The organism is Xenorhabdus bovienii SS-2004 (genome assembly GCF_000027225.1).
Lineage (GTDB): Bacteria > Pseudomonadota > Gammaproteobacteria > Enterobacterales > Enterobacteriaceae > Xenorhabdus > Xenorhabdus bovienii_C.
On record NC_013892.1, the window covers coordinates 3,632,750 to 3,748,092 of the forward strand.

The following is a 115,343-nucleotide window of genomic DNA, read 5'->3' on the forward strand; positions in this document are numbered from 1 at the left end:
CAAACCTTTTTCATCCAGAATGGACAGTAACCGATTAAATATCTTATTGATAATGCCCGATTTTGACCAACGGTTAAGTCGGTTATAGACCGTTTTCCAAGGCCCATAACGTTCCGGTAAGTCGCGCCACGGTGCCCCTGAACATAGCACCCAGAACATCCCATTCATGACACGGCGGTGTTCAGCATGTGGACGTCCTGCTCGCTTTGAATGAATAGGGGGCAGGCAAGGTTCTATCAGTATCCATGCCTCATCAGGAATGTCGTAACGTGCCCTCATCTTTTTCCCGTATTGAAAACAGTTCAGATGATAATACTATCAATTTGCATTAAGGGACACGCCCTAATATAATTATATTGAAGTAAAAATAATAAGTAACATTCCTATCTATACATATCGTTATTAAAGATGCTTGATTTATACTTAAAATCCCATAATGCTAACGGATATGAAAATTCATCTGACTAAAGTACAAAAACAATCAGGGCGAGATGCATGAACGTTTTTTAAGCTTAAGTAGTATGTAATAAAACCTAACATTATCCAATTATCATTCAATTTGGTTTTGTTAAAATATCAAGGAGTGTTTTACTTGAATGAATTGATTAGACATTAGCCTTTTATACTCTAACCCTGCAAAAAATCCCTTGAATTGATGCATGATACGACCCGTGATAAACGAGTACGTAATCGCATCAAGTCCGTCCTTTTGGCTTCGGAAAGCTGGACTGAAATAATTGCCCAGGCTTTACGGATTCATGAAACCACAGTAAATCGTCATATGAAAGATTATCTTAACCAAGAAAATCTCACCCCTGAAAATGGGAGGATTACCATCCCACTCAGGTCACAAAATTAAACTTGAGCTACAGCTGGATACGGGCTGGGCAAACAAAGATAATCGGAACCACCGCAAGCCGCACCCGTCTAAACATCATGGTGCCCCTCAATTTACAGCACATTGAGGAGACTATTATTCGGGAATAGGCAAGCTGGGAGCACACTGGGATGCGGCCGACCAAACCTGGTATATCGACAGCAGTTTTGATCCGGAGCCATTTATGCAATGGCTGCCGTTCTACAATGTGCATGCGGAATACTGGTATCTCGCGCAAACCCGGACAGTCTGTCCGCACTGTCATGAAACCACCACCGTCACCGCGTTTATGCTTCCTGTCGGACACCAGCTACTGGAAGCGGATAACGGCGATGAGCCCAGCACGGAAGTTGACTACACAGAGTAGGACAGCCCGGCGTTTTTGTTTTATATCGCCGATATTCCCACTCTCGTGCGTAGCGTGCTGCCCGGTTTTCACCACACTCTGCGCAAAGCCGTCCGTCAGCCAGCGGCTGCACCGACAGCACTGGATAAACCACTGTGAACATTGTGGCGCTCAGCAGGATGATACCGAACTGTTTGCAGAAGTCGGCGGCGCGTTTTTTCCTGCGTCCAGAGAGCAAGCGGCGACTATTCAGCTACACCGGATTGATCAGCCATTCGTGGGGTATTGTGAAGATATTTCGCACCATCACGACCGTTTTGATCCGAAGCAGGATTACCATCTCTGTAATGCGTGTGATTGGTTTGCATCCATGACACTGATTATCAACAATCAATCAACATCTCGTCATTAATTCCGGGAATTACGAGCAAGAGAATTCCTGAGCACAAGGAATTTTCTGAGGATAAATATGATAAAAGATACCTGTTGTCAGTTAACTAGCCGCTCAGGCGGCCTGTCTGCGAGCACAGGCATCATACTTTTATTGATTTCTTTAATATATGACAGAAAGTTGACTTTGATTCTGCTTTAATTGGACATCATGCCTCTGAAACTTCAGCCATACTGAAAATGTGGCGACCAATATCGTATGCAGCCTCCTCATAGGCATTTGTATCTTTTAACTCAGGATGAAGCAGTAATTCTGAAGTGATGACAGGGGCTCCACAATAATCAAAAATGCCATGGTCAATCTGGGTTTTCATGGCGTCCCAAAAACCATGTTTTAAATAAGTTTCTCGGCCAGCAGCACCAATAGCAACCAGATGTACTGGAAGGTGCTGAAGTTTTTTTTCCAGTCTGCCATCAGGATGCTCGTTATAAGCCCAACCATGACAAAACACCCTATCGATCCATCCTTTGAGTAAGGCCGGCATTGTCCACCAATAGACCGGATAAACCAAGACAAGCGCATCAGCCAAGGCAATTCGTGACTGCTCAGCAATCACATCAACCGGAGGTAAACTTTCTTTGTAAAAAGCCACAATATCCGATTCAGTAAATCTTGGATCAAATCCTTCTTTAGCAAGATCAGCAAGTTCGACACTATTTTCGGGATTTGATTGCGTGATGCCATCAGCAATATATTGAGCCACATGACCACTGAGAGAGTCAGAAATAGGGTGTGAGATAACGATAAGTGCGTGCACCAAATGTTTCCTTCTTGATTATGATAAAAGACAAGCGTAATCTATATACTAAAAGTAGGTTACCATTAGTAAGTTACCTTTGGTATATAAACATGTCAAGCAACAAAGCCCATTCAAAACTGGCTAATTCACAAACACGTATTCGCCTTACAAGAGAAGAACGCTATCAGCAACTAACTGCCATTGCCTGGCAGATCATTCGAAACGAGGGAACAGAGGCTCTGACTCTGGGCAGATTGGCTGAGAAAGCCAGCGTGACAAAACCGGTCGTGTATGACCATTTTGGTACACGTTCTGGTCTATTGGCAGCACTGTATATTGAATTTGATAACCGCCAAACGATAATCATGGACACTGCCATTCAACAAAGTGAACACACTTTGGAAAAAAAAGCCGCTGTAATTGCATCCTCTTACATCAATTGCGTGCTTTTTCAAGGAAGTGAAATACCCAGTATTATTGCCGCCTTAGCCGGCTCACCTGAACTCGAAAAAATCAAACGCGAATATGCCAAAATTTTTGTAGAGAAATGCAGGGTAATACTGGTGCCCTACACCCAAAGCGGAAAAATGACCGCTGCAAGCCTTTGGGCAATGCTGGGAGCCGCAGAAACGTTATCCTATGCAGCAGCTAACGGCGATATCACTGCAATTCAGGCAGAAATCGAGCTTTCTGCAATCATCATTGCGATGGTTGAAAGAAGTCTTTGATTGCCAGGCTGACTCGCCGCCATGCAGCTTGTCTGCTGACGATGTCATACAAAACAAAAACCGTTTTGCATGCCATCGTACAGCGTCATGCGCTATAAATATTTTTTAAACATTGACGTTGTTATCACTACTACCATACCCAGCAAAAGTGCCGCAGGCAGCAATACCATCGTGGGATATACCACATCCGGCCACGATAAATACAGCACACAGGCACTAGGGCGTGTCCCTTAATGCAAATTGATAGTATTATCATCTGAACTGTTTTCAATACGGGAAAAAGATGAGGGCACGTTACGACATTCCTGATGAGGCATGGATACTGATAGAACCTTGCCTGCCCCCTATTCATTCAAAGCGAGCAGGACGTCCACATGCTGAACACCGCCGTGTCATGAATGGGATGTTCTGGGTGCTATGTTCAGGGGCACCGTGGCGCGACTTACCGGAACGTTATGGGCCTTGGAAAACGGTCTATAACCGACTTAACCGTTGGTCAAAATCGGGCATTATCAATAAGATATTTAATCGGTTACTGTCCATTCTGGATGAAAAAGGTTTGATTGACTGGGCTGAAATTTGTCTGGATGGCAGCAATATTCGCGCGAGTAAAGATGCTGCAGGCGCGAAAAAAAACATCCCGATATCGCTGACGCTCATGCGCTGGGTCGCTCATGCGGTGGTTATGGCACCAAAATCCACCTGGCCACCGATGGAAAGGGGTTTCCCCTCAACCTGATGTTGACGGCGGGGCAAGCCCACGAAAGTCAATCGGCCACCCCTTTGCTCGACGGCATTGGAATACAGCGCAAAAATGGTTTCATGAAACGGCGCGGCAAAGCTGTGCTGGCCGATAAAGGCTATTCGGGCGGAAAACTTCGCAGTTATCTGCGTAAATTGAGGATAAAGCGCGTTATTCCTTATAAAATCAATGAAAAAGGAAGCGGAGATGGTCGCACACAATTTGATAAGCTGACTTATCGTAACCGCAATGTTGTCGAACGCTGTTTCGGTTTTCTCAAAGGAAATCGGCGTATTGCGACACGCTACGAAAAAACCGCACGAAACTACTTGTCCATGGTGAAATTAGGCTGTATTCGACTCTTTTGCCGGCGATTATATAATTAAGGGACACAGCCTAGTCTCTATAGTGAATTTTCTGGTAAGTCGAGAGGCGGCTTTTATAACGGGAGCCAACATTGCTGTGGATGGAGGTGTGAATTTATAATGTGACCATTATCCCATACATCAAATTAAATGAATGATATATGTGCAGAGGAAATGCTAAATTTTGTCCTAATATGAGTAGTAAACAGTATGTAATCACTGATAAAAACGCTTCTTTGCTTAATATCACAATCAGGAAAATCAGTTGACTATCAATACAACAACAGAAACAACCTACTGGAATCCCATGGTGCCGGAACTCACAGTGACAAATTTTCCTGTGTCCTTAGATTTCTATGTACAAATATTAGGATTCAACATCATGATACGGCGAAAAGATCCTGATTTTGCCTATCTTCATTTAGGGAAAGCTCAACTGATGCTGGAAGCGTTTCACGAAACTGGCTGGAATACGGCAGAGCTTAATAAACCACTGGGACGTGGCATTAATTTGCAAATAGAAGTGGATGATATCAACTCTATTCTTAATCGCCTGCAAATCAACAAGATAAAACTTTACCATCCATTGAAGGATAATAACTACGCCACAGGCGATACCCACATCTGTCAGAGAGAGTTTCTCGTTCAAGACCCTGATGGTTATTTGCTAAGGTTCAGCCAATACATAGGGTAAAAATAAAGTCTTCCTCAATTAATGAATAAAACTCAGTTAAAACTTTATTTCATCGCGGAAACTTATGCCTATGTTAATAAATAATTTTGATTACCTCATCCGATATTGGGGCAAAGCCCAGAAAAATATCTATTCTGATACCGATTATCACCTTCTGGCCTATCACTGTCTGGATGTTGCGGCAGTTGGCAAATATCTACTGGCTCCCCACAAAAAAATTACCGCCGATATTGCGGATTTTCTGGAATTATCAAAAGAAGAATTACAAAACCTATTTGTATTTTTTTTGCTCCTACATGATATCGGTAAATTTGCTTCCGCATTCCAGCAATTATATTCTCCAAAACAACACACTGAACTACTGAAACCTCAGCATTGCAAACCCTACGATAGCAAACATTTTCGTCATGATCGTTTAGGGCTGTTTTTCTGGAAGCAGATCCAGAACGATGTGCTATTTGCTTTGGTGGGAGATAATAACCTGCAACGCAGAGATAAAGATCGGGCGCAAGATACGTTGATGGTCTTAATGCAGTGTATGCTCGGCCACCACGGTAAACCGATTGATGATGGTGATGACTGGCGCGCGATTGGCGATTTTACCGAAGCCCCAAATATAACTGATGCAAAAGCCTTCACAAATGATCTCATTACTCTGTTCCAGCCTCGCCTGTCACTGGAAAAATTACTTTCCAAAGAATGGAAAGATAACCTGAAGCAAGTCAGTTGGCAGTTGGCTGGCATCGTTGTCATGGCCGACTGGATAGGCTCTGACAATGCACACTTTCGCTATCAAACCAACCCCGTGCCATTGGCAGAATACTGGCAAACCGCCGAACAACAGGCGCAAATTGCCCTGAATGCCATTGATATGCAATACACACCAGCCATATCGCCGTATAAATCTATCCAGCATTATTATGGTTTTTCACCAACGCCATTACAGCAATGGGCAGAAGAAGTGCCGATTGATGATTCTCCCCAGCTTTTCATTCTGGAAGATGTGACAGGTGCCGGAAAAACCGAAGCCGCTTTCACTTTAACCCATCGCTTGATGCAGGCCGGAGTCGCAGAAGGTTTCTATTTTGGCCTGCCGACGATGGCAACATCTAACGCCATGTTTAGCCGCGTCGCCAAACACTATCGTGAGATGTTCAATACCAGCGGTAAGCCACCGAGCATCGTTCTGGCACATGGTGCCAGTAAGATGAACAATGCTTTCAATGACATTATTCTGACCTCTCAAAACAACGATAGCGACTACACCAAAGATGAGATCACAGCGACAGCACAATGCCATCAATGGCTGGCGGACTCGCGCAAAAAAGCACTACTGGCACCCGTTGGCGTAGGGACTATCGATCAGGCGCTGCTTGCCGTCTTGCCCCGAAAATATCAGTCGCTGCGTTTGATTGGCTTGAATCGTAAGATCCTGATTTTTGATGAAGTCCATGCTGCAGATGAATACATGTTTGCCCTGCTGGAAAATTTGCTGAACCTGCATCTTCATCAAGGGGGATCGGTGATATTACTTACTGCCACACTTTCCCTGAAACAACGCCAGAAACTGGCTGATATCTGGCTATCTTCCGCAGGCCAAACACCGCAAAAACTGCGGCAAACAGCCTTTCCGTTGGCAACCAAAATTACGCTCACTCCTGAAAATCCGATTATTGAGCAACCCCTGCACAGCCGCTCAGATGTCAGCCGTGAAGTCATCGTAAAAACACTGGACTCTCTGGATGCTTGTGTGCAAACCGCCCTGAACGCCGCCAAAAAAGGGCGATGCGTGGTTTGGGTACGCAATTCCGTTGATGATGCTTTACACGCTTTCCGATTGATTCAGTCACAGATGAATAATCCAGAAGATTGCCTGTTGTTTCACAGCCGCTTTATTTTGCACGATCGCAAGAAGATCGAAGATCTTGTACTGGAGATATTTGGCAAAAATAGCACCCAACTGCATCGGCAAGGCAAAATACTGATTACCACCCAAGTTTTTCAGGAAAGTCTAGATGCTGATGCTGACGAGATGATTACCGATATCTGCCCAATCGATGATTTGATCCAACGGACAGGCCGTCTGCACCGTCATACTCGCGATGCAGAAGGAATTTATCAGCAAAGTATTAGCGATTGCCGCCCAGCCCCTGTGTTGTATCTCCACGCCCCAAAATGGGACGATCAACCACAAGCAGACTGGCTGAGTAAAGATTTTCGCAATACTCAATATGTTTATCGCTCACCGGGGCGCCTGTGGCTGGGGTTGCGTGAATTGCGGCGATCGGGCGCTATCAGAATGCCTGCCGAAGCCAGAACTTTAATCGAAGCGGTTTACAGTGACGATGCGTATGAACACATACCTGACACCTTAAGACATAAGGAAAATGAATTTATTGGAGAAGGCCACAGCAAAGAGGCCAAAGCAGAATCACAGACCTTGCGATGGAAACATGGATATTGCAATCACAGTGCCAGCGGATGGTATGACGATGACAGCGATATCAGCACACGATTCAGTGATATCGAAACGGTTGAAATTCTGCTTGTAAAACTGGCTGACAAAGATGCATTAATACCGTGGGCGAACGAGGGAGAATTTGCCGTTCAACTCAGTACCATCAGGCTACCAAAAAACAAATTTGCCGATAAGTTACTGGCGGTTCCAGAATCGTTTTCTCATGCTGTAGAACAGCTAAAGAGCCAATTCAAATCCGCTAAATACCTGCAAATCTGGCTGCCTGAACTCGACCCCAATTTCAGTTACGACCCTACCATCGGTTTTTATGAAATCCACCAGCAGGAGGCATGATGAACCTTGTTAAAAACGCATGGCTGACCTTTAAAATGCGGGATGGCAGTCAAAAGAAACTGCCACTGGCGGCTATCTGCGATCCCAACGTCATGGATTTTGCCCTGCCACGGGCAGACTTTCAGGGCGCGGCCTATCAGTTAGCCATCGGCTTACTGCAAACAGTGTTTGCTCCCGTGGATAAGTTTCAATGGCATGATTTTTATGAGGCTTCCCCAACACAAGCAGATTTACAGACAGCCTTTGACCGTGTGGAACATGCCTTTAATCTGTCAGGTAACGGGCCGCTATTTATGCAGGATTTTGATTCGCTGGATAGCGTCAAATCAACGACGATTTCTGGGTTACTCATTGAAGCGCCCGGAGCGAATACGCTCAAACTTAACACCGACCATTTTATTAAACGCGGCCAATATGAAATCATCTCGCCTGAAATGGCGGCTATCGCACTTTTCACCTTACAGATTAATGCGCCTGCTGGTGGTGTCGGGCATCGTGTCGGCTTACGGGGCGGTGGCCCTCTGACCACTCTGGTTCAACCCCAAACGCTGGATACCCCACTCTGGCACAAACTCTGGCTTAATATTGTCAATCAAGAATACTGCGGCTATCCCGAAGCAGACCTCCACAGCCCCAGTGTCTTTCCGTGGTTAGGCAAAACCAAACTCAGCCAGCCCACCGGTACGGAAATTTACGCTTCTGATGTTCATGAACTCTATATGTATTGGGCGATGCCACGGCGTATCCGTCTGCAAATCGACGATAAACCCGCTATTTGCCAACTGACCGGACAACCCACCGAACAATCTGTTACCCGCTACCGAACCCAAAACTATGGCAACAACTACGCCGGAAATTGGCAACACCCACTCACGCCCTATAAATGGAATCCGAAAAAAGCTAATGACGATCACCTTTCTATCAAAGGACAACCGGGAGGGATAACTTATAAGCTATGGAATAGTTTGGCGTTTTCCAGAAATAACGAGGGACAAAAAGCCGCTCTGGTCGTCGATCATTTCCACCAGATTTGTGATTATTTTGCAGAGGAACACAGCGCAACACCCCGGCTATGGGTCTTTGGCTATGATATGGACAATATGAAAGCCAGAGGCTGGTATTCCACTACACTTCCCCTGTTTTCCATCGCCGTTGAAAAGCAGGATGTCATTTTCCGGCGAGCCAGAAATTTACAGACTCTTTCCGCCAATGCCCTGATCCAATGCCGTTCCCAAATCAAAAGTGGATGGTTCAATCGCCCAAATGATGTGAAAGGGAATATGTCATTTATTGATGCTGCGTTCTATCAACGTACTCAAACAGCTTTTTTTAAAGCGATACAACAGATTATCAGCAGCCAGCAGGCGTCTTCTTATCTCTCGCCAGAAGAGGCCAAAAGCTGGCTCTACCAACTGAGAAATACCTGTTTCGATCTGTTTGATGAATATGTGCTGTCAGAAAGCGTCGATCCGAAAACGCTGCCGAAAAAAGTCAAGGCAAGGCACTTTTTGACTCAGTGGTTATTTGGTGCCAAAGAGATCAAATCATTTATGACTGAATACCAAATCGAACGCCAACAGAAGGAGGTGATCAATGAATAGCTTGAGCGAAAGTACCTTGCTGTGCTGGTGGGAAAGCATGTTTCTATCACCATCAGAACTGAAAGCTAAAGGCAGATACCCCGCTCCAACGGTGTATAAAGCACAGTTAAAACGCTGCCAGAATATCGACACGGCCATGTTAACCGGAGGCTTTCGCGCGTTATGGCAGAATTTGTCCGAAAGCGACGCTGAAACCGTTGATGAAAAAACCATCATAAAATGGGCAATGATTGCCATGACGGTCGTGCATGTGAAATACAATGTAACCACAACACTGGCAACCGCAGCCGGCACCAAAACAGAAAATGATAAACCTGTCGTCAGTGAACTCCGTTTTGCCCAATTACAGGGTGCCAAGACCCCCGACGAATTAGTTACCCGCTTACGACGCACCTTGCAGCTCATTAATGGAACAGTTTCCATGCTGGATCTGGCAAAAGATATTGAGCAATGGGTTCGCGAATGCCACCAGCAAAGACCCCGTCGAGCGAATCAGCGTCTCAGCGTGCAATGGGCGCTGGAGTATTACAAAGCAGCAAAATAATCACTTTTAGCCTTTGAGGTATCCTAAATGAGCCAATTTATTCAATTACATCTGCTGACCTCCTACCCGCCTGCCAACCTGAACCGTGATGATATAGGGCGCCCTAAAACAGCCAGAATGGGGGGAGTTGATCGATTAAGAATCAGCTCCCAAAGCCTGAAACGCCACTGGCGAGTCTCAGATCTGTTTCAGGCAGCACTTGCGGGACACCTTGGATTTCGGACAAAACGCTTTGGCCTCGAAATTTATCAACAATTGATCGAAGCGGACGTTAAAGAAAAGCAGGCGATAGAGTGGGCTTCTGCCATTGCGGGAGTATTTGGCAAAAAGAAAAAAGACACGCCACTGGAAATAGAACAACTGGCCCATATCAGCCCTACGGAAAAAGCCGCCGTAATCTCCCTGATAAAACAACTGGCCGACGAAAACCGGGCGCCAACCAAGGAAGAGCTAAGTCTGTTGAGCAAAGAGAGAATGGCCGTAGATATCGCCCTGTTTGGCCGTATGCTCGCTTCCAGCCCGGCCTATAATATTGAGGCCGCCTGTCAGGTTGCCCATGCCATCAGCGTACATGATGTGGTGATTGAAGATGACTATTTTACCGCAGTGGATGATCTGAACGACGGCAAAAGCGATACAGGTTCAGCGCATATCGGAGAAAACGGATTTGCAGCAGCCCTGTTCTACAGCTACATCTGCATCAACAAAACCCTGCTGATGGAAAATCTGGCAGGCAATGAAACTCTGGTCAATCAAGCCATTGCCGCCCTAACCGAAGCCGCCGTCAAAATCTCCCCTTCCGGTAAACAAAACAGTTTTGGCTCCCGCGCCTATGCCAGTTATGTTCTGGCGGAAAAAGGAGAATATCAGCCCCGCTCCTTGTCGGTCGCGTTTTTGAAACCCATTAACGATGAAGATCAGGCTGCGTCGGCCATTGCCGCATTGGAAAAACAGGTCGAAAACTTCGATAAAGTTTATGGTGACTGTGCTGACACCCGTCATAGCATCAATACTCTCACCGGAGAAGGCAGTTTTGCCGAACTGATTAAATTCATCACGAATTAAAAGGAGGCTGGAATGCAAACCTATTTGGTTTTTCGATTATATGGTGTGCTGGCCAGTTGGGGCGTAGAAGCCGTCGGTGAAAGCCGCCCCACCAGCCTGCATCCGACTCGTTCAGCGATTTTGGGGCTATTGGGTGCAGCGCTGGGCATCCGGCGTGATGATGAAATGCGCCTTGCCGAGTTACAGCAAAGTGTCAACATCGCCATCAAACAAATCGTGGCCGGTTCATTGATGAGGGATTATCACACGAGTCAAGTTCCCTCCCAAAACAACAAACAGCAACACTTCACCCGTAAAAGTGAGTTGGGTGAATCTGAACTGAATACGATTTTATCCTCACGGGATTACCGCAGTGATGGGCTGTGGATCATCGCAATTTCACTGACCGACCAAGCCCATCTGACACTGACAACCTTGCGTGATGCGCTGTTAAAACCGGTTTTCACCTTAAGCCTTGGGCGCAAATCCTGCCCTCTGTGCGTTCCTACGATGCCGCAAATAACCCAATCTCCCTGTTTGAAGGCAGCTCTGGATACGGAATTTCCGCCTTTAACGCAGTCAGAGAAAGCTGATCACTATTGGCTGGGTGACAGCGGTATCGTGAGCTATTTTTGGGAAGGGGATAAAAACGAGATTGAGATCCCCGATGTGGCGGTATTGACCAGCCAATTGTGGGACGAACCGCTTTCACGAACCCGCTGGCAGTTCACCCAACGTACTATGCACCAATTATCGCTGATGGAGAAGGCACATGTACCTGTCTAAAGTCACCTTACGACCTTCTGCCTATCGAGAACAGTTTTTGTCAAAAATGGCGAAAAACAGTGTTTATTCTTCCCACCAGCTATTATGGCAACTGTTTACGGAACAGGTAGAACGCAATTTTCTGTTCAGGGAAGATATTGGCATCAACGGTACACCTGAGTTCTTCGTACTGTCCCATACAGCGCCAATACCCAATTCGGCGATGTTCCAGATTCAGAGCAAGGCATTTACCCCGCAATTACGCAGCGGACAGAAACTGGCGTTTAAACTCCGGCTGAATCCCACCATCTGTATTACAGATAAGGATTCCGGCAAACAGCGGCGTCATGATGTACTGATGAATGCCAAACGTCAGGCACAGTTGGCGGGTGCTAGCACTGACGAAATCCAGCCACTGATGATGCAGGCTGTACAGGCTTGGATACAGGATGAAAAACGACTGACTAGCTGGGGTATTCAGTTTGATTTCGATCCTGATGTTGAACGCTATACCCAACATCGCTGTCGCAAGTCTTCCGGCCAGAAAGTGGCTTTTTCGAGCGTTGATTTTCAGGGCGTACTCACCCTTTCAGATCATAAACTTTTTCTGGCGCAATACGCTAAGGGATTTGGTCGGGCGAAATCTTTTGGCTGTGGGATGATGCTGATAAGGACTCTGTAATGGCGTTTATTCCACTGAAACCGATTCCTATCAAAAACAGAAATTCCATGATCTTCATCGGCATGGGGCGTATCGACGTCAAAGACAATGCATTCGTCGTTATTGATGAAGTGAATGGCGAACGTATGCATATTCCTGTCGGTTCCATTGTCTGTATCATGCTGGAACCGGGAACCCGCGTCAGTCATGAGGCAGTAAAATTGGCGTCTGCAACAGGAACGTTGCTGATTTGGGTGGGTGAAGCGGGTGTCAGACTATATTCCGTTGGGCAGCCGGGTGGCGCCCGTTCAGACAAATTGCTTTATCAGGCCAAACTGGCGTTGGATGAAGAACTGAGGCTGAAAGTCGTACGTAAGATGTTTGAACTGCGCTTTGGCGAACCCGCACCGCAAAAGCGCAGCGTTGAACAACTCAGGGGAATAGAAGGCGCCCGTGTCAGAAAAACCTATCAAATACTAGCGAAACAATATGGGGTACAGTGGCATGGACGTAATTATGACCATACCGATTGGGATAAAGGCGATTTAATCAACCGCTGTATCAGTGCCGCAACATCCTGCCTGTACGGCGTGACTGAAGCGGCAATTTTGGCAGCCGGTTATGCGCCCGCTATTGGTTTTCTGCATACTGGTAAGCCTCTGTCGTTTGTTTATGATATTGCGGATATTTTGAAGTTTGGTACTGTCGTCCCCATCGCCTTTAAAGTGGCGGCCACCAACCGTATTGCTCCTGACCGGCAGGTGAGGATTGCCTGCCGTGAAAAATTCAGGACAGATAGGATATTGAAGCGTTTAATCCCGTTGATCGAGGAAGTGCTCGCTGCGGGTGAAATATCCCCTCCACCACCGCCAGATGATGCCCAACCTCCCGCCATCCCCGAACCGCTCTCCATCGGCGATATTGGTCACAGGAGCCGATAACATGAGTATAACGATCGTCGTTACCGAAGCAGTTCCTCCGCGCCTGCGGGGGCGTCTGGCTATCTGGCTGCTTGAGATACGGGCAGGGGTTTATGTCGGTGATGTCTCGCAGAAAATCAGAGAAATGATTTGGGAACAAATCACAGAATTAACCGAAGCAGGAAATGCCGTTATGGCTTGGGGAACAAATACAGAATCAGGGTTTGATTTTCAGACGTTCGGTGAAAATAGAAGAGAACCAATAGATTTTGATGGCTTACGGCTAGTGAAATTTAAACCACTTCCTGAGGGTTAATTTTGATCGCGTTTTAGGCTTTTAAAGTGGTAGAATTTTTATGCTCAATAAAGTCATTTTAAAACAAATGGTTATATTTAGAGTGTTCCCCGTAGGTACGGGGATAAACCGGTTCAAATGTATACATTTTCACTCTTATTGTGTGTTCCCCGTAGGTACGGGGATAAACCGGAGACTCACGCCATGTCATGACTGAAAAATTTGTGTTCCCCGTAGGTACGGGGATAAACCGATGATGCCACGTTACTATTCGCCATACCTAATGTGTTCCCCGTAGGTACGGGGATAAACCGTTTTCATATAGGACTCATCAGGATCAGCCAATGTGTTCCCCGTAGGTACGGGGATAAACCGTCTATTGAGCGTCCAGCACTGAGTTTATTGTCGTGTTCCCCGTAGGTACGGGGATAAACCGGTAATGCCGGATTAAAAACGGGGATTGAAATTGTGTTCCCCGTAGGTACGGGGATAAACCGCCTGCAATGGGAACATACTTCGCGGGGTCGTAGTGTTCCCCGTAGGTACGGGGATAAACCAACAGCAGAACATATCTTCCCATAATAGCAAGACTCACTATGACTCAAACTCGTCATAGAGAAATTGTTTTCACTAAAGTCACTATACGAAATATTCAACTTTAGTTACTCATTTTCCAGCATTATTCGTTAACAGACTTCATATAACCTATGATAATCTACTGCGTCCTTCATTTTTCTTTGAGTTTATTATGACCTTAACTAACTTCAGCAAATTGTTAGCCGCTACACTTTGTCTTGCGACTTCATACAGCTATGCAGATGGTGAGCGCCCACTTTTTTCATTGACGATGGCAGAGTCTGGTGTATCGCAGACGAATAACGATGGGAGTTTATCTCATTCTACAAAATCAGAATCCCGCATTCTGCCGATTTGGGGTGATGAAGCGCGAGCTAAAGGCTACGATCTGCCTGAGCCATTTGGCGCAAGTTATGGTTATATGAATCTGCGTCAGGATATCATTATAGACAGCATTAAATTTCAATTTACCAATCCGCTTGTAGATAAGAGCTTTCGAAATCTGATTGCAGTCAATGCAGGTGATACCCGAGAAAAAAATGAATCTCATATGCTTAAACTGGATACTTGGGTTCTGCCTTTTATAAATGTATACGGTGTATATGGGAAAACCAAAGGTACATCAAAAACCAATCTTGATAGTATTTACTTTATGGACATGGAAGACCCCTGGCTTAAAAACATTCCTTTTGAATTAAATTTCGAAGGAAAAACCTATGGTGGAGGGGCAACTTTTGCCGGTAGTTATAACCAATTTTTTGCTACATTAGATGCTAACTACACACGTACCACTCTAGATATTTTAGATGGGGATATTAGTGCCCTTGTCATTACTCCACGCGTTGGTTATGAATTTGTCTTCGAACCATTATTCACTGGTCAGGGAAACACCAAAGTTCAGGTATGGGTAGGTGCTATGTACCAAGATATCACCCAGCGTTTTAAAGGTGATGTAAGTAAACTCAATTTACCATCCGACCTAGCTGATTTGTTTGGCTCACTTACAAATAATACAGCGGATAACGGCAAATATAAATCAGACATCAAATTCGACGTCGAGCAGCACCTTGCCCATAAATGGAATAATACCGTTGGCGCACGTTTCGAAATCACTCGTAACTTCAATATCCTATCTGAAGTGGGTTTCGGCAACCGAAACAGCCTCTTTGTTTCCGGTGAGTTTCGTTTCTAATGTTCGGCTACAAGACAATCAAGAGGCTGGTGATATCCAGCCTTCTTATTTTTAGCGTATCGTCAGCACAGGCTGATATCTTGCCCAATCGGCAGAAAATCGATGGTTGGCTCAGCGAATTAGGTGGCAGCAATCAACTCGATGCCAGCAAAAAGGTTGATTGGGGTGTGCTGCCCGGTCCTTTTTACACTCCTGAAATGGGAATGGGCGTCGGAGTCGCTGTAGTCGGGCTTTACCGTCCCGATAACTCAGACCACACCAGCCAGACCTCCTCACTGGGTCTCAGCGGTTTTGCTTCATCTACCGGCGCATTTGGCCTGAATTTTACCAATTACAATTTTCTTGCCCGTGATCAGTGGCGGTTATTTGTTTCCGGAACGCTAAATAACACGCCGACTTATTATTGGGGCAAGGGTTATGATGCCGGTAAAAATAATGGCAATAAAGAGAAATATCGAGCGCAGGAATTTGATATTCGCCCTCGCCTGCTCTATCGCGTGACAGATGCTACGTATATGGGATTAGGCTGGCATTTCTCATCCCTCAACGCCAGTGATCCGGATATCGGTGCCGCAAAATATTTCGCGCAGTCCGTCGGCGGACGCTCCGTCACCAGTTCCGGTGTAAGTGCATACTTCAGTTATGACACGCGGGATTTCCTGCCTAATGCAAAACACGGGCAGGCGTTTGAAATCGTTTATACCTATTTTTCCCCGGAATTAGGGGGAGATAATCGTTTCAATACCACACAGTTACAGTTTTCGACTTATCACCAGCTATCCGAAAAATCCGTGCTGGCTTTCGATAATTATGCCCGTTTCAGCTCTGGCGATGTGCCGTGGAATCAATTATCCCTGCTGGGCAGTAGTCAACGGATGCGCGGGTACTATGAAGGGCGCTATCGCGATACCAATATCTTAACGTCACAGTTAGAATTAAGACATAAACTTGACTGGCGCCACGGTATTGTCGGCTGGATAGGCACAGGTACATTAAGTGATTCTCCTTCAAAGCTAGGTGCAAAGCACTGGCTCCCTTCTATCGGTGTGGGCTATCGTTTCGAGTTTAAGCCACGCATGAATGTCAGATTAGATTTTGGTGTTGGTAAAGACAGCACTGGATTCTACTTTCAGGTAGGGGAAGCATTTTGAAGTCATTGATGACGCTATTATTCAGTTTCCTGCTCATGGCATGTCAGGATAAATCCACTCCCATCATGCCTGTAGAGCCTGTACTCATCAGTGACACTCAAGAACAGCCAGAGATCGACTGGCCAGTGTTGACACCTATTGAACCACCTGAAGGCTTAAGAGCCTGCTGCGCATTCGGTTACGATCTTAAAACCGAGGTGGTGGGGATTCCCGTTCCTTTCTATGATATCGACAATATCGTGGAGGCCGAGAAACTGGGCGAACATCACTATAACGACAGTGCTCTGGGTGCCAGTGCTGCTTTATTGGGGATAAGCAATGAAAAAATCGGCCTGTTATATACCCAGAAAGGTGGGTTTATTGATATCTCCCATGTGAGAGATACCGCAGACTATACGCTGTACCTCTTTAGCCAGATTTATGCTCACCTAGGTCAGGAGCGGAAATTAAGCCTAAGTAATGAGCTTGCGGCGCGTAAAATTCACTTTTTTGCCTTTACTCCACCTGTAGATCCCGTTGAGCGCTACACTTTAAGCGCTTATTTAGCGGCAAAACTGGCATTTCAGTTGGCGGCTTGGCACGAAATCGCCCAATGGTATGGCTATCAATCAGTCCCAGGGTTCCCCGAGGGCATTTCTGCGTTTTCCCCGGAAGACCTCTATTCCAATCTCTTGGGAGCAAGGCTGGCTCTGACCCTGATTCTGCAAGGTCACGCTTCTTCGGTAACTCAATTTACTACCTCAATGGCAGCCATATTGCCTTCTGCTTTGCATAAACTCGAGCCTTATTCCAAATCAGACACAAAAAAGATGTTTAATCAGGTCGACGGGCTATGGTGGAACAGTCATGAACGTATTCCACAAAAGTTTTTAGTCCTGCGCAGGAATTATGAAATCCAAGACAATCGTTATCCATTAATGCCTTCAGGCAAAGAAAAGTTTGCGCGGCGTCTGTCCCTGCCTGATGAATATAAGCCGTTTTCGCTGGATAAATTGGCTGAACTACAGTTATGGCCAACCGAACAGATGAAAAACTTACCTGTTCCCAATTCCTATTGGACAGTGAAAGACTTTAACGCGTTGGCAGAACATGCCCAGCATGAAGATGCGCGACAATTGTTATTGAGTAGCAAATAAATACAGCAGCCAGTGACTCGGCAAAGCCTTTCGATTAAATTCGTAAGGAGATAGCTCCACTATCTCCTTACTCTTTCCCGAATCTCCCCAACGCCCTGCGCATCGGCGTATGCCGCTTAATCAGTTCCTGCAAAACCTCTTTCAGTAACTGACTTTTACCGCTTCCCAGCGGTTCTAGTATGTTTTTTTCATGGGATTCTGCTTCTGCCAGTAATCCGACCACCACTTGCTGGCCGCTGTCGGTAAGATGCACTAACGTGATACGGCGATCTCCCCTACCATTGGAAAAACGAGTGACATGCCCCTGCAACTCAAGACGCTGTAATACTCGGGTAATTGTCGGTTGTTTACTGACTGTTTTTTGCGCTAGCAGGCTAATGCCAATCGGACCACTTCCAGCCAACGCCGATAAAACACGCCATTCCAGCACGGACAACCCCCGCGCCTCAACGATGTCATGAAACTCAGAAGAAACCAGCATCCATGCTTGCCCAAGCAAAGCAGGCAAGTAATTATCAACAAACACTTTTGAATCCGGCATAGTTTCAACAACCTTTCTATTTCGGGAAGTTTTGTCTTCCGATTCTAAAAGGTTCATCCGTGAAAAACACGCTCACAATAGTCACCCCATCAATGTTTTCCTGATACAAGTGAACCAAATCTCAGGACGTATGTATGCAGCCCAAGTTGTTTCAATATCATGCAGGCTATCGTAATAGATGGGGAGATAACAGGCGTGAGACTCTTCAGCGCGGGATACAAAGCCCGTTATGGTCAGATGCCGAGTGAAAGTTTATGGCGGAGATGATGTGATTAATTTATATGGCAAAATTTAACGCAGCCCATTGTTATCGCGTGGGCTACGTTAGACATAACATTAATCTCATTGCAGCGTGGCTGGGAAGCCATGTTTTTTAGCTCCCCAAGCGATTATCAATCCCACCACAAGCAATCCAAGCAAAGTCCAAGGGAAGATATGAACACCCTGAGTGTCTAGCAATATGCCTCCCAACATACCGCCAGCAGCTATCGACAAATTCCAGACGGTAACCAAGATTGATTGAGCGACATCTGCACCAGAACCCGCAGCATCCGCAGAGGCCGTCTGCAATAGCGCGGCTGCTCCGCCAAAAGTTAGCCCCCATATTGCCATAGAGATATAAATTACAGCAGGCAAAATACCAGCAAGCCCCAATGCCAGTGCGACCAAAGCAAATAATCCGATGCTTATCAAAACAAGCGACCGCAAATATTTATCGATCAATACCCCAATCAACCATATGCCAAGGACTGAAGAAGCCCCGAAGATTAGCAAAATTATGTCAACTCGATGGGAAAGACCCGCAGGAGCAAGAAATGGCATGATGTAGGTATAAAGGATACTATGTGCCAGCACCCAGAAAATAAGTACCGTTAATACTGGCCGAACACCGGGAGTGGCAAATACCGAACTTATCGATAAACGTTTTTCTGATGATTGGCCGGGATAATCTGGCACCCGTAAACGAATCCAAACCATGACCGCTAAAGTCAACAATGAGAGTAGGCCAAACGTCATGCGCCACCCAATCAGTGAGCCAAGAAATGCCCCTAAAGGAACGCCTAATGAAAGTGCCAGTGGTGCTCCTACCCCGGCAATGGCAAGCGCTCTCCCTTTTAGTGGTTCTGATGCCATCCGGCGCGCATAACCCGCCAACATACCCCAAATTAAACCTCCGGCCATCCCTGCAAATAATCGGGCAATCAGCGCAAAAGTATAATTAGATGTCAATATAGTCAGTGTATTAAAAACAAACAACGCGCCTAAAACTACCAATAAAAGCGGACGGCGTCGCCAGCTTTGAGTTGCCGTCGTTAATGGGATAGCCGCAATCACAGAGCCAATGGCGTACAACGTGACAAATTGTCCTGCCATCGATTCCGAAATATTCAATCCCATACTAATTTGCGCCAACATTCCCGCAGGGACAGTTTCTGTCATCAGCGCCAAAAAACCCGTCATTGCCAGTGCAAGCAATGACGCTAATGGCAAAGCATTTGTTTCACCCGTGTGACTTGTGGTTGATCTCACTTAACTGCCCTCCTGTAAAATTCTTTATCTGAAAATACATAAGAGCGATTTAAATTATACGCACCCTATGAGGTTCACAGAATATGTGGATTGCTAGATCGGCTCATAGGTAAACAGTATGAAGGCGCATATTAGTATTAAAAACAGGCTACAGTTCAAAATATATATGACAAATATGTCATCAATAGGAAAACGAATAATGGATAACTTTAGCGTCCTTGAAGTGTTTGTTCGAGTCAGTGAAGTACGGAGTTTCACGGCAGCAGGCAATCAACTCGGCGTGTCATCCTCCGCTATAAGCAAGGCAATAAGTCGCCTCGAAGAAAAGCTACGCGTACGACTTTTCCACCGTTCCACACGCACAGTGACCTTAACTCCAGAAGGTACACTTTTTCTCAAACGCTGCCGCCGCATTCTGAATGAAATAGAAGCCGCAGAAAATGAACTTTCCCAGTCACAATCTGTACCGTCTGGAAAGTTAAAAGTGAGTATGCCATCAATTGGCGTACTCTTTATGCCCAAGTTTGCCGAGTTCAGTCAGCAGTACCCAGAAATTGAATTAGAAATAGACAGCACTGACGGCTTAGTTGACTTAATTGAAGAAGGATTCGATGCCGTAATACGCACCGGAGAACCTGCTGATTCACGATTAATGGCACGTGTGCTAGGCTCTTACAAAAGAGTTATCGTCGGTTCTCCCACCTACTTTCAAAAATTTGAAATACCTAAAAAACCAGAAGAACTGATTAATCATTTCTGCATGATGTATCGTTATAAAAGCACAGGCAAGCTGGATATTTGGCCAATAAATCAAGATAACCCAACTTTGCAGCTAGAATGGCCTACCAGAATGGTAACTAACACACTTGACCCTCTCGTGTCTTTTGCAGAAAATAGTCTTGGAATTACTTGTATTCCTGATTTAGCCATCAGAGAACAGTTGAAAACAGGAAAGCTGATAACAATTCTGAATGATTTCAATAATGACATAACGACATGCAGGATACTTTGGCCTTCAAGCAAATATTTATCTCCCAAGTTAAGAGTATTTATAAATTTCATGGTCGAAAATCTATTTAAGAATGAGTGAAGTATGAGTGTCTAGTATTCAATATGATACTGGACACTCAATTAATTTCAATACTAAATAATTCCAAGGGTTCCGCATTGAGATAATAAACTCTTCAAAGGAAGATTTGGATTAGATAAAAGGAGTCTATCCAAACTAATTATATGATCAGCCATTCTCTTTAAATCAGCATTTTCAATATGTGATGAATTAGATATCCAACGAAAAGCCCCCTTAACCGGATCAATTTGCATTGTCAGAGAAGCATTATTTTTTTCATATAATTGATAGACTGCTGGTTTAACTTCTGAGTTTATGAAATCTATAATGCTAATTCTAACATTACAGATATACTTTGAATACAAAGATTCAGTTGAGCGCAATTGTGGATATCGACAAATTATATCTTTATGGAAAGTTTTAAATTTATTAAGTATAGAACGCTCAACTGATATAGAACTATATAAATCCAATGCAGAGCAATTAAAGTCAATATTAAATTCAAAAGGAACTGAAGCTGAAAAAAAGATAGAGTAATCTATAACCTCATGTTTAGGCAGTTCAGTTGCACAATCCAAATGAAAATATTGAACATCATTAACCAATGCTAAATATACAGCAAATGCTCCCAATATATTAACCAATCTTTCTTCACTTGTAACATTTTCAATATCAATATAAAGATTCCAGTTATAATATATTTCAAAAATACAATCTAAGTCATGATACAGAGTGTCAAATTTGAAATTTAATGGTCTAAATGATTCTAAACGATTAACCCAAAATGATTCATATGGTGCTAACTCCTCATGTTCCTGAGTTAAATCTTCTAAATCAGAATTATTAATAATTGGTAATGAATCACCAACGCTTATGCAAAGCATATCAGCCAGAAAATCTGCCCGCAAATCTTCCCCGGTCAATTGAATAAATTCTATTCTGATATCTGTCGTTCCGGTAGTTACAATCCAGAAATTTTGTGCTATATCCACTAAAATACCTGCCTGCTTATGTGTTGAGACAGAAAGTACTTCAAGTGTTTTCACTATTCCTATAATATTTATCAAATAAACTTTCGGAACACATAATGGATTGCGATAACGCTCACCGAAAGACAAACCACGTACTAAAGCTGACAGTTCTTCTGCTGAATGTGCCCACTGTAAACATGCTCCAGCATATGGACGTTTCCGACTAGAAAAAAAACTTCTCTCTGATACATTTTGCTTCACATATTCTATGGATTTTCCTCCTTTAATAAGAGATATTAATTTTTTAAATCCTTCAAATGCCGCATTATAGCATTTCATATTTAATGAAAGAGCTGTGTCAGAACGATTAATTTCTACATTTTGTTGAACTGCTATATCTCCCGCGTCAACCACGGTAGCAATTCGATGCCAAGTAACTGCATACTTATCCTCCATTGCAAAAAGAGCCCATGAAGTCGCATGAGTTCCTGCATATTTAGGTAACGGAGCATCATGATAATTAAATGCACCTAATTTAATATTATCTAATAGTGCAGAGGTTAAAATAATTGGATTTGATATAGAGAACAGCCATTCAACAGAGTTGTTAGATACTAAAGATTCTAAATCCTGAATAGTATTGATACATTTTAAACCTTCTTTTTTAGCCCATAAAAGAAATACTGAATCTAAAGGCATAACTACCTCAAGATGAATACCTATAGAAAGTAAGAATTGACAGCATCTAACAGCTAAAGTACCTTGACCAATAATTACAAAAGTGTAGTTTTCACTTGACTCCATTGTTTTCATAATAATTTTCTCATATTAGAACCAATTTTACATAATTCATATAAAAACACCACTAAGTATTATTCTAAAATATAAGAATCACATCCAATTAATCAACATACGCATTCTTGACAGTAACTCATTAATCCCTGGCTCTTTTAGTAACTCAAAATGAGGTACATTAATTTGGGCAACATCAGGAATGTTAATAAAACAATTACTATTGGTTTCAAAATAAGACAATTGATCGCCCTTAGCACTAAATATTTTTACAGGGGCAGTAATTAATCTATTATGAAAGATACTTTCCGATTCCGAACTTAAGCTTTCAGAAGTAGTTATGACAACTCTAGAAATTCTTTTAATTAGATCAAGGCTTAATCCTGAATGTCTTTTACTAATAAGACTTGCGAAATCATCCTCATCATTTACATAGTCTAAATATTCCAATAAATCTTGATCATCTGAACTTCTTGAAAAAACTGAAAATAGCAGAGAGACCAAACTTTTATTCTCATAGCCACTAGATTTATCTGATGACTGGAGTTGTAACGAATGTCCTTTAGTCATACCTGGAGCAATCAGTACAAGTTCTTCAACCTTTTCCCCCAACTGCTCAAGTTGATAAGCAGCTTCAAAAGCTAAAATGGTTCCAAATGAGTATCCCCAAAGGACATAAGGACCTCGTGGTTGTTTATTTCTTATTGCAGTAATATCAGCATGAACTAATTTTTGGATAGAACCATATGGTCGTTCATCTTCATTTAGTCCAAACGCCTGTATTCCATAAAAGGGACGAGCTTTGCCAAGTTTTTCAGCAAGTAGCCTAAGGCTCATAGGATATCCACCTAATCCAGGCCAACAAAAAATTGATGATAACGCCCCATGTGGCTGTAGAGAAACCAATCTCTCAGCATATTTATTACTATTTACATCAACTAAACAAGCCAGTTTTTCAATTGTCGACGCTTCAAATAAAGCATGAAGTGGCAAATTAGAACCTAGTCTATTATTTATTGATTGTATGATATCTACCGCACTTAATGAATCACCACCAAGAGAAAAGAAGTCATCATAAACAGAAATACTATTTTTTTCAGGCATTCCATCCAGATACTTTGTATCACTCTCTCGTTTATAGATTTTGGTTCAGATTTTTCTTTAAGACTCTCCTTGCCAAAAATTTTTTCAATCTTATTGAAATCAATTTTTCCTGTTATTGTTAAAGGCATAACATCAACAAAAACGAATAAAGTAGGAATCATGTAATCAGGGATACGTCTGGCCAACTCTTTTTTTAGAATAGAAACTAACTCTTGGTGATCGTGATTTTCTTTTAATATCACTCCTTCTGTACTAAGTTCAACACATGCAATCAGAATAGATTGGCTAACATCATGATATTTATTCATTACAGCAGCAACATTAATTAAAGGTAATGATTCTAATTCTATTTTTATTTCTTCTAATTCAACTCTCATACCTCTAATTTTTATTTGATTATCTTTCCTTCCAATGAAATAAAATGAACCATCCATGCTTTGATAAGCAAGATCTCCAGTTTTATAGGACATGATAGGCGTATTAGATCCCGTTGGGATGAAAGAAAAGAAATGTTTATTTGTTAAGTTTTCTTGATTAAAATATCCTCGTGCAATTTGAATGCCTGATATATAGAGTTCACCAGAATTACCACTGGAAACAGATCTACCGTTTTCATCTAAAATATGAAACTCAGTATTATCAACCGGTCTACCAATTGATACTCCTTCATGATGTTCTTTTTTTATTCCAATTGAAACATTATAGAATGATGCATTACAAGTGAATTCTGTCGGACCATAGACATTAATTAACTCGCAATTAGGTAATGTATCCAAGCATTGCAGTGCCAATTTCTTTGTTAAACTTTCTCCACCACAAAGAATATGTGAAAGTGATGAACATTTCGCAAATTTATGCCTGTTAACCAGCGATTGCAACAAAGTCGGTACACACTGCAACAAAGAGACATTGTTTTTTATAATATCATCTATTAACTTCGAAATATTTTTGTTTATACTAAAATCACTAATAACTAACTGAGTACCACAACAAACAGATAGCATTTCCCATTGAGCAGCATCGAAACTAATAGATGTTTTATGTATTATTTTTTTATCTCTGCTTAAAAAACCTTTTTTATTCAACCATAGCATTTGGTTAACTATTGAACGGTGCTCTATCATTACTCCTTTGGGTTTTCCAGTGCTACCTGATGTATATACAATATAAGCAAGGTTTTCTGGTTTTAGCTCCCTTGGTTTAGAAACAGATTTTGTCTTCGCACTCATTTTTACATAATCAATGACATCACTAATCGTTATTAAAGTAATATCACTACTAATAATATCTAAAATTTTAAATTTTACCTTTTCCTGAACAAATATATATTTCATTGAGGAATTTTCTATCATATACTTCAAACGCTCAGGTGGATAATCTGGTGCCAATGCCAAGTAGGCAGCCCCCGAAAAAATAATTCCCCATACCCCAATTAATTGTTCTAATGATGGTTCAACAAAAAGACCTATACATTCATCTATAGAACAATTCAGATAGCGTAAATAATTTGCAACATGCAAACTAAGATGTGCCAATTGCCAGAAGCAGAGTTTATCATCACCATCCACAATAGCGACATTATCCGGTATATGGCGTACACTTGATAAAAAAAGGCCTGGCAAACATTGATCAATGGCATATTCAAAACGTTCTTCTTGACCACTAGTAGACCAAGATATACTTATCTTATCATAAGATAATGAATTTTTTAGTTCCACTAACTCTCGAATATCTAATTCAAATCCATTTATATTCAATAGCCTTTCCCAAGATTTATTTTGTGTTACTGAATGCATATCCTATACCTCGTTACAATTCAAAAATTCATAATGAACTAAGATATGAAATCGAAATATCCTGATGCTGTATAATCTTTTCCTAGTTTTTTAAACCTTTCATCAGGTAAATGATATCCATTATTTAAATATTTATTTGCAAAATGAAAAGAACTTTTATCGTTCAAACCAATACTTTCTAGCATCCTGAGCACATCTTTAGGAATTTGCAGATCGACACTATTGACATAATCAATTAATATATTCTTTACACCACTGCCATCTGGCATTCTAATTTTAGGCCTGTCAATAATGTAATCCGGCAGAAAATCTCGGAACGCTTCTCTAAGTATATATTTTTCAACTCCATTATTTATCTTCAATGATTCATGAAGGCTTAATGCATAACGTACCACTTGATTATTCATAAAGGGTACTCTTGCTTCTACAGAGTTACGCATACTAGCGCGATCAACACGCTGCAAATCAGTACGATGTAAATTATTTAATCTATAAAGTGAAAGCTCATCAATAGAAGGATATGTTTTGAATAAATCATAGCCGCAAAAAATCTCGTCACTTCCTTCTCCACATAAAGCCACTTTGAAACCAAGCTTATTAGCAATAAAATAACCAAAATTTGCTATAATAGAGTCTACTGAGTCTATTTTTTCGAAGAATTCTCCATAATATACTGCGCTATCAATATCATCAATTAAATCTTGCTCTGTAAATGTATATATTATCTGACGTATTTTATTTTCTTCACAAAATTTCTTTGATATTTTGATATCGTCTGAACCAGGTAAACCAAACGAAATTGCAGTAACATTAGAATGATATTTATTTGCTAAAGCCAATACAATAGCACTGTCTATTCGGTCATGTATTAAATGATTAGATTAGGTATTAAAAATAATGTTCACGTTCAATAAAGGTTCCTATCACTTTATCGTGCATTTCTTCCGATTTTGAATACCCAATGGTTTTTCTATTCAGCCTTTTGATTCGGGTACGATGCGTTAAATTCGTTCTCTCTATACGCTGAGTAAACGCCTTTCCAGTCAAGTGCTCTTCCTCGGGAAGTGGGTCATAAACAACATAGTCATCCGTGCAGTAAAACCGAATAGTAAAGGAAGATAAGAGGGTAAGCAGCTTGTCTAACGTTTTTCGACTGCGATCGCCAAAAACATGAGCCACTATTCGCTTCAGGCGGGGTTCCCAAGCATACCAAAGCCAGCGTTGGTTTTTCTTATTGCCGACAAACGACCATTGCTCGTCGATTTCACAGACAATCTGGATGCCACATTCCGCAAGGGGAAGTGTCGTTACGTTTCGGGGTCTGAGGTTTTTAATGTTTTCATGACGGTGGCGGTGGCGACTTTCAGGATCCGAGCGGTGTCACGAATTCCCCCGTTATTCATCGCGATATCGATAATCTGTTCTTTAACGCCGGGTTTGCAGGCCTGATAGGTATACGCCAACTGAAAGACCTTACAGCAGCTATAACAGCGATAACGAGGATGTCCGCCATTTCCTTTCCCATGTCCTTTGACCTGTTCTGATTTGTGGCAATAACGGCAATAGACATCAACTTTGGCCATACTTCATCCTTAAAAAGCCGGAAGCATATCACAGCAACTAACCATTTAATACATGACCGTCTATTCCACCACTAAACATAACAGCAACCGGCAGATCAGTGTCAACTTGAGACTCAACCGCCTCTTCCATCAACTTACGAACTTTTTGTTTTGCTACAAGATAACAATCCTTGCTTTTTTCTATAGATTTATCATAACGAGTATACTTATAAAGCTCATTACCATCATAAAGACTCCCAGGCTCAAGTGTCTTAACTTCAACATCAAGTGCTAGAAAAGATTTCATTTCTGATGCCACATACCAAACATCATTCTTTTTTGCATAGTAAAGAGGCTTTATACCCACGTGATCTCTACCGATCAGAAACTTTGATTTTCTATTATCATATATGACAAATGCAAACATTCCATCTAGCATATTTACAAATTCTAAATCATATTCAATATATGCCTTTAATATTACCTCTGCATCTCCATATCCTTTAAATTCGTGTCCTCTTTTGATAAGTTTTTCACGTATTTTTTTATAATTGAATATTTGCCCATTAAGGATGACATGAATATCCCTTTCTTCGTCTGAAACAGGTTGAGTCGCGGTTTCTCTCTCGACAATTGCCAAGCGATTTGTGGCAAGCCCAACGTATTCTTTAACTAGGTGTTCATTAAAACGAGATAAATCTCCTCGATGTTTAATCCTTTCTATCATAGAGAAAAGCTTATTATCCAATTGTTCAATTAAAATTTTTTTTGTCGTAAAAATTGCTGCAATTCCACACATAAAATATTTTCCTTTACTAAAATAGGATTATTTTAATTTAGCCAGCTCATTAACTTTCGCACCTAAGGAACGAATTTCAGAAAAATATTCTGGGTAAGTTTGCCCTACATGAAATGGTTCTTTTATAATAACAGGCTCACTACAATGAAGGCCTATTGTTGTGAGCCCCATAATAAGTCCATGATCGTAATGTCCATCTAGAACCACCCTGCCTTTATATCCTTTGGGGTTCCCATGGATAATGAGTTGATCATGTTTTTCATCTGATTTTACCCCTAGTTTTGATAATTCTTTTCTAAAATCAGATATCCGATCAGACTCTTTATAACGGATATGCTCAATGTTATAAAAAATACTTGTACCAGAGGCTAATGAAGCTCTAGCCGCTAATGCGGGAACTGCATCAGGGGCCAAAGAACCGTCAAAATCTAAAGGACGAATTTCTGTACTCCCTCTAATTATTATCGTTTCATTCCCAATAAATTCGATATTAGTCCCTGTATCGATTAGATATTGAATCACAGCACCATTTCCCAGTTCTTCTTCGAAGAAACCATTCAATTGAACTTCTGATTCTAGGGAGCCACAAAGCGCAAGGATTGCAGCAGTGCTAGCTGGATCAGAACCTACTGTAAAATCACTTGCCTGCAATCGACATCGACCATGTACAAAAAATTCACGAAAATCACTATCATATTCGATTCTAATACCCGCTTTCTTAAGGTTATTAATTGTTGTGTGAACCATTGATGGAGCTGTTATTTTGTCGACTACCTTTATAGTTAAGTCATTATCCATCACTGCTCCAAGATATAGTAATCCACTTAAAAATTGTGAGCTTTTTCTACAAGATACCTCTGTATAATCATTTAACTTTCTATCAGACTTAATCCTGATAGGAAGTCGATGCTCTTCTCCCAATGCTCTACATTGAACATTCAACATACATAGCGCATTAACCATTTCTGTTTGAGAACGAAATCCAAGAGAGGCGTGATAATCGGTTATAAATTTTGTCTCTGGTAAGAAACCCGCTACCCCCATCAACAACCTCAATACTACCCCTGAGTTACCTGGATTGAACTCTAAAGGCTGGTTGATAGAACTCACGTCAATTCCATTTACTATCAAATTACCTTTATCTTCTTTGAAAACAGCCCCCAATCGCTCACAATTAGATTTCATCGCTATGGTATTAAAACCAGTAGCAATATTTCTGATAATACTTTTTCCAGAAGTAATGGAAGAAGTTAGAAGGGCTCGAGTTGAGGAACTTTTAGAAGCTGGTAAGTTAAGTGTACCCTGTAAACGTTTCGAATAAATCACCTCAACAAATTTACTATCTTTATCAATTCTTTTAGACATTTTTCACCCTCAAAGAAATAATTTAACTATTTAATATGAACGCCTAAATTCCTCAGCGTATCGATATAATCGGGAAATCCATCATTTAATTTATCTATATCGTATATTATGGATTCTTTCTCAGCACCGAGCGATGCTATGAGATTAGCAGCACAAATTCTATGGTCACCGTAACTTTTAAGTTCAACTCCTCCATTCAACGGTCCTTTTCCTTCAATATATATTGACTCAAACATTCCTACTCTATCGAATATTAGAACACTACTCCCTCCCATTGTTCTTATATTTTCATTAACAATAAATGCTCGTTGACTTTTATGATTATTTATTCCCCTTACCCCACTAAAAATTTTTTTTCCTTTCAAATTAGATGAAGCAGCAATTATGTTTACGGCTACGGAAGGAAGCTCTTTCAATGAAAATTCACCATCCCATAACCTAATCGACTGCCTGAATATTCTCAAATTATTCCAATTTGAATCATACTTAATAATTAGACCTATACTTTGATAAAATTTAAATAAATCACGTTCATTTATTGTGTCATTAAAATAATAATTTCTTATCAATACATCACTAACACCTTTTGAGCTTAATATAGAAGATGCTATATAGCTTAATGATGTGAAATCAGAGGGTATTTTTATTTCAATATCTTTAGGTATATATTTAGTTACTTTAAAGTGCTTTTGTTCATATGTAACCATGCTCCCTAGAAGGGACATTGATTTTATCGTCATATCAATATAGCCCATTTTACTGCCGTCCATAACTATAGGGACTATATTTTGTTTGCTGAAAGGAGTGACAAATAGAGCAAACGTAATGAACTGAGTGCTATTCAAAACAGTCAATGGTTTTTTTATATTAGTTTCACTCTTAGTGATTATAATCTTTTCATTTTCAATACGTTCAATATGAATATCTAAATAATTACAGAAATCTTCGTCAAACACACTCTCTCTATTAAATAAAGATTCATTGCATTTTATTACTATTTTTTCATTATCAATGAGAGATGCTAAAGCTGCGCACATTCTGAATAACATACCTGAACCACCTGCATATATCTCCCCATTATACGATAAATTTCTACCTACACCACGAAGTAACAGTGTTGTTCCATCTTTATGCAATATTTCTAGACCAAATTTTTTCAGAGCATTAATTTGATTTTCAGTTTCTACATTCCAAGATATATTAACAATTTTCGTTGTATTTTCATTCAGTAAAGCTAGTAATAATGCACGCTGAATATGAGGTTTAGATGATGGTATAAAAACTTCACCAGTCAGGCCAAAACTCGGAAAAACAGTAACCTTGCTCATATTTTCCCTTTTTCCTAAATGAAAGTTTTAAATATTTATATAATCACGGATCATCACTTTATAACACGCCATGGCTCTTTAAATAATTAATATAAATTTACAATCATGGCGAATAATCCTACATTGAACAATTTATAAAATATATTTAACACGAATTATTAAGTATGTTTATCCTTAAGATAAATAGCTTAGAGTTCACAACTCTTATGACTATACAGTCACAAATTCATTTCTTACCAATCCAAAGTAATTAATAAAGTAAGCTAATTATATTCTTTCTAAAATACTATCCAATGATTTTACTTTCCTGAATTTTCCTCATAAAGACGATAAGCGGCTGGAAAAAAATTCCAAACTCATCATTGTGAACCCGTATTAAGAGCTTTGTATATCGACAATCCTTCCAGAGATCAAAGAATTTGCTAGCTTTACCAAAAGAAACTGATGTCATTGAATCCCTGAACAGTATCCGTCATGCCATCAAGAAACGTCAAAGCTTCCCATCAGATGATTCAGTGAAAAAAGGTAGTTTGGCTGACCATTCAGGGCGCATCCAAAAAAGTAGACAATACTGCTCAGTGGCTGGCGTATAACGATGATCCGCTTCATGATGGAATTCGGTGACAGCCTAAACGGCCACTTTTAAATGAGATGGAGATTCCACAAAATCGTAAATAGGGTCTCAAAATCCCCTAATATTCTGTTTAACTCCCCTCCAATATTCGGTAATGACTCCAAAGGGTTGTAATGATGTTTTTCAATATATGCGCCAATGAGTTTTTCGTGGATTTCCATCGAACGTGAGTAACAAATGGTTCTTCTTCTCGCCAACCTCTTGATATGAATTCGCAGGTTGAGATTATGCCGCTCTATACGTTGGGTAAAAATTTTGCCTACCAGATATTTTTCCGGCATAACTTCCCCAGTTATCGGTCGTGATGAAACGAATATTAAAAGGCGCCAATAAGTTGAGCAATTTTCGGCAGGTTGCATCTGTTCGGGGGTCAAAGACATGGGCGATGATTTTTTTCCTTTTAGTATCAAAATTATACCAAAGCCAATGACGTTGTTTTTTATTGCCTATCAAAGACCACTGCTCATCCAATTCACAGATAAGTGTGATATCGTCATAAGCGATCTGTCACGATGTTACTTGTTTTGGCGAGAGTTTTTTAATGTCCGCATCACCGTATTGATACCGAGACCTAATATACGGCCTGTGTCTCTCACGCCAGAGCCATTCATTGCCATATCCACAATTTTTTCTTTCATACCCGGTTTATGGCCGTTGTAACGATAGTTGAGTTGAAAGGTTCTTTGGCAACCTTTGCAATAGTAGCGAGGGAAGCCAGCCTTACCTGTTCCGTGTTTGCGTACAGGTTCTGCTTGGTCGCAATATCGACAAGTCACTTCTATCGTAACAGTCATGATGATATCCCATTAAAAAGTACAAGAATATCAAATTAACGCTTTGAAGTCATGACCAGAATATCTGGGTTAGATTGGCTGACATTGGCAAGCCTAAGAGATTCAGAAAATATGATTATGAGTTATGATGAGGTTGATGATGAATTAGCTGGTATTACAATGTGGGGAAAATTGACAGAATGGTTTGAAAAATCAGGGTATGAAAAAGTATTTAGTAATGTCGGCTTATCCCATTCTAATATAGATGACATAGTAACTCTTAGTGATTACTATAACAAAGGATATCATGTTGTTACTTTGATTTCAGCAGGAATGTTATCAGATTTTGGGGTCATGTATTAAATGGTTAGTTGCTGTGATATGCTTCCGGCTTTTTAAGGATGAAGTATGGCCAAAGTTGATGTCTATTGCCGTTATTGCCACAAATCAGAACAGGTCAAAGGACATGGGAAAGGAAATGGCGGACATCCTCGTTATCGCTGTTATAGCTGCTGTAAGGTCTTTCAGTTGGCGTATACCTATCAGGCCTGCAAACCCGGCGTTAAAGAACAGATTGTCGATATCGCGATGAATAACGGGGGAATTCGTGACACCGCTCGGATCCTGAAAGTCGCCACCGCCACCGTCATGAAAACATTAAAAACCTCAGACCCCGAAACGTAACGACACTTCCCCTTGCGGAATGTGGCATCCAGATTGTCTGTGAAATCGACGAGCAATGGTCGTTTGTCGGCAATAAGAAAAACCAACGCTGGCTTTGGTATGCTTGGGAACCCCGCCTGAAGCGAATAGTGGCTCATGTTTTTGGCGATCGCAGTCGAAAAACGTTAGACAAGCTGCTTACCCTCTTATCTTCCTTTACTATTCGGTTTTACTGCACGGATGACTATGTTGTTTACGACCCACTTCCCGAGGAAGAGCACTTGACTGGAAAGGCGTTTACTCAGCGTATAGAGAGAACGAATTTAACGCATCGTACCCGAATCAAAAGGCTGAATAGAAAAACCATTGGGTATTCAAAATCGGAAGAAATGCACGATAAAGTGATAGGAACCTTTATTGAACGTGAACATTATTTTTAATACCTAATCTAATCATTTAATACATGACCGATTTTGGTGACATAGAAACATCAGGAAAAAATCATTGGATAGTTTGGGAAGGAGTAGTAGAAAACTATGAGAAAGAAAATATCACAAATAATTCAGATCTGAATCAATATGTAAATTTAAATCTGTTTTCATGGGGTAAAGTGGAACATCAAATTAAAATAAACAAATCATTAGATTATGTACTCAACCATATTTTTGGAGGGTTGGTTTTTAACCCAATGAAATAACATGAAAAAAATATTAATTGTTTTTATTTTTTTACTTTATGGTTGTGGTAATCCAACGCCAAAAGTTTTACCAAAATCAGAGTTTCTTCCTGATGCAGTGATAAATGAACCATATCAGGCATCAATTACCATCACAGGAGGTGCATTGAATGAAAAAAGCGTTTGGGTAAAAATTCATCCTACTGGCTCAGGACTAACATGGAATCCAAAAGATAGTTCTTTCCTATGGGGTGGAAAAAAAGAAATAAGAAAAGATTACCATCATATAAATATAACAGGTACCCCAAAGAAGATAGAATTGATAAAAATTGAAATAGTAGGGTTTACTTTAGGTACAATGTACGCAGGGAAAGAGTTCAATAAAAATTATACTATAAAAGTAAGGGAATAATTGTCACTATAAGAATGGCGATTTAATTCGCCATTTTTTATACTTTCTCAACATAATCAGGATTCTTTCTTATTATTTTTCATGGTGCTAAAAACTTTTTTTGCAAAAATAAATTAACTACAAAATACCATGAAAAAATTACTCGAACTACGTCATACGTCAACAAAAATCCGATTTACCCCATCAAATGCACTCGCTTCTCACCAAAGCGAAAAACGAAAAACGTTCACTCACCAGCGATGAGGCCAAAGAGTTCGACGAACTGCGCAGCCAGTCCGACACGCTGAATACGGAAGGCACTGGAAGCCCTCGAACGTTATAAAGGTGCGCGTAATGCCGGAAAAAAGCCGATCCTTGAAGGTGCGATGGAATACCAGCAGTTAGGCATGAGTAACCAAGATGCCGAATGGCTGGTCTCCCGCCGTTTTACCATTGATGATATCGCCCGCATGTTCAATGTCAGCCCGATCTTTTTGCAAGAATATTCAAACAGCACTTACAGTAATTTTAGCGAAGCGTCTCGCGCTTTTCTGACTATCACCATGCGCCCGTGGCTTGCCAACTTTGAACAACAAATCAAGGCCGCCTTGCTGATGACTTTGCCGAAGCGGGGGATTCGTTATCAGGTGGAATTTGATACTGCCGACTTACTGCGTGCCAATCCGAAAGAACGTTTTCAAAGTTATGAGACGGCGATTAAATCCGACGTCATGACGACACCCGGTAGTGCTAATCCTGTCTGAATCGCCACCATCAATTTTAATTAATGGAAGGGGTAGCAGGAATGAATAACGTTAGAAATGACTGGCATCAAGCCGATATTATTGCTGCATTACGTAAGCGTGGTACAACCTTAGCAGCTGTTTCTCGTGAAGCAGGACTCACTGGCAAATGCTCTCAGCAGACCGTGGCCGAAAGGCGAATGGATAATTGCTAACTATCTCGAAATACATCCCTCTGAAATCTGGCCTAGCCGTTATTTTGATTCTTATACCGGAGAATTATTAGAAAGGAAAGTTCGCGATAAATCATCAAAATAATCATTCTAATGCCAGAAAAACATCAGGGAAATAGTCACCTCATTTCATTGCTCACAGAATATTATTGGCGTTGATGGGGTGACACTATCGGTGATATTATTACGAAAAGGTCAGATGATAACCGTTACAGGGAACTCTTCTGATTGGTAGAAATATAGTTAGCCGTCACTTCAGCTTCTCAATAACTTTCGACGAAATGCTTCGCAACCCTCTATTGCTATGAATACGCTTCGATTTTAAACATCTTCATTTTTCTTTCTGGTACTTATGCTTTGCAACGTGTCTTTATGTTGAGGAATTTTTGGTGGGGTAATCGGTGGGGTAATCCTAAACAAAAAAAGCACTTCCCCTAAAAGAGAAAGTGCTTTTATAACAACATGATCTAAGACTAGGATCAGTTCATGCCGTATTTTTTCAGTTTCTTACGCAGAGTACCACGGTTGATTCCCATCATCAGGGCTGCACGGGTCTGGTTGCCACGGGTGTATTGCATCACCATGTCCAACAGTGGCTGTTCTACTTCAGCCAGTACCAGCTCATACAGGTCATTAACATCTTGACCGTTCAGTTGAGCAAAATAGTTCTTCAGTGCTTGTTTAACTGAGTCACGTAGAGGTTTTTGAGTTACCTGATCTTGTGAATTTACAGTAGCAACGGTTAGTACATCAGAATTTACGCGTTGTTCGAACATAGTTCTGTCAGCTCTTTTCTTTATTTACGCAAAAATTTTCGAAGTATGCCTCCAACGCCTCCAGCTGTTCGCTGGCATCCTCAATGGCGTTGAATGTGCGCCGAAACTGGTCATCAGGAGCATGTTCCTTGAGGTACCAAGATACATGCTTACGTGCAATACGAACTCCTTTGCCTTGACCGTAAAAGTCATGCAGTTCTCGTACATGCTCGCTCATTAAATGCTGCACGTCGCCAAGAGGCATCGGTGGCAGCAATTCTCCTGTTTCCAGATAATGCTGGATTTCCCGAAAGATCCAGGGTCTTCCCTGAGCAGCGCGGCCTATCATCAGGGCATCAGCCCCGGTGTATTCAAGCACTGCTCTGGCTTTAAGCGGGTCAGTAATGTCGCCATTAGCAATAATTGGAATGGCAACAGTCTGCTTAACTGTCCGAATGTTGTCGTACTCGGCCTCACCATTAAACAGACAGGATCGCGTCCTGCCATGTATTGTAAGAGCCTGAATACCGCAACGCTCAGCCAATTGGGCAATTTCTACACAGTTACGCTCTTCCGGTGACCATCCAGTGCGAATTTTCAGTGTGACAGGTACATCAACTGCATTGACTACCGCAGAAAGGATTGCTTGAACCAATTCCGGGTAACGCAGTAATGCAGAGCCTGCCAGCTTACGATTCACTTTTTTAGCTGGGCACCCCATATTGATATCAATGATCTGAGCGCCATTGGCAACGTTGATTCTCGCTGCCGCCGCCATCTCATCAGGATCACTGCCGGCAATTTGTACAGAACGCACTCCAGATTCGTCGCGATGAACCATACGCAGCCGAGATTTATCTGTCTTCCAAACCTGTGGGTTGGAAGAAAGCATTTCTGATACTGTCATTCCTGCACCCATGTCATAGCATAGCGATCGAAACGGGCGATCTGTTATGCCAGCCATAGGAGCTGCAATAAGACAGTTTTTCAACTGGTATTGTCCGATACGCATAGGCGAAGAAAGAGTGGCCAACTGTGATTAACTAAGGGCGCGTATATTACGCATTTTTCACAAGATATGAAAGGCCAAACTTTGAGCGAATCGATATTTATAACGGAATTTTTCCAGTTGATTTTTTTAAAGTTTGTTAATTACTCTTAAATAACATCAAGTTAGATATTATTTAAGAAATTTATCGTTACCTGTATTTATCATGATGAAGAGCGCGGATTACCACCAATTAACCCCCTAGGTGATCATTTTAGTGGATAATCTCGTTTTTCAATAGGCATCAAGTGATTATTTTTTAATCCCAGTAATGCGGCACCACTCTTCCTGTTCTGCAATCGGATCGATAATAAATTCATTGTTATAGGCTTGGACAACGCCTTCTGCCTGACTTGCCAATACGCCAGACAAACCCAAGAATCCACCAGATTTAGGCAGTGAGCCAATGATCGGCGCGAGTTCACGCAATGGGCCAGCCAAAATATTGGCAATGACGATATCACACTTGAGGTCTGCTGGCTGATTTTTCGACAAATAGAGTGTTAGTTGTGCAGATACACCGTTGCGTTCCGCATTATCCCGGCTTGCCTGAATCGCCTGTGGATCGATATCAATGCCGATGGCCTGTTTTGCCCCGAGTTTCAGGGCGGCGATAGCCAAAATGCCAGAGCCGCAGCCGAAGTCGATAACCGTTTTTCCTGTCAGGTCAAGGCCGTCCAGCCATTGCAGGCACAGGGAAGTCGTTGGGTGAGTACCGGTGCCAAATGCCAGACCTGGATCAAGCATCACATTGACGGCATCCGGTTCTGGCACTTCTCGCCAGCTTGGGCAAATCCACAAGCGGTTGCCGAAACACATGGGATGGAAGTTATCCATCCATTCACGTTCCCAATCTTTATCTTCCAACTGCTCGATTTTATGAAGGAACCCTTTGCCAAGCTGTGGAACCTGCTCCAGTTGGCCGACTACGGCTTTCATATCCATTTCTGCATCATACAACCCGATAACATCGGTATCGCCCCATAAGCGGGTTTCTCCCGGCAGAGGCTCAAAAATCGGTGTATCGTGGCTGTCCTGAAAGGTTACTGACACCGCGCCGCTTTCCATCAACTCGTCACCGAGGGCTTCGGCCTGTTGTCCCGTGGTGTTTAATCTTAATTGTATCCAAGGCATAAAAATTCTCTTTCTGTGAATCATTTTCTTATGGAAATGAAATTATATCGCCGCTATTGAGATGCGGCGATCTGTTGGTATTTACGGCTGCCAATCATATTCCCTATCCCGAAGGCCAGTAAACTGAATAACAACGATGGTACTATCGGATGGAAGCCAAAAATCTGGATATTGAAACTGGCCAGCAATGTATAGCTAGTCGCACCGATGAGCATTGAGCCAATGGCACCATATGCATTAGCTTTTTCCCAGTATAGCCCCAGCACCAGTGGCCAAAGGAATACCGCTTGCAACCCGCCAAACGCCAGTAAATTCAGCCAAATAAGCATTTCAGGTGGGCGCCATGCGGCCAGCAGCAGCAGCATCCCCAAAAATAGAGTGGAGTAGCTGGAAATGCGAGAAAGTTTTTTCTCTTGTCTGATTTGCTGGGGGAACAGATTTAAATAGAGATCTTTGACGATAGTAGCCGAAGATTGCAGCAATTGGGCATTAATTGTTGACATAATCGCGGCCATCGGTGCCGCCAGAAAAATACCCGCAGCGACAGGCGGCAGTACGGTGATCATCAAAGTTGGGATCACTTGGTCCGGGATGGTCAGATCAGGAATAATCGCTCTTCCCAAAGCCCCCGCAAGGTGCATACCGAACATCAGGATTGCCATCACGATAGTACCGATGATAATACCGCGATGGACAGCTTTGCTGTCCCGATAGGAAATACAGCGAACAGCGGTATGTGGCAGCCCTATAACACCAAAGCAGACAAGTACCCAGAAAGACGTCATAAATGGCCCTGTAAGGATGTTATCAGCACCGTGGGGTGAAACCAGATTGGGATCAATGGCGCGCAGTGTGGCAATAGCTTCTGACAAGCCCCCGGCTTTGTAGATGATACCTGCCAGCAATAATACCGTTCCCAGCAGCATGACCAGCCCCTGTAAGGCATCGTTGAGGACACTGGCTCTGAACCCGCCAAATGCCGTGTAAAGCGCGATTGAAATGCCAAAAATCAGCAATCCGGTATCGTAGGGGATACCTGCGGCTGTTTCCAGCAAACGAGCACCGCCAACAAATTGTACGGTCATCGCCCCGACAAAGGCGACCAGCAGGCTCAGGCTGGCAAACCAGACCAGAAAACGGCTCTGATAGCGGGCATACAGCATGTCGTTCAAGGTGACGGCGTTGTAGCGACGGGCGAGGATGGCAAATTTTTTCCCCAGCACGCCGAGGGAGAGCCATATCGCGGGCAATTGGATCAGGGACAGCAGAACCCAGCCGATACCGTACTTATAAGCTGCACCGGGGCCGCCAATGAAGGAACTGGCGCTGATGTAGGTTGCCGTGATGGTCATGGCGAGTACAAAACCGCCCATTGAGCGATTGCCGAGAAAATACTCATTCAAAAATTCGCCTGTTTGACGGCGACGGTAAGCATAGATTGACAGCAGGAAAACCAACGCCAAATACCCTACCAGAGGTAAGATCACTTCAGTTTGCATTATCATCCTCCAATGGAACTTCTTTGAATATAAACTTCACCATCAACCAGCAGAGGATGATAAATAAGGCTGGGAGCAGCAGGCAAGCCAGTTCAAACCAGCGGGGTAATCCAGTTAAGCCGATGGCATCACTGGGTAAATAGGCACACAGTAACCAACCAACAAGATAAGCCAACGCCAGGGATACTGCCCAGCGCGCTTCTTTGTGGGATTGAACAAATCGTCTGTCCATCCGTTCTCCGGGTAACTTCTATGAAACAATATGAGGAGAATTGTACGGTAATGTACAGATTTATTCAGGAGAAAAATGTGCCGTGAAAAATCAGAGTAAAAATCAAAAAAAATGTTTTAATTTTCAACAAAATAATATTTTATTGAAATCAGTATTTATTTTGTCTTTTTGTTAACAATGGTGGAATGAATTTAATTATTGATAATAAAAAGATTTAGTTTTAAATGTAAAAAAGCGTTTTTTATTAATTATGGGTTTTTATGAGTGCTTTTTTTTCCATTTTTTGCCAAGGATTGAAACGAAAAACAGATTACATTTTGACGAGAAATGTTAACTCAAAATCGCTATTTTGATAAGAAATGATGAAAGTTTTATTGTTTAATTTGTTTTTAATTTATTGATTTTTTTAATTAAATTAAAATTTATTTTGGAGAAATATAATTGTTTTTATTTTTCTCTGGAATGTCATTTGATTTTTATTTGGTTTTTAATTAAAAGTGATGGAGAAGGTTTTTTTATATTTTGGCAACTTTTCATTATTTAGCTGAATTATTTTTCGTGTTAGAAAGTTTGATAAGTCTTTTATCTTGCCTATTAAATGACTTGACCATCATTGATGGAAAAATTATCTGGTTCATCTGACTTCATTTAAAGTCTATTAGATTATAGAAAATAGGCGTGAATGTTATCAACGCATGACATTGCTTGAGGTCAATAGTGTTAATTTCAAGGGTTGGTAAACATGCTAAAAGAACAAAACAGGCAGCGGACAGATAAACAACGTCATCGGATTAAGCTGGTGGCTTGGGTGAATATTTTTTCCCAGGTTGTATTTCTGATGGCGGGTACTTTTACTCCTGTGCTGGCGGCTGCCAAAACGCATCCGGTTGCACAGGAAGATCGTTCCCTCAGCAAACCGATGACGAAACTGGAAGGGGGGGGTGAAACTGACCTCACAAAACCGCTCTCCAGTAAAGCGTTGGCGGATCGTTTGAGGCAAATTTCCGCCACTGAACCTTCTGAAAATACCACTGAACGCTGGCTGGCGAATGCAGCTTCCCATGCGGCGGGGATGCTGAAAAACAACAATATTGTGGACAGCGCTAAACGTCAATTACACGGTCTGGCCGTCAATGAAGCCAATCAGGCTGTGCAAAACTGGCTGCAACGCTATGGCACGATCAAATTGCAGGCTAATGTGGATGATCGTGGGCGCTTAGAAGGCAGTCAGTTTGATATGTTATTACCGCTCTATGATCGCGAAAAACAGATGGCCTTTACCCAGTTTGGTCTGCGTCGTATTGACAACCGTACTACCGTCAATGTTGGTCTGGGGCAACGTCATTTTCTTAATACCGGCATGTTTGGCTATAACGCTTTCGTTGACCATGACATTACCCGTGATCATACTCGTTTCGGCATTGGTACCGAGTACGCCCGTGATTTTATGAAATTCGGGGCGAATGGCTATTTCCGGGCTAGTAGCTGGAAAGATGGCCAAAAAATGAAAGATTACGAAGAACGTCCGGCCAATGGTTTTGATTTGCGTGCAGAAGGTTACATTCCTGCCTATCCGCAATTAGGGGGTAAGCTGATCTATGAGCAATATTTTGGTGATGAGGTTGGCCTGCTGAGTGAAGAACGTCGACAAAAAAATCCGTCCGTTTTTACTGTGGGTGCCAGCTATACCCCGATCCCGCTGGTGACATTGGGCATTGACCGTAAACAAAGTGCGCAGGGCCACGGTGAAACTCTGGTTAATTTTGGCCTGAACTATGTACTTGGGACGCCGTGGTCAAAACAGATTGACCCGGATGCGGTAGCCTTTAAACGTAGTTTGCAAGGTGGGCGTTATGATTTGGTCGAACGTAATAATCAAATCGTACTGGAATACCGGAAAAAAGAGCTGATACGCCTGAGGATGGAAAAACAGATTAGCGGGCACGGCGGACAAGTCATGTCGTTGAATGTTAATGTCAGTAGTAAATATGGACTGAAAGAAATTGTCTGGGATATGGCAAATCTGGTGGCTGGCGGCGGCAAACTGGAGAAACCGGATACGCCAGTGCGGGGGGGAGAGCATTATCGGCTGACTTTGCCACCGTTCCATAACAAGGGCAACAATACCTACATCCTGTCCGGGATTGCCTATGACAATCAGGGCAATGCTTCTGAACGGGCGGAAACACAGATACAGGTGATCTCTTTAGCTATCGATCTTAAAGACTCGGGGTTTGAGCTGCCTCATCAATCAATGGCAGCAGATGGAAAAACCCAAACCATACTCCGGTTGAGGCTGATAGGCAACAATGGCAAACCCGTCACTGGTGTCGCAGGTAATATCACGTTCATATCTGATCTCAATAGCCTGAGAGGCGAAGGTAAAAACCCTATATTGGGCACCGAAGTTAAAGAAGTATCGGAAGGGAGCGGTATTTATGAAGTTACCGCCACGGCTGGCACCAAACCTGGCGAATGGAAAATCATTGTCACGGTGGATGACAAGCCACTGAAACATGGTACGGAAATTCAGTTTGATGTTGCCAATGCGCCGACAATCAGCGATCTCATCGTCGCGGGGGTCATAGAACAGAGTAAAAAACTCAGTGCGACCTACCAGTTTAATGCCAATGGGGGTAATGATACAGACCACTCCTTCTTTGCCTGGGGAGCAGAAAGCACTACCGCAGACAAAGTAACGTCACTAGCCAAAGCGACGGGCATTGAAGAAACCGTACCCCCTCCCAATGAAATCCAGAATGGGATTACGTCCTCAGGTAACGTGAAAGAAAAAGGTCTTGTACCTGAATACACCATTCCACAGACCGCAGTGGGTAAAGTACTGGAACTGTCAGTACTGGCTTCCAACGCAATACAAATTTCTCACTTCCCCCCAGAAACCGTCGTTCTGCGCAAAGGAATGCAGGGGAATAAGACGACAGGCGGCAATAGCGAAGGCGGAGTCACTAACCCAGATGCCGCCCCGGTTATTACCAAACTGACGCTGAGTGGTGATTTGGAAGTTGGAAAACGCCTGACAGCCACTTACCAGTTTGACGGTAATAGCGGTAATGACACTGATGACTCAAAATATACGTGGCATGATAAGAATGCACTGGTTACTGATGACCAGTTGAAATCTGTACCTGCCGTCAGTAAGGATAGTAAGACGAAAACGGGGACATTAACTCGGGATCTGAAACAAGAAGATGCTGGTAAAATGTTGGCGATTTCTGTTAAACCGATTAACGGTGAAGGCATAGCGGGTCAACTGCGTACCGTGGATACCAGCATGAGTGAACAGGACGGTAATAAAACCCTTACTCCTCCGGGAGATAAGCCGGGTAGCATTTTTGATCCGGCAGGCAAGCCTGCCATCAATGAGCTTAAGCTGGAAGGTATTCTGGAGAAGGGAAAAACACTAACGGCAAAATACGTCTTTGAGTCGGGAGCAGGTGATATAACGGATAAGTCGGGGTATACATGGTGCCGCAAGCAGTTGAATGGCCAGCCCGATGGCACAACCTGTCAGGCCGGTATTGGCCCCGATAGAGCCGGTCAGGTCAGTGAAGTGGATTATTTACTGGAGGCTAAAGATGTCAACCGGATCGTGGAATTTTCGATTCGGGCAGAAAATGCTTTGGGCGTGAAAGCGGATGATACCCGGACGATCAACACCAGTAGCGAAGGCGGAGTCACTAACCCAGATGCCGCCCCGGTTATTACCAAACTGACGCTGAGTGGTGATTTGGCAGTTGGAAAACGCCTGACAGCCACTTACCAGTTTGACGGTAATAGCGGTAATGACACTGATGACTCAAAATATACGTGGCATGATAAGAATGCACTGGTTACTGATGACCAGTTGGAATCTGTACCTGCCGTCAGTAAGGATAGTAAGACGAAAACGGGAACATTAACTCGGGATCTGAAACAAGAAGATGCTGGTAAAATGTTGGCGATTTCCGTTAGACCGATTAACGGTGAAGGCATAGCGGGTCAACTTCGTACCGTGGATACCAGCATGAGTGAACAGGACGGTAATAAAACCCTTACTCCTCCGGGAGATAAGCCGGGTAGCATTTTTGATCCGGCAGGCAAGCCTGCCATCAATGAGCTTAAGCTGGAAGGTATTCTGGAGAAGGGAAAAACACTAACGGCAAAATACGTCTTTGAGTCGGGAGCAGGTGATATAACGGATAAGTCGGGGTATACATGGTGCCGCAAGCAGTTGAATGGCCAGCCCGATGGCACAACCTGTCAGGCCGGTATTGGCCCCGATAGAGCCGCTCAGGTCAGTGAAGTGGATTATTTACTGGAGGCTAAAGATGTCAACCGGATCGTGGAATTTTCGATTCGGGCAGAAAATGCTTTGGGCGTGAAAGCGGATGACACCCGGACGATCAACACCGGTAGCGAAGGCGGAGTCACTAACCCAGATGCCGCCCCGGTTATTACCAAACTTACGTTGAGCGGTGATTTGGCAGTTGGAAAACGCCTGACAGCCACTTACCAGTTTGACGGTAATAGCGGTAATGACACTGATGACTCAAAATATACGTGGCATGATAAGAATGCACTGGTTACTGATGACCAGTTGGAATCTGTACCTGCCGTCAGTAAGGATAGTAAGACGAAAACGGGAACATTAACTCGGGATCTGAAACAAGAAGATGCTGGTAAAATGTTGGCGATTTCTGTTAAACCGATTAACGGTGAAGGCATAGCGGGTCAACTTCGTACCGTGGATACCAGCATGAGTGAACAGGACGGTAATAAAACCCTTACTCCTCCGGGAGATAAGCCGGGTAGCATTTTTGATCCGGCAGGCAAGCCTGCCATCAATGAGCTTAAGCTGGAAGGTATTCTGGAGAAGGGAAAAACACTAACGGCAAAATACGTCTTTGAGTCGGGAGCAGGTGATATAACGGATAAGTCGGGGTATACATGGTGCCGCAAGCAGTTGAATGGCCAGCCCGATGGCACAACCTGTCAGGCCGGTATTGGCCCCGATAGAGTCGGTCAGGTCAGTGAAGTGGATTATTTACTGGAGGCTAAAGATGTCAACCGGATCGTGGAGTTTGTGATTCGGGCAGAAAATGCTTTGGGCGTGAAAGCGGATGATACCCGGACGATCAACACCAGTATGAAGTGGGAGGAAGGAAACCATACCGGTGGCGGAAATGATCAAGGCAGTGTTATTGATCCGGACAAAGATCCTGTTATTACTCATCTGGCATTAATTGATCCATTGGTGATAGGTAAAAAAATAACGGCGACCTATTCCTTTGACGATAACAATGGTTATCCGGATGATGAATCCCTTTATGCGTGGGGAGTGTATGAACCCGGAGAGGATGATCCGACAATACAGGCTATAGAAAATTCCAATGATGCCATAGACAAAAGCGGTTATATCCCGGAATCTTTCGGACTGACCGATCAACATGCAGGTAAAATCATTGCATTGACTGTCAGGCCAAAGAATAGCAAAGGGAATATAGGAAGTATTGTCCGGGCGCAGGGTACGGTACTGGGGATCGCGGAGAATTTTGATGTGACATGGAATGTGGGCACTGAGGAGGATTTAAGCAATGGAAAGAAAGCGCCTAAAGTGAAGAGAGAAGAACCCATCACACTTACCGTAAAAACCCTGAAAAGTGGCAATGCCATAAGGGGAGTGCCGATTAAGGTTGAACTGGGGAAAGCCACTGGCCGAGCCAAGACGGAGCGGGTCGATCCTACTGTGCAGTTGGAAATTACCGGCAAAACTTACAAGAGTGGTGACACTTATATGGGTTTTACCGACAAAAATGGTGAATTAATAATGACGGCCACTGATAGGAATAGTATCGGTTTAAAAACTTCCGTGTCGATAACGGTGAATGAAGGTACGGGTGCTAAAACTGAGACTAAAACACAGGATGTTATTTTTACTGTGATTACCAGTCCTGATACAGATTTGGCCAATTATTGGGGGCATATGGTTGAGGAGCTCCCGATCAATGCGGGCAAATTTTCACGGCCATTATTGAGCAAAGAAGTACAAAAATACTATCCAAATCTCTCAACTGGGATTGTTCAGGAAAATAATGAAGATTGGTCAGCATACAATTATGAAAATTTTAAAAATTTATGTCAGGCGAAAGGAAAGAGAGCACCACAAATAGGTGAATTGCAAGAATTGGGAGGTTTGGTACAGGATAAATATCAATTTACTCCCACATACGGTTGGCCCACTGTGTCGAGCCGTTCTTGGTATCGTTCAGACACCGATGCCCCCAACCAAGGACCACATTTGAAGTCAAGCTACGCCTTGGATAATTTTAAAATAGGTAAGAATGGACCAAGTGATATAAATATGGTTTCTTGTATTTAAACAAGAAACTTTGTTTACGATTTTATTAAGGTGAGCGCTTAGGCCGTCATCGAGTTCAGTTATAAAAAAATCCCACCTTTTAAAGTGGGATTTTAATCATTCAAAGCAACAACGTCTGAACATCAGTAAGAAATCTTACTTCTCCTGCAAACCCAGTTTCTTCTCCAGATAGTGGATATTGGTTCCGCCTTTCTGGAAATTCTCGTCATTCATAATCGCTACTTGCAGATCGATATTGGTCTTGATGCCATCGATGATCAACTCGGCCAGTGCATTCTTCATGCGAGCAATTGCCACTTCACGGGTTTCGCCGTACGTGATCAGCTTACCGATCATGGAATCATAGTAAGGCGGTACAGTATATCCTGCATAGATATGGGATTCCCAGCGCACGCCGAACCCGCCCGGAGAGTGGAAATGGGTAATTTTGCCCGGGCTTGGCAGGAAGGATTTTGGATCTTCTGCATTGATACGGCATTCGATCGCATGACCTTCGATCACGATATCTTCCTGTTTGATGGACAGTGGCAGGCCAGAGGCAATGCGCAACTGCTCTTTAATCAGGTCAACGCCAGTAATCATTTCTGTGACGGGGTGCTCAACCTGAATACGGGTGTTCATCTCGATAAAGTAGAACTCACCATTTTCATACAGGAATTCAAACGTACCTGCCCCGCGATAACCGATTTCGATACAGGCATTGGCACAGCGCTCGCCGATAGTGCGACGCAATTCTGCTGAAATACCCGGTGCAGGTGCTTCCTCTACCACTTTCTGGTGACGGCGCTGCATGGAGCAGTCACGTTCAGCCAGATAGAGAGCATGACCCTGACCATCTGCCAGTACCTGAATTTCAACGTGACGTGGGTTCTCAAGGAATTTCTCCATGTATACCATGTCATTGTTGAAAGCGGCCTTGGCTTCTGCACGGGTCATAGCGATGGATTGTTCCAGATCTTTGTCGCTGCGTACAACGCGCATACCGCGACCACCACCACCACCTGATGCCTTGATGATCACCGGATAGCCAATGCGTTTCGCAATGGCTTTATTTTTCTCGGTATCATTCCCTAATGAGCCGTCAGAACCGGGAACACAGGGAACACCGGCTGTTTTCATCGCGTTAATGGCGGAGACTTTATCCCCCATCAAGCGGATGGTTTCTGCTTTAGGGCCAATGAAAACAAAACCAGAACGTTCTACTTGTTCAGCAAAATCGGCGTTTTCAGACAGGAAGCCATAACCGGGATGGATTGCCTGAGCACAGGTAATTTCTGCCGCAGAAATAATGGCAGGAATGTTCAGATAACTTTTTGCTGATGCCGCAGGACCGATACAGACGGTTTCATCCGCCAGCAAGACGTGTTTCAGATCACGATCTGCCGTAGAGTGCACCGCAACGGTTTTGATCCCAAGCTCTTTACAGGCTCTCAGGATACGCAGTGCAATTTCACCACGGTTAGCAATGACAATTTTCTCAAGCATGGAACGCCTCGTTATTCGATGACGACCAGTGGCTCGTCAAATTCAACAGGTTGACCGTCTTGTGCCAGAATTGCTCTAACCACGCCGGTTTTGTCAGCTTCGATTTGGTTCATCATTTTCATTGCTTCAACGATGCACAGGGTATCGCCCTGATTAACACGCTGGCCAATTTCGATGAAAGCTTTTGCATCTGGACTTGGTGAGCGGTAGAACGTGCCGACCATTGGGGAGCAGACGGTATGACCGATAATTTCCGCTGGTTTTTCAGCAGCAGGAATGGCTGGTGTGGCGGCTTGCACTGACTGTTGAACAGGCGCTGAAATATATTGCTGAGTCATTGGCATGTGCTGGGCTGCTGCTATACGGCTGATACGTACTGATTCTTCACCTTCAGAAATTTCCAGTTCAGAAATGCCGGATTCTTCAACCAGCTCGATCAATTTTTTTATTTTACGAATATCCATGAATGTGGTTCCGTACTCTTAGGTAAATGAGTTGAATGTTGACAAGCGGTTGACCGCTGCCTGTAATGCGAAACTATAACCATCGGCACTCAATCCGCAGATCACGCCAACGGCAATATCAGAAAGATATGAGTGATGGCGGAATGGCTCGCGGGCATGCACATTGGAGAGGTGAATCTCAATAAATGGGATATCAACCGCTAGAAGTGCGTCGCGTAGTGCCACGCTGGTATGTGTGAATGCCGCAGGGTTAATCAGAATAAAATCGGTATCGCCCCGCGCCGTATGAATTCTCTCAATCAATTCAGATTCTGCATTGGATTGCAGATGGGATAATTCGACTCCCGATTGGTGAGCTTCTTTTGACAGTTTGCTGACGATATCATCAAGCGTTAACTTGCCGTAGGTCTCTGGCTCTCGCGTTCCCAACAGGTTCAGGTTGGGGCCATTCAAGAGTAAAATGCGAAACTTGTCTGCCATTGTGCGGGTATCTCCGGCAATCTGTCAACAATCGACCAAGATAACTCGATGTCAACGGTTTGTCATCTTTTTCTGCTACCATTATTTGTAAATTTGGCGATAAAGCCCGACATTATAAACATATCGTGGCATTTAGCAGCTAAATACTGGTCTTATCAGCTACCTTTACCAACGTTCTGCCAGTCATTTGGTTGTTTATCAGTTTATTGGCGTATTCGACCACTTGATCTAATGAAATTTCAGTGGTGGCCTGTTGATAAAAGGCGTCAGGTAATAATTTCTGTAACCTTTGCCAAATATCAGAGCGTTTTACGGCAGGCACGGTGACTGATGAAATACCCTGTAAGCGAACATTGCGCAGAATAAACGGCATCACTGTCGTGGACAGTTGGCTGTCACTCGCCATGCCACAAGCAGCGACGGTGCCGTTGTAATGCACCTGTGCCAGCAGGGTTGCCAGTACTGTGCCACCGATGGTATCAATGACGCCGGCCCAGCGCTGTTTCTCCAGCGAACGCGATGGCTGATTAAAATCAGTGACAGGCAGGATCGTCTTTGCACCCAGTGAAAGTAAATAATCTTGGTTTTCGGTTTTGCTGCTGATGGCGACGACGGAATATCCCAGTTGTGACAGCAGGGTAATTGCTGTGCTGCCGACCCCTCCACCGGCACCAGTAACAGCAATTTCTCCACTTTCCGGTGTCACTCCTCCTTGCTCCAGCGCCATGATACATAACATGGCGGTAAAACCGGCTGTGCCGATGATCATGGCTTGTCTGGCGCTTAATCCCTGTGGCAACGGTGTCAGCCATTCACCAGAAACTCTGGCCTGTTCTGCCAGCCCGCCCCAGTGATTTTCACCTACGCCCCAGCCCGTCAGCAAAACGTGTTGGCCGATATGAAAGCGGGGATTTTCAGAATGATGGACAACACCAGAAAAATCGACTCCCGGCACCATCGGAAATTGACGGATAATTTTGCCTTTCCCAGTAATAGCAAGGGCATCTTTGTAATTGAGTGTTGACCAGTGGATATCTACAACGACATCGCCAGAGGGCAGTTGCGAGGTATCAATATTTTGAATAGAGGCTGATAATGTCTCGTGTTGTTCAAGTAATAAGGCTTTCATCATTATTCTCTCTTGATGGGGTTTTTATATCCGACACCATCACCATTTTGACATCATCACAATATAGATAAAATTGAAAGTGCTGAAACGGACGAGCAGCAATATTGTGATGGAGAGTGGCAAAACCGGGATTATTTATTTTTGTTCAAGATGACAATGTAAAAGATCAAATGCACAGGGTAACAATCAGGAAAATGACATTATTGATTTGCTCAGAATAATCCTTATTTTTACCTATTACCGTTGATGGTGACGTTCTTTTTGACAATGCACTATCCGGGGAGGTCAGAATGTTGAGAAAAAACACGTTTTGGTTGAACTTGCAGAAGTGATTACAGGTCAACATAGAAGCAGTAAAATCGGGGGTAGTTGTATCGCGATATGCACTATAATGTTGGTTTTTGAGGCATTTGATCATTTTAGGGCATAGTGATGAGGTTATCGGTGAAATTAACCCGTTTTTATGCAGTTTTTTTCTGCTCCGTTAGAGAAAAGTAACGTAGAATATTGTGTGTCTGATATGAATAATAACGTAGCCACTTTTATTGAAGTAGTAAAAGTAGTTAGTGATGCGCCTTGTCGCTGCTTCATGTGGTTGGTAGAGTAGACGGACAATATCCGTCCCCAGCTTGCAGGATTATCCTTTCGTTATGTTAAAGAAATTTCGTGGCATGTTTTCCAACGATTTGTCCATTGACTTGGGTACTGCCAATACCCTTATTTATGTCAAGGGTCAGGGAATTGTACTCGATGAACCTTCTGTCGTTGCTATCCGTCAGGACAGAGCCGGTTCACCAAAAAGTGTTGCCGCTGTAGGGTCGGCAGCAAAACAAATGCTGGGGCGTACTCCGGGTAATATCGCAGCTATCCGTCCGATGAAGGATGGGGTTATTGCCGATTTTTATGTCACGGAAAAAATGTTGCAGCATTTTATCAAACAGGTTCACAACAACAGTTTCATGCGCCCAAGCCCACGCGTACTGGTCTGTGTACCTGTTGGGGCAACTCAGGTTGAACGTCGTGCTATTCGTGAATCTGCCCAGAGCGCGGGGGCACGGGAAGTCTTTCTGATTGAAGAGCCAATGGCGGCAGCAATTGGTGCCGGTCTGCCTGTTTCTGAAGCAACTGGCTCAATGGTTGTGGACATTGGTGGTGGTACGACTGAAGTTGCAGTTATTTCCCTCAATGGCGTTGTTTATTCCTCTTCTGTCCGTATCGGCGGGGATCGCTTTGATGAAGCGATTATCAATTATGTTCGCCGCAATTATGGTTCCCTGATTGGGGAAGCAACCGCAGAACGTATCAAACATGGAATTGGTTCTGCTTATCCAACGGATGAAGTCCATGAAATCGAAGTACGTGGCCGTAACCTTGCCGAAGGTGTACCGCGTGGCTTCACCCTGAATTCCAATGAAATCCTTGAAGCCTTACAGGAACCCCTGACCGGTATCGTCAGCGCAGTTATGGTCGCACTGGAACAGTGTCCGCCAGAACTGGCTTCTGATATTTCGGAGCGAGGCATGGTTCTGACGGGGGGTGGTGCGCTGCTGCGTAATCTTGATCGCCTGCTGATGGAAGAAACAGGCATTCCTGTCATTGTAGCTGAAGATCCTCTGACCTGTGTTGCCCGGGGTGGCGGCAAGGCGTTGGAAATGATCGACATGCATGGTGGTGATCTGTTCAGCGAAGACTGAACGTAACTCTGCGAGCTGGGGGGCGGTTATGTGTTATCGGGGCCTCCTTGCTGTTTGTTCGGGAGTTTGATCGTTTATGACACAACACAGCTTAACAATGCGCAATTTATGAAGCCGATTTTCAGCAGTGGATCTTCTCTGCAAGTACGACTCTTTTTAGCTGTTATTATTGCCATTATTCTGGTTGTGGTAGACAGCCGTTTCGGTTTTTTTAATAAAGTCCGTAGCTATATGGATACGGCAGTCAGTCCTTTTTATTTTCTGGCCAATGGGCCACGCCAATTTCTGGATGGCATCTCTGAATCTCTGGCTACCCGTAAGCATCTTGAGATGGAGAATAATACCCTACGCAATGAGCTGCGGTTACAGAGCAGCAAACTTCTCTTGCTGGGGCAACTGAAACATGAAAACTCCCGTCTGCGTGAATTACTGGGATCACCGGTGCGTCGTGATGAACACATGATGGTATCGCAGGTGATTTCGGGTGGCATTGATCCTTATCGAGATCAGATAGTCATTGATAAGGGGGCTAAAGATGGCGTGTATGAAGGGCAGGCTGTCATCAGTGATCGGGGGGTTGCTGGTCAAGTCATTTCAGTGAGTCATTTGAGCAGTCGGGTATTGTTAATTTGTGATCCGACTCATGGGTTGCCTGTTCAGGTCATGCGCAATGATCTCCGTATGATTGCCGCCGGAGCCGGATGTACGGAAGATCTGCATCTGGAGCCGATGGCAAGTGATACCGACATTCGTGTTGGTGACGTACTGGTGACATCGGGTCTGGGTGGGCGTTTTCCCGAAGGGTATCCGGTAGCGGTGGTGTCTTCCGTCAAAATAGACAATCAGCGGGCTCATGTGGTCATTCGTGCACGCCCACTGGCTGAATTACGACGCCTGCGCTATCTGCTGTTGTTGTGGGGATCAGATAACGATCCGTCGGAACCGTTGCCGCCTTCCGCAGTACATCGCGCAGCAAATGAACGCTTGATGCAGATGTTACCTGAGGTACTGCCGAATCCACTTGAAGAAAAACCGCAGCTTCCGACGCAGGATTCAGGTGAAGGAAAAAAAGGCAATATAGAGGGGAATAAAACACTGTCTGTAACAAAGCCCTCGTCTTCAGCTACAGGAAATCGTCAATGAATCAATATCGTAGTCGAGGGCGCTGGGTCATCTGGTTATCTTTCCTGATTGCAATCGTATTGCAGATTATGCCGTGGCCGGAGCAGTTCTATATGTTCCGGCCTACCTTGCTGGTGCTGTGCTTAATTTACTGGCTGCTTGCGATCCCTCATCGCGTCAGTGTGGGTACGGGCTTTGTATTGGGCATCATTACTGACTTATTACAAGGCAGTGTTCTCGGTGCACATGCTTTGGCTTTCAGCATCATTAGTTTTCTGGTGGTGTTCAAATTTCAGTTAATTCGTAATATGGCGCTCTGGCAGCAAGCACTGGTTGTCGTGGCGCTTTCAACGCTGATGAATCTCTGTATTTTTCTGGCTCATGCTTTGATACCAAAGACGCTTTTCCATCCAGAAGTGTTCTGGAATGGCCTGGTCAATGGTATTCTCTGGCCTTGGCTATTCTTATTAATGCGGAAAATCCGTCGTCAATTTTCAGTTCGTTAAAGGCAGTTTCCTGTTTTTAAATGGACTGATATTAATAGCCTCCAATGCAATATGCTTTAAGGATGACTCACGATGAAAACCCTTTATTTAGCTTCTGGCTCACCAAGGCGACGTGAGCTGGTGGGAATGTTAGATTTTAATTTTGAGATTCTGACACCACAGGTCGAAGAAAAATGGCAGGAAGGGGAATCACCGCAGCAATATGTCAGCCGACTGGCCAGAGAAAAAGCACAGGCGGGCGTGGCAATAGCACCGAATGACTTTCCTGTTCTGGGTGCGGATACTATTGTTGTATTGAATAACCGTATTCTGGAAAAACCGCGTAATCCACAACATGCTGCTGAAATATTGAGTGCTTTGTCCGGACAGAGTCATCAAGTTATGACGGCTGTAGCTTTATCGAACAGTCAGCACACCCTGAGTGAGATAGTCATTACAGATGTGATATTCCGCCAGTTATCCCAACAGGAAATACAGGAATATATTGCAACTGGGGAGCCGATGGATAAAGCCGGCGCTTATGGCATTCAGGGTAAGGGCGGTTGTTTTGTCAGAAAAATTAATGGCAGTTACCATGCTGTTGTCGGCTTACCACTGGTGGAAACATGTGAATTAATCACACGATTTTTAGTATTAGCTGATGGGAAGCATTATTCATGACAGCAGAGTTATTAGTCAATATCACGCCATCCGAAACGCGGGTTGCTTATATTGATGGCGGTATTTTGCAGGAAATACATGTTGAACGGGAAGCGAGAAGAGGCATTGCCGGAAATATTTACAAAGGTCGGGTGAGCCGGGTTCTGCCCGGAATGCAGGCGGCTTTTGTTGATATCGGGCTGGAGAAAGCCGCCTTTCTTCATGCTTCGGATATTGTGCCTCACACCGAATGTATTGCGGGTGAAGAGAAGAAGAATTTCCAAGTCAGAGATATAGCCGAGTTGGTTCATCAAGGGCAGGATTTGATCGTGCAGGTGGTGAAAGATCCCCTCGGCACAAAAGGTGCCCGATTGACGACAGATATTACCCTGCCATCCCGTTATCTGGTGTTTATGCCGGGAGCCTCTCATGTTGGTGTTTCACAGCGGATAGAGAGTGAAGAAGAACGCGACCGCCTGAAATCCATCGTGATGGATTACTGTAATGAGCATGGTGGGTTTATTATCCGTACGGCCGCCGAAGGTATAGGAGCAGAAGAGCTCGTACAGGATGCCGCATTTTTGCAGCGCCTGTGGGGTAAAGTGATTGAACGTAAGAAACGTAATATCACCAAAAATAAAGTATACGGTGAACTGGCACTGGCACAGCGTGTTCTGCGTGATTTTGCGGGCGCTCCCCTTAATCGTATTCGGGTTGATTCCCGTCAGACATTCCTTCAATTACAGGAATTCATCGACGAATATATTCCTGAAATGAACGCCAAGTTGGAGCTTTATCAGGGAAACCAGCCTATATTCGATATTTATGATGTTGAAAATGAAATTCAGCGCGCGCTGGAACGTAAAGTAGAATTAAAGTCGGGTGGTTATCTGATTATTGATCAAACGGAAGCCATGACGACAATAGATATTAATACTGGCGCTTTTGTCGGGCATCGTAATCTGGAAGAAACGATCTTTAATACTAATATTGAAGCCACTCAGTCGATTGCCCGTCAGCTAAGGCTGCGTAATTTAGGTGGGATCATTATCATTGATTTTATCGATATGGGTAATGAAGAACACCGTCGCCGTGTGCTGGCTTCTTTAGAACAGGCATTGAGCAAAGACCGGGTGAAAACAACCATTAATGGTTTTTCCCAGCTTGGTCTGGTGGAAATGACCCGCAAGCGGACACGGGAAAGTATCGAACATATTTTATGTGATAACTGCCCGACTTGTCAGGGACGTGGCACGGTAAAATCCGTTGAAACGGTATGTTATGAAATTCTGCGTGAGATTGTGCGTGTTCATCGCCTCATTGATGCAGATCGTTTTCTGGTTTATGCCTCTCCTGCTGTGAGCGAAGTCCTGAAAGGGGATGAATCTCACGCCTTGGCTGAGGTGGAAATTTTTGTGGGCAAACAGGTTAAGGTACAGACAGAACAACTCTACAGTCAGGAGCAATTTGACGTTGTGATGATGTAAAACCACCGGGTTTGCAGAGAAATAACGCTGACAACCAAGGAGAAATGCGTGAGGCGACTGCCGGGGATATTATTAGCGACAGCCGCAATAGTCGTTATCATTGTGGCTTTGCTTGTCAGCGGGTTACGTTTTTTCCTGCCACATATCAATGATTATCGTCAGCAAGTGGCGGAAAAAATTGCTGCCGTGACGGATATACCTATCCATATAGGTTATATCAACGGCCATTGGGAGTCATTTGGCCCCAGTTTGGAAATCCGTGATATCAGCGCCAAAACAAAGGATGCGAGTTTTCAGGCTAAAAAGGTAACGCTTTCCCTGAATGTCTGGCGTTCGCTTTTACAATGGCGCTGGCATTTCCGTGACTTGTCTTTTTATCAACTGGAAGTCAATTATGTTAAGCCCCTGTCTAGCGGGAAAAATGAAAATCTACTTTCTGAGCCAGACAGCCTCTCTTCCTTTGTTCTTGAACAACTGAATCATTTTGATTTGTATGACAGCCGCTTGACCTTCCAGACGCCATCAGGTGAAAAAGCACAACTGATACTGCCACAACTGACATGGCTGAATAAAGACGATCGCCATCGAGCACAGGGAAGCGTCAATCTTTCTTCGATTAATGGTCAGGAAGGCGTTGTTCAGGTGAAATTTGACCTGAAAGATATTAATGGGGTTCTGGATAATGGGGTTATTTATTTACAGGCTGATGATATTGATATGCGGTTGTGGTTAAGCCGTTGGTTAAGAGATAACACAGGGCTGGAAAGCAGCCGTTTCAGTCTGGCGAGCTGGATTACCCTGAAAGGGGGAAGAATTGACAGCGGGCGTCTGCAACTGAAGCAGGGAGAAGCCAACTGGTATGTTGGTAGTGAAAAACACCAGCTTGCGGTCAATGACCTCATTCTGCAAATGTGCCGGCAGGGAGAAGGCTGGCTGTTTAATATCCCAAATCTGGCAAATCTGAAAACCAATGGTCAGCAGTGGCCAGTAGGACGTATTGCGGCACTGTATGTCATGCAGGCGGACAAATACCAAGGAAAAGATCACTGGCGTCTCCGTGCTGAAAATATTCAACTTGAACGTCTAAATGGAATATTGCCATTATTCTCTTCTGTAACCCCGAATGTTGTCAAAGGTTGGCAGCATCGGCAGCTGAAAGGAATACTCAACCACTTTGCCCTTGATATTACGCCTGAATTACCGGATAGCTCAATGGGAATTGCCATCAAATGGCAGGATGTTAGCTGGTTACGCTGGCAGGATCTGCCTTCTGTCAACCATTTCAGTGGAACGCTGAGTGGCAGTAAGCAGTGGGGAAATCTGAAATTTGAGCTGAAAAACAGTACCGTTGATTATCGTAGCTTGTTTCAGACACCATTCGACATTACGAGTAGTAAAGGTCATTTTACCTGGAGAAATGACCGTCATGGGTTGAAAGTGTGGGGGCGGGATCTGGATTTACAGGCCAAATCATTATGGTTCAATGGGGCTTTTAACTATTTGTTACCCAAGAATGAGCCGCCTGTGCTGGAAATGCTCGCTGGAATTCGTGTTGATGATGCGGGAGAGGCATGGCGTTATTTTCCCAGGTCACTGATGGGAGCATCATTGGCGGACTATTTGACCCACTCCCTGATTAAAGGAAAGATCGAGAATGCCACTCTGCTCTTTCAAGGCAATCCCCACGATTTCCCGTTTAAGCAGAACAATGGCCAATTTCAGGTTTGGGTTCCTTTGCGCCATGCAACCTTTCAATATCAACCTGACTGGCCTGCCTTGTTTGATTTTGATATCGATCTGAATTTCCAAAATAACGGATTGTGGATGCAGGTACCGAAAGCGAAGTTGGGAAAAGTCGATGCCACTCAACTGACCGCTGTGATCCCCGATTATGGAAAAAATAAGCTCTTGATTGATGGCAAATTATCGGGGAGTGGTAAAAATATCCACGATTATTTTAAACACAGCCCATTGGCGGAGTCTATCGGCAGTACGCTGGATGAGTTGCAACTCGATGGCAAAGTTGATGGTAAGCTCCATCTGGATATTCCCTTAGAGGATGGCAAAGTCAATGCGAGTGGAGAGGTCGTATTGCAAGATACCACACTGTTCATCAAGCCATTGGATAGCAAAATGGAACATGTGAGTGGGAAATTTCGCTTTGATAATGGCAAACTGCAAAGTGATACATTATCCGCTCAGTGGTTGGGACATCCTCTGTCCCTACGGTTTACCACGCAGGATTTACCGAAACATTATCAGGTGGATGTAGATCTGAATGCGCAGTGGGCTGCCGGGAAATTACCGGAAGTTCCCGCCGAAATTCGCCGTCAACTATCAGGAACGTTGGATTGGCAGGGGAAAGTGAACATCGCTATACCTGCACAAAACACATCTTCACACACTAAACAGCAACAAAATGGCGTGAAATACCGTGTTTCGATCAATGCAGATTTGTCACATATCAACAGTAAATTGGCTGCATTGGACACCGGGTTGCTACGGGAATGGCAGGGTATTGATGTTCTTGCTGAGGGGAACACGAACCAAATGCAGATTAAAGGTTCACTGGGAAAACAATATGCGTTCAATACCCAATGGCAATTGGGAAAAACGCATGCCCGACTGCAACGCGGTATTATAAATAGCGAGGGTAATGGCATCCCCATACTACCCGAGAAGCCGCTGCTGGCGTTAAATCTGCCTGAGATTGATGGCGAAAAGTGGTTGCCGCTGATAGCGCCATTGATGTCTGGCTCATCAGAAAATGATGGCCTGTTATGGCCGAAAATGTTCGAAATTTCCATGCCGTCACTGAAGATTGGCGGTCAGCGCTGGAATCAACTCGTCTTCAATATTGTTCAACAGGCCGATGGCATGAAGGTCAGCGCGACGGGAGAAAAGCTCAAAGGTAATCTGTTGATTTACCGTCATGAGCCGTGGCAAGCCTCAATCGATTACCTTTATTATGATCCGCAATTTCCTGAAGATTCATCGGCTGGCTCCAATACGTTAACGTCAGACACCTCAGAGGCCAAAAAATACGGCTTGCGCCATTGGCCGTCACTGAATGTTAAGTGTGCAGAGTGCTGGGTTGCCGGGCTGAAACTCGGCAAAGTATCCGGAACGGTGATGCCGGAAGGTGATTCACTGGTTTTGACAAATGGACGACTGGAGAACCGTGCAGGTAAATTGACATTGTCTGGGCGCTGGGGGGAAAACGATATTGGAAATTATACTCAGGTCAAAGGGCAATTATCGGGACAAAGATTCGATGAGATGGCGGCTTATCTGGGGTTTATTGTCCCAATAGTCGATGCGCCGTTTAAATTTGATTTCGATCTGGGTTGGCGGGGGACTCCGTGGAATCCTGAGATTAAAACGTTAAATGGTACACTGACGGGTGAGACGAAAAAAGGCGCTATAGCCAAATTGGGTGGTGGCCGGGCGGGGCAATTATTAAGACTGATCAGTTTTGATTCATTGCTGCGTAAATTACAATTGGATTTCAGTGACACATTCAGTAATGATTTCAACTTTGATTCCATTCGTGGTGACACAACGATAAAAAATGGCGTCATGTATACCGAAAACTTCCATATTGATGGGCTGGCGGCGGACATCGATGCAGAAGGTCAGACAGACTTGGTTCGTCGACAAATCAATATGGAGTTGGTGATTACACCGGAAATCTCGACAACGGTTGGTGTGGCGACGGCTTTTGCGGTTAATCCTGTGGCAGGTGCTGCTGTTTTTGCAGCGACAAAAGTGTTGGGACCTCTGTGGAGTAAAATATCGGTCATTCGCTACCGGCTCACGGGGAGCTTCGAACAACCTAAAATTGATGAAGTTTTACGTCAGCTTAAGGAGAATAAAGGGTCATGAAAAACGTCAATGTTGCACTTTTACAATTATGCAGTGGTGCGAACATCAAACATAATTTAGCGCAAGTTGAACAGCAGATTAAACAACTGCCGGATACGGTAAAATTGGTTCTGACCCCGGAAAATGCGTTACTGTTTGCAGACGCTGATACCTATCGCAAGTATGCAGAAGAACAGGGAAGTGGCCCATTACAGCAGGCTGTGAGTGAAATAGCACAGCGTTATGGTGTCTGGTTGCTGATTGGTTCAATGCCGATGATCAGCCGGGAAGATCCGACTCGCATCACGAGCAGCAGCCTGTTGTTTGATGATCAAGGGGAAATCCGTGCACGCTATGACAAAATCCACATGTTTGATGTCAATATCAACGATGAACATGGTGCCTACAGTGAATCCTCTGTTTATCAGCCCGGGGAGCACATTACCGTTGTCGATACGCCTGTTGGCCGTTTGGGGATGGCTATCTGCTATGATCTGCGCTTTCCTGGACTGTTTCAGGCACTGCGTGAACAGGGGGCGGAATTGATATCTGTTCCTGCTGCTTTCACCCGTCTGACAGGTAAGGCACACTGGGAACCTCTCCTGAGAGCACGGGCAATCGAGAACCAGTGCATCATTCTGGCACCCGCACAGGTTGGGGTGCATGGTACTCGCAGAACATGGGGGCATTCAATGGCGGTGAGTGGCTGGGGGGAAGTTATCAAGAAAAATCCTCTGACCGTCAGTGCATTACAGCTCAACATCCGGCGGGATAGTTTGACTCACATGCGTGAGCAGATCAAAGTCGCGAAACATAATCGATTCCGTCCACAACTGACTTCTTTGATAAAAAAGAATACAAATTAAGGTAAAAGAGTAATTACTATGAGTTTAACTTTTGTCAGTGACTATTTACTGGCTGCTAATAACCTGAATCACCAGGATTTATTTTCTGTATTGGGACAATTGGCAGAGCGCCGTCTGGATTACGCCGATCTCTACTTTCAATCTAGCTACCACGAAGCATGGATTTTGGAAGACCGCATTATTAAGGATGGCTCCTATAATATCGATCAAGGTGTAGGAGTTCGAGCGATCAGTGGAGAAAAAACCGGCTTTGCCTATGCGGATCAAATCACGCTGAATGCCTTGCAACAAAGTGCTCAGGCAGCACGCAGTATCGTACGGGAAGCGGGTAATGGTACCGTGCGTACATTGGGGGCGGTGACACATAAAGGGCTGTACCCAGCAATAGACCCCTTGCAGAGTATGAGCCGGGAAGAAAAAATTGCCTTGCTACACCGGGTTGATCAGATTGCGCGTGCTGAAGATCCCCGTGTACAGGAAGTGAATGCCAGCCTGACAGGGGTTTATGAACAAATGCTGGTCGCGGCGACTGATGGTACGTTGGCCGCAGATATTCGCCCATTAGTACGTCTCTCTGTCAGCGTACTGGTTGAAGAAGATGGCAAGCGTGAACATGGTTCCAGCGGAGGAGGGGCGCGTTATGGCTACGAATACTTCCTGCAAACGGCTGACGGAGAGGTTCTGGCAGAACAGTTTGCCCGTGAAGCGGTTCGTATGGCACTGGTCAACCTTTCTGCTGTTGCGGCTCCTGCGGGCACAATGCCCGTCGTACTGGGCGCTGGCTGGCCGGGTGTTTTACTGCATGAAGCAGTGGGTCACGGTTTGGAAGGCGATTTTAACCGTCGTGGTACTTCGGTCTTCTCCGGCCAGATCGGGGAGCAAGTTGCCTCTGAACTGTGTACCGTGGTCGATGATGGCACGATCGAAGGGCGTCGTGGTTCATTATCTGTTGATGATGAGGGCGTACCGGGGCAGTACAATGTACTGATTGAAAACGGCATTCTGAAAGGTTACATGCAGGACAAGCTTAATGCGCGCTTGATGGGTGTGGCTCCGACCGGTAACGGTCGCCGTGAATCCTATGCACACCTGCCGATGCCGCGAATGACCAACACTTATATGTTGGCGGGAAAATCTACACCGGAAGAAATTATCGCCAGTGTTGATAGTGGTCTGTATGCACCGAATTTCGGTGGTGGTCAGGTGGATATCACTTCCGGAAAATTTGTATTCTCAACATCGGAAGCTTATTTGATTGAAAACGGCAAAATTACCAAACCGGTGAAAGGTGCCACACTGATTGGTTCAGGCATTGAAGCTATGCAAAAAATATCGATGGTTGGTAATGATTTGGCTCTTGATAAGGGTGTCGGAGTGTGTGGTAAAGAAGGACAGAGTGTACCAGTGGGTGTCGGGCAGCCAACATTGAAACTGGATAATCTGACCGTGGGGGGAACCGCTTGATAATTTGTTGAGTGATATAATAATAAACTAAACGTGAGGTCATTATGAAAAAGAGCATACTAGCAGGTATCTTATTGATTTTGGCTTTTGTATCTATCACTTTTGCCCAAGGCTCTGAGTCGGTTGGCGCAGAAAAATCACAGCAAAATACAGAGGTATTGGAGAGCGTATCTTCTGAACCGATTGGCGTTCTGACTAAACCGAAACGTGTTGCGCAGTATCTCCGCGAACATAACAATAGCAGACTTCCCGATTATTACCTCACGAAGGCACAGGCACGTAATCTTGGTTGGGATGCCCGTAAAGGCAATTTATGCCAAGTCTCGCCGAATACGGCGATTGGCGGAGATCGGTTTTCCAATCGTGAAAATAAGCTACCGAAAAAACGTGATCGCCAGTGGTTTGAAGCGGATGTGAATTATAGCTGTGGGCACCGAGGCAGTGATAGATTGCTCTATTCTAATGATGGCCTGATCTATCTGACAGTGGATCATTACAACACGTTTAAAAAATTGGAGTGATGATATGAAAAAAGTGGAATTTGATTTTGACCGTATCCCTGACGTAGAAACCTTCTATTGCGAATTTAAGGAGAGTTTCGATATTGGTGATCATTTTGGTGCAAACTTGGACGCCCTGTGGGATGCGGTAACGGGGGGCATTGGGTTGCCGGTTGAGATTAGTTTTATCCACTTTTCGTCGCAAAAACGAGTGTATTTTGCGGCTTTAGTTTTACTGTTTGAAGAAGCCGAAGAAGAATTGGAAGGGGAATTGCAGTTTAACATCGTAGGGTGAATTTTCCTTTCTTGTTCGTGAATTTGGTTTTTCTGTTATATGATCGTGAGCACCTGAGGAATCCCTCAGGTGCTCTGTTCTACTTCTTATTGAGCAAAGAAAATCGTATAACCTGTTTTTATAGAGAAGACGAAAATATGTTATCAAGTGGAAAAATGTTTTTTAAATTATCATTAAAATGATAAAAACATCAGATGTATACGCAATTAACTTGAAGATGCGGGTTTTAAAATCTGGAAGTTATCAGTCAACCGAGTGGTGAGTTCTTTCGCTTTTTCTGGCAATGTGACATGAAAAAAGTGGCGCAGCGTTTCACGGAATGTTTTGGTATCCGGAAAATAGACATTGTTTCGTACCTGCTCATTCACATACTTCCATAATCGCTCAATCGGGTTGAGATTAGGGCTGTAAGGCGGCAGGTAGTGCAACTCAATATTCAAAACCTCGGCAAAAAATTGGACGACTCCGGAACGGTGATAACCCGCACCATCCAGAATAATGTGGATTTTTTGCGAAAGTGGATAGGTTTCCCGGATTGAGCCGAAAAAAAGGACGACATTTTTCGCGTTAATCGTCGGATATTCACGAACAATAGTCTCTTCAATCCGTTGTAAATTAAGGGCACCCATGATGTTGAGTCGAGTACGACTGCCTGTGGTTTCAACCACTTTGACGTGCTTCCGCCCGCTCTTCATCCAGCCATAACTTAATTTTGTGGACAGGGTCGGGTGAACCGCATCAATAAATAAAATAGGCGCATTCTGGCCACATTCTTCTTTCAGCGCGTTGTAGGTTTCAATAAACTGTTGCTGTTTATCCGCATCAAATTTATGCGGAGCACCCATTGGCTTCTTGTAGCTGAAACCTTGACGGTGAAGCCATTTCGTCATTCCTGCGACAGTGAAAGTCACCTGCCATCGTGCCCGAACATAGGCCACAATTTGTGCGGTAGTGTGCATCAAATTTGCCATCAGATACTCAACTAATTCTGTTGTTTGTTCGGCAGACAAACGGCTTTCAGAGCCCCCATTTTCAGGGGCGAGTTTTTCCTCAGAGAAGTAATCTTTCAGATGGCGGCTCACCGTACTTTCATGGATCCGCAAAGCCTGAGCAATCATCTGGGCAGTCCAGCCTTCTGAGGCCAAAAGCACGGCCTTGATGCGGTCACGTACTCGTCCATCGCGAGTCGTATCATGCATCAATTCGAGGGCGTCTTTTTGGGCATCTGTTAGATTAATTTTCATGGGCGCAATCATGATCTGATACAAATGAAAAATCAAGCATCTTCAATGACGACGGGTATATTTATATTTTTGATATTAAATAGTTTTTACCCATCTATCTTTTTATATTTATATTTATATTTATATTTATATTTATATTTATAAATAAACATTATTCAATATGTTTATTATTTTATTATTTTATTATTTTATTATTTTATTATTTTATTATTTTATTATTTTATTATTTTATTAGATTTTTAACATAAATAAATTGAATGCAACTAACCATGAATATAGATGCTTGGTTTTGTGACTTCATAGAGGTGATGAAGATGAAATGGCGGAGAGGAAAGAAAATACCGCCAGTTCTTAAAGAAATGGCGGTGGGAACACGTTAAGCTGATTCAGACAGATCTTTCAGATACTGGAAAATCTGACGGTAGGATTTTGGTGGCTTATTAGCCGCCTTCTCTTTTTTGGCGTTGCGAACCATCGTCCGCAGTTGCTGGCGATCCAGATGTGGATATAATGCAACCACTTCTGCCAGAGCGCCATCTGAATCTTCGAGCAGTTTGTCACGTAATTCTTCCAGCTTGTGGAACAGCACTACCTGCTGGTTGTGACGGTTATTCAGTTTATCCAGTGCAATAGTAATCGGTTCCGGATCGCGGGAACGCAACATTTTGCCAATTAACTGCAACTGGCGGCGACGGCCTTCACGCTTGATTCTCTGTGCCAACTCAATGGCTGCCAGCAGGTCGTCATCCAGCGGAATGCGTTCCAGTGCGTTTTTACTCAGTTCAACCAGCTCCATTCCCAGCTTTTTCAGTGCTTCAGAATCTCGCTTAATTTCACTTTTACTGACCCAGATTATCTCATCGTCTTCCTCTTCAGCAGGATAATTGTCAAGCCAATCTTCAGGCTGCTTTACCATAATTTTTTTCCTTCCAAAAAGGCCGGATAAGGTGCATTTTGGAACATGACCAATCGTCCGGTGGGTGTTAACATCCTAATATTGTGTATTGTAACTGGGAAAATTGCCTGATTACCACTCGGCATTGACGTTGTGGACGAATGTGAGGCGCTTTTTCTGATAAATTATCTCTTTAGTTCATTGGATTACGGTTAATTAATGATAGTCACTAATCAATATATCGCAGAACAGCGCAAGCAATTGGAAGATGCGGTCTCCCACGCTCTCGAATTAGCGAAGACCGGTTCTGATGCTGCGGAAGTCGCGGTCAATAAAACGACGGGGATTAGCGTCAGCACCCGTTTCAGTGAAGTCGAAAATGTTGAGTTTAACAGCGATGGTGCGCTGGGGATCACTGTTTATCATCAGCAGCGCAAAGGCAGCGCTTCTTCAACCGATCTCAGCCCAGAGGCAATAGCCCGCACCGTGCAGGCCGCGATTGATATCGCCCGCTATACATCACCTGATCCTTATGCAGGCCCGGCGGATAAAGATCTACTGGCATTCGCAGCGCCGGATTTGGATCTCTTCCACCCGGCTGATTTGGATACGGATATCGCCATTGAGTTGGCTGCCCGTGCTGAACAAGCCTCATTGCAGGCAGATCAACGTATCACCAATACCGAAGGCGGCAGTTTTAGCAGCCATTATGGTATCCGGATATTTGGCAATAGTCACGGTATGCTGCAAAGCTACTGCTCAAGCCGCCATTCTCTGTCTAGCTGTGTGATTGCTGAACAAGATGGCAATATGGAACGTGATTATGCTTATACCGTCAGCCGCCGTTTTGATGAATTGCAATCACCGGAATGGGTTGGGCAGGAGTGTGCTCGCCGTACTCTTTCTCGTCTGGGCGCACGTAAGTTACCGACCATGAAAGCACCTGTCATTTTCTCTGCGGAAGTGGCCACAGGACTGTTCGGTCACCTGGTCGGGGCGATCAGCGGCAGCAGCATTTATCGCAAATCTTCTTTCCTGCTGGATAGCTTGGGCAAGCAGATTTTACCTTCGTGGCTGACGATTGAAGAGCAGCCGCATTTGCTCAGAGGTCTGGCTTCAACACCTTTTGACAGTGAAGGGGTACGTACTGCACCGCGTGATATTATCAAAGAGGGTGTGTTGCAGACGTGGCTGCTGACTTCCTATTCAGCCCGTAAACTGGGCATGGTGAATACGGGGCATGCAGGTGGTATTCATAACTGGCGCATTGCGGGTCAAGGACAGGATTTTGCAGCTTTGTTGCGTGAAATGGGAACGGGGCTGATTGTTACTGAACTGATGGGGCAAGGTGTCAGTGCGGTTACCGGCGATTATTCTCGTGGTGCATCCGGTTTCTGGGTTGAAAATGGCGAGATCCAGTATCCAGTCAGTGAAATCACCATTGCAGGCAATTTGAAAGATATGTGGGCGAATATGGTGACCGTCGGTGATGATATCGAAACACGCAGTAATATTCAGTGTGGTTCGGTATTGCTGCCGGAAATGAGTATCGCCGGTCAATAGGGATACTCAATCAACAACAGCCAGTTTGGATTTTACTGGACTGGCTGTGAGCTAGCGATGATATTCACCTGCGGCTTCGGGCTGATAAATAATTTCTAATACTTTGATCCGGGTTTTTTCACTGTTTGGTAGTTGCCAGGTTATCTCATCATTCACCCGCAGGCCCAAAAGAGCAGCCCCTAAAGGTGCCATGACAGACAGGTGCTTGGTACTATCCTGTAGAGACGCTGGATACACAAGAGTGCGTACACGCTCTTCATTGCTGCCCAAATCAATAAAACGAATTTCACTGTTCATTGTGACAACATCCGGCGGAATTTCGACCGGAGGCACAATTTCAGCTCGATCCAACTCCGAATTCAGCGCCTCTGCAATGTGGGTATTGGCAAAGGCGGGTTGTTCCAACAGCAAATCTAAACGTTCCGCATCGAGTTCGTTAATAATAATTTTTGGTTTTTTCATACCACGCTCCAAATTAGGCTCAATACAAAATAACACCCCGCATCACAAGGAGGGGGGTGTTATTTTCAAAGTAATAAAATTGATATTAGGCTGTTCTGACGTGAAAATAAAGAGATCATGATCACGAACTGTTTTGTGCTGTTAATGGAACAGGGCTAATCCACACAAAATGGAAGAACAGCCCGATATCATTTTGAGCCGTGGATTATGCGCCTGTAATGGTGATCCTTGGGTTGGTTTCTCCCCAGATGGAAGAGAATTCAACAATATGCATTCCGCCCCATTTTTGAATGTCAGATTGGGTAATTTCTTCTTTGCCTTGTTTACCGAAAATGACCACTTCATCACCGCTCTTCACATCAGGCAAATCAGTTACATCGACCATGACGGTATTCATGGAAACGAGGCCGACAACAGGTGCGCGGTGACCGTTGATCAGAACAAACGCTTTGTTGGACAGACTGGAACTGAAACCGTCAGAGAAACCTATCGGCAGGTTAGCCAGTTTGGAATCACGTTTCAGGATGTAGGTGTTGTCGTAGCTGACACCATTACCTTTAGGATAGGGTTTAACAGAAGCAACGCGGGTTTTTACCTGAATCAGCGGCTTGAATTCTGGATATTCAGGGTTCAGGATGCCGTACAGTGCACTGCCGACACGCACCATGTCGAATTGTGCTTCAGGTACGCGAATTGACGCATAAGAGCTCGAAGCGTGCAGAATGATCTCGTTTCTTTTCAGATTGGCGGTTTTGATCAACCAAGCCGTTTGTTCTTTGAAATCGTTCACGCCTTCGCGGATCGCATCCAGATCTTTGAGGGCATAATGGCTCATCATGCCGACCAGCTTCAGGTTAGGCAATTGAGCAATTTTCAGCGCTTCTTGTTTACCCTGCTCAGTTTTCATTTCCAGCCCGTTACGGCTCATGCGACCCGTGTTCAGAACTAAATGGACACGGATTGCTTTGCCGTGTTTTTTGGCAAGAGCATCAATAGTTTTAGCATGTTCTAGATCGCCGACCATTTCTTCCATGTCATAGCCCAGCGTACTCTCAATTTCAGTCACAGCCGCTGCACGGATGCGCATCAATTGCCCTTTGAAGCCGCTTTCACGCACGATGCGAGCTTCTTCATTGCTGGTAATTCCTACACAAGGCATGCCTGTCTTGATGACAGATGGCATCAGTAAATCGATACCATGACCGTAGGCATCACCTTTCAGAACTACACACACTTTGGTGTCTTTCGTCAGTTTACTTTGCAGTGTGTGGATATTATTTTCGAAAGTCGTCGTGTTGATTTCAACCCAAGCGTTGTTGGTAGCCGCAACGTGTTCTGCCTGAGTATTGTCTAAAGAAAGCGTAGGGGCGGCTTGAGCAGTGCCTTGGCACAGGGTCACGCCAAGAAGAAATGCCAGTGTAGTTTTATTAAAACGCATGAAGTAATCTCCGGTTTAATATTTGAACTGAAAAAATGATCCGTGTGTAAATACCCCGTAATGATAAATTTTTTATTAATTAATTTCATATAGTTAAATTTTATTTGGGGAACTTTGATTGTAATAGGAATACTATTTGTAAATAGGCAATACTATAAGCTAAATTTATACTTTAAAATATTAATGATCTTCTATGGATGATGACAGACAGAAGGAATAATGAGAGGAATATGGCGTGATTATGGGTTAATTTTCACCCTTGATATCCATTGTTGAATACTGATAATTATTTATTAGACAGTGGTATTATTTGAACGATATATAGTCGTAAATGGCAGGAACTGAGAAAAAACGATATTTAGCTTAAGAAACGGCATCTTATAGTGAGATGATTCAGTGTTTAAAAGGAAGGAAAAGGCAGGAAAGAGTAGGGAAATGTTTATTCTTCATCAAATCCGGCATTAAATAACTCAATAATGGCGGCCAGTGCCTGCTGCTCATCCGACCCGGTCGCCTCAACTTCAATGTAACTGCCTTGTTCGGAATCCAGCATAAGCATGGCAATCACACTGTGGGCTTCGGCTTGAATATTGCTGCTGTTGCGCAGAATGACCTGCGATTGAAACTGCTGCACAAGGTCATGCAATTTCATTGCAGGTCGGGCATGCATACCAAGCCGATTTTTAATTTCAAGCTGCTTTTTGACTGTCATGCTCTGCCATTATTGTATTATTTACGTTTTTCCAGTGTGCGGTGACGTGATTGCACGTTTTTGCCACGGGAACGGAAGTAGTCCGCTAATTGTTCAGCGACGTAGACGGAACGGTGTTTACCCCCCGTACAACCAATTGCCACGGTGAGATAGCTGCGGTTATTGGTTTCGAGCATCGGCAGCCAGAGTTCAAGATAGCTGCGGGTCTGGTAAATAAAATTGTGTACTTCTGTGTGGCGATCCAAAAAGGCAGCCACAGGGCGATCTAAACCGGTCATTGGCCGCAGTTTAGGATCCCAGTGTGGGTTTGGCAGGAAACGCACATCGAAAACATAATCGGCATCAATCGGAATACCATGCTTAAAGCCGAAAGACTCAAACACCATCGTCAGTTCGCGTTCGCGTTTGCCCAGTAGACGCGTTCTGAGCATTTCTGCCAATTCATGCACGGACATTTCAGAGGTGTCGATGATCAAATCTGCCCGTGAACGCAGGGGTTCCAGCAGGTCACTTTCTTGATCAATAGCGCTTTCCAGCGACAGATTTTTGCTTGATAGTGGATGCAGGCGACGTGTGTCACTGTAGCGGCGGATCAGGGTGTTGCGATCCGCATCAAGAAACAGTAATTGTGGCGAGAACGTGTCCGGCAGTTTCGTCAGAGCTTCTTCGAAAATTTCTGGCGACTCCGGCATATTTCTCACGTCTATGCTGACCGCCGCTGAAATACCGCGTTCAGCTAATGTGCCTGCCAGTTCCGGCAGTAAGACCACCGGCAGGTTATCGACACAATAGAATCCCATATCTTCCAGCGCACGCAGGGCAACGGATTTACCGGAGCCGGAACGACCGCTGACTATCATCAGCACCATAAGATGACTCCCCTTTAATATCTCAGCGGTTCTAATAAACCGCTGCTGTTTTGTTGCTTTCCAATAATTCTAATCGCTATTTATTCAGTTATGATTTTATATAGCTCTTCGTCACTTTGTGCTGAACGCAGACGGCGGCAGAGATTCTTATCTGCAAGACGCTTTGCAATCAATGATAGTGAATGTAAATGGGTCTGACACTGGTCAGACGGCACCAATAAAGCAAACAGCAAGTCAACAGGTTGATTATCGATGGCATCGAAGGCAATAGGCTGTTCCAGATTCAGAAACACGCCAACGGCATTATGTGAACACTCTTTATCCAGTTTGCCGTGAGGAATGGCAATCCCGTTGCCGATACCTGTGGTGCCCACTTTTTCGCGGGAAAGAATAGCCTCGAATACGGCATTTTCCGGTAATCCAAGCTGTTTTGATGCCAGTTCACTGATAATCTCTAAGGCGCGCTTTTTACTCGAACAAGGTACGTTGTTGCGTGTACATTCGGGCGAAAGTACCGAACTTAGTGGTAAATCTGTTTCGTTGTTCATTTCTTTAATCACTTAGGGCCTGTAATACCGGATGCCTGACTGGAGGCATCCGGTATTGATGCACTGTTTATACCTTTCACCTGAATCTATTGGGTATGTAAGTAGAACAGTGATGAGTTTATGACAGCCCCGTTGCCAGAAAGCTGTTAATGTTGTCTCAACTTACTTTTGTGTTTGGTCAATTGACGTGCCAGCTTATCTGCCAGTGCATCAATCGCCGCATACATGTCTTCATGCTCTGAGCTTGCATGCAACTCACCTCCATTGACATACACCGTGGCTTCAGCGATTTTCTGCACTTTCTCCACTCGGAGTATGACCTGAATGAGGTTAATTTTATCGAAATATTGATCCAGTTTGCCGTATTTTGTATTCACAATGTTGCGTAATGCATCAGTGATTTCAATATTGTGGCCTGTGACATTGAGTTGCATAGTGTTTTCCTTCTCTGTGTGGTTCAAACCAGTTTTTTGCGTTGGTTTGAAGGCGGGATGGATAACGACTCTCTATATTTTGCGACAGTTCGACGCGCGACTTGAATGCCCTGTTCGGCCAGAATGCTGGTCAATTTGCTGTCACTCAGTGGCTTGGCCGGGTTTTCTGCCGCGACCAATTTTTTCACCAGTGCCCGTATCGCAGTAGAAGAGGCTTCACCTCCGCTATCGGTATTGACATGGCTGGAGAAAAAATATTTCAATTCAAAAATGCCCCGTGGGCTATACAGATATTTCTGTGTTGTCACACGGGAAATGGTGGATTCGTGCATTTCAACCTGATAGGCGATATCTGCCAGTACTAGCGGTTTCATGTGCTCTGCACCATATTCAAAAAAATCTTGTTGCCGTTCAACAATGCAACTGGCAACTTTCAATAACGTGTCATTACGGCTTTCGAGGCTTTTTATCAGCCATTTGGCCTCTTGCAGATTATTGCGAATGAACAGACTGTCGCTTTCACTATGGGCCTGTTGCCCCAATGCTGCGTAGTGTTGATTGATGCGCAGACGGGGGATGCTATCGGTATTCAGTTTGACTTGCCAGCTTTCATTCTCTTTATGAGCAAGCACATCAGGAATAACATACTCGGATTCACCTGCATTGACCACTAATCCGGGTTTGGGTTCCAATGATTGAATAATATCGATGGCTTCTTTCAGGGCATTTTCCTTTAATTTGCTCTGACGTAACACATTACGAAAGTCTCGATTGCCCAATAGCTCAAGGTATTTGCTGACAACCAGTTTGGCTTCGTTCAGATAAGGTGTTTTTGTCGGCAGCATCGAAAGTTGAATAAGCAGGCATTCACGCAAATCGCGGGCGGCGATACCAATCGGATCGAAATGCTGTATGCGTTTGAGTACGATTTCCACTTCTTCTAGCGTCAGCTCATTATCGCCAATGCTGGCAAGGATCTCTTCGATTGAAACTGTCAGATAGCCTGAATCATCAATCGCATCAATGATGGAGGTGGCGATGGCAGAATCCGTTTCAGTAAACGGTGTCAACCCTGCCTGCCACATCAGATAGTCTTGCAGTGTCTGAGTGGTTTCACCCTGATAAACGGGAAAATCCTCAGCACTGTAATCGCTGTTTGTCCCCGAAGGAGTGCCAGCCGTGTAAATTTCATCCCAACTGGCATCCAATGGCAGTTCTTCCGGTATATTCTTCTGTTCAAGCGCTTCGCGGGTATCCATCACCTCAGTTACCGCATCAGGAGATTCCTGACTGTCGATTTCCTCATGAGGATCATCCTGTTCAAGCAGTGGGTTAGCTTCCAAAGCCTGCTGGATCTCTTGTTGAAGTTCAAGCGTAGAAAGTTGCAACAAACGGATAGCTTGCTGGAGTTGTGGCGTCATCGCCAGTTGCTGACTGAGCCTGAGTTGCAAACTTTGCTTCATAGCATTACCACTTTCTCCTGAATTTCTCTGGAATTTCTCCTGAATGACGCCTGACAGAATCAGGATTAAAGACGGAAACCCTCACCCAGATAAACGCGTTTGACCTGCTCATTGTTGAGAATATCTTCCGGTGAGCCGTGGGCAATCAACTGGCCTTGGCTGACGATATAGGCGCGTTCGCAGACATCCAGTGTTTCACGGACATTGTGGTCTGTAATCAGAACTCCCAGCCCATAGTCCCGCAGATGTTGAATGATCTTTTTGATATCGAGTACGGAGATGGGATCGACGCCAGCAAAAGGTTCATCCAGCAGAATGAATTTCGGGTTGGCGGCCAGAGCACGGGCAATTTCCACACGACGGCGTTCACCACCGGAAAGTGACTGTCCCAGATTGTCACGCAGATGGGAAATATGAAACTCTTCCATTAATTCTTCTGCCCGCTCTTTTCGTTGCTCTTGCGTGATATCCTTGCGGATCTCCAAGACTGCCATCAAATTGTCAAATACGCTCAGACGACGGAAAATGGAAGGTTCTTGTGGCAAATAGCCTATTCCCCGGCGGGCGCGTTCATGCAGAGGCAGCAGGCTGATGTCTTCATCATCAATAGTAATGGTGCCAGTATCACGTGGCACAATGCCGACCACCATGTAGAAGGTCGTGGTTTTACCTGCCCCATTGGGGCCAAGCAAACCCACGATTTCGCCTGATTTGACGGTCAGACTGACGTCCTCAACGACCCTGCGACCCTTATAAGCCTTTGCCAGATTTTCTGCGTTTAAAATTGCCATACGTCGTTATTTACTCTTGTTGTTAACACTGATGCCTTTTTCCTGTAGCTGGGAAGGCAACAGGACGGTAGTAACACGTTTACCTTTATCACTAAAGGCTTCCATTTGCTGTGTTGGCACCAGATAGGTGATTTTATCGCCTTTGATGTTACTGTCGAGTTGTTCAAGATAGGCATTACCTGTCAGCGTCATCAGCTCTTTATCCATCTCATAGCGCATTTTTGAGGCATGCCCTTTGATGGGTTTGCCGTCATCTTGTAACTGATAGAAAGTCGCCGGATTACCGTAGGCTTCAATAACCGTTTTTTTCGCATCCCCTTCTGGGCGAGTGACGACGACTTTATCCGCATGAATGTCGATTGAGCCTTGTTTTACGCTGACATTATCCGTAAATGTGGCTACGTTCCCCGTTAAATCCAAAGATTGCCTGTCAGAATTAAGGGTAATGGGCTGTTTCGTATCTTCTTTCAATGCCAGTACGGGCAGGCTGACTGCAAACAGGGTACTGGCAATAACGGTATTACGGATTAGGTTGTTCATTTGGGATCTCATAGTGAGTCGTCACCTTTTCAATCAATTCAGCAGTTTTGTTTCGCAGATTGCCACGCATTTTCATGCCAACAGATTTCAGGCCGACACCAATCAGAGTGACTTGGTCGTCGGATAAGATATCTTGAGACACCAGATTGACGGTCGCATTTTCTGTTGTGATCCGTTGCAGTTGTGAGGCATCGGTCAGGCTATCCAGCTGGACATCGCCGTACAGATAGAGCATTTTATCGTTGGTCAGCTTTGCTTTATTTGCGCGTACTGTCCATGTCGGTGTTTCGGAAGTGCTATTGGAGGCAAAGGTTGTCAATATGGGTTTAGTAAACCAAGTCAGTTTGCTTTCCGTATAGTTCTGTACATCATCTGCCACCAGTTTGTAAGCCAGCTTGCCCTCGGGATCATAGACAAAAGAAGTGGCTTCCTGTGTTTGATAAGTGGGATACCCATCATCCACAATTGGTGATGAGGCGTTTTCGTTTAAATTGGATAAATTCCAGCCAATCAGCGCAAGCGCGATCAATGCCAGTGTTCCGATCAGCCAGGATTGAATTCTGCTCATTCTCTTTTCAATTTTAGTCTTATATTGATAACCCTTTGGCACCTTCCAGCTTATTCTGAGCGAAAAGTACCAAATCACAAAGCTCCCTGACTGCACCACGGCCACCTGCAATCTGAGTCACATAATCTGCTCTTGGCAGCAGCAGTGGATGGGCATCAGAAACCGCAACAGATAACCCAACTTGTGCCATTACAGGCCAGTCGATAAGATCATCACCAATATAAGCGACCTGTTCTGGCTGTAACGTTAGTTTATCTAACAGTTCCTGATACGCCAAAACCTTATCGCTCTGTCCTTGGTAAAGATGTGTAATACCCAGTGTTTCTGCGCGATCTTCCAGCAACTTAGCTTTACGGCCAGTAATGATGGCGACTTCAATGCCTGAGGTAATCAGACAACGGATGCCGTAACCATCACGAACGTTAAAGGCTTTCAGTTCTTCACCCTGGTTGCCCATATATATCAGGCCATCTGACATCACACCATCAACATCACAAATCAGTAGACGGATTTTACTGGCTCTTTCGATAATTTCTTCGTTGACCGGGCCATAACAGGTGTCCAGATACGTTTTCTGACTCATTCAGGAATTCTCTTAAGGTTTATACCACAGCTGCTTATACCATTACCTGTGCTTTATACATACTCTACCCTTCATCTTTCTCTGTTGGGTATATACCGACCTTATACTACACCCGCCTGTAAGAGGTCGTGCATATGCAGTACGCCGAGCAATTTGTCACCGTCAGTGACCAGCAAGGACGTGATGTGGCGTGACTGCATCAGGTTCAGGGCATCAACGGCCAGTGTATGGGGCTTGATGCGGACACCGCCGATAGTCATAACATCAGAGATGTTTGCATGGTTTAAATCGATTCCCATATCGAAAACACGGCGCAAATCCCCGTCAGTGAAAATTCCTTTGATCTGCATATCGTCATCGCAGATGACGGTCATTCCCAGTTTCTTGCGGGTGATTTCAACCAAGGCTTCACGTAGTGTCGCGGTATAAGGAACACGGGGAATATCATCACCGATGGTCATTAAGTCACTGGTCAGTAACAGAAGTTTGCGTCCCAGCGTGCCACCCGGATGGGAAAGGGCAAAGTCTTCAGCGGTAAAACCTCGAGCTTGTAAGAGCGCAACGGCCAGAGCATCTCCCATAACAAGTGTTGCTGTCGTGCTAGTGGTGGGCGCTAATCCAAGCGGGCAGGCTTCCTGTGGTGTTTTGATGCACAGATGGATATCGGCAGCTTTCCCCATGCTACTGTTTGGGTTGTTTGTCATACAGATAAGCGGAACTTTTTGCCGTTTGAGGACGGGGATCAAGGCAACGATTTCATTGGATTCACCGGAATTGGAGATTGTCAGCACGATGTCTTTTGATGTCACCATACCGAGATCACCGTGGCTGGCTTCACCGGGGTGGACAAAGAAAGAGGGCGTGCCAGTACTGGCAAATGTGGCGGCAATTTTTCGTCCAATATGACCGGATTTTCCCATCCCCATGACAATGATTTTTCCTTCACAACCAAACATCAACTCACAGGCTCGGCTGAAATCTTCATTAATATATTGTTCCAGTTCTGCCAATCCGTCGAGTTCGACCTGTAATACTTTTTTACCTGATTGTTGAAAATCTATCTTAGACATTTCTACTTCCCACGTCATCGGCAATTAATCAGTACCGTAATAATTAGAAACAAAAAGTACGAAAAAATAAGCGATAAAACAGCCCAGTAACAGGATGCCGTTTAATCGGTTCAATCGATGCTTTCTCCCCAGACAGAATATCGTGAATAACACACTGGCAGCCATCATGACCCAGAAGTCCCGGGAAAAGGCCTGAGGTGAAATAACGCCGGGTGAAAGTATACCGGGGATACCCAATACCAGAGTGATGTTGAAAACATTTGAGCCGATGATATTGCCCATCGCCATATCATTCTCGCCTTTAATGGCCGCAGCAATTGAAGTAGCCAGTTCAGGCAGGCTGGTGCCTACCGCCAGAATTGTCAGGCCAATAATCAGCTCACTGATGCTATAAATACGTGCAATCACAGCCGCATTGTCAATCACCATGCGGGTAGAAATGGGGAGGATAATCAATCCTAAAACAACCCAGAGAAGTGCGATGCCTTTGTTGCCTTCGACAGGTAATTCTGCATCTCGTTCCTGCATATAGCTGTCTAGACCATCATCTTGGGAAACTGTTGTCATTTTGATCATTATGACGATAAAAAACAAGGCGGTAAGTAACAGGACGATACCGTCCAGGCGGTTCAGGTAGCTGTCTGCCAGAATATAGCCTACAAATGCAGTAATCAGCAACATCAGCGGCAATTCCCGCCTCAGGATATCTGATTTCACTGTGATCGGTCGAATGAGTGACGCAGCGCCAGTAATCAGTAGCAGATTGGTAATATTGGAACCAATGGCATTGCCTACAGCTATGTTCGGTAGCCCATCTTGAGCTGCTGTGATAGATACCATCAACTCTGGCAGTGAAGTGCCGATTCCCATAACTGTCAATCCGACGATATAGGGGGGTATTTTCAGTGAGCGGGCAAAAACCGCAGCACCATATACTAATCTATCAGATCCATACACCAGTAAAATCAACCCGGTAATGAACAGAGCAATAGTCAGAAACATGGGGTGTTCCTTAAATAAAATTTATTCCGAACATGATGCTAATAATGGTTGATTTTTAAACATGAAATGTTTATTCAGCTAGACTTATATATTCTGACGGTCAAGCGATAAAAAGTAAAATTTGTCACAACTTTGCTAACGCAAATTTGGCAATTTTTTTGTAGTATGCATGACTGATTATTTAAAAACAGTAAGAAACAAGTTTTATTAACGGTTAGGGGCTATCAAATAATGAGTCAACAAACAGCAAATCTTATTGAGATCTGCGGCATGTATTTCACTCGTGGTCAACGCCCGATTTTTTCTGATATTAATCTGACCGTTCCAAAAGGAAAAGTGACTGCCATCATGGGGCCTTCAGGCATAGGGAAAACCACCTTGCTACGCCTGATTGGTGGGCAGATCCGCCCTGAACGCGGCGAGATCTGGTTTGATGGCGATAATATTCCGGCATTGTCCCGCCAACGTCTCTATGCTGCCCGTAAGAAAATGAGCATGTTATTTCAGTCAGGTGCGCTGTTTACGGATCTGAATGTCTTTGACAATGTCGCCTTTCCTTTGCGTGAGCATACCCAATTGCCCGAAGCGTTGATTCACACTACGGTGATGATGAAACTGGAGGCTGTTGGGCTGCGTGGTGCTGCGCACTTGATGCCATCGGAATTGTCTGGCGGTATGGCTAGGCGCGCTGCATTGGCGAGAGCGATAGCACTCGATCCCGATCTCATTATGTTCGATGAACCTTTTGTTGGTCAGGATCCCATTACGATGGGCATTCTCGTCAAATTAATTGATGAGCTTAACCATGCGCTCGGTGTCACCTGTGTTGTAGTTTCCCACGATGTACCTGAAGTATTGAGTATTGCTGATTATGCTTACATTGTGGCTGAGAAGACGGTCATTGCAGAAGGTACACCGGAGCAGTTAAGAATGAATCAGGATCATCGGGTACGGCAATTCCTTGATGGCATTGCTGATGGGCCAGTGCCTTTCCGTTTCCCTGCGGGGGATTACAAAACTGAGTTATTAGGATAATGGAATGTTGATGTTAACACGGGCACTGGCTGCGCTGGGTAAACGTGCGATCGAGGTTGCAGCCTCATTCGGCCGTGCCGGCTTTATGCTTTTCAGTGCAATCATTGGTAAGCCAGAACTCGCCAAACAATGGAAATTATTATGTCAGCAGCTGTATAGCGTCGGTGTTCAGTCACTGCTGATTATCGTGGTTTCCGGCTTGTTTATCGGTATGGTTCTGAGTTTACAGGGCTATCTGGTTTTAACGACATTCAGTGCTGAGGGCAGTCTGGGCATGATGGTGGCTCTGTCACTGTTGCGTGAATTGGGGCCAGTCGTCACGGCACTGTTGTTTGCGGGTCGGGCGGGTTCAGCGTTGACCGCAGAAATTGGTTTGATGAAAGCCACAGAGCAGATTTCCAGCTTGGAAATGATGGCGATTGATCCGCTGCGTCGGGTAATTGCTCCGCGTTTTTGGGCTGGTTTTATCAGTATGCCTTTACTGTCGCTGATCTTTGTCGCGGTTGGAATCATCGGAGGCGCGATAGTGGGCGTGGATTGGAAAGGCATTGATGCCGGCTTTTTCTGGTCTTCGATGCAATCGGCGGTGGATTGGCAAAAAGACTTGCTCAACTGTTTTCTTAAGAGCGTAGCTTTTGCCATTACGGTCACATGGATTGCATTGTTCAATGGTTATGACGCTATCCCTACATCAGAAGGGATCAGCAGGGCGACGACGCGTACAGTAGTTCATGCGTCTTTGGCAGTATTGGGTTTGGATTTTGTGCTGACAGCACTGATGTTTGGGAACTAATTCGATGCAAAACAAGAAAAATGAAATTTGGGTTGGGTGTTTTGTCTTGATTGCACTGGCTGCAATCGTCTTTTTATGTTTGAAAGTAGCTGATGTTCGGTCATTTGGCAGCCAGACAACCTATCGCGTATCTGCGGCATTTGACAATATTGGTGGACTGAAAGTGCGTTCACCAGTAAAAATTGGTGGAGTTGTGATTGGTCGTGTAGAGCGAATCTGGCTCGATCACAAAACCTATACTCCACAGGTTGAACTGGAACTTTTCACTCAATACGACAATATTCCAAGTACCAGCTCGCTTTCTATTCGGACATCAGGACTATTGGGCGAGCAATATGTTGCAATGAATGTGGGTTTTTATGACCCTGATATGGGGGTATCCATGTTGAAAGGGGGAGATCGTATTGAGGATACCAAGTCTGCAATGGTACTTGAAGATTTGATCGGTCAGTTCTTATATAAAAGCGGTGACAGTGGTCAGGCGAAATCTGATTCGGCACCTGCACATTAATCTGCAATCCACGGCTTAGGAGAAATAGCATTTATGTTTAAGCGATTACTTATGGTTGCGCTGCTGGTGGTTGCACCATTGGCCAGCGCAGTTGATCAAACCAACCCTTATGCATTGATGAAAGATGCAGCAGAAAAAACTTTCACCCGTTTGAAGAATGATCAGCCTCAAATTCAGGCAAACCCAGAAGTTCTGCGTCAGATTGTGCGTGAAGAATTATTGCCTTATGTGCAGGTAAAATACGCAGGGGCACTGGTTCTTGGAACTTACTACGGGCAGGCTACGCCTGAACAGCGCGAAGCCTATTTCAAGGCTTTTGAATCTTATTTAGAGCAGGCATATGGTCAGGCTCTGGCGATGTATCATGGCCAGAACTACCAGATTGCGCCAGAACAGCCATTAGAGGGCAAGACGATAGTGGCTATCCGGGTCACTATTACTGATGAAAATGGTCAGCCGCCTGTTCGCTTGGATTTTCAGTGGCGTAAAAATAGCAAAACAGGTTACTGGCAGGCTTATGACATGATTGCGGAAGGCGTAAGCATGATCACGACCAAGCAGAATGAATGGGCAGATATCCTGCGCCAGAAAGGGATTGATGCTCTGACAGAACAGTTGAAAATCAGTGCGAAAACGCCAATCACTTTAGAAAAGAAAAAGTGACATGGAAAACCGGGAAATAAGCCAATCGTCTGATGACGGAAAGATAAGTTGGGAACAAACGGGAAGTACACTATTTCTTCACGGTACACTGGATCGTGACAGTTTACTTCCGCTTTGGCAGCAAAAAGGCAGCGTTATGGCTGAGATCGAAAATATTGATGTTTCTCGGCTTGAGCATGTGGATTCCACAGGGCTGGCGTTGTTTGTCCACTTAAAAGGAGACATGCAGCAACGTGGCAAACGATTAACATTTTCTGGCATAAGTGAACGTCTAGAGACATTGATAGCACTTTATGGCTTGCAAAGTCTCATTGCTGCTGACACGCCAGATATGTAATTCCCTTTTCCCATAATTATCGCCCTTGTAAGTCATCCTCTTACAAGGGCGTTTTTCTTGGTTTAAGAGTCGTCTGGTTTCCATTAGGATAGGCGATTACTATTATTTTTAACGACGTATGTGAGCAAATTATGGATACTGATGAAATTAAAGAAGTGCTGATGAAAGCATTGGCACTTGATGACGTTATCGTTAGCGGTGATGGCAGCCATTTCCAAGTCATTGCCGTTGGCGAGCTTTTTGATGACTTAAGCCGTGTCAAACAACAGCAGGCTGTTTACGCCCCTCTGATGGAATACATTGCTGATAATCGCATTCATGCCGTGTCGATCAAGACTTATACACCTGCAAAGTGGCAGCGTGACCGCAAACTTCAGGGGTTTTGAGGTTGTTTGCCTCGCCGCGAACAGCACACTTTGAATTAAACAAGAGAATGAAGATGGATAAATTTCGAGTGAAAGGGCCTACCTGCTTATCGGGTGAGGTTACTATTTCCGGAGCAAAAAATGCTGCATTACCCATTCTGTTCGCAGCGCTGCTGGCGGAAGAGCCAGTTGAATTACAGAATGTACCTGAATTAAAAGATATTGATACCACCATCAAACTACTCAACCGTTTGGGAACCAAAGTAAAACGCAATGGTTCTGTTTTTGTTGATGCCAGTAACGTTAACGAATACTGCGCGCCTTATGAACTGGTCAAAACGATGCGGGCTTCCATTTGGGCCTTGGGGCCGCTGGTCGCACGTTTCGGTCAAGGGCAGGTATCACTGCCGGGTGGCTGTGCCATTGGTGCTCGCCCTGTTGATCTGCACATTTCTGGTCTGGAACAGCTCGGTGCAAAAATTGTTCTCAGTGAAGGCTACGTCAAGGCTTCCGTCGATGGTCGCTTGAAAGGCGCCAGCATTGTCATGGATAAAGTCAGTGTGGGTGCGACCGTCACCATCATGACCGCAGCGACACTGGCGGAAGGGACAACCATCATTGAAAACGCAGCTCGTGAGCCTGAAATCGAAGATACTGCCGATTTTCTGAATACACTGGGAGCGAAAATTACCGGAGCAGGCACCGATCGCATTGTGATTGAAGGGGTAGAGCGTCTGGGAGGTGGTGTTTATCGTGTGCTGCCTGATCGTATCGAAACAGGAACTTTCCTTGTCGCTGGTGCCATTTCCCGTGGCAAGGTGATTTGCCGTAATACCAAGCCGAATACATTGGATGCCGTTTTATCCAAACTGCGTGAAGCTGGGGCAGACATTCAGGTGGGAGATGATTGGATTAGCCTTGATATGCACGGCAAGCGACCAAAGGCGGTTACATTCCGCACCGCCCCGCATCCGGGCTTTCCGACAGATATGCAGGCCCAGTTCAGCTTGTTGAATATGGTTGCCGAAGGTGTCGGCATGATCACTGAAACTATCTTTGAAAATCGCTTCATGCACATTCCAGAGTTGATTCGCATGGGTGCGCGTGCAGAAATCGAGAGTAATACGGTAGTTTGTCACGGTGTTGAAAATTTATCTGGCGCTCAGGTTATGGCGACTGATTTGCGTGCCTCTGCGAGTTTGGTATTGGCTGGCTGTATTGCTGAAGGCACCACGGTAGTTGATCGTATTTATCATATTGACCGAGGCTACGAGCATATCGAAGATAAACTACGTGGTTTAGGTGCGAATATCGAGCGTATTAAGTCGACTGATTAAACTGAATTCATATCATCCTTCGCCCAGTCTGGGCGAAGGATTGAATAAGCGAAAAGCAGCGGAGTTATCGGCTATACTCTTCATCTTGCAAGCTGCCGCAGACGTTAAATACTAAATTCTTCAGCCGTCAAATTCTTCAACCATAACCTTGAAGGTGAGGGATTGACCATCACGCAGCACAGTGATGGGAACCATACTGCCAGGGCGAATGTCAGTGACTTGATCCATCGTCTCTGTCGGAGAAATCGCAGGTTGGTGATTGAAATTAGTAATGATATCTCCCACTTTGATCCCCACTTTTTGAGCCGGGCTTCTCGGTGCAACTTCAAAAACCCGCAACCCCGGCATTTGGTTTATGTTGCTGTCTGACGAGCGAATACGGGGCAAATCTTGGACAGTGATACCAATATATCCCCTGATGACCCGCCCATCACGGATGAGTTTATGCATGATTTTTGTGGCAAGCTCAGTGGGAATGGCAAATCCCAAGCCTTCAGGCGTGACACCAAATTCTGACTTATCAAACGTCAGCGTATTAATCCCGACTAATTCCCCCAGCGTATTGACCAGTGCACCGCCGGAACTTCCCTGATTAATTGAGGCATCTGTTTGCAGAAAATTCTGGCGACGTGTAGGGCTTAGGCTAACACGCCCTGTCGCACTGATAATACCTTGAGTGATGGTTTGTCCTAAATTGTAAGGATTGCCGATTGCCAGCACGATATCTCCCACATGGGCAACTCGATTGGGATTTATCGGGATTACTGGGAGATTTTTACCATTGACCTTTAAAACCGCCAGATCGGTTGGAGCATCCGAGCCAGCCAGCAGCGCCTCATAGAATCGTCCATCTTGTAATGCAACAATAATAGAGTCGGCTTCATTGATGACATGTTTGTTAGTGAGGATATAGCCCTGTTCATTCATGATAACGCCAGAACCCAAGGGAAGAAGTTCCCGGCCTTCATGAGAAAAACTACCCAGATTACTGCTGTAGATATTGACAACAGCAGGAGCTGCTCGACGAACTCCTTGATTGAAACTGTATGGTTTGTCGTTGCGGCTGCTATCACTCAGGAGATGTTTTAACCCATTGGGACGTAGTGAAGGTATGGTAACCAATAAGATTGCAGCAATGAGCAATCCTATCGATATGGAGCGCAATAACTTGATCAGCATGGCATTATTCAGTAATAAATAAGTTAAAGAAGCATAGCACAGAAGCTAACAGACACAGCTTATGCTGTGTCTGTTAGTAATACTAGAACGCGTTTTTATATTCAATTGGTTAATTACGCAATAACAAGTAGATATTATCGTCACCACGTAAAATGTTCAGGGCAATAACAGGCGGTTTTGCCTCAAGCAGTTTACGCAGCTCGTTGATATTCCGAATTCGCTCGTTATTGGCGCCTACAATAAAATCATCATTCTGTAAGCCAGACATTGCGGCAGGTGAATTCTGGGTAATTTTATCTACTTTCACACCTTGCGTGTTTTTCACTGTACTGTTGCTCAGAATGGCACCTTGCAGGGCAACGCTCAAGTTTTCAGCCTTAGTTTCTTGGGCTACATTATTTTCTAGTGTTACGATCACTTCCATTGGCCTTCCTTTACGCAGAAGGCCGATTTTGATTGCTTTACCGGGAGCGGTTGTACCAACCTTCGCACGCAATTCAGCAAAGCTGGTGATTTTTTTGCCGTCAACGGAGACCAGCACATCCCCTGGCTTGATGTCAGCTTTAGCCGCCGCTGATTTAGGAATGACTTCGCTGACGAATGCCCCTTGTTGAGTATCAACGTTGAGTGCCTTGGCGACATCTGCTGTCATTTCGGTTCCCTTGATACCGAGAAGGCCGCGTTTGACTTCACCGTGGGCAATGAGCTGATCTGCGAGGTTGCTGGCCATGTTACTTGGGATGGCAAAACCGATGCCGATGTTACCGCCGCCGGGAGCGAGGATCGCAGTGTTAATGCCGATCAATTCCCCTTTCAGGTTGATCAATGCTCCCCCTGAGTTACCACGGTTGATGGAAGCATCGGTCTGGATGAAATTTTCCAAACCTTCCAGATTCAGGCCACTGCGGCCAAGGGCAGAGATAATCCCCGATGTTACGGTTTGCCCCAGCCCGAATGGGTTGCCGATGGCGACGGAATAATCCCCTACACGCAGTTGATCAGAATCAGCGAATTTAATGGCTGTCAGGTTCTTGGCATCTTGCAGCTGTAAAAGTGCGATGTCAGTCTGTGGGTCACGCCCGATGAGTTTTGCGGAATATTCACGGCCATCGTTTAATTGAACCCGAATTTTATTGGCTTTCTCAATAACATGGTTATTGGTCAGCACATACCCTTTATTGGCATTGATAATAACCCCAGAGCCTAATCCTTTGAATGGACGGCTTCTTTGCTCCTGTGGAGGAAAACCTGGTCCAAAGAAAAATTGAAAGTCTTCTGGTAACTGAAGCTGCTGCTGATTTTGAACTTCTGTGCCCGAGACATGCACAGTCACTACGGAAGGAAGAACTTTTTCCAGCATTGGCGCGAGGCTCGGTAATTCCTGAGAAGCCACTGCGGCAGGTAAAGCTGCGTTACCTACCATTGGAGCTGAAGCCAAAGATAATCCAATACTGATCGCAAGTGCACTGAGCAATGTGTTTTTTCTTTTCATTGAATACGTTCTCTTAATACCTAAGCCAGAAAGGGAAATCGTACTTAAAAGACCTATCCTGTCAGGAAATTTCATTTTCCTTGGGAATTACGCTTATTGGGATAGGTTTTAAGCATAATTGTTTCGATGCTGTTATGACTCTCAATTATTCAGCAAAGTTCACTAACAATGTTGTTTTACCGTGTTTCTTTACAGGTATTTACGTGAATTAAAATTAAAAAACAAAACTCTTTAATGCCAGGAAAGCCAATGAGCCGTGGTATCAACAGGTTACCACGGCCTGAGAATTTACTGTTTTTTATCTTGAATCGGGCGGAATAGGCCGGATGCTCCCTCAGAATAGTCCCGTGGAGGCATACTGGAGGTGATTTTACTTTTACCGACTTCAGATTCAGTCAGGCGATAATTGAAGGGATTATCCTGTATTGGCATGTTTGGCATCAGTTCGTTGGAACTTTTGGCCATGTGCTGATACAGCTGGCGATAATCGCGTGCCATATTATCAAGTAATTCAGCACTGTGAGCAAAATGGCTGACCAGCTCCTTACGATACTCTTCCAACTCTGCCCGATTCTTCTCCAGTTCGGCCTGTGCTGCATTTTGCTGACGCAGTCTCGAACTGCCAAAGCGGACAGCCAGTGCGCCAACGATAAAACCAATAATTAATCCAATCAGTGCATATTCCCAAGTCATGGCAACCCCTTTATTAACTTCAGTGTTCGGCAATAGTGTTCCACTATGTCTCAATACCATTGCTATCACTATAACCGCTAATTAAGTCAGAGTGGAATATTGATTATTAATTAATTTATATGCCACTTGATGTGTCAATTTTATACAAATTTGCGATGATACGCCGTGAATTATTGGCGGAATTGAGAGAGGATATGGAAAAAAGTATGAAAGATGGGAACAAATATAACGAACTCAGACAGAAAAGATGAGCGCGATTTTTACCAGTACAATGAATCGTGCTGAGAACAAAAATTTTTAAGGATTGTCATTTTGATGTCACCGATTATACCTTCGTCTCTCTATCAATCTGCACTGTCAGAAGGCCAGTACCAACCTGATGAAGTGCAGCGTAATACCGTTGCCCGCCTGGATATCATTCATCACGATCTTGGTCATCGCTCTCCGGAGCAGGCTTTACCTTCAAGTGGACTGAAAAGCCTATTGGGCAGGTTATTTGGCGGCTTATCAACAGAGCAGCCGCGACCGATTCAGGGGCTTTATATGTGGGGCGGCGTCGGACGTGGAAAAACATGGTTGATGGATATGTTTTTCCAGAGCCTGCCAACTGACCGAAAACTGCGTCTCCATTTTCATCGTTTTATGTTGCGGGTACATGAAGAATTAACCGCTTTGCAGGGGCACGAAAATCCCTTGGATGTGATAGCGGATGGTTTTAAGGCGCAAACTGATGTGCTCTGTTTCGATGAGTTTTTTGTTTCGGACATTACAGATGCCATGATCCTCGGTACCTTGCTGGAAGCTCTGTTTAAGCGAGGAATTACCTTGGTGGCAACATCAAATATTCCACCCGATGAATTGTACCGAAATGGCTTGCAGCGCGCGCGGTTCCTGCCAGCCATTGAGCAAATTAAAAAATACTGCGATGTGATGAATGTGGATGCGGGTATCGATTATCGGTTGCGCACGCTGACTCAGGCACATCTTTATCTCACGCCCTTGTCGGAAGATAACCGACAGGAAATGCATCGCATGTTTCAGCGTCTGGCAGGACGGAAAGGAGAGCCGAATCCGGTATTGGAGATTAACCATCGCAGTATGCCTGCCATCAGCAGTGTTGACGGGGTGCTGGCCATCACTTTCAAAACCTTGTGTGAAGATCCCCGCAGTCCGTTGGATTACATTGCGTTGTCGAAGCTTTATCATTCTGTCCTGCTGCATGATACGCCAGCTATGACTGCATTGGATGAAAGCGCAGCCCGGCGTTTTCTTGCATTGGTGGATGAATTCTATGAACGCCATGTAAAACTCATCATCAATGCTGAAGCGCCGATGGAGCAGATTTATCAAGGGGAATTACTGACATTTGAATATCGGCGTTGTCTGTCCCGCTTGCAGGAGATGCAAAGTGAGGAATATTTAAAACTTCCTCATTTGCCCTGATATCTGACTTTGATCAGTAAGAAAAATCGAGATTGTCGTTATCTGGCAGGATAATTATTGAATTGGGGGTCGATTTTTTATGATGACTTCTCTATAATCTTGCGACCCCACGTTACAGCAAGATTTTTTTTCCCAAAAACTTGCATTAGTGCCGGCATAGGCTATTCGAAGGGGTAGGTTTGCTGGACAAAAGTCGTGTGAACCTCAAAAACAGTTTCTGAACATCGAGTGTTCACCAACGTGTAACTTATAATTGGGTAAGCTTTAATGAAAACTTTTACAGCTAAACCAGAAACCGTAAAACGCGACTGGTATGTTGTTGACGCAGATGGCAAAACTTTAGGCCGTCTTGCAACTGAAATCGCTAGTCGCCTGCGCGGCAAGCATAAAGCGGAATATACTCCGCACGTTGATACTGGTGATTACATCATTATTGTTAACGCCGAAAAAGTTGCTGTAACTGGCAACAAACGTGCTGACAAAATCTACTATCACCACACTGGCCACATCGGTGGTATCAAGCAAGCGACCTTTGAAGAGATGATTGCCCGCCGTCCTGAGCGTGTCATTGAAATCGCGGTTAAAGGCATGCTGCCAAAAGGGCCACTGGGTCGTGCAATGTACCGTAAACTGAAAGTTTACGCGGGCAGCGAGCACAACCACGCGGCACAGCAACCACAAGTTCTGGACATTTAATCGGGATTATAGGCAATGGCTGAAAATCAATACTACGGCACTGGTCGCCGCAAAAGCTCCTCCGCTCGTGTCTTTATTAAGCCAGGTAGCGGTAACATCGTAATCAACCAACGCAGCCTCGAAGTTTACTTCGGTCGTGAAACTGCACGCATGGTTGTTCGTCAGCCACTGGAGTTGGTTGACATGTTAGGCAAACTGGATCTGTACATCACTGTTAAAGGTGGTGGTATTTCTGGTCAGGCAGGCGCAATCCGTCACGGTATCACCCGTGCACTGATGGCTTATGACGAGACTCTGCGTTCTGATCTTCGCAAAGCTGGCTTCGTTACTCGCGATGCTCGTGAAGTTGAACGTAAAAAAGTGGGTTTGCGCAAAGCACGTCGTCGTCCACAGTTCTCCAAACGTTAATTTGTTGCCACGGCTGTGGCGATGGGTTAAAGTTGAAACCCGTCATTTATATGGCGGGTTTTTTTATCATCTGATTTTCCTTTCTTTGGTGAATAGCCTTTTTTCCCAAAAAATAGCGTATTACAGAAATAAATAACTAGATTCTGATATTTCATCATTAATTCTCAATGTACTTCCCCACAAAATGTGCAAAATCTGGTAGACTAGTAATAATTTTTTGCCTTATCCATGAATGAGCCTGATTTGGCAGGGGTTTCAATATACCCTCGGATAATAAGTGCGAAACAGGATGAGAATATGAGCGAGAATAGCCGTTTTTCACTGAAGGGCTGTTCGTTCCTTTGTTTAGATAAACTTGGAGGTTTTCATGGCTGTCGCTGCCAACAAACGTTCGGTAATGACTCTGTTTTCCGGCTCGACCGACATTTTTAGCCATCAAGTGCGAATTGTGCTGGCGGAAAAAGGGGTCAGCGTTGAGATTGAACACGTTGAAGCAGGTAATTTGCCTCAGGATTTGATTGATCTGAATCCTTATCAGACGGTTCCTACTCTCGTTGATCGTGAATTGACTCTGTATGATTCTCGCATCATTATGGAATATCTGGATGAGCGTTTTCCCCATCCACCACTCATGCCTGTATATCCGGTTGCACGTGGTAGCAGCCGTTTGATGATGCATAGAATTGAAAAAAACTGGTATTCCCTGATGTATAAAATTCAGGGAGGAAATACTCAGGAAGCTAATGCTGCACGGAAACAGCTTGCAGAAGAATTATTGGCCATGGCGCCTGTTTTCAGAGATATGCCTTTCTTCATGAGTGAAGAGTTCAGTCTGGTGGATTGCTACCTTTCGCCTCTGCTGTGGCGTTTACCTGTATTAGGTGTAGAGTTATCTGGGCCAGGTGCAAAAGATATCCAGATTTATATGCAGCGTGTATTTGAACGTGACGCATTTTTGGCTTCACTGACGGAAGCAGAACGTGAAATGCGTTTACCATCACGGAGCTAATTTATGGAGATGATTCAAATGTCTCCCCGTCGTCCTTATTTATTGCGGGCGCATTATGAATGGCTGCTGGATAATGAAATGACTCCGCATCTTGTCGTGGATGTCACCCTGTATGGGGTGAATGTCCCGATGGAATATGCGAACGATGGGCAAATCATCCTGAATATTTCGCCGAGGGCTGTTGGCAATCTGGAATTGACTAACGATGAAGTTCGGTTCAACGCCCGTTTTGGTGGTGTAGCGCGTCAAGTCTCTGTTCCAATGGCGGCAGTGATTGCGGTTTATGGTCGTGAAAATGGCGCAGGAATGATGTTTGAGCCAGAATCTGCCTATCAGGCGGGCTCCACACCAGAAGATTCTGATGTTCCTGTAGCGGATAATCTGGTGCTTATCAGTGACGCTAAGATTGCTCGTGATAATGACTCATCGGATGACGAACCTCCCCAACCTCCAAAGGGTCGTCCAACTTTGCGTGTTGTAAAATAAACAGGCAACCAGGTACAGTTACAATATAAAAAATAAAGGAGATTTTGGTCTCCTTTATTATTTTTAGTCGTACCCGCTTTTATAGAGGCACTCGCCTGAGAGTCAAAAATAGGTACTATAAAGTTTGATCTAGTCTCCACAGGCAATTTTCTATATTTTCCTTATTTTTTCCGGAATTCGATTTTTTGGCTGCATTCAGGCTGTTAGACAGCTTTTCAATAAAACTTGTCCTTTCGCCCAAGCCTTTTAAAGTTGACGGTATATCGCAGATCTGATCTGATGAGAATGAATTATATTTTTTCGACAGCGATAAGACTTCTACGGGGTTATTAATTAAGGCAAAAGATAAAGAGCGAAGGAGTTGTTTCGAAAATTCGGAATGCATATTGGGGGATAACGTAAATGCAACTCTCAGCCACTGACTTTCACCTGTTGTAATGTTATAGGCGACTTCATCCCTTTTTCCACTTTCTCCTAATTCCGCAACAACGGCATTTACACCTCTTTCCCGCACTTGTTGCAGGATTTCCGCTTGTGTCGATAAATGAGCAATTGAGGGTGAGCTCATTATTAAAGATATGAAAGAGAATAAGAATATCTGTGTGAGTAAGCGCATCTATTTATTCCAGTCATTGTCAATGAATAGTTATTACTTAATTAACTATTATTTAATTTTTGTTTGGATATCGTTTAACTAATTACACTAAAAAAACCGTCTTCTCTTTGATAAGAGGAATAAGATTTTTTGCTGTATTAACACAGTAGATTAAATCTGAATATTTACCTTTAGGGTATAAGAGTAGTCGCATAAAGCAAAAAAATACAACTAATGTGGGAGTAAAAAGTGATAAAAGTGAACTTGTCTCTGAATTTTTGAAATTTTCTCCGGTCAAAAGACCGGAGAAGTAATTGAAGAAACAGTGAATAGGGATTAAACCTCGAGATAGTCGAGAATACCGGATGCCGCCTTTCTACCTTCCGCAATCGCAGTAACCACTAAATCAGAACCACGAACAGCGTCCCCGCCTGCGAATATTTTAGGATTACTGGTTTGGAAGGGCAGGTTGCTGGCTTCAGGAGCAACAATACGTCCCTGCTGATCGAGATTGATCTGATGCGCATTCAGCCAGTGCAGGTTGTGAGGTTTGAAACCAAACGCCGTGATAACAGCATCGGTTTCGATCCGAAATTCGGAGCCCTGAATGATTTCAGCTCGACGGCGGCCTTTTTCATCCATTTCGCCAAGTTGTGTTTTCGCGACTTTGACGCCGCAAACTTGACCTGCGCTATTGATCTCAATACTGAGCGGCTGAAGGTTAAACTGAAAATCCACACCTTCTTCCTTGGCATTTTTCACTTCTCGACGAGAACCTGGCATATTGCCTTCATCCCGCCGATAAGCACAGATAACATGGGTTGCGCCTTGGCGAACAGAAGTGCGCAGGCAATCCATTGCTGTATCACCGCCTCCGAGTACCAGAACACGCTGACCTTTCATATCAACATAAGGTTGTTCCGGTAAAGCGGGGTAGCCCATTAAATGACGGGTATTGGCAATTAAGAAGGGCAGGGCATCATAGACTCCGTCAGCACCTTCGTTTTCAAGTCCGCCATGAATAGACTGATAAGTACCCACGCCCAGAAATACAGCATCAAATTGCTCGGTGAGTTCAGCAAGCGTAATGTCTTTGCCTATTTCCGTGTTTAAGCGGAATTCGATACCCATGTCGGAGAAAATTTCACGGCGGCGGATCATCACGTCTTTTTCCAGTTTGAAAGCAGGAATGCCAAACGTGAGCAAGCCGCCAATTTCAGGGTGGCGATCGTAAACTACCGCTTGTACGCCGTTGCGGGTTAGGACATCTGCACAGGCCAGCCCCGCAGGGCCGGCTCCAATCACTGCCACACGTTTGCCTGTCGGGATCACGTCTGACATATCCGGCTTCCAGCCCATCGCAATGGCGGTGTCGTTAATGTAACGTTCAATATTGCCGATGGTAACAGCACCAAAGTCATCATTCAGCGTACAGGCACCTTCACACAGGCGATCTTGCGGACAGACTCGTCCGCAGACTTCTGGCAGGCTATTCGTCCGGTGGGAGAGTTCCGCCGCTTCAATAATCCGGCCTTCATTCGCGAGTTTCAGCCAGTTCGGAATATAGTTGTGCACAGGGCATTTCCACTCACAATAGGGATTCCCACATGAAAGGCAGCGATCTGCCTGTGCCTCAACCTGCATTTCAGAAAAAGGTTCATAAATTTCCACAAATTCTATTTTGCGGATTTTCAACGGCTTTTTCGGAGGATCGACACGCTGTAAGTCGATAAATTGATAAACGTTCTGACTCATTTTTAACTCCTTACTGCGCTTGAACCCGCAATTCTGCGGAAGAACGGCTGCGGTGTCCCAACAATGCACTGACATCACTGGACTTAGGTTTAACCAGCGCGAATTTATTGACCCATTGTGACCAGCTTTCCAGTATGCTTTCGCCATGCTGGGAGCCCGTCAATCGGACGTGTTCGGTGATCAATCCACGCAAGTGTTCTTTGTGAATGGCCAAGGTATCTATTGAGAGTACTTCGACCAATTCTGGGTTGACTCGTTTGCGGAAATCATCAAATTCATCAAGAACGTAAGCGAATCCGCCAGTCATGCCAGCGCCAAAATTCACCCCTGTGTTGCCCAGAACACAGACGATCCCACCGGTCATATATTCACAGCCATTATCACCGATGCCTTCGATAACCGTGATAGCACCGGAGTTGCGTACGGCAAAGCGCTCGCCTGCATTTCCGGCGGCAAACAATTTTCCGCCTGTTGCACCATAAAGACAGGTATTACCGATGATGGTCGCTTCGTTACTTCTGAATGCAGAACCAACCGGAGGTCGAATGACAATTTGACCTCCCGCCATGCCCTTTCCGACGTAATCATTGGCATCGCCAGTTAATGTCAATTCGACGCCACCCGCATTCCAGACGCCAAAACTTTGCCCGGCTGTGCCTGTGAAGTGTAACTTTATGGGATCGGCTGCCAGACCCTGATCACCATGCAACGCCGCGATTTCACCTGACAGTGAGGCTCCGACGGAACGATCAGTATTTTGGATATCAAAATAAAGTTTTTTACTCTGTGAATTTTTCACATAAGGCATAGCCTGCTTGATGATATTTTTATTCAAAATACCCTGATCAAATGACGGGTTATCTTCAGTACAATGCAGATCCTTGCCTTCGTGGGGTTGTGCGGTTTCCAGCAGCGGCTCAAGGTTGAGCTTACTTTGTTTGGCAGAAATGCCTTCCAATATCTGAAGTAAGTCTGTCCGGCCAATCAGATCCGTTAATTCCCGTATGCCCAGTTGCGCCATGAGCTCACGTGTCTCCTGCGCAATGAAACGGAAATAATTGATCACGCGCTCAGGCAGGCCATGATAGTGAGACTTACGCAATTTTTCATCTTGCGTTGCCACGCCAGTAGCACAGTTATTCAGATGGCAGATCCGCAGATATTTACACCCGAGGGCAACCATTGGCCCCGTGCCGAAGCCGAAACTTTCCGCACCTAAAATGGCGGCCTTAATGATATCCACACCTGTTTTCAATCCGCCATCAACCTGAAGGCGGACTTTATGGCGTAGTCCATTGGCGACTAACGCCTGTTGCGTTTCTACCAGACCCAGTTCCCACGGACAGCCGGCATATTTCACTGATGACAGCGGACTTGCGCCTGTTCCTCCGTCATAACCGGCAATGGTGATCAAATCCGCATAGGCTTTTGCCACACCTGTGGCAATAGTTCCTACGCCCGGTTCTGAAACCAGTTTGACTGAAATTAGTGCTTTCGGATTGACCTGCTTAAGGTCGAAAATTAACTGAGCCAAATCTTCGATAGAATAAATATCGTGATGCGGCGGCGGTGAAATCAGTGTCACCCCCGGTACGGAATAGCGCAGTCTGGCGATATAAGGCGTCACCTTATCCCCCGGCAACTGGCCGCCTTCCCCTGGTTTTGCTCCTTGGGCAACTTTTATTTGGATCACATCAGCACTGCTCAGATACGCGGGAGTTACCCCGAAACGTCCGGAAGCGACTTGTTTAATGCGGGACACTTTCTTCGTGCCATAACGCGCAGGATCTTCCCCTCCTTCACCGGAATTGGAAAAACCGCCCAGCGTATTCATCGCCTCAGCCAGTGCTTCATGGGCTTCAGGGCTTAGGGCACCAATTGACATGGCAGCCGTGTCAAAACGTTTGAACAGGGATTCGGCTGGTTGGACTTCCTCAATGGCGATGGGCTCTGCTTTAGAAGAAATAGCGAGCAAATCTCGCAGCGTCGTGGCGGGGCGGCCGTTCACTAGCTGGGAATATTTCTGATAATCACTGTATTTGCCACTGTGAACAGCCGCCTGCAATGTATTGATGACATCGGGGTTATAAGCGTGATATTCCCCATCATAGGCATATTTCAGCAATCCCCCCAGCTCAAGGGTATGGCGATGTAACCACGCCCGTTTGGATAGATTACGCAGATCTTGTTCAAAATCGTTGAAATCTGCCCCTTCAATACGGCTGACAACGCCGTTAAAACACAGATCTGTCACATCGGAATGCAGGCCGACGGCTTCGAATAATTTAGAGCAACGATAAGAGGAAATAGTGGAAATGCCCATTTTGGACATAATCTTATATAGCCCTTTATTGATGCCGTTGCGATAGTTCAGCATAACGCGGATATATGGCGTGTTGATCGTGCCATCGTCCACCATTTTTCCCAGTGATTCATACGCCAGATAGGGATAAACCGCAGTGGCACCAAAGCCCAATAGTACGGCAAAATGGTGTGGATCGCGGGCGCTGGCGGTTTCTACGATCAGGTTAGCATCACAGCGGAGGCTTTTCTCAACCAGACAGTGCTGGATAGCTCCGACAGCCATGGGGGCGGGAATAGGCAATTTTTCTGGTGAAATATTTCGGTCAGACAGAACCAGCAATACCGCTCCGTTGCGGATCAGTTCTTCAGCTTGTTTGCATAACGTTGTGACAGCACTTTTGAGGCTGCTTTCTTGTGGATTAAACGTCAAATCCAGTATTTCAGCGTGATAGTAGGGTTCTTGCTGTGTCGTGAGTTGCACAAAATCAGAATAGAGCAGTACAGGGGACTCAAAACTCAGCCGATGTGCCTGACCTTCTGCTTCACAAAAGACGTTCATTTCCCGCCCAATACGGGTCGCCAGCGACATGACATGAGCTTCACGCAGTGGATCGATGGGAGGATTGGTAACTTGGGCAAATTGCTGCCGAAAATAGTCATAAATGACACGTGGACGGCTGGAAAGCACCGCAAACGGAGTATCATCCCCCATTGAGCCAGTGGCTTCCTGTCCATTCTCACCGAGCACACGGATAATTTGATCCAGCTCTTCATTACTGTAGGCAAATTGTTTGTGATAAGTCGCCAGCATCCGATCATCTAAATCACGCTGACCGATTTGATCTTCCGGCAGTTTCTCAAATGGGGTCAATTGTTTGACATTTTTGTCCAGCCACTCTTTGTAAGGATGGCGGATTTTCAAATCATTATCGGTTTCAGCGGAATGGAGAATGCGGCCTTCATAGGTGTCAATTACCATTAACTCACCAGGGCCAACGCGTCCTTTTTCTACGACTTCATCAGGTTGGTAGTCCCAAATGCCCACTTCGGAAGCACAAGTGATCAGCTTATCTTTGGTAATCACATAACGGGCGGGGCGCAGGCCGTTGCGATCCAAATTACAGGCTGCGTAGCGTCCATCGGAAATCACGATGCCAGCAGGCCCATCCCACGGCTCCATGTGCATGGAGTTGAAGTCGAAGAATGCCCGCAGATCATCATCCATATCAGGATTATTTTGCCATGCAGGGGGAACCAGCAGACGCATTGCCCGAATTAAATCCATACCACCATTGAGGAACAATTCCAGCATATTGTCCAGTGAACTGGAATCTGAGCCGGTTTCATTGATGAAAGGCGCGGCAGTTTGTAAGTCGGGGATCAGTGGTGTCCGGAATTTATAGGCCCTTGCTCTTGCCCATTCGCGATTGCCGGTGATGGTATTGATTTCCCCGTTGTGGGCGAGATAGCGAAACGGTTGTGCCAGCGGCCAGCGAGGAACCGTATTGGTTGAAAATCTTTGGTGAAATAAACAGATAGAGGATTCCATCCGCAAATCCGCCAAATCGAGGTAGAAGCGCGGTAAATCAGCCGCCATGCACAGTCCTTTGTAAATCGTGACGAGATTGGACAGGCTGCAAACATAAAAGTCGTCATTAGTGATGCGCTTCTCTATACGGCGTCGGGCAATGAACAACCGGCGCTCCAGATCTTGCGGCCGCCATCCGGCCGGGGCATTGATAAAAATCTGCTCAATACGAGGGAGGCTTGACAGGGCAATCCCGCCTAAAATATCGCGGTTGATAGGGACTTCCCGCCAACCCACAATGGACAAGGTTTCGTTTTGTAATTCTTGTTCGACAATGTCACGACATGATTGGGCAATTTTGGCATCCTGACTTAAAAACAGCATGCCGACAGCGTAGTTTTTGGCGAGCCGCCATGACTGATCGCTGGCGATCATCTGGAAAAACCGATCTGGCTTTTGCATTAATAAGCCGCAGCCATCACCCGTTTTGCCATCTGCCAGAATTGCGCCGCGATGCTGCATCCGAGCCAGCGCATGTATGGCCGTGCGCACAACCTTGTGGCTTTGCTCCCCTTCAATATGCGCAATTAATCCAAAGCCACAGTTATCTTTTTCCTGCGATTTATCATACAACATGGTAGAGCTCCCCAAGGTCTGTCCGACTCTCACATCACCCTCAAGGTGATATAGGTATATATTATTGCTACAGGCGTCTGATTTGCGCCCTCAGCCAAAGACCACTTGCTTTATTGGCAATAACAAGCGGTAAATCAAAATGATGTTATGTCACTGCATAAAGACACTGCATAAATATGAGTCGGAGAATTATCCGACAGGTGATTTTCAGTGGATTCCCAACTTAGCGAGAAAAATAGAGCAGGTCAAATCGTGCCAGATCGCGTTTTTTGCAACGAAAATAATAATATTTATTTGAATTAAAAGAAAAATAATCGTTGTTTTGTATTTTGTGACTGAGATCATTAATCTGATGTATTGTGAGCTATATCACTAAATACTGCATGATAATTATTTTAAATATTCTTTTAAAATTCATTATTGCGATATTTTAATCTTAATTCATGCAATATAATAGGATTAAATTGCATATTTTATGTTGACTAAGAATAAATAATTGATTTCTTTTTGTTCTGAAAGAATTTTTAAAATAAATATCGCTTAATTATTCTGTTTTTATGACTATTTATTCCTGTAGGTATTGGGGTGATATCCCTCAACAAAGTTGAGTTTATTTTACGTTATGATTCAATCTGGTGATTTTACTTGGAGTTGTTATGAAGCGGATCAGGAGATTTGCCCAGTATTATGTCGATTTGATGATGAAATTAGGACTGGTGCGTTTTTCGTTACTGCTAGCATCTGTTCTCATTATCCTTGCGATGGTGATACAGATAGCAATCACTTTACATTGGCGTGGAGAAGTACAACGAACTGATTTAATTGGCTCCATCTTTTTTGGTTTATTGATCACGCCTTGGGCGGTTTATTTTCTTTCCATCGTGGTGGAGCAACTTGAAGAATCCCGCCAGCGTTTATCCAGTCTGGTCGCAAAACTGGAGGAAATGCGCCAGCGTGATGCCAAATTGAACCTGCAACTTAAAGAAAATATTACTCAATTAAATCATGAAATCAATGACAGAGAAAAAGCAGAAAAAACGCATCTGGTATTGTTGGATAAATTAAAGTCGGAAATGGAACATCGTGAAAAAACCCAGAGTGCACTTGAGCAGCAATCGATTCTGCTACGTTCATTTCTTGATGCTTCTCCCGACTTGGTTTATTACCGCAATGAAAACAATGAATTTTCCGGTTGTAACCGTGCGATGGAACTGCTGACAGGCAAAAGTGAAAAACAACTTATCGGCCTGACACCGACAGAGGTTTACGATAAAGAAGTCGCCAGTAAGGTGATGGAAACCGATGAAAAAGTGTTTCGTCACAATGTATCGTTGACTTACGAACAGTGGTTGGTTTATCCCGATGGACGTAAGGCCTGTTTTGAACTCAGAAAAGTTCCTTTTTATGATCGCGTTGGCAAAAGGCACGGTCTGATGGGGTTTGGGCGCGATATAACGGAACGTAAGCGCTATCAGGACGCATTGGAGAATGCCAGTCGGGATAAGACGACCTTTATCTCAACGATTAGCCATGAGCTTCGTACGCCTTTGAATGGCATTGTTGGTTTGAGTCGCATCTTGATGGACACTGATCTGACGCCAGAACAGTGTAACTATCTGAAAACGATCCATGTCAGCGCTATCACTCTTGGCAATATTTTCAATGATATTATTGAATTGGATAAAATTGAGCGCCGTAAAACCCAGCTTGATAACCAGCAGATTGACTTCACGGGCTTTATGGCTGATTTGGAAAACCTGTCAGGGCTACTGGCACAGCCGAAAGGCATTCGGTTTGTACTAGAACCAAAATTACCATTGCCAGCTAAAATCTTAACTGATGGCACCCGCTTGCGGCAAATCTTGTGGAATCTGATCGGCAATGCCGTGAAATTTACTCAGAAAGGTGAGATTCGGGTTCGCATCTGGCGTGAAGAAGGTGAACGGCTGTTATTTGAAGTCACCGATTCCGGAATTGGCATTCCTTCTAGTGAGTTGGAAAAAATTTTCGCCATGTATTATCAGGTAACAGACAGTGCGGGTGGGCGTCCGGCAACCGGAACCGGTATCGGGCTTGCCGTCTCTAAACGTCTTGCCCAAAGCATGGGGGGAGATATTGTCGTGGAAAGCACCGTGGATCAAGGTTCCTGTTTTACATTGTCTATTGTTGCCCCTGCTGTTGATGAAAAATCAGAAGGACAGGAAGAAAGCGAATTGCCATTGCCTGCACTCAACATCCTGTTGGTTGAAGATATTGAACTGAACGTCATTGTTGCCCGCTCCGTTCTGGAGAAATTGGGAAATAGTGTCGATGTTGCCATGAATGGCCATGACGCATTGATGATGTTTGATCCTGATGAATATGACTTAGTGTTACTTGATATTCAGTTGCCGGATATGACTGGGCTGGATATTGCCCATCAATTACACCAGCGCTATCCAAGCCAGTCACTTCCTCCGTTGGTTGCGTTGACTGCCAATGTGTTGAAGGATAAAAGAGAATATCTTGATGTGGGAATGGATGATGTGCTCAGTAAGCCGCTTTCTGTCAAGGAATTAACCGCCGTGATGGAGAAATTCTGGGGTAAGGCGTCTGAGCCTGAACAGACATTACAGGAGACAAAGGTTGTGAAGAAGAACGAAGATTTACTTGATACAGAGTTGCTCAATCAATATATCGACTTGGTCGGGCCAAAAATGATTGCTGATAACCTGAAAATTTTTGAAACCATGATGCCAAGTTACCTTGCCTTGTTGGATTCAAACATGACCGCGAGGGATCAGAAAGGGATCACCGAGGAGGCTCATAAAATCAAGGGAGCGGCGGGTTCTGTTGGATTACGTCACTTACAGCAATTGGCACAGCAGATTCAATCACCTGATTTACCTGCATGGTGGGATAACGTTCAAGAATGGGTGGATGAGCTAAAATTGGAATGGAGAAGTGATACAGAAACATTGAGAAACTGGTTAACTGACGCTACAAAAAAATAACCCCAACCGAAGTTGGGGTGCGCGAATACTGCGCCAACACCAGGGAAACTTGTCTACCCGCTTATCTAAAATTTGTTTTCGGCGCGAGTAGTTAAAAAACTCTTCCGTACTGAATACAGGTACCAACATAGCAAAGATAAGATTTTTTGTTACAAGATTCATTAAAATCTGTGATGAAGATTGGTGTTTAACCCTCTAAGGGGTTAAGCATTAATCTACTACAAATGGAGATAAATATGAAATGCGTTGCAGTTATATTAAGTGGATGCGGAGTCTATGACGGAAGTGAAATTCACGAATCAGTCCTGACTATGCTCTCTTTAAGTCGCTTGGGTGCCAAAGTGTCTTTTTTTTCGCCTGATGAAGTACAACATCATGTAATTAATCACCTTAATGGAAAGGAGGAAAAAGAAACTCGTCACACAATGCAGGAGTCTGCTCGAATAACACGAGGAAATATCCAGCCTTTATCTCAGGTTGATATTAATACCTTGGATGCGCTGATCATTCCTGGTGGTTTTGGCGTCGCTAAGAATTTATGTAATTTCGCATTTAAAGGATCAGAATGTGAAATAAATAAAGATTTATTAAGTATAGTGCGTTCTATGCATCAGCAGGGTAAACCTATGGGATTCATGTGCATTGCACCCGTTATGGTAGCTAAAATATTAGGCAGGCCGATAAAAGTAACCATCGGTAATGACCCAGAAACTGCGGCACAAATAGAAGCAATGGGAGGAATTCACATTGAGTGCCCAGTTGATGACATTGTCATTGATTTTAAAAACAAAATTGTAACTACTCCAGCCTATATGCTTGCTGAATCTCTATCTCAGGCTGAACAAGGAATTGATAAATTGGTTCGCAAAATATTGGAAATGATTGAGTAATCGGATGAAAAATCCTTTTTCAATATTGTGGTTCTGGTTGAAGAAAATTGCGGTAGCGATCACAATTCTGTGGTTCGTTACTGTAATTTTGTTTTCGTTTCTGCCGGTGCCGTTTTCTATGGTAATGGCAGAGCGTCAAATTAGTGCCTTAATGTCAATTAATTTATCTTATGTTTCCCGTTCCTCATGGGTAGATCAGAATCAAATTTCACCTTATATGACATTAGCCGTCATTGCGGCCGAAGATCAAAATTTTCCAAAACATTGGGGATTAGATTTTGAGGCTATCAAAACGGCGATGGCACATAATAAAAAATTTCAGAAGCGGATACGGGGTGCTTCCACTATTACCCAGCAAACCGCCAAAAATTTGTTTTTGTGGGAAGGTCGCAGTTGGGTGAGAAAGGGATTGGAAGCAGGAATGGCCATTGTTTTGGAATTATTATGGTCAAAGAAACGTATTTTGACGGTCTATCTCAATATTGCCGAATTTGGTCATGGCATTTTTGGTGTGGAAGAAGCGGCATGGCATTATTTTGGTAAATCGGCCAGCCGTTTAACTGCCTCTGAAGCGGCATTACTGGCAGCGGTGTTACCCAACCCTTATCGTTATAAAGTTGATGCGCCCTCAGCTTATTTGTTGCAGCGTCAGCAGTGGATTTTGCAGCAAATGCGACAGCTAGGGGGAGAAAGTTATCTGAAACAAAATAAATTGCGATAGCGAGATAGCAATGAGATGCTCAAATAAAAGCGGCACTGACTTGTGCCGCTATACGTACAGGTGATGTTCAACGGGATCTCAATTGAGATAAGTGAATGCCGTTGTTACGCGCTTAACACCGCTGGTTTCACTGGTTATCTTCGCAGCATCTGCACCTTCCTGTCTGGTGACAATACCAAACAAAAAGACTTCACCATTTTCAGTAACGACCTTGATATTCGATGACTTCACTGAATCACTGGCTAAAATCTTGGAACGTACTTTGGTTGTCAGCCAAGTGTCTACAGAGGCCGTACCCAGGTCAACAGGATTACCTTGACGGACTTCGTTATATACCACTTCAGTGCCTTCAACCTTTGAGGCGAGCTGTTTTGCCCGATCAGCCAGTTGCAGATCCGGGCTCTGTCCCGTTAGCAGCACTCTACCCTGATAAACAGTCACAATTATGCGGGCTTGTGCCTTAATTTGCGGATCTTTGCTGATGGCATTGCTGACGCGGGCTTCCAGCGTGCCATCGTCAACCTGTTGACCAATTGACCGGGGGTCACTACCCGCTTTTGTCGCAATCGCGGCAGAACCCACGACGGCGGCACCAATACATCCCTGCAATAACATTGCACTGCAAAATACTATTAATAGAGAAAATAGCCGCATTATTGAGCTCCTTAGTCATCCTGATGAGGAAATAACGTATTATCGATTAAGTCGCACAGACAGTTAATTGTCAGCATGTGAACTTCTTGAATTCTGATACTGTGATGCGAAGGGATGCGGATTTCTACATCCTGTGGTCCCAGTAAGCCTGCTAGTTCACCACCATCATAACCGGTCAGTGCGACAATCGTCATATCGCGCGTGACAGCCGCTTCCACCGCCTTGATGATATCCCGGCTGTTTCCGTGCGTAGAGATGGCAAGCAGAACGTCTCCAGCATGTCCCAGCGCTCTGACCTGTTTGGCATAGATTTCGTCTGGCTGTTTACTGTTGGCGATGGAAGTGATCACCACGTTATCAGCATTCAGAGACAGAGCTGGCAGGCTTGGCCGCTCTGTCTCAAATCGGTTTATCATACTGGCGGCAAAACGCTGTGCTGTCGCGGCAGAGCCGCCATTGCCACAGCAAAGGATTTTGTTGCCATTCAGCAGTGATTGAACCATCATCATTGCGGCGCGTGATATCGCGTCGGGCAATGCTTCTGCTGCTGCGATTTGAGTTTGAATACTTTCTGTAAAGCAGACTTTAATTCTATCCAGCACGTTATGACCTATATATTAAGAATCTATTTTATTTAGAGAGTGATAGCCTATATACCCTTCATCTTTCAAGCTGCTACTTGAAATCTATTGGGTATAGCAATAGGTTTTCATTCAGGTGAAGGCATTTTTCAGCCATTCAAATTTCTGACCTGTAATTGCACAAATATCAAAGCGACACGAGGCCGTCTCCAGACACTCGTTGCGTTGATACAGCCAGACAGAAGCTGTATGCAATATTTTTCTGCACTTGCTCTGGGTAATTGTAGCAATGGCATCACCATATGTTGCGTTCTGGCGGAAACGAACCTCGACAAATACCCATGTCTGTTTATCACGCATAATCAGATCAATTTCCCCACCCCGAATTTTCACATTCTCCGCAACAAAGACAAGCCCCTGTTGTTGCAGAAACTGTTTAACCTGCTGCTCGTAATGGCGTCCCTGCGCATAGCGATTGATGCTTGGTTTTTTCATCCTGAAATGACCATTAGTGTTACTTATGGCATTAATTGTACTGCGTTACTGCTGTCAGCGCTTTTATTAACGGTGCTGTCAACAGTGGCATCAATATTATTGGCTGCATTATTCTCGATAATGATGCGGCCATTGTTAAACTGCATCCACGCTAGATGGCGTAATATTGTACAATCATTTGTAACGGAAAGCTCTCCCGACGCCCCCTTCATATGGAACCCAGTGCCTTGCTGTAGCTGTGTAAACTGATTAGCCAGTGACCATGCATCTATGCCCATAGCATAGAGACGCATCAGGGAATAGTCATTGGCAAATTTACTGGCGGCTTGTTGCATTAATGGCAAATTGACGCCTGTCAGCAATGGAATGTCACTAAACTGCATGCCGTCCATTTCCAGACGGAAATCCGGCCCGACACCCGCCTTATTACTGCGTGAATTAGCATAGAGCGCGGGTTTCTTACGGGAACTGATTGCCATATCGATCATTGGCTTGATGAGAGTCAGTTCATCCGTTGTCGCTGCAATGTAAACGGCATCGACGGCACCACTGGCAGAATTTGTAGGGGCGCTTGTGGCGATCACCGCTCCGTTCGTTTTGAGCGGTGATTCCCCCGCATCCGGCAGGTAAGCACTGACTGGAATGGGCGTACCAGATAAACGAATGCCAATACCCCGATTGATGGATTGCTTCATTTCACCCAGTGTTCCGAAAGTCTGTTGCAAAGCCACATTACCGCCCAATTTCTGCCATTCTTCTGCGAAGGCTTTAGTTATCCGATTACCTAGCTCGTTACGTGGCACTAATATTAATGGATTGCGTTTTTGTTGCTGCCAGAGATGTAAAGCCGCATTTTGCGCCTCATTTTCAGGAGACAGGGAGAAATAGCAGATATTAGGCCGCGATTGTGAAACGTCCAGTTCGTTGAGGGCGAGAATGTTCAATAGCGTATTAATTTGTACCAATTGTTCCACACTCGGTTTCAGCAATGGTCCAACAACCAGCGTAATACCATCTTGTTCAGCTTGTGCCAGCAGGTTGGTGAGTGGTTGGCTGTTGGTATCATAGACTTTCACCGGCTGATCGTTGACGGGGACAGCAGCAATAGTGTTTGAAATTGCCGAGACTGGAGAAGATGACAGTGCGGTTTCAGTCGTATTTGCTGCTACCCCTGCTTCTGGCGCTGATACGGTAGCATTTACAGGCAAAGTTGGCTGTGGCAGTCCTTTTTGTGCATCAAGGAAGCCTTGACGGATTGCCTCACCGAACACTTTTGCCTGACCGCTCAGGGGGAGGAATAGCCCGATAATGGCATGGCTGTCCTTTGGCTTGAGCAGCATTTGTTGCAGCGAAGTGGGCAAACTACGGATAGCAGGGTTATCTGGATAGCGGGTACGCCAGTCAGTGATGGCAGTACGTAGCTTATCTAGATCTTGTTTATTGACGTGATAGGCATTGAGTAGGTCAAGCCAGCCCTGAAGCGTATACTCATTGGCATTAATCACCAGTTCGCCCAACTGTTGTGGGGAAAGATGCGTCAGTACCTGCCATGTATCATCAATGTTTTTCTGGTGAGCAGCGTCGTCTGCGGTATGTGTTTCCAGCGCAATATAAGCGCGGATAACATCCAGAGACGGTTGATTATGAGCTGCATCAATAATGGACTGATAGCGGTTAATCTCTGCGCTGATCTTGTCTTGTGGCTTAGAAGGTGGTTGCCCTTGCTGTTCTGGCGTGGTACACCCTGCAATAATCATAGTCGACAGCAGCGCTGTGCAGACTAAACCAGTTTTGAAACGCACAAAAATTGAGGGAAGCATACTGTATCCAGTGATGTTTTTTTCAAAGATGCTCAATTTTAAATCGGTCATTCGGATGAAACAATGAATCAAACCAATCGAGCAGTGGTTACGACATCCACGCTATATGTTGTGCCAACCCCTATCGGAAACCTTGGGGATATCACTCAGCGCGCACTTGAAGTTCTTAAACATGTCGATCTGATTGCAGCCGAAGATACGCGACACACTGGCCTATTGCTTCAACATTTTGCCATTAATGCGCGCATGTTCGCACTTCATGATCATAATGAACAGCAGAAGGCAGATCAAATACTTGCGAAATTAGAGCAAGGTTTGAGCATTGCTCTCGTGTCTGATGCAGGAACACCATTAATCAACGATCCGGGCTATCATGTTGTCCGCCGTTGTCGTGAAGCGGGCATTAATGTGGTTCCACTACCAGGTCCCTGTGCAGCGATCACCGCGTTGTCTGCTGCCGGATTGCCTTCTGATCGTTTTTGCTACGAAGGTTTTCTGCCGGCAAAAAGTAAGGGACGCCGGGATACACTGCGCGATTTGGCGCAGGAGCCGCGAACGCTGATCTTCTATGAATCGACACATCGTCTGTTGGACAGTTTAGAAGATATTGTGGAAGTGTGGGGCGCTGATCGTTATGTCGTGTTGGCACGGGAGCTGACCAAAACGTGGGAATCCATTAAGGGTATGCCTGTGGGTGAGCTTTTGGCATGGATCAGAGAAGATGAAACCCGTCGCCGGGGAGAAATGGTACTGATTGTTGAAGGCTATCGTAAACCGGCGGAAGATTGCCTGCCGCCAGAAGCCCTACGAACACTGGAACTACTACAAAAAGAACTGCCCTTGAAGAAGGCGGCGGCATTGACGGCGGAGATTCATGGTGTAAAGAAAAACGCACTGTATCGCCATGCCCTTGAGCAAATCGAAGAAGGTGCGTGAAAAGGCCTATACATCGGATATCAAACCCCTTATAATCCGCGCCGGAGTTGACTAGACAGTCGCTGCTTTACCGCTCTCCTTCGGGAGATGTAAAGGGGAGGAAAGTCCGGGCTCCACAGGGCAGGGTGCCAGATAACGTCTGGGGGGTGAAAGCCTACGACTAGTGCAACAGAGAGCAAACCGCCGATGGCCTACTTTTGTTTGCAAAAATAAGGGTGGGATCAGGTAAGGGTGAAAGGGTGCGGTAAGAGCGCACCGCGCGGCTGGCAACAGTCCGTGGCACGGTAAACTCCACCCGGAGCAAGACCAAATAGAGGTTCACATGGTACGGCCCGTACTGAACCCGGGTAGGTTGCTTGAGCCAGCGCGCAAGTTCTGGCCTAGATGAATGATTGTCCACGACAGAACCCGGCTTATCGGTCAACTCCACCAGATTCAGCCCTATAGAGCTTTGGCTTTATAGGGCTTATTCTTTTTCTGGGCAGATGAAAAACGTGCTGTCAGAGTATGAGAATCAGCCACCCAAATCGATTAGCAGCCCCTGAAATGGTGTGTCTGCCCGCAGTTTTAGCAGCAATTCTTCCTGAATAAATACCCCATCCCCACATTTGATTTCCACGTTGGCATGATTGCTGCCGCTGATTTTTGCATTGCCACGGATGGATTGCAGATAAGCATTTTTTCCCCGCAAAGGCAGAGTTTGTATATCGCTGGTCTTGATCACCAGATAACTTACCCATACCTGTTGGCGCAGGAACATGCTCTTGTTTTCTGACGAGGGAGAGGCCAGTAATGTTAATGGTCGGTTTGGCAGTACTGTGCGTTGCAACGGTAGCGGCTCCTGTTCCGGACAGGCATTGAGCCAGAGTTGCATGCGTGTCAGCGGGATTTCATCGCTGATATTATGTTCACTGTAGCGAATGTCCTGACGGGCGGAAAACAGCAGGCAGTCTCCTTGGCGTGCATGAATATGACTTCCCTCACTATCCCGGTATTGGGCTTCGCCTTGCAGGATAATATTCAGAATATCGACGTGGGGATACGCTTTTGGCTGAAATTCAGCCTTAGGCGCAAGGACTTCCTGATTAAGGACGCGCAATGCGCCATAGTTCAAAAATTTTGGGTCGAAATAGTGGCCGAATGAAAAAGTATAGCGCGCTTTGAGCCAGCCATAATCGGCTTTACCGCATTGATTTGCTGTTCTAGTTATTATCATGACCGTCATCTCTTTGCCAATATGCCCTTCATCTTTCAAGCTGCAACTTGAAATCTATGGGGATAAACCTAATTTTGCCTGATCTTAATTATCTGGACGTTGAAATGTTAGCCAGTTAATCTGGTTGCTATATTCAAAATTACTGATTGAGAAAATTATGGGTAAAGAACGGGCGCTTACATTAGAATCCCTGCGCGTTATGGATGCGATCGACCGACGGGGAAGTTTTGCGGCAGCAGCGGATGAATTGGGGCGTGTGCCTTCTGCATTAAGCTATACCATGCAAAAATTGGAAGAAGAGCTGGATGTTGTATTGTTCGATCGATCGGGTCATCGCACGAAATTTACCAATGTTGGCCGGATGTTGCTGGAGCGGGGACGGTTATTGCTGGAAGCCGCAGATAAGCTCACGGCAGATGCAGAAGCCCTTGCCCGTGGATGGGAAACTCACCTGACTATCGTCTGTGAAGCGTTGTTTCCCGTTGTATCGCTGTTCCCCCTTGTGGATAAACTGGCGAAAAAATCGAATACACAGTTCTCATTAATGACGGAAGTGCTGGCAGGGGCTTGGGAACGGCTGGAAACAGGGTATGCGGATATTGTTATCGCACCAGATATCCATTTCAGGCCCTCTGCGGAAATCAATTCACGTACACTTTATTCCATCAATAACGTCTATGTTGCCAGTGTGGATCATCCTATCCACCATGAACCCGAACCTTTATCTGATGCCACGCGGGTCAAGTACCGTGGAATAGCAGTCGCTGATACAGCAAGGGAGCGCCCTGTGCTGACAGTGAAATTATTGGATAAACAAGCACGGTTAACCGTCAGTACGTTAGAGGATAAGCGTCGTGCACTTTTGGCGGGTTTAGGGGTAGCAACGATGCCATACCCGATGGTAGAGCAGGACATTGCCGAAAAACGACTACGGGTTATTGGTTCGGAATACAGCCATGAAACCAACATCATTATGGCATGGCGGCGCGATAGTATGGGCGAGGCCAAGTCGTGGTGCCTGCGTGAAATACCCAAACTGTTTATGAAGCAATAAAATATTCATGAAATGAAGCCCCTTTACTGAGAATCCACAGTCAGGGGCTTTTGGCAATAGAGGATAATTTTGAAATGGCCGGCAATTACCAGTTTTTATTCAGTGCGCGGTCAATACTGAATTTTCCAGGCCCCATCATCGCCAATAGTAGATAACCTGCACCGATGGCCATATTTTTCAAGAACATTGTTTGGTTCATGCCATCTGAAAAATCGCTGTGGAACAGAAGTGCTGTCAGAATACAGAAAATAAACGTAAATACCGCAGTGGTACGCGTCAGCAGACCGAACAATACGGCAAGGCCACCACCCAGTTCAAGTAAGATAGTGAGTGGCAGTAAAATTCCCGGAACTTTCATTGCCTCCATGAACTGCTGTGTCCCCGCATAAGCATCACCCAGCTTCCCATATCCTGCGATAATGAACAGGGTTGATATTAAAATGCGAGCCGCCAACAGGCTACTATCTTCAAATTTTTTCATGAACATCTCCAAGATACAGAAGGCAATGATAATAAAAGGTCTGTTTATATTTTTAATGACCAACTCATGAGCTAAAAAACACAATTTGTTAATCATGAGTTGATGGCAGGTATTCTAAGGAGAGAGGTTATTTGTTGATAGTAAGGAATATTAACAATTTATTGCAGTTTTTTTGAAGGAATTACCTGACATACGAAAAAGGATTTGAAAGAGAATAAGAAAAAGACGAGAGATGAAAATAGCATTAGCGCTCGTTCAGGTTTCTGCGTGGACACTATCGTGAATTTGACCACCCGAAAGCTCAAAATGAACAGAGAATGCTCGTTCTCATCCGGTAAAGAATGCTTTCCAAGGTCAAACGGTGTTCAGGTTTGTCTAAACCCATCCGGTGTGTTGCATCAATGCAGATAGCTTATTCCAATGGAGATCGGTTAACATAGCTCGCGGCATGATGGTGAGGGCTGGTTGTTTTTTGGCGAAAGTAATTATACTAAATCATCACGCTGCCTAATAATCCCTTGCAAAACGTCAACACGCCCTATTATATTGTTAATGTAACTGTCCGTGTTTATGGAATATTAATTGATTTCAATAAATGAGTTGGGTTTATGCTCTGGAAAATGAATCTTGTTTTTTTGAACATAAACCTTCAATTAAAATCTCTTTTCTGTCCTCTCTTCGAAAGATAATTACAATGGTTCTTCACTTTCCGCAATCGGCCTGTCCCCGAGGCTTTTTAAGGCCTGTAATTTCTCCGGCGGAGTACTGACACAACTGGCCAGTGACTTAAACATTTCGTGATTGCATACCTTGGGGTTTGAGGTCCATTGGAGCGAAAAACCTACGTTTAAAGAGTAACAGTCTGATATATCAACCTATGAAAGATTTCCCAATGATGAAAAAATTTGTAATCAATACCTTGGCCTTTGCCACAATAGCAACCTCTCCGTTTTATGCCTCAGCACAAAAAACACTGACGGCGCAACAGGTTGAAAAAATTGTCAATGATACGCTTACGCCGCTGCTCGAAAAACAGGATATTCCCGGTATGGCTGTCGCTGTGATTTATGATGGAAAGCCGCAATTTTTTAACTACGGCGTGGCGGATATAAAAACTCAACGCCCGATAACGGAAAATACCCTGTTTGAACTAGGTTCGGTCAGCAAGACCTTTACCGGGATCGCCGGGGGATATGCCATGCAAACCGATATTCTAAATCTTAATGATCCGGTGACGGCGTACAGTCCTGAGCTAACGGGCAGTCAGTGGCGGGATGTTAAAATGCTGCATCTGGCGACGTACACTGCGGGGGGACTTCCTCTTCAGCTCCCGGATTCGGTCACGGATCAGAAGTCATTGTGGCAGTACTACCAGCAATGGAAGCCACTGTCGGCACCTGGGATGATACGCAATTACTCCAATGCCAGTATTGGCTTATTCGGTGCGCTGGCTGTAAATAAAAGCCAGTTGACATTTGAAACCTATATGACGAAGTATGTTTTCCTGCCTTTAAAACTGACGCATACTTTTATAACCGTCCCTGAATCTATGCAGTCAGATTACGCGTGGGGATATAAGAATGGTCAACCGGTTCGCGTCACACCGGGCATGTTGAGTGCAGAAGCCTACGGGGTAAAATCTACCACGCAAGATATGGTGAAATATATGCAGGCCAATATGGCTCCGGACAGCCTGCCTGCCGATAACGATAAGTTAAAGAAGGCTATCCTCGCGGCTCAGTCTCGTTATTACCAAGTGGGAAACATGTTCCAGGGATTGGGATGGGAAATGCATAACTGGCCTATCAATCCGCAGAGGGTGATTGCCGACAGCAACAATGACATCGCTTTACAACCGCGTGAGGTTGAGGCACTGATACCGCCACGCTCTGCCGTACCGGCATCCTGGGTGCATAAGACCGGCGGTACCGATGGCTTTGGAGCTTATATTGCTTTCATCCCGGAGGAGAAAATTGGCATTGTAATGTTGGCTAACAAGAACTATCCAAATCCTGTCCGCGTGGAAGCTGCGTATCATATTCTTAAGGCATTGCGTTAAGGGTGATGCTGTGTCGGATAAGCGCGGTCTGGTAACAGGCTGCCTTATCTGACGGAAGTAGTTCTGCTAATTTTGCTTATATAAAAACGCTCAAGTTTTGAAGGCTTTTATTTTTTATGGCACAGAGAGAGCAAAGGACTGAGCGATACATTTATCTTGATTGGCTATAAAACTAAGATTGGAGACGGGAAATTTAGGTTATTGCGACCGATAAAACCGACTTAATCCCCCTAATAAATCCCAAAAGGCTAACCATACGGCGTGACCCGCGATAAAACTTCATGGGATGGCATATCCCATAGATCAGTGCGATACCCGAGCCAATGGCGACATAAGGCTTGAAGGCAGATAGGGTTTGCCAACCTCTGTCATAAGGCTGAGTGATATCAAGCCAGTGTTGGGTACACTCTGAAAGTGAGTGCCGTTGCTGCTGTATTTCCAGTAATAACTGCTGTTTTCGCCATTCTCGCTGTTGGCACCGTGACTTATTCATGATGGTCATCCTCCAGCATTTTGCGATCTATTTTTAGCTGTTCACGGGTTGAATTGAAAAAAATCAGCTTTCTGCTTTTCCTGATCGTCCATATTGCACCAAATACGGCAAGAATCAGCAGAATGCCTGCGGTAATAGCCATTGCCGTTGCTCGATAAACAGGATCAATGACCCAGAATATCAATATTAACAGGCACATCAGGCCAAAGGTCGCAAGTAATAGCGTGAACCCAATCAGCAGCAGCAACTGCACCAGCGTGGCCGTATTTTCTTCCAACTCAACGGCTATGAGCCGGATACGGGTTTCAACCATGCTAACAACAATCGCTGCCACTCGTCGTAAAGTATCAAAGATCCCTTTGCCGGGGCCTTGTGAACGGGGTGATTGGATCATCTCAGCGTTTTGCCAGTAGAATACCTAACACAACACCAACTGCTGCACCGATTCCTACACCTGTCCACGGATTGTCACGAACATAATTATCCGCACGACCTGCCATTTCCTTTGTTTGATCGACCAACTTATCGCTGGCATCACTGAGCGTGACTCGCGCATCTTTCAACGTTTTTTCTGCTTTACTACGTAGTTTTTCCAATTCAGCCTTGGATTTGTCACCGGAACTATTGAGAACTTCTTCCAGCGTATCCGCAAGGGATTGCAATTCAGTACGTAAATCTTCAGAGTTTTTCTTCTGCGACATATTATGCTCCTGAAATATACGATGGATGAATTTCTAACATAGTCTCTTTTATAAGGAGTTTAAAGCACAGATGTCAAAAATCATCCTGTTCTTCCTGAGATTAATCTTAAATTCTGTTTGACAGATAGCTATTGGATAAAGAAATAGGAAGGCCAGTTGAGGAGGAAATTTACCGGAAGTTCAATACCCTGTGGTATGTTTTGGCTCGATACCACAGGGAAAAGCCAGCCTTTGTATTGGCAGAAGAAAAATTATCACGACAGGATATTACTGAGGAGGATGGTTAGCACGTCTCTTACGCCAGATGACCGTCAGACTGCCAATTAAGCCAATGAGTAGCAAACCCAGTGGTAACAGAACGAGAAAATTCATCACATATTCTTCGTATTGACGGAAAAGCGGACTTTTGCCAAGAAAATAACCTAAAGTAGTTAATATGATGACCCACAGGAACCCACTTAACCAGTTGAAAATCTGGAAACGTCCGTTTTTCAGCCCAGCAATTCCTGCCAGTGTTGGCAGCAGGGTTCTGACAAATGCAAGGAAACGACCGATCAGCAGTGCAGATAAACCGTGGCGGTGGAACAGATTGTGCGCACGTTGGTAATAATGAGTGGGAAGATGTGACAGCCAGCCTTGAACCAATTTGGTATTACCAAGCCACCGTCCCTGAAGATAACCCACCCAGCAACCAAGGCTTGCTCCGGCGGTGAGAATGAATATCGTCGCGGGGAAGCTCATGGCATCTTTTGCGATCAAAACGCCAACTAATATCAACAGGCTATCGCCCGGTAAAAAAGCCGCAGGCAATATCCCATTTTCCAGAAACAGGATCGTAAATAGCAGGATGTAGATTGCCCATACTAATGATGGGTTAGCCAGTGTTTCATAATCTTGGTGCCAAAGTGCATAAATCAAGTCTGTTACAATTTCCATCAAATGTTCCTAAAACGCGGATTAAGGATTACATCTTACTTTTATGGTGTATTTCTGGTGCATTCCTGTTGGGTACTTTGAAAATACAAAATATTAAGTACCGATTGTCATAAAATACCCTCGAACTTCTTTCAAAATGGCATAAAAACTAACAGGGACACTCTAACAAAATCAGCAGTAGCGAGACAGGAAATTTTGGTGACCAATTGAACATTCATTCAAATGTAAAAGTAAATTCTTCGATATATATCAATTGATTAATTATTGGGTGAAGTTTTCCCAAAATAGCATGATTTAATTATTTATCATGTGGACTGCTTGAATTTATGTTTTTTTATTATGCTTCACACCACACCGTTGTATGGCTGCAATCAGAATATTGCCATTCCGATCACACAAATGTAAGCAATTTGTTATCAAATATTGTGTTGTCTGTATATTTCAATTAATTATTCGTTTTAGTTTTTTTCATTTCCCTATACTGGGGAAGCAAACACAAAAACAACAGGCTCATTGAGCCAAAAAATATCAAATGGGTGGGCTATGGAAAAACGACAAAAAGGCTTTGTGCAATATATTGTACAGGGAAGCCTTGTCACTCAAATTATTATTGGATTAATTGCAGGGATATTATTGGCATGGCTGCTACCTTCTACGGCTCAATCGGCTGATTTGCTTGGCTCTCTCTTCGTAAGTGCTCTTAAAGCTGTTGCCCCTGTGTTGGTCTGGATATTGGTGATGTCCTCGATTGCAAACCATAAAAAAGGACAAAAAACCAGTATTCGCCCGATCTTGATCCTTTATCTGCTTGGAACATTCGGTGCAGCGGTCGTGGCGGTTATCGGCAGTACGTTGTTTCCGTCAACGCTGATACTGGTGACTACTGATGCCAAAATTTCACCGCCAGACAATATCGTTGAAGTTATTAGAGGAATTTTGCTTAACATCGTTGTTAACCCGATTGATGCGATATTAAAAGGCAATTATGTTGGCATTCTGGCATGGTCAATTGGTTTAGGTATTGCTTTACGTCATGCCAAAGAATCGACCAAATCTCTGGTTCAGGATCTGGCTGAGGCTGTTACGCAGCTTGTGCGTGTTGTGATTCGTCTGGCACCCATCGGGATCTTTGGTCTGGTGGCTTCAACTATTGCCACAACCGGCTTCGAAGCACTGCTTGGCTATGTTCGACTGCTGGCTGTTCTGCTTGGCTGTATGATTATCGTTGCCTTAGTGATTAATCCGCTGATTGTTTACTGGACAATTCGCCGCAACCCTTATCCGTTGGTTTTTGCCTGCCTGCGTGAAAGTGGTGTGACAGCATTCTTTACCCGTAGTTCTGCGGCTAACATTCCCGTTAATATGGCAATGTGTCGCCGTATGAATCTGAATGAGGATACCTATTCAGTTTCTATCCCATTGGGGGCAACCATCAATATGGCGGGTGCAGCGGTTACGATCACGGTGCTGACGCTGGCCGCAGTCAATACACTGGATATGACGGTTGGCCTGCCAACTGCTATTTTGCTGAGTGTGGTTTCTGTGATTGGTGCGTGTGGATCATCGGGAGTGGCGGGTGGCTCTTTGTTGTTGATCCCACTAGCGTGCAGCATATTCGGTATTTCCAATGAAATCGCCATGCAAGTTGTTGCGGTTGGTTTCATTATCGGTGTGTTGCAGGATTCTGCCGAAACTGGCCTGAATTCTTCCACTGACGTGCTGTTTACCGCTGCGGCTTGTCAGGCAGAAGATGCCCGTCTTAATGCGGATCAGTTGGCTCAACGTTAATGATTGTCTGAAATAAAAACGGTGGTAATCAGCGGATAGCTTTTTATCACCGTTTCTACATTTAAGGTCTAAAACTTGTGCAGCTAAATCTTAAGCGCCAATCTGGCTCCCTGATCAATTGCTCTGCGGGCATCTAGCTCTACCGCGACATCGGCACCACCAATCACATGCACATTCTTCCCCATCGTTTGCAGCGGCTGATAAAGATCTTTCAATGGCTCCTGCCCTGCGCAGATAATCACATTGTCCACTTCGAGACATTGCTGTTCACCGTTGCGACTGATATGCAGCCCCTGATCATCAATCTTCAGGTACTGTACGCTGTTCAGCATCGTGATACCCCGCATCAACAGGCTGGCGCGGTGAACCCACCCGGTGGTTTTTCCCAAACCTTCTCCGACTTTCGAATTCTTACGTTGCAGCAGATAAATTTTTCGTGGAGAACGTTCCATTTGTGCCCCTTCTGGCTGTAATCCACCACGATGGGAGAGAGTTTGATCGATGCCCCATTCTTGGCTAAACGCATGACTACTCAAGCTGGTGCTTTGCCCATTTTGGCTCAGGTATTCTGCCGTATCGAAGCCAATACCCCCTGCACCGATAATGGCGACACGTGGCCCTACATTGCATTTATGTTTCAATACATCAAGGTAAGTCAGCACTTTTTCATGGTTGATGCCATCAATATCTGGCGTCCGTGGGATGATGCCCGTGGCAATGACGATCTCATCAAACGACGCAAGCTGACCGGCTGTTGCGGTGTGATTGAGCTTTACCTCAACACCGTTTAATGCCAATTGGCGATCAAAATAGCGCAGCGTTTCGTAAAACTCTTCTTTGCCGGGGATCTGTTTGGCGATATTAAATTGCCCGCCAATCTTATTGTCACGTTCAAATAGCGTGACATGATGCCCTTGGCTGGCCGCCGTGACAGCAAAGGACAACCCCGCTGGGCCGGCGCCAATCACTGCGATAGTTTTAGGTTCCTTCACTGGCTCTGCGATGAATTCAGTTTCATGGCAGGCGCGTGGATTGACCAGGCACGAAGTCAACTTCCCGACAAATATTCTGTCCAGACAGGCTTGGTTGCAGCCAATACACGTATTGATTTCGTCAGCGCGGTTTTGCTCGGCTTTTAAAACAAATTCAGCGTCAGCGAGGAAAGGGCGCGCCATGGAAACCATATCGGCACAGCCTTCACTGAGTGTCTGTTCAGCTACATGGGGATCATTGATACGATTGGTAGTAATCAACGGAATGCTGACTTTTCCCATTAGTTTTTGAGTTACCCAACTGAAGCCGGCTCTCGGCACCATTGTTGCGATAGTTGGAATGCGAGCTTCATGCCAGCCGATCCCCGTATTGATGATGGACGCGCCGGCTTTTTCAATTTCCTTCGCCAGTTGTTCGATCTCTTGCCAGTCAGAACCTTCTTCCACTAAATCCAGCATGGAGAGACGATAGATAATAATAAACTGTTCTCCTGTGATGGCGCGGGCAGCTTTAACAATTTCCACGGCAAAACGCATACGATTTTCGAAGTTTCCTCCCCACTTATCCTGCCGGTGATTAGTGCGGGCGACCAGAAACTGATTGATGAGATAGCCCTCTGAACCCATGATTTCGACACCATCATATCCGGCCTGTTGTGCGAGCCGGGCGCAACGTGCGAAATCTCTGATCGTCTGCTGGATATCTTCCTCAGACATTTCACGGGGCTTAAAAGGATTAATCGGTGCTTGAATGGCAGAAGGAGCAACAAGGTTTTTCTGGTAGCTGTAACGTCCTGTATGCAAGATTTGCAGGGCTATCTTCCCGCCCGCCTGATGTACGGCATCCGTGATGACTTGATGATGAGACAGGGTATCTTCATTATTCAGAATACTTGCACCGGCTGTAACAACACCCTGTCCGTTTGGGGCGATACCGCCGGTTACAATCAATGCTACACCGCCAGCCGCCCGTTCTGCATAGAACCGCGCCAGTCGTCGGGCACCATCGGGATGTTCTTCAAGCCCGGTATGCATTGACCCCATCAAAACACGGTTTTTCAGGGTGGTAAAGCCCAAATCCAGCGGGGCCAGCAGGTGAGGGTAATTGCTCATTGCATTCTCCATCGAATATTTGGTGACTTAAAAGTATTATTGTTTTCAGTATGACTAAGTGGTCGGATGAGATTGAGATCAAATTTAGACGGTTCCAGCCTGATTGGAACCATTTTGTTAAGCGATTGTGACAAGTATCAAGAAATGATGTGCCAGTAAAAACCGTTCTTCAAATTCTGGGATTTAATGTGAATATATTTAAAAATAGTTCAGCGTTTCTTTTATGCCGATGATATTTTAATCTTTATGGCGTATGGATGGAGTTGATCCCTCTGTATAGGCTGCTTGGATGAAATCGAGAATATTGGAGTGAGCATGAAGA

The 115,343-nt window shown here is 44.6% G+C and carries 106 protein-coding genes, 1 other RNA gene, 8 pseudogenes and 1 CRISPR repeat array (2 of these 116 running past the window's edge); of the genes and pseudogenes, 59 read left to right on the top strand and 56 right to left on the bottom strand.

What is annotated here, in order from left to right; translation table 11 throughout:
* Window positions 1-279, bottom strand: a protein-coding gene (locus XBJ1_RS21010; RefSeq protein WP_143827695.1) for an IS5 family transposase; it reaches 566 nt to the left of the window's first position. Within the gene, window positions 1-279 belong to an annotated coding region that runs on past the window's edge; the region does not span the whole gene.
* 376 nt (window positions 280-655) lie between these two features.
* Here XBJ1_RS21010 and XBJ1_RS23070 point away from each other — a divergent pair.
* From XBJ1_RS23070 to XBJ1_RS15960, 4 genes and pseudogenes are all read left to right on the top strand, one after another.
* Window positions 656-826, top strand: a pseudogene (locus XBJ1_RS23070) (IS630 family transposase); the annotation flags it as partial.
* 166 nt (window positions 827-992) lie between these two features.
* Window positions 993-1,037: pseudogene (locus tag XBJ1_RS22625) on the top strand (hypothetical protein); the annotation flags it as partial.
* Between the two features lie 48 nt (window positions 1,038-1,085).
* The gene (locus tag XBJ1_RS22630) at window positions 1,086-1,244 is read left to right on the top strand and encodes a hypothetical protein (RefSeq protein ID WP_232503289.1); all 159 of its coding nucleotides are present in this window, start codon (window positions 1,086-1,088) and stop codon (window positions 1,242-1,244) included.
* Entirely contained in the window at window positions 1,210-1,635 is a 426-nt protein-coding gene (locus tag XBJ1_RS15960; RefSeq protein WP_232503290.1) for a hypothetical protein, read from the top strand. Before XBJ1_RS22630 ends, XBJ1_RS15960 begins: the two co-directional genes overlap by 35 nt.
* A gap of 187 nt (window positions 1,636-1,822) precedes the next feature.
* Here the strand turns inward: XBJ1_RS15960 and XBJ1_RS15965 are convergent, their stop codons facing one another.
* Window positions 1,823-2,431, bottom strand: coding sequence for an NAD(P)H-dependent oxidoreductase (locus XBJ1_RS15965; protein ID WP_012990065.1), 609 nt, complete (start codon window positions 2,429-2,431; stop codon window positions 1,823-1,825).
* 92 nt (window positions 2,432-2,523) lie between these two features.
* Here XBJ1_RS15965 and XBJ1_RS15970 point away from each other — a divergent pair, with 92 nt between their 5' ends.
* A complete protein-coding gene (locus tag XBJ1_RS15970; RefSeq protein WP_012990066.1) occupies window positions 2,524-3,141 on the top strand; it encodes a TetR/AcrR family transcriptional regulator in 618 nt (205 codons plus the stop codon).
* 92 nt (window positions 3,142-3,233) lie between these two features.
* Here XBJ1_RS15970 and XBJ1_RS21610 read toward each other — a convergent pair.
* A pseudogene (locus XBJ1_RS21610) lies at window positions 3,234-3,353 on the bottom strand (DUF4400 domain-containing protein); the annotation flags it as partial.
* Window positions 3,354-3,424: 71 nt separating this feature from the next.
* On the opposite strand from XBJ1_RS21610, the gene XBJ1_RS21015 reads away from it, so the two are divergent.
* The 13 genes from XBJ1_RS21015 (at window position 3,425) to XBJ1_RS16040 (ending at window position 17,639) form a co-directional block, all read left to right on the top strand.
* Window positions 3,425-4,269 (top strand): IS5 family transposase gene (locus XBJ1_RS21015; RefSeq protein WP_143827695.1). Its coding sequence is split into 2 segments (ribosomal slippage): window positions 3,425-3,770 and window positions 3,770-4,269, totalling 846 coding nucleotides; the frame shifts between segments, so codons are not numbered across the junction.
* A 286-nt stretch (window positions 4,270-4,555) separates the two neighbouring features.
* Window positions 4,556-4,942 carry a bleomycin resistance protein gene (locus tag XBJ1_RS15985; RefSeq protein ID WP_038199335.1) on the top strand — a complete coding sequence of 129 codons (387 nt, stop codon included), beginning with the start codon at window positions 4,556-4,558 and terminating at the stop codon, window positions 4,940-4,942.
* Between the two features lie 70 nt (window positions 4,943-5,012).
* On the top strand, window positions 5,013-7,754 hold the full coding sequence (locus tag XBJ1_RS15990) for a CRISPR-associated helicase/endonuclease Cas3 (protein WP_012990069.1): 2,742 nt from the start codon (window positions 5,013-5,015) through the stop codon (window positions 7,752-7,754).
* Window positions 7,754-9,355, top strand: a complete 1,602-nt coding sequence (casA, locus tag XBJ1_RS15995) for a type I-E CRISPR-associated protein Cse1/CasA (RefSeq protein WP_012990070.1) — start codon at window positions 7,754-7,756, stop codon at window positions 9,353-9,355. Before XBJ1_RS15990 ends, casA begins: the two co-directional genes overlap by 1 nt.
* Window positions 9,348-9,899, top strand: a complete 552-nt coding sequence (gene casB, locus XBJ1_RS16000; RefSeq protein ID WP_012990071.1) for a type I-E CRISPR-associated protein Cse2/CasB — start codon at window positions 9,348-9,350, stop codon at window positions 9,897-9,899. The genes casA and casB overlap by 8 nt, the downstream gene beginning before the upstream one ends.
* A 27-nt stretch (window positions 9,900-9,926) precedes the next feature.
* Window positions 9,927-10,964: a type I-E CRISPR-associated protein Cas7/Cse4/CasC gene (gene cas7e, locus XBJ1_RS16005; RefSeq protein ID WP_012990072.1), complete on the top strand. Its 1,038-nt coding sequence runs from the start codon at window positions 9,927-9,929 to the stop codon at window positions 10,962-10,964.
* A gap of 12 nt (window positions 10,965-10,976) precedes the next feature.
* Window positions 10,977-11,729 carry a type I-E CRISPR-associated protein Cas5/CasD gene (gene cas5e, locus XBJ1_RS16010; protein WP_012990073.1) on the top strand — a complete coding sequence of 251 codons (753 nt, stop codon included), beginning with the start codon at window positions 10,977-10,979 and terminating at the stop codon, window positions 11,727-11,729.
* A complete protein-coding gene (gene cas6e, locus XBJ1_RS16015; RefSeq protein ID WP_012990074.1) occupies window positions 11,716-12,390 on the top strand; it encodes a type I-E CRISPR-associated protein Cas6/Cse3/CasE in 675 nt (224 codons plus the stop codon). The genes cas5e and cas6e overlap by 14 nt, the downstream gene beginning before the upstream one ends.
* Entirely contained in the window at window positions 12,390-13,310 is a 921-nt protein-coding gene (gene cas1e, locus XBJ1_RS16020) for a type I-E CRISPR-associated endonuclease Cas1e (RefSeq protein ID WP_012990075.1), read from the top strand. The genes cas6e and cas1e overlap by 1 nt, the downstream gene beginning before the upstream one ends.
* 1 nt (window position 13,311) lies before the next feature.
* Entirely contained in the window at window positions 13,312-13,605 is a 294-nt protein-coding gene (gene cas2e / locus XBJ1_RS16025; protein ID WP_012990076.1) for a type I-E CRISPR-associated endoribonuclease Cas2e, read from the top strand.
* 82 nt (window positions 13,606-13,687) lie between these two features.
* A CRISPR array of direct repeats spans window positions 13,688-14,142; the repeat unit is 29 nt; unit sequence GTGTTCCCCGTAGGTACGGGGATAAACCG.
* A 190-nt stretch (window positions 14,143-14,332) separates the two neighbouring features.
* Window positions 14,333-15,352 (top strand): hypothetical protein, encoded by a 1,020-nt coding sequence (locus tag XBJ1_RS16030; RefSeq protein ID WP_012990079.1) that lies wholly within the window; start codon window positions 14,333-14,335, stop codon window positions 15,350-15,352.
* A complete protein-coding gene (locus XBJ1_RS16035) occupies window positions 15,352-16,503 on the top strand; it encodes a BamA/TamA family outer membrane protein (protein ID WP_012990080.1) in 1,152 nt (383 codons plus the stop codon). Before XBJ1_RS16030 ends, XBJ1_RS16035 begins: the two co-directional genes overlap by 1 nt.
* 8 nt (window positions 16,504-16,511) lie before the next feature.
* On the top strand, window positions 16,512-17,639 hold the full coding sequence (locus XBJ1_RS16040; protein WP_038199352.1) for a DUF4056 domain-containing protein: 1,128 nt from the start codon (window positions 16,512-16,514) through the stop codon (window positions 17,637-17,639).
* Window positions 17,640-17,706: 67 nt separating this feature from the next.
* Here XBJ1_RS16040 and XBJ1_RS16045 read toward each other — a convergent pair whose 3' ends face one another.
* A complete protein-coding gene (locus tag XBJ1_RS16045; protein WP_232503291.1) occupies window positions 17,707-18,237 on the bottom strand; it encodes a MarR family winged helix-turn-helix transcriptional regulator in 531 nt (176 codons plus the stop codon).
* 285 nt (window positions 18,238-18,522) lie between these two features.
* A complete protein-coding gene (locus XBJ1_RS16050) occupies window positions 18,523-19,710 on the bottom strand; it encodes an MFS transporter (protein ID WP_012990084.1) in 1,188 nt (395 codons plus the stop codon).
* A gap of 199 nt (window positions 19,711-19,909) precedes the next feature.
* Between XBJ1_RS16050 and XBJ1_RS16055 the strand changes: the two genes are divergently transcribed.
* Entirely contained in the window at window positions 19,910-20,800 is an 891-nt protein-coding gene (locus tag XBJ1_RS16055) for a LysR substrate-binding domain-containing protein (RefSeq protein ID WP_012990085.1), read from the top strand.
* Window positions 20,801-20,853: 53 nt separating this feature from the next.
* Here the strand turns inward: XBJ1_RS16055 and XBJ1_RS16060 are convergent, their stop codons facing one another.
* The 8 genes from XBJ1_RS16060 to XBJ1_RS16095 form a co-directional block, all read right to left on the bottom strand.
* Complete coding sequence (locus XBJ1_RS16060; protein WP_012990086.1) at window positions 20,854-22,563, bottom strand: formyltransferase family protein; 1,710 nt, start codon at window positions 22,561-22,563, stop codon at window positions 20,854-20,856.
* Between the two features lie 78 nt (window positions 22,564-22,641).
* Complete coding sequence (locus XBJ1_RS16065; RefSeq protein WP_038199340.1) at window positions 22,642-23,646, bottom strand: thioesterase domain-containing protein; 1,005 nt, start codon at window positions 23,644-23,646, stop codon at window positions 22,642-22,644.
* The gene (locus tag XBJ1_RS16070; protein WP_038199349.1) at window positions 23,583-25,442 is read right to left on the bottom strand and encodes an amino acid adenylation domain-containing protein; all 1,860 of its coding nucleotides are present in this window, start codon (window positions 25,440-25,442) and stop codon (window positions 23,583-23,585) included. The genes XBJ1_RS16065 and XBJ1_RS16070 overlap by 64 nt, the downstream gene beginning before the upstream one ends.
* Window positions 25,443-25,480: 38 nt before the next feature.
* Window positions 25,481-26,311: an asparagine synthase C-terminal domain-containing protein gene (locus XBJ1_RS16075; protein ID WP_080515979.1), complete on the bottom strand. Its 831-nt coding sequence runs from the start codon at window positions 26,309-26,311 to the stop codon at window positions 25,481-25,483.
* 19 nt (window positions 26,312-26,330) lie between these two features.
* Window positions 26,331-27,025, bottom strand: a protein-coding gene (locus XBJ1_RS21020) for an IS1 family transposase (protein WP_143827646.1) whose coding sequence is annotated in 2 segments (ribosomal slippage) — window positions 26,331-26,770 and window positions 26,770-27,025 — 696 coding nt in all. Because the reading frame shifts where the segments join, the coding sequence is not laid out codon by codon here.
* 37 nt (window positions 27,026-27,062) lie between these two features.
* The gene (locus XBJ1_RS16085; protein WP_012988252.1) at window positions 27,063-27,803 is read right to left on the bottom strand and encodes an asparagine synthetase B family protein; all 741 of its coding nucleotides are present in this window, start codon (window positions 27,801-27,803) and stop codon (window positions 27,063-27,065) included.
* A 27-nt stretch (window positions 27,804-27,830) separates the two neighbouring features.
* Window positions 27,831-29,168, bottom strand: coding sequence for a 3-phosphoshikimate 1-carboxyvinyltransferase (gene aroA, locus XBJ1_RS16090; RefSeq protein WP_038199794.1), 1,338 nt, complete (start codon window positions 29,166-29,168; stop codon window positions 27,831-27,833).
* A gap of 26 nt (window positions 29,169-29,194) precedes the next feature.
* Window positions 29,195-30,496, bottom strand: a complete 1,302-nt coding sequence (locus tag XBJ1_RS16095; protein ID WP_012988255.1) for a 3-phosphoshikimate 1-carboxyvinyltransferase — start codon at window positions 30,494-30,496, stop codon at window positions 29,195-29,197.
* A 440-nt stretch (window positions 30,497-30,936) separates the two neighbouring features.
* Here XBJ1_RS16095 and XBJ1_RS22635 point away from each other — a divergent pair.
* Window positions 30,937-31,142, top strand: a pseudogene (locus XBJ1_RS22635) (IS256 family transposase); the annotation flags it as partial.
* A 98-nt stretch (window positions 31,143-31,240) separates the two neighbouring features.
* Here XBJ1_RS22635 and XBJ1_RS21025 read toward each other — a convergent pair.
* Window positions 31,241-31,924: pseudogene (locus XBJ1_RS21025) on the bottom strand (IS1 family transposase); the annotation flags it as partial.
* Window positions 31,925-31,975: 51 nt separating this feature from the next.
* Between XBJ1_RS21025 and XBJ1_RS16110 the strand changes: the two are divergent.
* The 6 genes and pseudogenes from XBJ1_RS16110 to XBJ1_RS16135 all read left to right on the top strand — a co-directional run bounded on the left by XBJ1_RS16110 (window position 31,976) and on the right by XBJ1_RS16135 (window position 34,694).
* On the top strand, window positions 31,976-32,266 hold the full coding sequence (locus tag XBJ1_RS16110; protein ID WP_012988259.1) for a hypothetical protein: 291 nt from the start codon (window positions 31,976-31,978) through the stop codon (window positions 32,264-32,266).
* Between the two features lie 45 nt (window positions 32,267-32,311).
* Window positions 32,312-33,006 (top strand): IS1 family transposase gene (locus XBJ1_RS21030; protein WP_143827612.1). Its coding sequence is split into 2 segments (ribosomal slippage): window positions 32,312-32,567 and window positions 32,567-33,006, totalling 696 coding nucleotides; the frame shifts between segments, so codons are not numbered across the junction.
* 23 nt (window positions 33,007-33,029) lie between these two features.
* The gene (locus tag XBJ1_RS16120; RefSeq protein ID WP_012990088.1) at window positions 33,030-33,263 is read left to right on the top strand and encodes a hypothetical protein; all 234 of its coding nucleotides are present in this window, start codon (window positions 33,030-33,032) and stop codon (window positions 33,261-33,263) included.
* A gap of 1 nt (window position 33,264) precedes the next feature.
* On the top strand, window positions 33,265-33,654 hold the full coding sequence (locus tag XBJ1_RS22640) for a hypothetical protein (protein WP_012990089.1): 390 nt from the start codon (window positions 33,265-33,267) through the stop codon (window positions 33,652-33,654).
* A 290-nt stretch (window positions 33,655-33,944) separates the two neighbouring features.
* A pseudogene (locus XBJ1_RS16130) lies at window positions 33,945-34,397 on the top strand (phage portal protein); the annotation flags it as partial.
* Window positions 34,398-34,438: 41 nt separating this feature from the next.
* A pseudogene (locus XBJ1_RS16135) lies at window positions 34,439-34,694 on the top strand (helix-turn-helix domain-containing protein).
* A 394-nt stretch (window positions 34,695-35,088) separates the two neighbouring features.
* On the opposite strand, the gene fis reads toward XBJ1_RS16135, so the two are convergent.
* From fis to XBJ1_RS16160, 5 genes are all read right to left on the bottom strand, one after another.
* Window positions 35,089-35,385 carry a DNA-binding transcriptional regulator Fis gene (gene fis / locus XBJ1_RS16140; RefSeq protein ID WP_010847912.1) on the bottom strand — a complete coding sequence of 99 codons (297 nt, stop codon included), beginning with the start codon at window positions 35,383-35,385 and terminating at the stop codon, window positions 35,089-35,091.
* A gap of 7 nt (window positions 35,386-35,392) precedes the next feature.
* Complete coding sequence (gene dusB / locus XBJ1_RS16145; protein ID WP_038199360.1) at window positions 35,393-36,376, bottom strand: tRNA dihydrouridine synthase DusB; 984 nt, start codon at window positions 36,374-36,376, stop codon at window positions 35,393-35,395.
* 288 nt (window positions 36,377-36,664) lie between these two features.
* Window positions 36,665-37,546 (bottom strand): 50S ribosomal protein L11 methyltransferase, encoded by an 882-nt coding sequence (prmA, locus tag XBJ1_RS16150; protein WP_012990096.1) that lies wholly within the window; start codon window positions 37,544-37,546, stop codon window positions 36,665-36,667.
* A 53-nt stretch (window positions 37,547-37,599) separates the two neighbouring features.
* Window positions 37,600-39,045: a sodium/pantothenate symporter gene (gene panF, locus XBJ1_RS16155; protein WP_012990097.1), complete on the bottom strand. Its 1,446-nt coding sequence runs from the start codon at window positions 39,043-39,045 to the stop codon at window positions 37,600-37,602.
* Window positions 39,035-39,277 (bottom strand): YhdT family protein, encoded by a 243-nt coding sequence (locus tag XBJ1_RS16160; protein ID WP_012990098.1) that lies wholly within the window; start codon window positions 39,275-39,277, stop codon window positions 39,035-39,037. The genes panF and XBJ1_RS16160 overlap by 11 nt, the downstream gene beginning before the upstream one ends.
* 742 nt (window positions 39,278-40,019) lie before the next feature.
* Here XBJ1_RS16160 and XBJ1_RS19135 point away from each other — a divergent pair.
* Window positions 40,020-45,656, top strand: coding sequence for an inverse autotransporter beta domain-containing protein (locus XBJ1_RS19135; RefSeq protein WP_012990100.1), 5,637 nt, complete (start codon window positions 40,020-40,022; stop codon window positions 45,654-45,656).
* Window positions 45,657-45,791: 135 nt separating this feature from the next.
* Here XBJ1_RS19135 and accC read toward each other — a convergent pair whose 3' ends face one another.
* From accC to XBJ1_RS16185, 4 genes are all read right to left on the bottom strand, one after another.
* Window positions 45,792-47,141, bottom strand: a complete 1,350-nt coding sequence (accC, locus tag XBJ1_RS16170; RefSeq protein ID WP_012990101.1) for an acetyl-CoA carboxylase biotin carboxylase subunit — start codon at window positions 47,139-47,141, stop codon at window positions 45,792-45,794.
* An 11-nt stretch (window positions 47,142-47,152) separates the two neighbouring features.
* Window positions 47,153-47,605, bottom strand: a complete 453-nt coding sequence (accB, locus tag XBJ1_RS16175) for an acetyl-CoA carboxylase biotin carboxyl carrier protein (protein WP_012990102.1) — start codon at window positions 47,603-47,605, stop codon at window positions 47,153-47,155.
* A gap of 18 nt (window positions 47,606-47,623) precedes the next feature.
* Entirely contained in the window at window positions 47,624-48,085 is a 462-nt protein-coding gene (gene aroQ / locus XBJ1_RS16180; RefSeq protein ID WP_012990103.1) for a type II 3-dehydroquinate dehydratase, read from the bottom strand.
* A gap of 139 nt (window positions 48,086-48,224) precedes the next feature.
* Window positions 48,225-49,214: an MDR family oxidoreductase gene (locus tag XBJ1_RS16185; protein ID WP_012990104.1), complete on the bottom strand. Its 990-nt coding sequence runs from the start codon at window positions 49,212-49,214 to the stop codon at window positions 48,225-48,227.
* A 650-nt stretch (window positions 49,215-49,864) separates the two neighbouring features.
* Between XBJ1_RS16185 and mreB the strand changes: the two genes are divergently transcribed.
* The 10 genes from mreB to XBJ1_RS16235 all read left to right on the top strand — a co-directional run bounded on the left by mreB (window position 49,865) and on the right by XBJ1_RS16235 (window position 61,651).
* On the top strand, window positions 49,865-50,908 hold the full coding sequence (gene mreB / locus XBJ1_RS16190; RefSeq protein ID WP_038192479.1) for a rod shape-determining protein MreB: 1,044 nt from the start codon (window positions 49,865-49,867) through the stop codon (window positions 50,906-50,908).
* A gap of 108 nt (window positions 50,909-51,016) precedes the next feature.
* Window positions 51,017-52,051: a rod shape-determining protein MreC gene (mreC, locus tag XBJ1_RS16195; RefSeq protein ID WP_012990107.1), complete on the top strand. Its 1,035-nt coding sequence runs from the start codon at window positions 51,017-51,019 to the stop codon at window positions 52,049-52,051.
* Complete coding sequence (gene mreD / locus XBJ1_RS16200; protein WP_012990108.1) at window positions 52,048-52,536, top strand: rod shape-determining protein MreD; 489 nt, start codon at window positions 52,048-52,050, stop codon at window positions 52,534-52,536. The genes mreC and mreD overlap by 4 nt, the downstream gene beginning before the upstream one ends.
* A 72-nt stretch (window positions 52,537-52,608) precedes the next feature.
* Entirely contained in the window at window positions 52,609-53,196 is a 588-nt protein-coding gene (locus tag XBJ1_RS16205; protein ID WP_012990109.1) for a Maf family protein, read from the top strand.
* Entirely contained in the window at window positions 53,193-54,662 is a 1,470-nt protein-coding gene (gene rng / locus XBJ1_RS16210; protein ID WP_012990110.1) for a ribonuclease G, read from the top strand. Before XBJ1_RS16205 ends, rng begins: the two co-directional genes overlap by 4 nt.
* A gap of 48 nt (window positions 54,663-54,710) precedes the next feature.
* Window positions 54,711-58,547, top strand: coding sequence for an AsmA2 domain-containing protein YhdP (gene yhdP / locus XBJ1_RS16215; RefSeq protein WP_012990112.1), 3,837 nt, complete (start codon window positions 54,711-54,713; stop codon window positions 58,545-58,547).
* The gene (gene nit1 / locus XBJ1_RS16220; RefSeq protein WP_012990113.1) at window positions 58,544-59,392 is read left to right on the top strand and encodes a deaminated glutathione amidase; all 849 of its coding nucleotides are present in this window, start codon (window positions 58,544-58,546) and stop codon (window positions 59,390-59,392) included. The genes yhdP and nit1 overlap by 4 nt, the downstream gene beginning before the upstream one ends.
* Window positions 59,393-59,410: 18 nt before the next feature.
* Complete coding sequence (gene tldD / locus XBJ1_RS16225; RefSeq protein WP_012990114.1) at window positions 59,411-60,856, top strand: metalloprotease TldD; 1,446 nt, start codon at window positions 59,411-59,413, stop codon at window positions 60,854-60,856.
* A 44-nt stretch (window positions 60,857-60,900) separates the two neighbouring features.
* On the top strand, window positions 60,901-61,377 hold the full coding sequence (locus XBJ1_RS16230; protein WP_012990115.1) for a ribonuclease domain-containing protein: 477 nt from the start codon (window positions 60,901-60,903) through the stop codon (window positions 61,375-61,377).
* 4 nt (window positions 61,378-61,381) lie between these two features.
* The gene (locus XBJ1_RS16235; protein WP_012990116.1) at window positions 61,382-61,651 is read left to right on the top strand and encodes a barstar family protein; all 270 of its coding nucleotides are present in this window, start codon (window positions 61,382-61,384) and stop codon (window positions 61,649-61,651) included.
* 206 nt (window positions 61,652-61,857) lie between these two features.
* Here XBJ1_RS16235 and XBJ1_RS16240 read toward each other — a convergent pair whose 3' ends face one another.
* Window positions 61,858-62,895, bottom strand: a complete 1,038-nt coding sequence (locus XBJ1_RS16240; protein WP_041573280.1) for an IS630 family transposase — start codon at window positions 62,893-62,895, stop codon at window positions 61,858-61,860.
* A 376-nt stretch (window positions 62,896-63,271) separates the two neighbouring features.
* Window positions 63,272-63,811 (bottom strand): ribosome biogenesis factor YjgA, encoded by a 540-nt coding sequence (yjgA, locus tag XBJ1_RS16245; protein WP_012990117.1) that lies wholly within the window; start codon window positions 63,809-63,811, stop codon window positions 63,272-63,274.
* Between the two features lie 198 nt (window positions 63,812-64,009).
* On the opposite strand from yjgA, the gene pmbA reads away from it, so the two are divergent.
* Window positions 64,010-65,353, top strand: a complete 1,344-nt coding sequence (pmbA, locus tag XBJ1_RS16250; RefSeq protein ID WP_012990118.1) for a metalloprotease PmbA — start codon at window positions 64,010-64,012, stop codon at window positions 65,351-65,353.
* A gap of 51 nt (window positions 65,354-65,404) precedes the next feature.
* Here pmbA and rnk read toward each other — a convergent pair whose 3' ends face one another.
* From rnk to XBJ1_RS16315, 13 genes are all read right to left on the bottom strand, one after another.
* The gene (gene rnk / locus XBJ1_RS16255; RefSeq protein ID WP_012990119.1) at window positions 65,405-65,815 is read right to left on the bottom strand and encodes a nucleoside diphosphate kinase regulator; all 411 of its coding nucleotides are present in this window, start codon (window positions 65,813-65,815) and stop codon (window positions 65,405-65,407) included.
* Between the two features lie 205 nt (window positions 65,816-66,020).
* Window positions 66,021-67,253 (bottom strand): alanine racemase, encoded by a 1,233-nt coding sequence (alr, locus tag XBJ1_RS16260; protein ID WP_012990120.1) that lies wholly within the window; start codon window positions 67,251-67,253, stop codon window positions 66,021-66,023.
* Between the two features lie 439 nt (window positions 67,254-67,692).
* Window positions 67,693-67,965, bottom strand: coding sequence for a PTS phosphocarrier protein NPr (gene npr / locus XBJ1_RS16265; RefSeq protein ID WP_012990122.1), 273 nt, complete (start codon window positions 67,963-67,965; stop codon window positions 67,693-67,695).
* 17 nt (window positions 67,966-67,982) lie between these two features.
* Window positions 67,983-68,834, bottom strand: a complete 852-nt coding sequence (gene rapZ / locus XBJ1_RS16270; RefSeq protein ID WP_012990123.1) for an RNase adapter RapZ — start codon at window positions 68,832-68,834, stop codon at window positions 67,983-67,985.
* A gap of 80 nt (window positions 68,835-68,914) precedes the next feature.
* Window positions 68,915-69,382 (bottom strand): PTS IIA-like nitrogen regulatory protein PtsN, encoded by a 468-nt coding sequence (gene ptsN / locus XBJ1_RS16275; protein ID WP_012990124.1) that lies wholly within the window; start codon window positions 69,380-69,382, stop codon window positions 68,915-68,917.
* Between the two features lie 146 nt (window positions 69,383-69,528).
* On the bottom strand, window positions 69,529-69,816 hold the full coding sequence (gene hpf, locus XBJ1_RS16280) for a ribosome hibernation promoting factor (RefSeq protein WP_012990125.1): 288 nt from the start codon (window positions 69,814-69,816) through the stop codon (window positions 69,529-69,531).
* A gap of 23 nt (window positions 69,817-69,839) precedes the next feature.
* Window positions 69,840-71,279: an RNA polymerase factor sigma-54 gene (rpoN, locus tag XBJ1_RS16285; protein ID WP_012990126.1), complete on the bottom strand. Its 1,440-nt coding sequence runs from the start codon at window positions 71,277-71,279 to the stop codon at window positions 69,840-69,842.
* 65 nt (window positions 71,280-71,344) lie between these two features.
* Entirely contained in the window at window positions 71,345-72,070 is a 726-nt protein-coding gene (lptB, locus tag XBJ1_RS16290) for an LPS export ABC transporter ATP-binding protein (RefSeq protein WP_012990127.1), read from the bottom strand.
* Window positions 72,071-72,076: 6 nt separating this feature from the next.
* Window positions 72,077-72,610, bottom strand: a complete 534-nt coding sequence (gene lptA / locus XBJ1_RS16295; protein ID WP_012990128.1) for a lipopolysaccharide ABC transporter substrate-binding protein LptA — start codon at window positions 72,608-72,610, stop codon at window positions 72,077-72,079.
* Window positions 72,591-73,178, bottom strand: a complete 588-nt coding sequence (gene lptC / locus XBJ1_RS16300; protein ID WP_012990129.1) for an LPS export ABC transporter periplasmic protein LptC — start codon at window positions 73,176-73,178, stop codon at window positions 72,591-72,593. Before lptC ends, lptA begins: the two co-directional genes overlap by 20 nt.
* 19 nt (window positions 73,179-73,197) lie before the next feature.
* Window positions 73,198-73,761, bottom strand: a complete 564-nt coding sequence (gene kdsC, locus XBJ1_RS16305; RefSeq protein WP_012990130.1) for a 3-deoxy-manno-octulosonate-8-phosphatase KdsC — start codon at window positions 73,759-73,761, stop codon at window positions 73,198-73,200.
* Window positions 73,762-73,862: 101 nt separating this feature from the next.
* Window positions 73,863-74,831: an arabinose-5-phosphate isomerase KdsD gene (kdsD, locus tag XBJ1_RS16310; protein ID WP_038199377.1), complete on the bottom strand. Its 969-nt coding sequence runs from the start codon at window positions 74,829-74,831 to the stop codon at window positions 73,863-73,865.
* Window positions 74,832-74,855: 24 nt separating this feature from the next.
* Window positions 74,856-75,833 carry a calcium/sodium antiporter gene (locus tag XBJ1_RS16315; protein ID WP_012990132.1) on the bottom strand — a complete coding sequence of 326 codons (978 nt, stop codon included), beginning with the start codon at window positions 75,831-75,833 and terminating at the stop codon, window positions 74,856-74,858.
* Window positions 75,834-76,064: 231 nt separating this feature from the next.
* Here XBJ1_RS16315 and mlaF point away from each other — a divergent pair, with 231 nt between their 5' ends.
* The 7 genes from mlaF to murA all read left to right on the top strand — a co-directional run bounded on the left by mlaF (window position 76,065) and on the right by murA (window position 80,874).
* Window positions 76,065-76,868 carry a phospholipid ABC transporter ATP-binding protein MlaF gene (gene mlaF / locus XBJ1_RS16320; RefSeq protein WP_012990133.1) on the top strand — a complete coding sequence of 268 codons (804 nt, stop codon included), beginning with the start codon at window positions 76,065-76,067 and terminating at the stop codon, window positions 76,866-76,868.
* Window positions 76,869-76,878: 10 nt separating this feature from the next.
* Window positions 76,879-77,661, top strand: a complete 783-nt coding sequence (gene mlaE, locus XBJ1_RS16325; RefSeq protein WP_038199395.1) for a lipid asymmetry maintenance ABC transporter permease subunit MlaE — start codon at window positions 76,879-76,881, stop codon at window positions 77,659-77,661.
* A 4-nt stretch (window positions 77,662-77,665) separates the two neighbouring features.
* On the top strand, window positions 77,666-78,172 hold the full coding sequence (gene mlaD, locus XBJ1_RS16330; RefSeq protein WP_012990135.1) for an outer membrane lipid asymmetry maintenance protein MlaD: 507 nt from the start codon (window positions 77,666-77,668) through the stop codon (window positions 78,170-78,172).
* A gap of 33 nt (window positions 78,173-78,205) precedes the next feature.
* Window positions 78,206-78,835, top strand: coding sequence for a phospholipid-binding protein MlaC (gene mlaC / locus XBJ1_RS16335; protein ID WP_012990136.1), 630 nt, complete (start codon window positions 78,206-78,208; stop codon window positions 78,833-78,835).
* 1 nt (window position 78,836) lies between these two features.
* The gene (gene mlaB / locus XBJ1_RS16340; protein WP_012990137.1) at window positions 78,837-79,172 is read left to right on the top strand and encodes a lipid asymmetry maintenance protein MlaB; all 336 of its coding nucleotides are present in this window, start codon (window positions 78,837-78,839) and stop codon (window positions 79,170-79,172) included.
* Window positions 79,173-79,303: 131 nt separating this feature from the next.
* Window positions 79,304-79,558, top strand: coding sequence for a BolA family iron metabolism protein IbaG (gene ibaG, locus XBJ1_RS16345; protein ID WP_012990138.1), 255 nt, complete (start codon window positions 79,304-79,306; stop codon window positions 79,556-79,558).
* A gap of 53 nt (window positions 79,559-79,611) precedes the next feature.
* Entirely contained in the window at window positions 79,612-80,874 is a 1,263-nt protein-coding gene (gene murA / locus XBJ1_RS16350; RefSeq protein ID WP_012990139.1) for a UDP-N-acetylglucosamine 1-carboxyvinyltransferase, read from the top strand.
* A 120-nt stretch (window positions 80,875-80,994) separates the two neighbouring features.
* Here murA and degS read toward each other — a convergent pair whose 3' ends face one another.
* The 3 genes from degS to zapG form a co-directional block, all read right to left on the bottom strand.
* Entirely contained in the window at window positions 80,995-82,053 is a 1,059-nt protein-coding gene (gene degS / locus XBJ1_RS16355; protein WP_012990141.1) for an outer membrane-stress sensor serine endopeptidase DegS, read from the bottom strand.
* A gap of 109 nt (window positions 82,054-82,162) precedes the next feature.
* The gene (gene degQ, locus XBJ1_RS16360) at window positions 82,163-83,545 is read right to left on the bottom strand and encodes a serine endoprotease DegQ (RefSeq protein ID WP_012990142.1); all 1,383 of its coding nucleotides are present in this window, start codon (window positions 83,543-83,545) and stop codon (window positions 82,163-82,165) included.
* A gap of 288 nt (window positions 83,546-83,833) precedes the next feature.
* Complete coding sequence (gene zapG, locus XBJ1_RS16365; RefSeq protein WP_038199379.1) at window positions 83,834-84,238, bottom strand: Z-ring associated protein ZapG; 405 nt, start codon at window positions 84,236-84,238, stop codon at window positions 83,834-83,836.
* Window positions 84,239-84,553: 315 nt separating this feature from the next.
* Between zapG and zapE the strand changes: the two genes are divergently transcribed.
* The 5 genes from zapE to sspB all read left to right on the top strand — a co-directional run bounded on the left by zapE (window position 84,554) and on the right by sspB (window position 88,280).
* On the top strand, window positions 84,554-85,681 hold the full coding sequence (gene zapE / locus XBJ1_RS16370) for a cell division protein ZapE (protein WP_012990146.1): 1,128 nt from the start codon (window positions 84,554-84,556) through the stop codon (window positions 85,679-85,681).
* Between the two features lie 267 nt (window positions 85,682-85,948).
* On the top strand, window positions 85,949-86,377 hold the full coding sequence (gene rplM, locus XBJ1_RS16375; RefSeq protein ID WP_012990147.1) for a 50S ribosomal protein L13: 429 nt from the start codon (window positions 85,949-85,951) through the stop codon (window positions 86,375-86,377).
* Between the two features lie 15 nt (window positions 86,378-86,392).
* Window positions 86,393-86,785, top strand: coding sequence for a 30S ribosomal protein S9 (gene rpsI, locus XBJ1_RS16380; protein WP_012990148.1), 393 nt, complete (start codon window positions 86,393-86,395; stop codon window positions 86,783-86,785).
* A gap of 367 nt (window positions 86,786-87,152) precedes the next feature.
* Window positions 87,153-87,794 carry a stringent starvation protein SspA gene (gene sspA, locus XBJ1_RS16385; protein ID WP_012990149.1) on the top strand — a complete coding sequence of 214 codons (642 nt, stop codon included), beginning with the start codon at window positions 87,153-87,155 and terminating at the stop codon, window positions 87,792-87,794.
* Window positions 87,795-87,797: 3 nt separating this feature from the next.
* Complete coding sequence (gene sspB, locus XBJ1_RS16390) at window positions 87,798-88,280, top strand: ClpXP protease specificity-enhancing factor (RefSeq protein ID WP_012990150.1); 483 nt, start codon at window positions 87,798-87,800, stop codon at window positions 88,278-88,280.
* A gap of 115 nt (window positions 88,281-88,395) precedes the next feature.
* Here sspB and XBJ1_RS16395 read toward each other — a convergent pair whose 3' ends face one another.
* From XBJ1_RS16395 to gltB, 3 genes are all read right to left on the bottom strand, one after another.
* Window positions 88,396-88,848: a hypothetical protein gene (locus tag XBJ1_RS16395; protein ID WP_012990151.1), complete on the bottom strand. Its 453-nt coding sequence runs from the start codon at window positions 88,846-88,848 to the stop codon at window positions 88,396-88,398.
* Between the two features lie 363 nt (window positions 88,849-89,211).
* Window positions 89,212-90,630 carry an FAD-dependent oxidoreductase gene (locus tag XBJ1_RS16400; RefSeq protein WP_012990154.1) on the bottom strand — a complete coding sequence of 473 codons (1,419 nt, stop codon included), beginning with the start codon at window positions 90,628-90,630 and terminating at the stop codon, window positions 89,212-89,214.
* 10 nt (window positions 90,631-90,640) lie between these two features.
* Window positions 90,641-95,098, bottom strand: coding sequence for a glutamate synthase large subunit (gene gltB, locus XBJ1_RS16405; protein WP_012990155.1), 4,458 nt, complete (start codon window positions 95,096-95,098; stop codon window positions 90,641-90,643).
* Window positions 95,099-95,754: 656 nt separating this feature from the next.
* Between gltB and arcB the strand changes: the two genes are divergently transcribed.
* The 3 genes from arcB to mtgA all read left to right on the top strand — a co-directional run bounded on the left by arcB (window position 95,755) and on the right by mtgA (window position 99,702).
* Window positions 95,755-98,091 (top strand): aerobic respiration two-component sensor histidine kinase ArcB, encoded by a 2,337-nt coding sequence (arcB, locus tag XBJ1_RS16410; RefSeq protein WP_038199383.1) that lies wholly within the window; start codon window positions 95,755-95,757, stop codon window positions 98,089-98,091.
* A gap of 236 nt (window positions 98,092-98,327) precedes the next feature.
* Window positions 98,328-98,981, top strand: a complete 654-nt coding sequence (elbB, locus tag XBJ1_RS16415) for an isoprenoid biosynthesis glyoxalase ElbB (protein ID WP_012990158.1) — start codon at window positions 98,328-98,330, stop codon at window positions 98,979-98,981.
* Between the two features lie 4 nt (window positions 98,982-98,985).
* The gene (gene mtgA, locus XBJ1_RS16420; RefSeq protein WP_012990159.1) at window positions 98,986-99,702 is read left to right on the top strand and encodes a monofunctional biosynthetic peptidoglycan transglycosylase; all 717 of its coding nucleotides are present in this window, start codon (window positions 98,986-98,988) and stop codon (window positions 99,700-99,702) included.
* A gap of 78 nt (window positions 99,703-99,780) precedes the next feature.
* Here the strand turns inward: mtgA and dolP are convergent, their stop codons facing one another.
* The 4 genes from dolP to XBJ1_RS16440 all read right to left on the bottom strand — a co-directional run bounded on the left by dolP (window position 99,781) and on the right by XBJ1_RS16440 (window position 103,252).
* Window positions 99,781-100,356, bottom strand: a complete 576-nt coding sequence (dolP, locus tag XBJ1_RS16425; protein ID WP_038199386.1) for a division/outer membrane stress-associated lipid-binding lipoprotein — start codon at window positions 100,354-100,356, stop codon at window positions 99,781-99,783.
* An 11-nt stretch (window positions 100,357-100,367) separates the two neighbouring features.
* Entirely contained in the window at window positions 100,368-100,958 is a 591-nt protein-coding gene (gene diaA / locus XBJ1_RS16430) for a DnaA initiator-associating protein DiaA (protein ID WP_012990161.1), read from the bottom strand.
* A 111-nt stretch (window positions 100,959-101,069) separates the two neighbouring features.
* Window positions 101,070-101,432 (bottom strand): YraN family protein, encoded by a 363-nt coding sequence (locus tag XBJ1_RS16435; protein ID WP_012990162.1) that lies wholly within the window; start codon window positions 101,430-101,432, stop codon window positions 101,070-101,072.
* A gap of 23 nt (window positions 101,433-101,455) precedes the next feature.
* Window positions 101,456-103,252 (bottom strand): penicillin-binding protein activator, encoded by a 1,797-nt coding sequence (locus tag XBJ1_RS16440; RefSeq protein WP_038199388.1) that lies wholly within the window; start codon window positions 103,250-103,252, stop codon window positions 101,456-101,458.
* 63 nt (window positions 103,253-103,315) lie between these two features.
* On the opposite strand from XBJ1_RS16440, the gene rsmI reads away from it, so the two are divergent.
* Complete coding sequence (rsmI, locus tag XBJ1_RS16445; RefSeq protein WP_012990164.1) at window positions 103,316-104,188, top strand: 16S rRNA (cytidine(1402)-2'-O)-methyltransferase; 873 nt, start codon at window positions 103,316-103,318, stop codon at window positions 104,186-104,188.
* A 43-nt stretch (window positions 104,189-104,231) separates the two neighbouring features.
* Window positions 104,232-104,620: RNase P RNA component class A (rnpB, locus tag XBJ1_RS19170), an RNA gene on the top strand.
* Window positions 104,621-104,702: 82 nt separating this feature from the next.
* Here rnpB and XBJ1_RS16450 read toward each other — a convergent pair.
* Window positions 104,703-105,404: a pirin family protein gene (locus tag XBJ1_RS16450; protein ID WP_012990165.1), complete on the bottom strand. Its 702-nt coding sequence runs from the start codon at window positions 105,402-105,404 to the stop codon at window positions 104,703-104,705.
* Window positions 105,405-105,561: 157 nt separating this feature from the next.
* Between XBJ1_RS16450 and XBJ1_RS16455 the strand changes: the two genes are divergently transcribed.
* Complete coding sequence (locus tag XBJ1_RS16455) at window positions 105,562-106,458, top strand: LysR family transcriptional regulator (RefSeq protein ID WP_012990166.1); 897 nt, start codon at window positions 105,562-105,564, stop codon at window positions 106,456-106,458.
* A gap of 85 nt (window positions 106,459-106,543) precedes the next feature.
* Here XBJ1_RS16455 and XBJ1_RS16460 read toward each other — a convergent pair whose 3' ends face one another.
* Both XBJ1_RS16460 and XBJ1_RS22060 read right to left on the bottom strand, forming a co-directional pair.
* Window positions 106,544-106,939, bottom strand: coding sequence for a DoxX family protein (locus XBJ1_RS16460; RefSeq protein ID WP_012990167.1), 396 nt, complete (start codon window positions 106,937-106,939; stop codon window positions 106,544-106,546).
* A gap of 316 nt (window positions 106,940-107,255) precedes the next feature.
* Window positions 107,256-107,389: pseudogene (locus XBJ1_RS22060) on the bottom strand (IS5/IS1182 family transposase); the annotation flags it as partial.
* 442 nt (window positions 107,390-107,831) lie between these two features.
* On the opposite strand from XBJ1_RS22060, the gene ampC reads away from it, so the two are divergent.
* Window positions 107,832-108,998: a class C beta-lactamase gene (gene ampC, locus XBJ1_RS16465; RefSeq protein ID WP_071822526.1), complete on the top strand. Its 1,167-nt coding sequence runs from the start codon at window positions 107,832-107,834 to the stop codon at window positions 108,996-108,998.
* A 193-nt stretch (window positions 108,999-109,191) separates the two neighbouring features.
* On the opposite strand, the gene XBJ1_RS16470 is transcribed toward ampC, so the two are convergent.
* The 4 genes from XBJ1_RS16470 to XBJ1_RS16485 all read right to left on the bottom strand — a co-directional run bounded on the left by XBJ1_RS16470 (window position 109,192) and on the right by XBJ1_RS16485 (window position 111,128).
* A complete protein-coding gene (locus tag XBJ1_RS16470) occupies window positions 109,192-109,491 on the bottom strand; it encodes a YqjK-like family protein (protein ID WP_012990169.1) in 300 nt (99 codons plus the stop codon).
* A complete protein-coding gene (locus tag XBJ1_RS16475) occupies window positions 109,484-109,885 on the bottom strand; it encodes a phage holin family protein (RefSeq protein WP_012990170.1) in 402 nt (133 codons plus the stop codon). The genes XBJ1_RS16470 and XBJ1_RS16475 overlap by 8 nt, the downstream gene beginning before the upstream one ends.
* A gap of 1 nt (window position 109,886) precedes the next feature.
* On the bottom strand, window positions 109,887-110,192 hold the full coding sequence (locus tag XBJ1_RS16480; RefSeq protein ID WP_012990171.1) for a DUF883 family protein: 306 nt from the start codon (window positions 110,190-110,192) through the stop codon (window positions 109,887-109,889).
* Window positions 110,193-110,459: 267 nt separating this feature from the next.
* Window positions 110,460-111,128, bottom strand: coding sequence for a DedA family protein (locus XBJ1_RS16485; RefSeq protein ID WP_012990172.1), 669 nt, complete (start codon window positions 111,126-111,128; stop codon window positions 110,460-110,462).
* A gap of 543 nt (window positions 111,129-111,671) precedes the next feature.
* On the opposite strand from XBJ1_RS16485, the gene sstT reads away from it, so the two are divergent.
* A complete protein-coding gene (gene sstT, locus XBJ1_RS16490; RefSeq protein ID WP_012990173.1) occupies window positions 111,672-112,916 on the top strand; it encodes a serine/threonine transporter SstT in 1,245 nt (414 codons plus the stop codon).
* 83 nt (window positions 112,917-112,999) lie between these two features.
* Here the strand turns inward: sstT and XBJ1_RS16495 are convergent, their stop codons facing one another.
* Entirely contained in the window at window positions 113,000-115,021 is a 2,022-nt protein-coding gene (locus XBJ1_RS16495) for an FAD-dependent oxidoreductase (RefSeq protein WP_012990174.1), read from the bottom strand.
* Window positions 115,022-115,336: 315 nt separating this feature from the next.
* Here XBJ1_RS16495 and XBJ1_RS16500 point away from each other — a divergent pair, with 315 nt between their 5' ends.
* Window positions 115,337-115,343, top strand: the 5' portion of a protein-coding gene (locus XBJ1_RS16500) for a GNAT family N-acetyltransferase (protein WP_012990175.1). The gene runs 590 nt beyond the window's last position; the window shows 7 of its 597 coding nt (coding positions 1-7); the start codon lies at window positions 115,337-115,339; its stop codon lies beyond the right edge, outside the window.

Coding starts and splice junctions, on each gene's coding strand:
- XBJ1_RS15960 (WP_232503290.1), top strand. CDS start 1,210: ATGAGCCCAGCACGGAAGTTGACTACACAGAGTAGGACAGCCCGGCGT.
- XBJ1_RS15970 (WP_012990066.1), top strand. CDS start 2,524: ATGTCAAGCAACAAAGCCCATTCAAAACTGGCTAATTCACAAACACGT.
- XBJ1_RS15985 (WP_038199335.1), top strand. CDS start 4,556: ATGGTGCCGGAACTCACAGTGACAAATTTTCCTGTGTCCTTAGATTTC.
- XBJ1_RS15990 (WP_012990069.1), top strand. CDS start 5,013: ATGTTAATAAATAATTTTGATTACCTCATCCGATATTGGGGCAAAGCC.
- casA (WP_012990070.1), top strand. CDS start 7,754: ATGAACCTTGTTAAAAACGCATGGCTGACCTTTAAAATGCGGGATGGC.
- casB (WP_012990071.1), top strand. CDS start 9,348: ATGAATAGCTTGAGCGAAAGTACCTTGCTGTGCTGGTGGGAAAGCATG.
- cas7e (WP_012990072.1), top strand. CDS start 9,927: ATGAGCCAATTTATTCAATTACATCTGCTGACCTCCTACCCGCCTGCC.
- cas5e (WP_012990073.1), top strand. CDS start 10,977: ATGCAAACCTATTTGGTTTTTCGATTATATGGTGTGCTGGCCAGTTGG.
- cas6e (WP_012990074.1), top strand. CDS start 11,716: ATGTACCTGTCTAAAGTCACCTTACGACCTTCTGCCTATCGAGAACAG.
- cas1e (WP_012990075.1), top strand. CDS start 12,390: ATGGCGTTTATTCCACTGAAACCGATTCCTATCAAAAACAGAAATTCC.
- cas2e (WP_012990076.1), top strand. CDS start 13,312: ATGAGTATAACGATCGTCGTTACCGAAGCAGTTCCTCCGCGCCTGCGG.
- XBJ1_RS16030 (WP_012990079.1), top strand. CDS start 14,333: ATGACCTTAACTAACTTCAGCAAATTGTTAGCCGCTACACTTTGTCTT.
- XBJ1_RS16035 (WP_012990080.1), top strand. CDS start 15,352: ATGTTCGGCTACAAGACAATCAAGAGGCTGGTGATATCCAGCCTTCTT.
- XBJ1_RS16040 (WP_038199352.1), top strand. CDS start 16,512: ATGACGCTATTATTCAGTTTCCTGCTCATGGCATGTCAGGATAAATCC.
- XBJ1_RS16045 (WP_232503291.1), bottom strand. CDS start 18,237: ATGAACCTTTTAGAATCGGAAGACAAAACTTCCCGAAATAGAAAGGTT.
- XBJ1_RS16055 (WP_012990085.1), top strand. CDS start 19,910: ATGGATAACTTTAGCGTCCTTGAAGTGTTTGTTCGAGTCAGTGAAGTA.
- XBJ1_RS16060 (WP_012990086.1), bottom strand. CDS start 22,563: ATGAAAACAATGGAGTCAAGTGAAAACTACACTTTTGTAATTATTGGT.
- XBJ1_RS16065 (WP_038199340.1), bottom strand. CDS start 23,646: ATGCCTGAAAAAAATAGTATTTCTGTTTATGATGACTTCTTTTCTCTT.
- XBJ1_RS16070 (WP_038199349.1), bottom strand. CDS start 25,442: ATGCATTCAGTAACACAAAATAAATCTTGGGAAAGGCTATTGAATATA.
- XBJ1_RS16085 (WP_012988252.1), bottom strand. CDS start 27,803: ATGTGTGGAATTGCAGCAATTTTTACGACAAAAAAAATTTTAATTGAA.
- aroA (WP_038199794.1), bottom strand. CDS start 29,168: ATGTCTAAAAGAATTGATAAAGATAGTAAATTTGTTGAGGTGATTTAT.
- XBJ1_RS16095 (WP_012988255.1), bottom strand. CDS start 30,496: ATGAGCAAGGTTACTGTTTTTCCGAGTTTTGGCCTGACTGGTGAAGTT.
- XBJ1_RS16110 (WP_012988259.1), top strand. CDS start 31,976: ATGACCAGAATATCTGGGTTAGATTGGCTGACATTGGCAAGCCTAAGA.
- XBJ1_RS16120 (WP_012990088.1), top strand. CDS start 33,030: ATGACCGATTTTGGTGACATAGAAACATCAGGAAAAAATCATTGGATA.
- XBJ1_RS22640 (WP_012990089.1), top strand. CDS start 33,265: ATGAAAAAAATATTAATTGTTTTTATTTTTTTACTTTATGGTTGTGGT.
- fis (WP_010847912.1), bottom strand. CDS start 35,385: ATGTTCGAACAACGCGTAAATTCTGATGTACTAACCGTTGCTACTGTA.
- dusB (WP_038199360.1), bottom strand. CDS start 36,376: ATGCGTATCGGACAATACCAGTTGAAAAACTGTCTTATTGCAGCTCCT.
- prmA (WP_012990096.1), bottom strand. CDS start 37,546: ATGCCTTGGATACAATTAAGATTAAACACCACGGGACAACAGGCCGAA.
- panF (WP_012990097.1), bottom strand. CDS start 39,045: ATGCAAACTGAAGTGATCTTACCTCTGGTAGGGTATTTGGCGTTGGTT.
- XBJ1_RS16160 (WP_012990098.1), bottom strand. CDS start 39,277: ATGGACAGACGATTTGTTCAATCCCACAAAGAAGCGCGCTGGGCAGTA.
- XBJ1_RS19135 (WP_012990100.1), top strand. CDS start 40,020: ATGCTAAAAGAACAAAACAGGCAGCGGACAGATAAACAACGTCATCGG.
- accC (WP_012990101.1), bottom strand. CDS start 47,141: ATGCTTGAGAAAATTGTCATTGCTAACCGTGGTGAAATTGCACTGCGT.
- accB (WP_012990102.1), bottom strand. CDS start 47,605: ATGGATATTCGTAAAATAAAAAAATTGATCGAGCTGGTTGAAGAATCC.
- aroQ (WP_012990103.1), bottom strand. CDS start 48,085: ATGGCAGACAAGTTTCGCATTTTACTCTTGAATGGCCCCAACCTGAAC.
- XBJ1_RS16185 (WP_012990104.1), bottom strand. CDS start 49,214: ATGAAAGCCTTATTACTTGAACAACACGAGACATTATCAGCCTCTATT.
- mreB (WP_038192479.1), top strand. CDS start 49,865: ATGTTAAAGAAATTTCGTGGCATGTTTTCCAACGATTTGTCCATTGAC.
- mreC (WP_012990107.1), top strand. CDS start 51,017: ATGAAGCCGATTTTCAGCAGTGGATCTTCTCTGCAAGTACGACTCTTT.
- mreD (WP_012990108.1), top strand. CDS start 52,048: ATGAATCAATATCGTAGTCGAGGGCGCTGGGTCATCTGGTTATCTTTC.
- XBJ1_RS16205 (WP_012990109.1), top strand. CDS start 52,609: ATGAAAACCCTTTATTTAGCTTCTGGCTCACCAAGGCGACGTGAGCTG.
- rng (WP_012990110.1), top strand. CDS start 53,193: ATGACAGCAGAGTTATTAGTCAATATCACGCCATCCGAAACGCGGGTT.
- nit1 (WP_012990113.1), top strand. CDS start 58,544: ATGAAAAACGTCAATGTTGCACTTTTACAATTATGCAGTGGTGCGAAC.
- tldD (WP_012990114.1), top strand. CDS start 59,411: ATGAGTTTAACTTTTGTCAGTGACTATTTACTGGCTGCTAATAACCTG.
- XBJ1_RS16230 (WP_012990115.1), top strand. CDS start 60,901: ATGAAAAAGAGCATACTAGCAGGTATCTTATTGATTTTGGCTTTTGTA.
- XBJ1_RS16235 (WP_012990116.1), top strand. CDS start 61,382: ATGAAAAAAGTGGAATTTGATTTTGACCGTATCCCTGACGTAGAAACC.
- XBJ1_RS16240 (WP_041573280.1), bottom strand. CDS start 62,895: ATGAAAATTAATCTAACAGATGCCCAAAAAGACGCCCTCGAATTGATG.
- yjgA (WP_012990117.1), bottom strand. CDS start 63,811: ATGGTAAAGCAGCCTGAAGATTGGCTTGACAATTATCCTGCTGAAGAG.
- pmbA (WP_012990118.1), top strand. CDS start 64,010: ATGATAGTCACTAATCAATATATCGCAGAACAGCGCAAGCAATTGGAA.
- rnk (WP_012990119.1), bottom strand. CDS start 65,815: ATGAAAAAACCAAAAATTATTATTAACGAACTCGATGCGGAACGTTTA.
- alr (WP_012990120.1), bottom strand. CDS start 67,253: ATGCGTTTTAATAAAACTACACTGGCATTTCTTCTTGGCGTGACCCTG.
- npr (WP_012990122.1), bottom strand. CDS start 67,965: ATGACAGTCAAAAAGCAGCTTGAAATTAAAAATCGGCTTGGTATGCAT.
- rapZ (WP_012990123.1), bottom strand. CDS start 68,834: ATGGTGCTGATGATAGTCAGCGGTCGTTCCGGCTCCGGTAAATCCGTT.
- ptsN (WP_012990124.1), bottom strand. CDS start 69,382: ATGAACAACGAAACAGATTTACCACTAAGTTCGGTACTTTCGCCCGAA.
- hpf (WP_012990125.1), bottom strand. CDS start 69,816: ATGCAACTCAATGTCACAGGCCACAATATTGAAATCACTGATGCATTA.
- rpoN (WP_012990126.1), bottom strand. CDS start 71,279: ATGAAGCAAAGTTTGCAACTCAGGCTCAGTCAGCAACTGGCGATGACG.
- lptB (WP_012990127.1), bottom strand. CDS start 72,070: ATGGCAATTTTAAACGCAGAAAATCTGGCAAAGGCTTATAAGGGTCGC.
- lptA (WP_012990128.1), bottom strand. CDS start 72,610: ATGAACAACCTAATCCGTAATACCGTTATTGCCAGTACCCTGTTTGCA.
- lptC (WP_012990129.1), bottom strand. CDS start 73,178: ATGAGCAGAATTCAATCCTGGCTGATCGGAACACTGGCATTGATCGCG.
- kdsC (WP_012990130.1), bottom strand. CDS start 73,761: ATGAGTCAGAAAACGTATCTGGACACCTGTTATGGCCCGGTCAACGAA.
- kdsD (WP_038199377.1), bottom strand. CDS start 74,831: ATGTCTAAGATAGATTTTCAACAATCAGGTAAAAAAGTATTACAGGTC.
- XBJ1_RS16315 (WP_012990132.1), bottom strand. CDS start 75,833: ATGTTTCTGACTATTGCTCTGTTCATTACCGGGTTGATTTTACTGGTG.
- mlaF (WP_012990133.1), top strand. CDS start 76,065: ATGAGTCAACAAACAGCAAATCTTATTGAGATCTGCGGCATGTATTTC.
- mlaE (WP_038199395.1), top strand. CDS start 76,879: ATGTTAACACGGGCACTGGCTGCGCTGGGTAAACGTGCGATCGAGGTT.
- mlaD (WP_012990135.1), top strand. CDS start 77,666: ATGCAAAACAAGAAAAATGAAATTTGGGTTGGGTGTTTTGTCTTGATT.
- mlaC (WP_012990136.1), top strand. CDS start 78,206: ATGTTTAAGCGATTACTTATGGTTGCGCTGCTGGTGGTTGCACCATTG.
- mlaB (WP_012990137.1), top strand. CDS start 78,837: ATGGAAAACCGGGAAATAAGCCAATCGTCTGATGACGGAAAGATAAGT.
- ibaG (WP_012990138.1), top strand. CDS start 79,304: ATGGATACTGATGAAATTAAAGAAGTGCTGATGAAAGCATTGGCACTT.
- murA (WP_012990139.1), top strand. CDS start 79,612: ATGGATAAATTTCGAGTGAAAGGGCCTACCTGCTTATCGGGTGAGGTT.
- degS (WP_012990141.1), bottom strand. CDS start 82,053: ATGCTGATCAAGTTATTGCGCTCCATATCGATAGGATTGCTCATTGCT.
- degQ (WP_012990142.1), bottom strand. CDS start 83,545: ATGAAAAGAAAAAACACATTGCTCAGTGCACTTGCGATCAGTATTGGA.
- zapG (WP_038199379.1), bottom strand. CDS start 84,238: ATGACTTGGGAATATGCACTGATTGGATTAATTATTGGTTTTATCGTT.
- zapE (WP_012990146.1), top strand. CDS start 84,554: ATGTCACCGATTATACCTTCGTCTCTCTATCAATCTGCACTGTCAGAA.
- rplM (WP_012990147.1), top strand. CDS start 85,949: ATGAAAACTTTTACAGCTAAACCAGAAACCGTAAAACGCGACTGGTAT.
- rpsI (WP_012990148.1), top strand. CDS start 86,393: ATGGCTGAAAATCAATACTACGGCACTGGTCGCCGCAAAAGCTCCTCC.
- sspA (WP_012990149.1), top strand. CDS start 87,153: ATGGCTGTCGCTGCCAACAAACGTTCGGTAATGACTCTGTTTTCCGGC.
- sspB (WP_012990150.1), top strand. CDS start 87,798: ATGGAGATGATTCAAATGTCTCCCCGTCGTCCTTATTTATTGCGGGCG.
- XBJ1_RS16395 (WP_012990151.1), bottom strand. CDS start 88,848: ATGAGCTCACCCTCAATTGCTCATTTATCGACACAAGCGGAAATCCTG.
- XBJ1_RS16400 (WP_012990154.1), bottom strand. CDS start 90,630: ATGAGTCAGAACGTTTATCAATTTATCGACTTACAGCGTGTCGATCCT.
- gltB (WP_012990155.1), bottom strand. CDS start 95,098: ATGTTGTATGATAAATCGCAGGAAAAAGATAACTGTGGCTTTGGATTA.
- arcB (WP_038199383.1), top strand. CDS start 95,755: ATGAAGCGGATCAGGAGATTTGCCCAGTATTATGTCGATTTGATGATG.
- elbB (WP_012990158.1), top strand. CDS start 98,328: ATGAAATGCGTTGCAGTTATATTAAGTGGATGCGGAGTCTATGACGGA.
- mtgA (WP_012990159.1), top strand. CDS start 98,986: ATGAAAAATCCTTTTTCAATATTGTGGTTCTGGTTGAAGAAAATTGCG.
- dolP (WP_038199386.1), bottom strand. CDS start 100,356: ATGCGGCTATTTTCTCTATTAATAGTATTTTGCAGTGCAATGTTATTG.
- XBJ1_RS16435 (WP_012990162.1), bottom strand. CDS start 101,432: ATGAAAAAACCAAGCATCAATCGCTATGCGCAGGGACGCCATTACGAG.
- XBJ1_RS16440 (WP_038199388.1), bottom strand. CDS start 103,252: ATGCTTCCCTCAATTTTTGTGCGTTTCAAAACTGGTTTAGTCTGCACA.
- rsmI (WP_012990164.1), top strand. CDS start 103,316: ATGAATCAAACCAATCGAGCAGTGGTTACGACATCCACGCTATATGTT.
- XBJ1_RS16450 (WP_012990165.1), bottom strand. CDS start 105,404: ATGATAATAACTAGAACAGCAAATCAATGCGGTAAAGCCGATTATGGC.
- XBJ1_RS16455 (WP_012990166.1), top strand. CDS start 105,562: ATGGGTAAAGAACGGGCGCTTACATTAGAATCCCTGCGCGTTATGGAT.
- XBJ1_RS16460 (WP_012990167.1), bottom strand. CDS start 106,939: ATGAAAAAATTTGAAGATAGTAGCCTGTTGGCGGCTCGCATTTTAATA.
- ampC (WP_071822526.1), top strand. CDS start 107,832: ATGATGAAAAAATTTGTAATCAATACCTTGGCCTTTGCCACAATAGCA.
- XBJ1_RS16470 (WP_012990169.1), bottom strand. CDS start 109,491: ATGAATAAGTCACGGTGCCAACAGCGAGAATGGCGAAAACAGCAGTTA.
- XBJ1_RS16475 (WP_012990170.1), bottom strand. CDS start 109,885: ATGATCCAATCACCCCGTTCACAAGGCCCCGGCAAAGGGATCTTTGAT.
- XBJ1_RS16480 (WP_012990171.1), bottom strand. CDS start 110,192: ATGTCGCAGAAGAAAAACTCTGAAGATTTACGTACTGAATTGCAATCC.
- XBJ1_RS16485 (WP_012990172.1), bottom strand. CDS start 111,128: ATGGAAATTGTAACAGACTTGATTTATGCACTTTGGCACCAAGATTAT.
- sstT (WP_012990173.1), top strand. CDS start 111,672: ATGGAAAAACGACAAAAAGGCTTTGTGCAATATATTGTACAGGGAAGC.
- XBJ1_RS16495 (WP_012990174.1), bottom strand. CDS start 115,021: ATGAGCAATTACCCTCACCTGCTGGCCCCGCTGGATTTGGGCTTTACC.